Below are 82792 nucleotides of genomic sequence, written 5' to 3' on the forward strand. Positions count from 1 at the left end.
AGCCCATCGCGTCGTCGGCCGGAGCGTCGACGCTCCAGCCCAGGAGCGCGCTGTAGAACTCGGCGGCGGCGCCGGGGTCGTCGGCTGCCAGGTCGACCCAGCTGGGGGTTCCGGTGGGCCAGGCTTCGTCACGAGTGGGCATTGCTTGCTCCTCAATGGGGTCGGATCTCGGGTGGGATCTCGGGGGCGTCGCCATCCTGCCGCTGCCCACCGACAGACGCCACGAGGGACACCCGAACATCTCCTGAACTGGTCTCGGATCCGAGACACCTGTCACCCCAGGAGCCTGGCGGACCGGCCTGCACAGGCGTTGGATGGAGACATGGAGCAGAAGTACGTCGAGGTCGGTACCGGCCCGGTCTCGTTCGCAGATGTCGTCGCCGTCGCCCGCGAGGGAGCAGCCGTCCGCCTGGGCGACGACGCCGTCGCGGCCATCGAGGCCGCCCGCTCTGTCGTCGACGAGCTCGCCGCGTCGCCCACCCCGGCGTACGGCGTCTCGACCGGGTTCGGCGCGCTCGCGACCCGCCACATCGCGCCCGAGCTCCGCACTCAGCTCCAGCGCTCGCTGGTGCGCTCGCACGCCGCCGGCTCCGGACCCGAGGTCGAGCGCGAGGTGGTCCGCGCGCTGATGCTGCTGCGGCTCTCGACGCTCGCCACCGGCCACACCGGTGTACGACGCGAGACCGCCGAGCTGATGGCGGCGCTGCTCAGCCACGGCATCACCCCGGTGGTCCACGAGTACGGATCGCTCGGCTGTTCCGGCGACCTGGCCCCGCTGTCCCACTGCGCGCTCGCGCTCCTGGGTGAGGGAGACGTCCGCGACGCCGCCGGGACGCTCGTGCCCGCCGCCCAGGCCCTCGCCGCCGCCGGGCTGACCCCCGTCGAGCTCGCCGAGAAGGAGGGCCTCGCCCTCATCAACGGCACCGACGGGATGCTCGGGATGCTCGTCCTCGCGATCACCGACCTCGAGCGACTGCTCCGCACCGCCGACATCGCTGCCGCCATGTCGGTCGAGGGCCAGCTCGGCACCGACCGGGTGTTCGCACCCGAGCTCCAGGCGATCCGGCCGCACCCCGGCCAGGCCGCCTCCGCCGCCAACCTGGTCGCGCTGCTCGCCGACTCCGGCGTCGTCGCGTCGCACCGGGGACCCGACTGCAACCGCGTGCAGGACGCCTACTCGCTGCGCTGCTCGCCCCAGGTCCACGGCGCCGCCCGCGACACCGTCGACCACGCCGCCACCGTCGCCGGACGCGAGCTCGCCAGCGCCGTCGACAACCCGGTCGTCCTGCCCGGGGAGCGTCGCCTCGAGAGCAACGGCAACTTCCACGGCGCCCCGGTCGCCTACGTGCTCGACTTCCTGGCGATCGTCGCGGCCGACGTCGCCTCGATCAGCGAGCGCCGTACGGACCGGTTCCTCGACAAGTCCCGCAACCACGGCCTGCCGCCGTTCCTCGCCGACGACCCCGGCGTCGACAGCGGGCTGATGATCGCCCAGTACACGCAGGCCGCGATCGTGTCCGAGCTCAAGCGGCTCGCGAACCCTGCGAGCGTCGACTCGATCCCCTCCAGCGCGATGCAGGAGGACCACGTCTCGATGGGCTGGTCCGCCGCCCGCAAGCTGCGGCGCTCGGTCGACGGCCTCACCCGCGTCGTCGCGATCGAGGTCCTCACCGCCGCCCGGGCGCTCGACCTGCGCGCCCCGCTGACCCCGTCGCCCGCGACCGGCGCGGTCATCCAGGCGCTCCGCGACGCGGGAGTCCAGGGTCCCGGCCCCGACCGCCACCTCTCACCCGAGATCGAGACCGCCGTCTCGCTCGTCCAGTCCGGCGCCGTCCTCGACGCCGCCCAGTCCGTGATCGGAGACCTGCGATGACCACCGAGACGACCAACCCCCGGCTGCCGATCCACGCCGCCACCGGCACCGACCTCACCGCGAAGTCGTGGCAGACCGAGGCCCCGCTGCGGATGCTCATGAACAACCTCGACCCGGAGAACGCCGAGCGTCCGGAGGACCTCGTCGTCTACGGCGGCACCGGCAAGGCCGCGCGCTCCTGGGAGGCGTACGACGCCATCGTCCGGTCCCTGCGCGACCTCGAGCCCGACGAGACGCTGCTCGTCCAGAGCGGCAAGCCGGTCGGCGTGATACGGACGAACGAGTGGGCGCCGCGCGTCCTCATCGCCAACTCGAACCTCGTCGGCGACTGGGCGAACTGGGAGGAGTTCCGCCGGCTGGAGGACCTCGGGCTCACCATGTACGGCCAGATGACCGCCGGCTCCTGGATCTACATCGGCACCCAGGGCATCCTCCAGGGCACCTTCGAGACGTTCGCCGCCGTCGCCGACAAGAAGTTCGGGGGCACCCTCGCCGGGACCATCACGGTCACCGCCGGCCTCGGCGGCATGGGCGGCGCGCAGCCGCTCGCGGTCACCATGAACGACGGGGTCGCGATCTGCATCGAGTGCGACCAGTCCCGCATCCAGCGGCGCATCGACCACCGCTACCTCGACGTCCAGGCCGACTCGCTGGAGCACGCCGTCGAGCTCGCCATCGAGGCTCGGGACGAGCGCCGCGCGCTGTCCATCGGCGTCCTCGGCAACGCCGCGGCGATGCTGCCCGCTCTTCTCGAGCAAGGGGCGCCGATCGACATCGTCACCGACCAGACCTCCGCCCACGACCCGCTGTTCTACCTCCCGGTCGGCACCGCCTTCGACGACTGGGAGCGCGAGCGCACCGAGGACCCGGTGGGTTTCACGAAGCGTGCCCAGGAGTCGATGGCCGCCCACGTGCGGGCCATGGTCGAGTTCCAGGACGCGGGCGCCGAGGTCTTCGACTACGGCAACTCGATCCGCGACGAGGCCCGCAAGGGCGGCTACGACCGGGCGTTCGCGTTCCCCGGCTTCGTGCCCGCCTACATCCGGCCGCTGTTCTGCGAGGGCAAGGGCCCGTTCCGCTGGGCCGCGCTGTCCGGAGACCCGGCCGACATCGCTGCCACCGACAAGGCGATCCTCGAGCTCTTCCCGGACAACGAGCGACTCCGGAAGTGGATCACCATGGCGGGTGAGCGGGTCCACTTCCAGGGCCTGCCCGCGCGGATCTGCTGGCTCGGGTACGGCGAGCGGCACCTGGCCGGCCTGAAGTTCAACGAGATGGTCGCCTCAGGTGAGCTGAAGGCGCCGATCGTGATCGGCCGCGACCACCTCGACTGCGGCTCGGTGGCCTCGCCGTACCGGGAGACGGAGGCGATGCTCGACGGCTCCGACGCGATCGCCGACTGGGCCCTGCTCAACGCGCTCGTGAACACTGCATCCGGCGCGACCTGGGTGTCGATCCACCACGGCGGTGGGGTCGGCATGGGACGCTCGATCCATGCCGGACAGGTGTGCGTCGCCGACGGCACCGACCTCGCGGCGCAGAAGATCGAGCGGGTGCTCACCAACGACCCGGGGATGGGCGTGATCCGCCACGTCGACGCCGGCTACGAGCGGGCGGTCGAGGTCGCCGCGGAGCGCGACGTCAGGATCCCGATGCGCGAGGGCCGCGAAGGTGGGGTGGCGTGACCGACGACTTCGAGCGGATGTGGGCGGACCTCGCACCGGTCGGCCGCTCGACCTCGTCGGGCGGCTACTTCAGGCAGCCGTTCGCCAGTGCCGAGGAGGAGCTGCGCGGGTGGTTCGCCGAGCAGGCGGCCGCACGGGGGCTGACGCTCGAGACCGACGCGTTCGGCAACCAGGTCGCCTGGTGGCGCCCTGAGCCGACGCCCGGCCAGGTCGAGATCCTCGGGGTGCTCACCGGCAGCCACCTCGACAGCGTCCTCGACGGCGGTGCGTACGACGGTCCGCTCGGTGTCGTCTCCGCGCTGGCCGCGATCGACGTGCTCCGCGACCGCGGCGTCCAGCCTTCGCGGGCGATCGGCGTCGGGGTGTTCCGCGAGGAGGAGGGCTCCCGCTTCGGGTTGGCCTGCCTGGGCTCGCGGCTCGCCACCGGCTCCGTCGCCTGGGCCGAGGTGGAGGGGCTTCGCGACCGTGACGGTGTCGCACTCGGCGACGTGACCGCCGCGCCGGAGAACGGCGCCGGCGGGATCCTGGCCGACGTCGGCTGCTTCGTGGAGCTCCACGTCGAGCAGGGACGGGTGCTCGTCGACAGCGACGACCCGGTCGGGCTGGCGAGCGGGATCTGGCCGCACGGCCGGTACCGGTTCGACTTCACCGGCCGCGCCGACCACGCCGGGACCACCCGGATGGAGGACCGGGCCGACCCGATGCTCACCTACGCGATGACGGCGCTCGCGGCTAACAAGCAGGCCCGGCTCTCCGGCCAGCGCGCGACGTTCGGGCGGATCGACGTCGCGCCCAACGGCACCAATGCCGTCCCGTCTCGCGTCACCGCCTGGCTCGACGCCCGGGCCGACTCCGACGAGGCCCTCGGCGCGCTCGTGGCCGCGGTGGAGAAGCAAGCCAGTGAACGGGCCGGCCGCGACGGGACCACCGCGGTGATGACGGCCGAGTCGGTCTCCGGCGCGGTCGCGTTCAGCGCCGACCTCACCGACCGGATCCGATCGACCCGATCCTGGCCGGTGCTCCCGACCCAGGCCGGTCACGACGCCGGCATCCTGTCCGCGGCCGGACACCCGAGCGCGATGCTGTTCGTCCGCAACCCGACCGGGGTCTCGCACTCGCCTGACGAGCACGCCGAGACCGTCGACTGCCTGGCCGGGGTGGAGGCGCTCGCCGACGCGCTCATGGAGCTCGTATGACGGTGCTCCAGATCCCCACGATGGCCAACGCGCACTCCCACGTCTTCCACCGCGCGCTGCGCGGCCGCACGCAGCAGGGGACCGGCAGCTTCTGGACCTGGCGCGAGCAGATGTACGACCTCGCCTCCCGCCTCACGCCCGACCTCTACCTCGAGCTCGCGCGGGCGGTCTATGCCGAGATGGTCTCCACCGGGATCGGCGCGGTGGGGGAGTTTCACTACCTGCACCACCAGCCCGACGGGACGCCGTACGACGACCCGAACGAGATGGGCCGCGCGCTGCTCGCTGCCGCCGACGAGGTCGGCATCCGGATCCGGCTGCTCGACACCTGCTACCTCACCTCCGGCATCGGGCAGCCGCCCGCGGGCGTGCAGCGACGCTTCAGCGACGGCCACGCCGACGCGTGGGCCGAGCGGGTCGCGGTCTTCGACGACCCGCGGGTCGGGGCGGCGATCCACAGCGTCCGCGCGGTGCCGCGCGAGCAGATGGGCACCGTCGCCGCGCTCGGGGGTCCGGTCCACGTGCACCTCTCCGAGCAGCCGGCCGAGAACGAGGCCTGCCTCGCGGCGTACGGCGTCACCCCCACCCGGGTGCTCGCCGAGGAGGGTGTCCTCGGCCCGCGGACGACGCTCGTCCACGCGACCCACCTGACCGACGACGACGTCCGACTCATCGGCGACAGCGGCGCGCTGGTCTGCCTCTGCCCGACCACCGAGCGCGACCTCGCCGACGGGCTCGGTCGCGGGGCCGACCTGCGCGCCGCCGGGGCGCGGATCTCGTTGGGATCCGACAGCCACGCGGTCATCGACCTGTTCGAGGAGATGCGCGGCGTCGAGATGCACGACCGGCTCCGCACGGGCGTCCGCGGGCACTGGTCGGCGCAGGCGCTCCTGGAGACCGCGACCGGCAACGGCTATGCCTCCCTCTCGGTCGGCGACCCCGGTGTCGTGATGATCGACCCGGTCAGTCCGCGGACGGCGGGCACCGGGCGCGACGTCCACGCCGCCGTCTTCGCGGCAACCGCTGCTGACGTCACCGAGGTGATCATCGACGGCCGGGTCGTGTTCGACGGCGACCACGCCCGGGTGGGCCGCGAGCTCGAGGCTGCGATCGAGAAGGTGTGGTCGGCGTGACAGCGACGAGTCGTGTGCCCCAGACATCGGATATCGAGGCTCTCAGGCACACGACCTCAGGCAGCCTCCTCATCACCGGCATCGGCGAGCTGGTCACCAACGACCCGGCGGCGTCCGACCTGCTCGGTGTGCGGACCGACGCGGCGCTGGTCCTGGCTGACGGCGTGGTCGCCTGGGTCGGCGCCGCCGCCGCCGCGCCCGCTGCCGACGAGCGCGTCGACGCCGAGGGTCGCGCCGTGCTGCCGGGCTTCGTCGACAGCCACAGCCACCTCGTCTTCGCCGGCGACCGGGCCCAGGAGTTCCGCGCCCGGATGGCGGGGGAGTCCTACGCCGCCGGCGGGATCCGGACGACGGTCGCGGCGACCCGCGCTGCCTCCGACGACGAGCTCGCCGCCAACGTCGCGCGGCTCGTCGCCGAGATGCGCGCCCAGGGCACGACCACCGTCGAGATCAAGTCCGGCTACGGCCTCTCGGTCGCCGACGAGGCACGCTCGCTGGAGGTCGCGTCGCGCTTCACCGACGAGACCACCTTCCTCGGCGCGCACGTCGTCCCGGCTGACCACGCCGACGACCCGGCCGGCTACGTCGACCTCGTCACCGGGCCGATGCTGGCGGCCGCCGCGCCGCACGCGCGCTGGATCGACGTCTTCTGCGAGACCGGCGCGTTCGACGCCGACCAGGCGCGGGCGGTGCTCGCCGCCGGCGCGGCTGCCGGGCTGGAGGGTCGGCTCCACGCGAACCAGCTCGGCCCCGGTCCCGGCGTCGCGCTGGCCGCCGAGCTCGGGCTGACCGCCGTCGACCACTGCACCTACCTGACGGACCAGGACGTCCACGCGCTGCGGGAGAGCGGCACCGTGGCGACCCTCCTGCCCGGCGTCGAGTTCTCGACCCGTCAGCCCTATCCCGACGCGCGCGGCCTGATCGACGCCGGCGTACGGGTCGCGCTGGCCAGCGACTGCAACCCGGGCTCGTGCTACACGAGCTCGATCCCGTTCTGCATCGCGCTCGCGGTGCGGGAGATGGGGATGACCCCCGCCGAGGCGGTCCACGCGGTGACCGTCGGCGGTGCCGCGGCGCTGGACCGGACCGACGTCGGACGGCTGGTGCCCGGGGCCCGGGCCGACGTCGTGCTGCTGGACGCGCCGAGCCACGTGCACCTGGCCTACCGCCCGGGCGTACCGCTGGTGAAGCGGGTCTGGGTCGGCGGCGAGGCTAGCTAGGTTCGACGGGCGAGTCCGTCGGCGGGGCGAGGTCGCGCTGGAGGATGGCGACGTCGACCCAGCGGCCGTGCTTGAAGCCGATCCGACGCAGCAGGCCGGCCTGCTCGAAGCCGAAGCGGGCGTGCAGAGCCATCGACGCGTCGTTCGGCTGCGCGATGCGGGCGGTCAGGACCTGGAAGCCGCGCTCCTCAAGCCGGGGGACCAGGACGTCGTACAGCGCGGTGCCGAGGCCGGACCCCTGCGCGGCCGGCGCGAGATAGACGCTGACCTCGCCGGCCCAGCGGTACGCCGGCCGCTCCGCGAACTTCGTGCCGTAGGCGAACCCCGCCACCTGTCCGTCCTGCTCGGCGACGAGCCACCCGTGGCCCGCCTGGCACGCGCTGATCCGCCCGGCCATCTCCTCGACCGTCGGCGGGGTCAGCTCGAACGTCGCCACGGTGGTCTCGACGTAGTGGCCGTAGATCGCCGCGCACGCGACGGCGTCGTCGGGGGACGCGTCGCGGATGATCAGCCCCTGCACGCGGTCATCCTCGCAGGCGCCACCCGGTCAGGTGGCCGACAGGCCGGCGATGTCACCGGTCCTGAAGGCGTCGACGAACAAGGCGTGGTCCTCACGCACGGTGTCGGCATAATCCATGCCGAAGGAGACGAGGTCCTCGACGAACGCGTCCTCGTCCTCACCGATCGCGGCGAGGATCGCCTCCTCGGTCTGGAACTCGACGAGCTCCTCGTCGCTGTCCTCGTCGGAGGCGCAGTGGACCTTCGCGGTGGCGCGGCCGAGGTCCTCCAGCAGCGGCGCCATCTCGTCGGGCTCGGTGATGTCGCGCCAGTCCAGGTCCGTCTCGTACGGCGACAGCTCGGACACGACGAACCCGGTCCCGTCGATCGTGGTCCAGCCCAGGAACTGGTCGGTGTGCGCCTGGAGCGCACGCTGGCTGACGACGGTCCGGTGCCCGTCGTGCTCGAAGAAGTCCTTGATCCGCTGGTCGCGGACCACCTGGCTGACGGCCGGGTGGTTGCCCTGCTTCATGCTGAGGACGATGTCGTTCTCCAGCGCCTGGTTGAAGCCCTCGATGAGCACGTTGTAGGCGGGCAGCCCGGCGCTCCCGATGCCAAACCCGGTGCTGGCGACCACGTCCTTGACGTCGTAGTAGACCCGGCGCGCGGACCTCTTCGACTCAGGGATCGTGTCGAGGTAGCGGTCGAACGCGGCGAGAACCATCGACCGCTCGGCGGCGTTGAGGTGGCGAGCGGTCGGGCCGTCGACGAAGCGCCGCTCGTGGTCGGAGACCGACGTCATCGAGTCGAGGAGGCCGTTCCTGGTGCTCGCCCGAGCCGCCTGGAGCACGGTGTGCACGATCCCCTCGGTGTTGTCGAGGCGCAGCGCGAACTCGTCGAGGTCGTCGTCGGTCGCGTCGTAGCGCCGTACCTGGTCCAGGTAGGCGCGGAGGTAGACGGCGGCGGTCTCGCGGACGTCGTCCTCGGGCAGTGCCTTCTGCCAGCCCATCAGGGCAAGGCTCGCCACGAACCGGCGCAGGTCCCAGGAGAAGTGCCCGAGGTAGGCCTCGTCGAAGTCGTTGACGTCGAAGACCAGCAGCCCCTCGGCGTTCATGTAGGTGCCGAAGTTCTCCGCGTGCAGGTCGCCGTGGATCCACACCCGGGACGTCCGCTCGTCGGCCCAGCGGTCCTCGATCTCGGCGACGTCGGCGTAGAAGAGGCAGGCGGAACCGCGGTAGAAGGCGAACGGGTCCGCGGCCATCTTGCGGAACTTCGTGCGGAAGCCCCGCGGGTCGGTGCGGAGCAGGTCGTCGAACGCCGCGGTGAGCACGTCGACCACCTGCTGACGGCGGGCACTGCTGGTCATCCTCGTCTCCTAGAAGTCCCGGGTGCCGCGGAGACCGCGCGGTCGTCCGTCGGGGTCGCAGAGCGTGCGATAGACCGCGCGCGCCCACAGGCCACGGGCGCCGTCCACCCGGTCCGGGACGTGGTCGCGGATCCGGCTGCCGGGCGCGCCCACCCGCTCCCGCCAGAGCGCGATCGGGTCGTCGTGTCCCGCGAGCCTCGGGTCGTCAGCGGGCAGTGCGAGGTGCTCGGCCCAGAGCGAGGACCGCAGGTCTCGTGGCAGGTCCCCGGCCGGATCGACGACGGCGCAGGTCAGCTCGGAGTCGTGGGTCCATGAGCGCAGGTTGAGGTTGTCGGAGCCGATCGTCATCCAGGTGTCGTCGACCACGCAGACCTTCGCGTGCACGTAGATCGGGGTGCCGGCGTCGTTCGCGAGGTCGAACATCGCGAAGCGGTCACCGCCTGCATCGTGTAGTGCCTCCCACGCGCGTCGCTGGCCGTGGACCATCGGCGGTCCGCTGAACCGACCGTCCTCCTCCGGGAAGCGGGGAACGACGGCGATCACCTGGAGACCCGGCTCGCGGCGCAGCGCCTCGGCGAGGGTCGTGGCGACCAGGTCGGACCAGAAGTACTGGTCCTCGAGGTAGATCAGCCGCTTCGCCCGGGCGAAGGCGTGGGCGTAGCCGCGGGCGATCGAGCGCTCGCCCTCGGGGGCGAACGGGTACGCCGGGCGCTTCGCCGGGTAGGTCCGCAGGATCTGGACCTGGTGGGTGCCGGCGGCCGGCGGCGGGTCCCACCGATCGGGCAACGGCTCGGGGTGACGCGGCACCCGGGCCAGGCGGTGCTGGAGGGCGCGCACGGGGTTGCGGTGGTCGAGCGGGGTCGGGTCGTCCCACCGCTCGGCGAACGTGTCGAGGACGTGGGCGACGGCCGGGCCCCGGATCTCGGCCATCGCGTCGTGCCAGGGGGGTGTGTCGCCGTACCGCTCATCGAGGGGCGGCGCCTGTGGGTCGCCGGCGTGGCCGGCGTCGTCCCGGCGGCCGTGGCACAGGTCGATGCCCCCGACGAACGCGACGTCGTCCTGCGGCCGGTGCTGGTGGCGCACGACGAAGAGCTTCTGGTGGTGGGACCCGCCACGTCGGACGCGCTCGTCGAGCAGAGCCTCGCCACCCGCCTGGTTGATGACCCTCCCCAGGTGTTCGTTCTCCTCGCTGTTGAGCGGACCCGGGTGGGAGCGCCAGAGCAGGGCGCGGACCTCGACGCCACGGTTGCCCGCCGCTGCCAGCAGGTCGCCGACAGTGGTCCCGTCCTCGGCCATGCGCTCGTCACGGTCGCCGCGCCAGTCGGTGAGGAAGATCCGATCACCCGCTTCGGCCGCGTTGACGACCTCGATCAGGCGTGCGAAGTACGGCGCCCCGTGGACCCTGGGGACCACGAGGTTGCCCTCGGTCCACGGCCGTTCCACGGCGGGCAGGAACCAGGCACTCACCACTTCAGTTGATCACATACCCGTCTGTGAGAAGGTCGGCGAACGGCCCTGTCAGGTGGCGGGCACCGCCCCGACCTCCGTATCGTCGAGACCGATGCGCCCGACCGAAAACGCAGTCATCCGTCCGATCAAGCCCGCCGACATCGACACGATCGTCGACCTCAACCAGGACGCCCTCGAGGGCGTCGGCCCGCTGGACTACGAGTCCGCGGCCCTGCTGGTGAAGCAGTCCGACCAGGCCCTGGTCCTCGACGTCGACGGCGACATCGCCGGCTTCGTGATCACGCTCCCGACCGGGGCGACCTACGACTCCTCGCGCTACGACTGGTTCGAGCAGCGGCTCGCCGACTACGTCTACCTCGACCGGATCGTCGTGGCCGACACGCACCGTCGCCGCGGCGTCGCCTCACGGCTGTACGACGCGGTCGAGACCGACGTGCCCGTCGCGCTGGAGGTCTACGAGACCAACGACGCGTCGCTGGAGTTCCACCGCCGCCGCGGGTATCGCAAGGTCGGCGAGCTCCAGCACGCCGGCAAGCGCAACCTGATGCTGCTCAAGGCCTGCTGAGGGTCCGACCGAACGACGGGTCGCCGCTGAGTACCCGGAGCGCCAACGAGGTGGTCGCCTCCACGTTCAGGAAGCCGACGACCTTGCTGATCCGCTCCGGGTCCAGCGGCAGCAGGCCCGGGCTGCCCGGCACGTCGGGCGTCAGACCGAGGTCGAGGTCGTCCTGGCCGCCCATGAGCCGCACGTTGAAGTCGTAGCGCTCGCGCGCACCCGGCGCCGCCAGCCGTCGTACGACGGAAGCGCCGATGCGCCGGGCTCCGGTCTCCTCCGCCCACGAGTCCAGCGCCGCGATCACGGCGAGCCCCTCGTTGTGCTCGATGTCGGCCCAGACGGTGGCCATCGGGCCCGCGTGCTCCAGCAGGGCCGCCGCGCCCTTCTCGCCGATCCCGGTGACGCCGGGCAGGTTGTCGCTCGCGTCGCCGCGCAGCGCGGCGTACTCGAGGTAGCGCTCGGCCGCGACGCCGTACATCGCGAACAGCCGCTTCGGCGTGAGCAGCGGCGAGCCGGCGATGCCGCCGTCGATGACCCGCAGCACCCGGGTGTGGTCGCTGATGTGGGCGAAGGCGTCGCGGTCGCTCGTGATGATGATGCAGTCCCAGCCGTTGCGACCGGCCCAGGCGGCACCCGACGCGTTGACGTCGTCGGCCTCCAGGCCCGGCGGGGTGAGGGTCGCGAGCCCGAGCGCGTCGAGCAGCGCGCCGGCCCGCTCGAGCTGGTCGACGAGATCCGGGTGCTTCTCCGCGCGGCCCGCCTTGTAGTCGGGGTAGAAGTCCCGGCGCACCGAGGAGGTCCGGTCGTCGAGCCCGAAGATCACCGCGTCGGGCGCGAAGCCGTCGATGACGTCGAGGATCTGACGGACCATGCCCTCCAGCGCCCACGCCGGGCGGCCCGACCGGTCGGTGATCCGGGTGTGCATCCGCGCGTGGTGGCTGCGGTGCAGGAGCGACGGCGCGTCGACGACCAGCAGCAGCCTGCGGTCACGGGTGGGCACGTCGAGGGGTGGCATGGCGATCGCGCCCATCGTAGGTGCGCGGCGCCGAGCGGATCAGGCCGGTCCGTCGCCCTCGAAGACGACCGGTGCCTTCGGCCGGGTGTCGACCCGGAGCGAGAAGACGTCGGGCCGTGCGTAGTGGCCGACCGGGTCGAACATCCGCCGCTGCGCGTGGACCTTCGACAGGTCGAGGTCGGCGTACAGGATCTCCTCGCGCCCCTCGACCGGGCCGGCGATGATGTCGCCGCCGGGCGCCACGATGGTGGTGAGGCCGCGCGACAGCCAGTCGTCCTCGCCGCCGTACAGGTCGCCACGCAGGTCCTCGGGCACGTCGGAGCCACGGATCAGCGGCGCGACGCCGATGACGAACTGCCGCCCCTCCTTGGCGATGTGCTGGAGCGTCCCCACCCAGGTGTCGCTGGTGTCCCAGGTCGGTGCCAGGTAGATGTCGGGCCGCTGGGCATAGATCGCGGCGCGGGCCAGCGGCATGTAGTTCTCCCAGCACAGCAGGCCGCCGACGACTCCGAACGGCGTCTGCACGACGGACAGCTCGGAGCCGTCGCCCATGCCCCACACGGTGCGTTCCCCGCCGGTCGGCATCAGCTTGCGGTGCCGCTGGAGGAGCGATCCGTCGGGGCCGAGGTAGAGCAAGGTGTTGTAGAGCGTCCCGCCGTCGACCTCGGTGACGCCGACCGCGACGTACGCCGCCGCCTCGGCCGCCGCCTCCGCCATCCGGTCCAAGGCCGGTCCGGGGACGCTGACGGCGTTGTCGTACAGGCGCTTGATGAACGGACCGTCGCTCCACGCCGGCGTCCGCCACACCCAGTCCGGGTAGGCGGGCACGAAGGACTCACCGAAGACGATGAGCTCCGCCCCGTTGCCGGCCGCCTCCTTCACGAGCGCGCAGACCTTGTCGACCGTCGCCTCCCCGTCGAGGAACACGGGCGTCGCCTGGACTGCAGCCACCGTCACCATGCCGCCAGTGTGGCAGCGGATCGTGGATCGGTGGCGGGGAATCCCGTCGCGGCTGCGGACACCGCTTGGAAGGATGGCAAGGTGACGTCGCCTGCCGAGATCGCCCCTGACACCAAGGACTGGACCTGGGTCCTCGACCGGGCCTGCGCCGAGTGCGGCTTCGACGCCGGCGCGGTCGACCGCGCGGCCCTGGGGTCCACGATCCGCGCCAACGCAGCGGCGTGGGCGCAGGTGCTGGCGTCCGTCGATGCGACCCGGCGCCCCGCGCCGACGGTGTGGTCGCCGACCGAGTACGCCGCCCACGTGCGCGACGTCCACACGATGTTCGCCGGCCGCGTGCGGCTGATGCTGACCGAGGACGACCCGACCTTCGCCAACTGGGACCAGGACGAGACGGCGCTGGCCGAGCGCTACGACCTCCAGGACCCCGCCGTCGTCGCACCGGCCCTGGTCGCCGCCGCTGACGAGGCCGCCGCGGCGTACGACGCCGTCGCGGGCGCGCAGTGGGAGCGGACCGGTACGCGGAGCAACGGCAGCCTGTTCACGGTCGAGTCGATCGGCCGCTACCACCTGCACGACGTGGTCCACCACCTCTGGGACGTGCGTGGGGTCGACCTGCCAGGATCCTCCGGGTGAGGCACACCGAGTTCTGGGCACGGCTCGACCACCAGCTGGGGGAGGCGTACTCACGCACCTGGGCCGAGACCCAGGTCCTTGGCGTCCTCGGTCACCGGACCCCGCAGCAGGCACTGGACGCCGGTGTCCCGCCCAAGCAGGTGTGGGCAGCGGTCTGGCAGTCGCTCGAGCTGCCCGTGAGCGAGAAGTGACCGCGCCGTCGCCCCTCGCGCCTGCTGCTGACACGGCGCTGCTGCAGCGTCGTACGGTCCGGGTGCTGGTGCTGACCCAGGCCGTCGGTGCGCTCGGCATCACCATCGGCATCGCGACCGCCTCGCTGCTCGCGCGCGACCTGTCGGGATCCGAGGCGCTGTCCGGCCTCGCGCAGACGGCGCAGGTGCTCGGCGCGGCCGTGATCTCGTTCCTGCTCGCAGCGGTGATGTCGCGCCGGGGGCGGCGGATCGGTCTGGTGACCGGCTACCTGCTCGGCGCGGCGGGTGGCGGGCTCGCGGTGCTGAGCGGGGTCGTGGAGTCGATGCCCCTCCTGCTGCTGGGCGCGGTGCTGCTCGGCGCGGGCTCGTCGGCCAACAGCGCGGCTCGGTTCGCGGCGACCGATCTCGCAGACGACACCAATCGCGGGCGCTCGCTGTCGCTCGTGGTGTGGGCGACCACGATCGGGGCGGTCCTGGGTCCCAACCTCACCGGACCGGCCGGCGCCTTCGCCGACGCCGTCGACATCCCCGAGCTCACCGGGCCGTTCGCCATCGGCGCGTTCGGGATGCTCGGCGCCGCGCTGATCGCCTTCGTCGCGCTACGGCCCGACCCGCTGCTCACCGCCCGCGAGCAGGCGGGGGAGGTCGTCGTCGGCCAGCCCGTCGCCGGCTCGTCCGCGGCACGTGCCCTCGCGGCCGTGAAGGAGCGCCCGGTGCTGGGGTTCGCGATCGGCGGGCTCGCCCTCGCGCACGCCACGATGATCTCGGTGATGGTGATGACGCCGCTCCACATGGAGCACGGTGGCGCGGAGCTCGACGTGATCGGCCTGGTCATCAGCGTCCACGTGCTCGGGATGTTCGCGTTCTCCCCGCTCGTCGGCATCCTGGCCGACCGGTTCGGCCGGCCGGTGGTGCTGGGGTCCGGGGGACTGGTCCTCGTCGCCGCGCTGCTGCTCTGCGCCTCCTCGCCGCAGGGGATGTCGTGGCAGGTGACCGCCGGCCTGTTCCTCCTCGGCCTCGGGTGGTCGCTGGCGATGGTGTCGGCCTCGACGATGGTCGCGGAGCACGCCCCGCTGGCGGTCCGCACCGACGTGCAGGGCACCTCGGACCTGGTGATGGGGGTGACCGCGGCGTGCGCGGGGGCGCTCGCCGGGCTCGTCGTCGACCTCGCCGGCTACCCGGCGCTCGCGTTGGTCACGCTGGCGCTGGCGTTCGGCGTCGCGGGCTCCGCGGCGCGGGCGCAGATGATCGACACGACACGCCGCGCCTCCTGACCACCTTCGAACAGGTGTTCGGCTAGGTTCCTCCGTACGACGCCCGCAGCGCGAGCCGCGAGACGTCCACAGGTACGACGTACGGGCGAGACGATCCACCCACCGAGGCGGCTGATCAGGCTGTGTCGGACCCCCTCCCTAACGTCGCAGAGGTACCTGGCCCGATCACCAGACGAAGGACGTGAGGACATGGCGGACGACCGCATCAAGGCGCTCGACACGGCGCTGCTCAACATCGAGAAGCAGTACGGCAAGGGCTCGATCATGCGCTTGGGTGACGACACCCGGGCCCCGCTCGAAGTCATCCCGACCGGCTCGATCGCGCTCGACGTGGCGCTCGGCGTCGGCGGCCTGCCCCGCGGCCGGGTGGTCGAGATCTACGGTCCCGAGTCCAGCGGCAAGACGACTGTCGCGCTCCACGCGGTCGCCAGTGCCCAGGCGGCCGGCGGCATCGTGGCGTTCATCGACGCCGAGCACGCGCTCGACCCCGACTACGCCAAGGCCCTCGGCGTCGACACCGACGCCCTGCTGGTCTCCCAGCCCGACTCCGGTGAGCAGGCGCTCGAGATCGCCGACATGCTGGTGCGCTCCGGCGCGCTCGCGCTGGTCGTCATCGACTCGGTGGCCGCGCTCGTGCCCCGGGCCGAGATCGAGGGCGAGATGGGCGACAGCCACGTCGGCCTCCAGGCCCGACTGATGAGCCAGGCGCTGCGCAAGATGACCGGTGCGCTCAACAACTCCGGCACCACGATGATCTTCATCAACCAGCTCCGCGAGAAGATCGGCGTCATGTTCGGCTCGCCCGAGACCACCACGGGTGGCCGGGCGCTGAAGTTCTACTCCTCGGTGCGTCTCGACGTCCGTCGGATCGAGACCCTCAAGGACGGCACCGACATGGTCGGCAACCGGACCCGGATCAAGGTCGTGAAGAACAAGGTCGCCCCGCCGTTCAAGCAGGCCGAGTTCGACATCATGTACGGCAAGGGCATCAGCCGCGAGGGCAGCCTCATCGACGTGGGTGTCGAGGCGGGCCTGATCCGCAAGGCCGGTGCCTGGTACACCTACGAGGGCGACCAGCTCGGCCAGGGCAAGGAGAACGCCCGCCAGTTCCTCAAGGACAACCCCGACCTGGCCAACGAGCTGGAGAAGAAGATCCTCGAGAAGCTCGGCGTCGGCCCGACGGTCGACAAGGACGAGTTCTCGGCCCTCCCGGACGAGCCCATCGGCGTCGACAGTTTCTGATGGCGCGAGCGTGTCGCTCCTTCGTCGCGCCACGCTGCCGCGCGCGCAGTCGAGGTAGTTGCGAGGCGGCGCTTCAAGGCGTCTCGCCGGTCGGCACGTGGAAAGCGCGGCCATCTTCGCTCCGGTCGCTCGTTCCTCGCTCCCTCCGCTCAGGCGACCGCGTTTTCCACGATGGCCGACAGTTGGAGAGGAGTGACCGCTCATGGAGCACGAGCCCGACGAGCTTCGAGACCTGGGGCCCGAGCCGGACCATGAGGCGGTCGCGCGCAAGATCCTGCTCGACCAGCTGACCGGTCAGGCGCGGAGCCGTCACGAGCTGGCGCAGCGGCTGGCCCGCCGCAACGTCCCTGACGAGGTGGCGAGCCGGCTGCTCGACCGGTTCGAGGAGGTCGGGCTGGTCGACGACGAGGCGTTCGCGCGCAGCTGGGTCGACAGCCGGCAGCGCACCCGCGGCCTGGCCGGTCGGGCGCTGGCCCAGGAGCTGCGGCGCAAGGGGATCGACGACGAGACCGCCCGCGACGTCCTCGCCGAGGTCGGCCGCGACGACGAGGAGCGAGTGGCCCGCGAACTGGTCCGCAAGAAGCTGCGCAGCCTGCGCGGCGTCGACGACACGGTCGCGGCCCGTCGGCTGGTCGGCATGCTCGCCCGCAAGGGCTACGGCTCCGGGATGGCGTTCGCCGTGGTCAAGGACGAGCTCGCCTCGCTCGGGCGCGACGTCTCCGCGGACGCCTGACGTCGCCCCGCCCCGCGTGCCAGGATCGGATGCGTGACGACGGAGCAGACCCCGGCGGACGTCACGTTGCGCCCGATGACCCGGGCCGACCTCCCTGCCCTGGTGCGCTGGCGGCAGGCGCCCCACGTCGCGCGCTGGTTCGTCAGTGGCGGACCGGCGACCGCGGACACCATCGCCGCCCACTACGGGCCGCGGATCGACGGCGTCGGCGCCACCCGGATGTGGGTCGTCGAGGTCGACGGCGAGCCGGTCGGCTTCGTGCAGGACTACCGGATCAGCGACCACCCCGAGTTCGCCGTGCTCGCGCCCGACCCTGCCGCGATCGGCCTCGACTACGTCATCGGCGAGGTGACGTGGACCGGATGCGGGATCGGCGAGCGGATGCTGCGCGCCTGGTTCGACCTAGCACGCACCAGTTACCCCGACGCGACGACGTACTTCGCCGCGCCCGACCACCGCAACGTCCGGTCCCGTCGGCTGCTGCTGCGCGTCGGGTTCGTCGAGGGCGTCTGGTTCGACGAGCCCCAGGCCGACGGGAGCGTCGCCACCGTCGTGGGACACAGCCGCGCTGCGGCCACGGGGTGAGGCGCGGTGCAAGGATTGCGCCCATGACCGCCGAGGACGACTACTCCGCCCTGCTGAGCCCCGCCGCCGGCCCCGTGGACCTGGCCGCCATCGCGACGGATGCCACCCCCGGCTCCGACGGCGACAAGGCGGCCGGGGAGGCTGAGCTGGTCGGGCTGGGCCCGGAGCTCGCCGACCTCCAGGAGCGGCTCTTCGCCCACGGCAAGGCCGACGGCCGCCACAGCGTCCTGCTCGTCCTCCAGGGCATGGACACCTCCGGCAAGGGCGGGACCCTGCGCTCGACGGTCGGGCTGATGGGCCCGCAGGGCGTGCGGATCACCTCGTTCAAGGCACCGACCCCCGAGGAGCTCGAGCACGACTTCCTGTGGCGGATCCGGCGCGCCCTGCCGACGCCCGGCTACGTCGGGGTGTTCGACCGCTCGCACTACGAGGACGTGCTCATCGGCCGGGTCCGTTCCCTGGCACCCCCCGAGGAGATCGAGCGCCGGTACGACGCGATCAACGCGTTCGAGGCCGAGCTCGCCGCGGCCGGCACGACGATCATCAAGTGCATGCTCCACATCTCGCCCGAGGAGCAGAAGGAGCGGCTGCTCGCCCGCCTCGACGACCCCTCGAAGCACTGGAAGTACAACCCCGGCGACCTCGCCGAGCGCTCCCTGTGGCCGGCCTACCAGGAGGCCTATGCCGTCGCCATCGAGCGCACCCACACCGACGTCGCGCCCTGGCACGTCGTACCGGCCGACCGGAAGTGGTACCGCAACCTCGCGATCGGCCACCTGCTGCTCGAGGCGCTGCGCGGCCTCGACCTCGCCTGGCCGACGGCCGACTTCGACGTCGCCGAGGAGCGGCGCCGGCTCGCCGAGGAGGACCCGCTGGGTGGGGACGCGTGAACGCGGTCGGGCTGGACCGGGTCCGGGTCACTCGCTACGTCACGCCGCTGCGCGAGGGCGGCAGCCTGCCTGGCGTCGTCGAGGGTGACGACCTCGGCACCTACGTCTGCAAGTTCCGGGGCGCCGGTCAGGGACCGCGCGTCCTCGTCGCGGAGGTGATCGCCGCGGGCCTCGCCGAACGGATCGGTCTGCGCACCCCGCGCCAGGTCGTGCTCGACCTCGGAGCCGACCTCGCCCGCTACGAGGCCGACGAGGAGGTCCAGGACCTGCTGCGGGCCAGCGTCGGCCTCAACCTCGGGATCGACTTCCTGCCCGGCGCGTTCGGTTACGACGGCGACCTGGCGCCCCACGCCGGTGTCGCGGCCAAGGTGCTCTGGCTCGACGCGTTCTGCGCCAACGTCGACCGTTCGTGGCGCAACCCCAACCTCCTGCTGTGGCACGACGACCTCTGGGTGATCGATCACGGCGCGTCGCTCTACTTCCACCACGCCTGGGTGGGGGGAGTGACCGACCCGGAGCGGTTCGCCCGCCAGCCGTGGGACGTGTCCGACCACGTGCTGTCGACCTACCGCAGCGCGCTGCCGGCGGCCGATGCCGAGATCTCCGCGCTGCTCTCCGCCGCCGACCTCGAGGCGGTCGTGGCACAGGTCCCCGACACCTGGCTGGAGCCCGTCCCCGGCGCCGAGACGCCGGAGGCGTTGCGGTCGGCGTACGTCTCGTTCCTCACCGCACGCCTGGCGACGCGTCAGTGGCTTCCTGGTGCAGGTGTCGCGTGAACACCCAGCAAGGCATGAGCGCGCCGATGCCCTACCAGTACGTCGTCCTGCGCTGCGTGCCGCGCGTGGACCGCGAGGAGTTCCTCAACGTCGGCGTCGTGCTCTACTGCCAGGCCGCGGACTATCTCGCCGTGACCTGGCACTGCGACGCCGACCGGCTCCGCGCCGTCGACCCGCGGCTCGACGTCGACCGCGTGTGCGACGCGCTCGCGTTCGTCGACGGGGTCTGCGCCGGCGACGAGCGCGGGGGAGCGGTGTCCGACCAGCCGCTCACCCAGCGCTTCGGCTTCCTCAAGGCCCCGAAGTCGACAGTGCTCCAGCCCGGCCCGGTCCACGGTGGTCTCACCGCGGACCCGGCTCGAGAGCTGGAGCACCTGTTCAGCCGACTGGTCGGCTGAGTCGTTCGTTCAGGCCCGGTCAGACCGGGACGAGCTCGACCGCGCCGACCGCGTAGCGGGCCAGGACGGTGCGCGCGATCTCCGGGTGGGCGCCGAGGGGCTCGGACACCGCCACCGCACCGGCCTCGAAGGCCAGCTCGGTCGCCCGGTCCAGCAGGCTGCCGGGCGCGAGGAAGAGCGATGCGACGGCGATGTGCCGACGCCCCTCCGCGCGGAACGCGCGCACGGCCTCACCGGTCGCCGGCGGGGCGGCGGCGGCGTAGGCAGCGGTCACGGGCAGCTTGTGGTGCGTGCCCCAGACCCGCGCCAGCCGAGCGACGGCCTGGTTGGCGAGCGGGTCGGTCGAGCCGGCAGCCGCGAGCACGAGCGCGTCGAGCTCACGGACGCGGGCCTCCTTGAGAGCCTCGCGCATGCGCTCGTCGAGCACCTCGAGGAAGCGGGCCTCGAGCCCGAGCACCTCGGTCGCCCGGATCTGGAGACCCGGGTGACGCGTGGTGGCCTCGGCGATCGCCTCGGGGACGTCGACCTTGGCGTGGAACGCCTCGTTGAGGAGCAGTGGTACGACGACGATCTCGTCGTAGCCGGCCCGCACGAGCTTGTCGACCACCGTCTGGAAGCCGGGCTTCGCGAGCTCGAGGAACGCCTTCTCGATGCGGAGGTCGGGGCGCAGCGCCTTGACCTCGTCGACGAGGGCGGTGATCGTCGCGGATGAACGGGGGTCCCGGCTGCCATGAGCCAGGGCCACCAAAGCAGGAGCGGCCATCAGCAGCTGTCTCCTCTCGAGGGGTGCACGGAATGAGTGAACGAACGGGTGCGGATCACGAATGGATCCCGCACTCCGTCTTGTTGGTGCCCGCCCAGCGCCCACTGCGAGGGTCCTCGCCTGGAGCGACTCGGCGTGTGCACGGCCAGCACCCGATCGAGGGATAGCCGTCGTACACCAGGGGATTCACGAGGACTCCGTTGTCCGCGATGTAACGCTCCACCTGCTCGTCGGTCCAACGAGCGAGCGGAGAGACCTTGACCTTGCCCTTCTTGGCGTCCCAGCCGATGACCGGCGCGATGACCCGGTTGTGGGTCTCGGCGCGGCGCAGGCCGGTCGCCCAGGCGTCGTAGCCCGACAGCGACTCCTGCAGCGGCTGCACCTTGCGCAGCTTGCAGCACAGGTCGGGGTCGCGCTTGTAGAGATCTTTGCCGTACTCGGCGTCCTGCTCGGCCACGCTCTGCACGGGCGTGATCGTGATCAGGTTGACCGGCAACGTGTGCTTGACCGCGTCGGCCGTGCCGACGGTCTCGGCGAAGTGGTAGCCGGTGTCGAGGAAGACCACGTCGATGCCGGGGACGACCTTGGACGCGAGGTGCGCCAGCAGGGCGTCGCCCATCGACGACGTCACGCAGAAGCGCTCACCGAACGTGGCCGCGGCCCACTCGATGATGACCTCGGCCGGCGCGAGCTCGAGCTCGGCGCCCCAGTGGGACACGAGCTCGCGCAGCTCCTCGGGGGAGCGACCCGTGGCGTCGGTGCCCCGCGCGAGGCGCGCCTTGGCGGTGGAGACGCTCATGCGCGCTCACCTCCGGGACGCAGCAGGCCGAGCAGCTTGAGGGAGAACGCGCGCAGGCAGGAGCGGCACTCCCACGATCCGTGCTGCTCCTCGTGCGGCCAGAGGTTCTCGTCTCCGCAGTAAGGGCAGTGGAACGGCACTGCGCGCTCGCTCATGAGCCTGACTCCAATGACGCCAGCACCTTGTCGCCGCGCAGCAGGTCCTCGTCGGCGCGCGCGACCCAGTCGGCGAACCGCTCGTCCTCCTTGCGGTCGGTCAGGTAGTTGCTGACGACGTTGCTCACGTAGTCGTCGAGCGCGACGCTGGTGACCTTGTGGGCCCGCAGCTTGCGACCGAAGTTCGCACCGAGCCCGGTGGCACCGCCGAGGTGCACCTGGAAGCCCTCGACCTGGTTGCCGTCGTCGTCGAGGACGAGCTGGCCCTTGAGGCCGATGTCGGCGACCTGGGTCCGGGCGCAGGCGTTGGGGCAGCCGTTGACGTTGACCGTGATCGGGCTGTCGAGGCCCGGGAAGCGGCGCTCGAGCTCGGAGATCAGGTCACGGGCACGGTTCTTGGTGTCGACGATCGCGAGCTTGCAGTACTCGATGCCGGTGCAGGCCATCGTGTTGCGGCGCCAGTTCGACGGCTCGGCGGACAGGCCGATCTCGTCGAGGCGCACCTTGAGGTCGTCGACCTTGTCGCCGTCCACGCCGATGAGCACGATCTTCTGGTACGGCGTCAGGCGGGCGCCGTCGACTCCGAACTCCTCGAGCAGGTCGGCCAGCTGGACCAGCAGGGTGCCCGAGACGCGGCCCACGGTCGGCGCGACACCGACGTAGAACTTGCCGTCCTTCTGGGGGTGCACGCCGATGTGGTCGCGGTGACCGACCGGGGAGGCGGGGGACTCGAGGTTGACCAGCTTCTTGCCGAGGTACTCGTTCTCGAGGACCTCCTGGAACTTCTCGATGCCCCAGTCGGCGACGAGGAACTTCAGGCGGGCCCGCGAGCGCAGCCGGCGGTAGCCGTAGTCACGGAAGATCGAGGCAACGCCCTCCCAGACGTCAGGCACGTCCGCGAGCGGGATCCAGACGCCCATCTTCTGCGCGAGCATCGGGTTGGTCGAGAGACCGCCGCCGACCCACACGTCGAAGCCGGGGCCGAGCTCGGGGTGGACGGTGCCGACGAACGACACGTCGTTGGTCTCCGGGGAGACGTCGTGGCTCGGGTGACCGGTCAGCGCGGTCTTGAACTTCCGCGGCAGGTTGGAGAAGTCCTTGTTGCCGATGTAGCGGCGCTCGATCTCCTCGAGGGCGGAGGTGCCGTCGATGATCTCGTCGGCCGCGACGCCGGCGACCGGCGAGCCCAGGAACGGACGGGGCGAGTCGCCGCACGCCTCGAGGGAGTGGAGTCCGACCTCGTCGAGCCGCTCCCAGATCGCCGGGACGTCCCTGACGTCGATCCAGTGGTACTGGATGTTCTGGCGATCGGTGACGTCGGCGGTGTCGCGAGCGAAGTCGACCCCGATCGTGCCGAGAGCGCGCACGGCTGCGGGGGAGAGCAGCTTGCCGTCCGAGCGGACGCGCAGCATGAAGTAGCTGTCGTCCAGCTCCTCCTCTTCGAGGGCGCCGGTCTTGCCGCCGTCGATGCCGGGCTTGCGCTGGGTGTAGAGACCCATCCAGCGGAAGCGGCCGCGGAGGTCGGCGGGGTCGATCGAGTCGAAGCCGCGCTTGGAGTAGATGTAGAGGATCCGGTCACGCACGTTGAGCGCGTCGTCGTCCTTCTTGGACTGCTCGTTCTTGTTGAGCGGCTCGGTGTAGCCCAGCGACCACTGGCCCTCCGCGCGCCGAGGGCGGGGGATCTCGGTGTGCTGAGCGGGCTGGGACTGGAAGCGCAGGTCAGGCATGGCGGCAGGTGGTCCTTCGCTGATGGGCGCGTGGAGCGCGCGGCTGAGGTGGAGGAGCGAGGCAGATCAGCGGGGCCAACACATCATGCTGCCGGTGCGCCCGAGGTCGACGTGGCGACGTACCACGAGGAACGCATGGGTTGCACTGGAGACCATGTCAACCAGTCTCAGACTTCGGACGGCTGGTCCACAAATCGGGATCTCATGATGTGGACACCGATCTCGGAATGCGGACGAAAGGTACCGCTTATCGCCGCCTGAGAGGCGGTCGTGCGACGGACGTCACACGCGACGCGGTGTCGAACAACGGGGGCCACGATGATCCGAACGCCCTTCAGCCCTACGATCTTCCGCATGAGCGACCCCGTGTCTGGCCACGTCTCGAGCAACCTCGTCAGCAGCGCCTACAACCAGGCCCTGGAGGTGATCGCCTCTGTGGAGCCGCGGGTGGCCGAAGCCACCCGCAAGGAGCTGGCCGACCAGCGCGCCTCCCTCAAGCTGATCGCGAGCGAGAACTACGCCTCGCCGGCGGTCCTGCTCACGATGGGCTCCTGGTTCAGCGACAAGTACGCCGAGGGCACCATCGGCCACCGGTTCTACGCCGGCTGCCAGAACGTCGACACCGTCGAGGCGCTCGCCGCCGAGCACGCCCGCGAGCTGTTCGGCGCCGAGTACGCCTACGTCCAGCCGCACTCCGGCATCGACGCCAACCTGACGGCGTACTGGGCGATCCTCGCGCACCGGGTCGAGGGCCCCTGGCTCCAGAACCAGGGCGCCAAGAACATGAACGACCTGAGCGACGAGGACTGGGAGAAGCTCCGCAAGGAGCTCGGCAACCAGCGCCTGCTCGGCATGAGCCTCGACACGGGTGGTCACCTCACCCACGGCTTCCGCCCCAACATCAGCGGCAAGATGTTCCACCAGCAGCAGTACGGCACCGACCCGGAGACCGGGCTCATCGACTACGACGCGCTGCGCGCCAAGGCCAAGGAGTTCAAGCCGCTCATCCTGGTGGCCGGCTACTCCGCCTACCCGCGCCGGGTGAACTTCGCCACGATGCGCGAGATCGCCGACGAGGTCGGCGCCACCCTGATGGTCGACATGGCCCACTTCGCGGGCCTGGTGGCCGGCAAGGTCTTCACCGGTGACGAGGACCCGATCCCGCACGCCCACGTGGTCACCAGCACGTCGCACAAGTCGCTCCGCGGCCCGCGCGGCGGCTTCATCCTGGCCACCGAGGAGTACGCCCCCAGCGTCGACCGCGGTTGCCCGATGGTGCTCGGTGGTCCGCTCTCGCACGTGATGGCCGCCAAGGCCGTCGCGTTCGCCGAGGCCCGCCAGGAGTCCTTCCAGACCTACGCGCAGCAGATCGCCGACAACGCCAAGTCGCTCGCCGAGGGCTTCCTGACCCGTGGCGGCCGTCTCGTCACCGGCGGCACCGACAACCACCTGGTGCTCCTGGACGTCACGTCGTTCGGTCTGACGGGCCGCCAGGCCGAGTCGGCGCTGCTGGACGCCGGCGTCGTCACCAACCGCAACTCGATCCCGGCCGACCCCAACGGCGCCTGGTACACCTCGGGCATCCGCCTGGGCACCCCGGCGCTGACCACCCGCGGCTTCGGCCACGACGAGTTCGACCGCGTCGCCGAGCTGATCGTCCACGTCCTCCAGAACACGACCCCCGGCACCACCAAGGCCGGCGACCCCTCCAAGGCGTCGTACGTCCTGGCCGAGGGCGTCGCCGACAAGGTCAAGGACGCCTCCGCCGAGCTCCTCGACAAGCACCCGCTCTACCCCGGCCTCGAGCTCGCCTGAGCCAGCCGACAGCGCCGGGCGCTAACCGGTCGCGTCGACCAGGTCGAGGCTGAAGCGGGCGATCTCGGCGCGGGCCGCGACGAGGTCTCGGACCGCTGGCGTCGGGTCCTGGCCGAGCACCTCGACGGGCAGGGACGAGAGCCCGGTGTAGAGCAGCAACGTGAGCGCGTGGCTGCGGGCCACCGTCGCTGACGGCAGGTCGGTCCCGGCGGCGGTCAGGCCGTCGCCGTAGGCCGCGAGGCAGGCGGCGTGGCGCTCGGCGACGTCGTCGACCGGTCGGCGCCCGATCTGGATGTCACCGACGAGCAGCTGGTTGAGGTCGAACCCGACCGGCGTCGCGGCGAGGTAGCCGAAGTCGATGAGGGTGAAGCCCGGGCGGTCGGGGCGCACCAGCAGGTTGTTGGAGCAGGCGTCACCGTGCGCGACGAGCTCGGGGAGCCCGAGGACCTCCTCGACCAACGCGTCCATGCGGTCGGCGGCGTCGAGGAGCCGCGCGCGCAGCGGGCCGAACGACGAGGCGACCAGCGGGTGGTGCCAGATCCCCTCGTCGCGCAGCGTCGGCAGGACCTGGTGGGTGAGCCGCCCCGCGGCGTAGGAGCGAACGCCGACGTCGTGCCCGCCGATCCCGGCCAGGCCGCGGACACCCGGCGTGGCCGCGAACCGCCCGAGCAGCTCGGCCGCCTCGACGTCCCGGGTGAGGTCCCAGGCCGCCTCGACGGTCGGCACCAGCTCCAGCCAGACGGCGTACGACGACTCGTCGAGGTCGCGGACCGCCAGCGCCCGCGGCATCGACAAACCCTCGGGCAGGTGAGCCGCGAGGTCGGAGCGATAGACCGCGCCCTCGGTGCGCCACGGGACGGCGGCGCGGGCGACGTCGCGGATCTCCTCGGGGACGGCGGCGAAGTACGGGGAGCGGCTCCACTCCTGGACGTGCTTGACGAAGAGCGCGAACGGTCGCCGCTCGCCGCCGATCTCGGCCTCGCCCTCGACCAGGTAGCGCCCGGCCGTGGTGATGGCGGGGATGTCGTAGGGGACCGAGGAGGCGGTCGAGGACACCAGCCGCACGTCGGGCGCGCCGAGCAGGTCGGCGACCAACGCGGCGAGCTCCTCGTCGGAGACGTCGGCCGGTCCCAGCGCGCTGCGGTCGTGCATGGCGGCACGATAGGGGGTGCCGACCGCGTCCGGGGCCGTCACGGCACGACGCGCCAGTGGTAGGCGACCTCGGGCCGACCGCCCCCGCCGCCGTACCGCGGCCGCCGGTCGGCGAGGCCGGTGCCGGCGAGGTGCTCCAGGTAGCGGCGCGCGGTGACGCGGGAAGTGCCGATCGCCGCGGCGACCTCGCTCGCCGACAGGCCGTCGGCGGCACTGCGCACCGCGGAGGTCACGTCCTGGAGGGTCTCCGGGCTCATCCCCTTGGGCAGCGGCGCACTCCCGGTCGGTCGCAACGACCCGAGCAGCCGGTCGACCTCGTCCTGGACGACCTCGCGCGGCGAGGCGGCCAGGTTGTCGCGGTAGGCGGCGTACTGCTCGAGCTTGGACCGGAAGGTCGCGAACGTGAACGGCTTGAGCAGGTAGAGGACGACGCCCTGGGCGACCGCGTGCCGGACCACGTCGGTGTCGCGCGCCGCGGTGACCGCGATCACGTCACACAGGTGGCCCGCGGCGCGGACGGCGGTGAGCAGCCCGAGCCCGTGCCCGTCGGGCAGGTTCATGTCGAGGAGCAGCAGGTCGACCGGCTGGCCCTGGGTCCGTGCCGCATCGAGGAGGCGCAGGGTGTCGGTCACCGAGTGGGCGATCCCGGCGACCACGAAGCCGGGGACCCGTCCGACGTACGACGCGTGCGCCTCGGCCACCCGCGCCTCGTCCTCGATGACGAGCGTCCGCACGGTCACGGTGCCTCCTCGCGGAGGGCGACGGTGAAGCGGGCGCCGCCGAGGTCGGAGCGGTCGACCGAGACCGTCCCGCCGTGGCGGCGGGCGACCTGGGCGACCAGGGCCAGCCCGAGTCCGCGTCCCTCGCCCGGCCCGGCCTTGGTCGTCCAGCCGCGTTCGAGCACGCGGGTCGCCGCCTCGGCATCCAGGCCGGCCCCGCTGTCCTCGACGGTGATCGTCAGCAGCGCCTCCTCGCGCTCGAGCCGGACGGCGACCCGGCGCTCGCCCGAGCCGGCGTCGGTGTTGGCGACAGGGGCCCCGCCGGACACCGCGTCGAGGGCGTTGTCGACCAGGTTGCCGATCACCGTCACCAGGTCGCGACGGGGGAACCCGCCGACGTCGGTGACGTTGCCGCTGACCGCGAGGTCGATGCCGCGCTCGGCCGCCTCGGCCGACTTCCCCAGCAGCAGCGCGGCGACGACCGGGTCGTCCACGGCGTCGACGACCCGGTCGGCGAGGAGCTGGGCGACCTGGAGCTCCTCGGTCGCGAAGTCGACGGCGTCCTCGGGGCGCCCCATCTCGATGAGGGACACGACGGTGTGGAGCCGGTTGGCGGCCTCGTGGTTCTGGGAGCGGAGCGACTCGGTGAGCCGGTGGACCAGGTCGAGCTCGCCGGTGACCGCCCGGAGCTCGGTGTGGTCGCGCAGGCTGACGACCGACCCGACCTCGCGACCCTCCCAGCGGGCGGGCGCCGTGGAGACGACGAGCATCCGGTCGTCGGCCAGGTAGAGGTCGTCGGACTCCGCAGTCCGGCCGAGGGCGGCGGCGACCAGGCCCGGCGCCAGGCCGAGCTCGTCGACCCGGCGGCCGAGGACGTCGTCGGGCAGCCCGAGCAGGCGGCGCGCCTCGTCGTTGGCCAGCTCGACGCGACCGTCGGGGTCGAGGAGCAGGAGTCCCTCACGCACGGCATGGAGCACGGCCGAGTAGTACTCGTACATGCGGGCGATCTCGCGCTCGCCCATCCCGTGGGTCATCCGGCGCAGCCGACGGCTGACGAGCGCCGCACCGGTGAGGCCCACGCCGAGCACGGCCGCCGCGCACAGCAGGATCACCAGCACGTCGCGGCGCAGCTCACGGTCGATGTCGCTCACCGCGATCCCGACCGAGACCAGGGCGATCACCTCGCCCCCGTCCTCGACGGGGACGACCGCGCGCACCGACGGACCGAGCGTGCCCGTGTACTGCTGGGTGAAGACCTCCCCGTCCGGCGCCCCACCGAGGTCGCCGACGAACGGCTCGCCGATGTTGGAGGCGGTCGGGTGCGTGTAGCGGGTGCGGTCGAGCCCCATCACCACCACGAAGTCGGTGTCGGTGTCGGTCCGCACCTGCTCGGCGTAGGGCTGGAGCGCCGCCGTGATGTCCGCCGGGTCCGGCTGCCGCACCGCGCGTCGCACGTTGGGGGAGTCGGCCACCGCCTCGGCGACCGCGACCGCGCGGTCCGCAGCGTGCTCGCGGACGTCGCGGCGGGCGTCGTACGCCGTCAGCCCGAGCGCCGCGGCGACCAGGACCACGACCACCCCGACCTGCAGCAGCAGGATCTGCCGAGCGACCGAGAGGTCGGCGAGGGGCCGGGGCACCGCGCCATTGTGTCCCAGTGGCCACCCGGCCGGGAGGCGTCGGTGTGGCGTGGGTCACGAACACAACGAACGCAACGGTGACGCAGGTCACTCCCGCCGGGACAGTCGGCGGCATGAGCAACCACACCTCGTCCGCGGACCGGCAGGTACGCCGGGACCGCACCCACTACCTCTACCTCGCCGTCATCGGCGCCGTGGCCGCCGGCATCGCCGTCGGGTTGGTCGCGCCGTCGTTCGCTGTCGAGCTCAAGCCCCTCGGGCAGGCCTTCGTGGCCCTCATCAAGATGATGATCCAGCCGGTCATCTTCTGCACGATCGTCCTCGGCGTCGGGTCGGTGCGCAGCGCGGCGCGGGTCGGCAAGGTCGGCGGCCTCGCGCTCCTCTACTTCGTCACCATGTCGACGGTCGCCCTCGGCATCGGCCTGGCGGTGGGCAACCTGCTGCACCCGGGCGCCGGCCTGGACATCACCGAGGAGACCGCCTCGGCCGGCGCGGCGCAGGCCGCGGAGACCGGTCACGCGAGCACGACCGAGTTCCTGCTCGGCATCGTGCCGGACTCGATGCTCTCGTCGCTGACGTCGGGCGAGGTGCTCCAGACGCTCCTGGTCGCGCTGCTGGTCGGGTTCGCGCTGCAGGCGATGGGCTCGGCGGGCGAGCCGGTGCTGCGCGGCGTCGGCCACGTCCAGCGGCTGGTCTTCCGAGTGCTGTCGATGATCATGTGGGCCGCGCCGATCGGCGCGTTCGGCGCGATCGCCGGCGTCGTGGGGGAGACCGGGGTCGACGCGCTCAAGAGCCTGGCCGTCCTCATGATCGGCTTCTACGTCACCTGCGCGCTCTTCGTCTTCGTCATGCTCGGCCTCGTCCTCAAGGTGACGACCGGCGTCAACATCTTCGCGCTGCTGCGCTACCTGGGGCGTGAGTTCCTGCTCATCCTGTCGACGTCCTCCTCGGAGTCCGCGCTTCCGCGCCTCATCGCCAAGATGGAGCACGCCGGCGTCGACAAGCCGACCGTGGGCGTCGTGGTGCCGACCGGCTACTCGTTCAACCTCGACGGCACCGCGATCTACCTGACGATGGCCTCGCTCTTCATCGCCACCGCCATGGGCGACCCGCTGTCCATCGGCGAGCAGGTCTCGCTCCTGCTCTTCATGATGATCGCCTCCAAGGGCGCAGCCGGGGTCACCGGCGCCGGCATGGCGACGCTCGCCGGCGGGCTCAGCTCGCACCGGCCCGAGCTGCTCGACGGCGTCGGCCTCATCGTCGGGATCGACCGGTTCATGTCGGAGTGCCGCGCGTTGACCAACTTCGCCGGCAACGCCGTCGCCACCGTGCTCATCGGCAGCTGGACGGGTGGTCTCGACCGGGCCCAGCTCGACCGGGTCCTCGGCGGGGACGACCCGTTCGACGAGACCACGATGGTCGACGACCACGGCTCTCCGCAGCCGGCCACGGTCCCGGCCGAGGAGAAGCCGCCGGTCCTGGTCTGAGGCCCCTCGGAAGAGGGTGTGACACCGGCGAAGCCGGGAGTCCGTCTGCGCGAGGCGTGACGGTTCCCGGCGTCGCCGCCATTACCGTGGACCATGTGGAGGCTGACGATCCGGCGGTGGCTGCTGCTGGCGTCCCCTCCGCCCGGGGGACCGCCGTCGCGACGCCGCTCCACCGGCGGATCCTGCACACGATCTGGCGGCTGATCGTCACCACCGTGGGCTCCTGCCTCAAGCATCGGGTCACCGGCCTGGCCGCGGAGGCGGCCTTCTTCGCCGTGCTGTCCGTGCCGCCGTTGATCTTCGCCCTCATCGGCGGGGTCGGCTACGTCTCCGACAGCTTCAGCGCCGCCCAGATCCAGGAGATCCGGGAGGCCGTCGTCGAGCTCTTCTCGACGTTCCTCACCGAGAAGGCCGTCAACCAGGTCATCGAGCCGACGCTCAACCAGGTGCTGCGGGGCGGCCGGTTCGACGTCATCTCCGTCGGCTTCGTGCTCGCGCTGTGGTCGGGCTCGCGGGCGCTCAACGTCTTCGTCGACACCATCACGATCATGCACGGGCTGGGCGGGCACCGGGGGATCGTGAAGACCCGGGCGCTGTCGTTCGTGCTCTACATCCTCGCGCTCATCACCGGCGCGATCTCGATCCCGCTGGTGGTCGCCGGCCCGACGCTGGTCCGCGACTGGCTGCCCAACCGCGCCGACTTCCTGATGACCTTCTACTGGCCCACGGTCATCCTGATCTGCATCTGCTTCCTGGCCACGCTCTACCACGTGTCCGTGCCGGTCCGGACCAACTGGAGCTTCAACCTCCCCGGTGCGACGTTCTCGCTCGTCGCGTGGATCCTCGGCTCCTACGTGCTGCGCTGGGTGCTCACCGTGACGGCCACCGACTCACGGTCGATCTACGGCCCCCTCGCGGCGCCGATCGCCGTCCTGCTCTGGCTCTACATCGTCGCGATCGCCGTCCTCATCGGCGCCGCGGTCAACGCCGCGTTCGACACCGTCTTCCCGCAGGAGGTCACGATCCGGGCCCGCCGCGAGCTCGTGATGCGGCTTCGCAACCGGATGGCCCAGGCGCGAGAACGGGGTTCGGCGAGCGACATGCCCGAGGCCACGGCGCCCGACCAGGCCTGATGGCCTAGATTCGCGGCTGTGCGGGAGCCATCGAACCAGGGCGGGAAGCAGGCGCCGAGCCTGATCGCCCTGCCCGAGCGTGAGCGCTCGCCGTGGTGGGAGCTCGGCCGTCGGGTGCTGGCCGCCCTGGGCATCCTGGTCGGCACCGTCGCGCTGGTGATGATCGACCGCGGCGGCTACCGCGACGCCGGCGATGCCACCGCGGCGGACCCGCTCGGGACGGTCTCTCTCATCGACGCGATCTACTACACCACCGTCACGCTCAGCACGACCGGTTACGGCGACATCGCCCCGGTCTCCGACCAGGCCCGCCTGGTCAACGCCTTCGTCATCACCCCGGCCCGCATCGCGTTCCTCGTGCTCCTGATCGGCACCACCCTCGAGGTGCTGGCGCAGCGCGGTCGCGAGATGTTCCGCATCGCTCGTTGGAGGAAGCACATGGGACACCACGTGGTCGTCATCGGCTATGGCACCAAGGGACGCAGCGCCGTCGACACCCTGGTCAACAACGGGCTGGACCGCGACCACGTCGTCGTCGTCGACCCCAGCCCCGAGGCACTCGCCGAGGCGCACGCCGACCAGCTCGCCGTCATCACCGGCGACGCCACCCGGCGCGAGGTCCTGCGTCGCGCGGGGGTCGCGACCGCCGACCAGGTGATCGTGACGACCGACCGCGACGACACCAACGTGCTCGCCACCCTGACCGTGCGCCAGCTCAACCCCGACGCGTTCATCGTCGCCGCCGTGCGGGAGCAGGAGAACGCCCCGCTGATCCGTCAGTCGGGCGCCGACTCGGTCATCATCTCCGCCGACGCCGTCGGCCGGCTGCTCGGCCTCTCGACGCTCTCGCCCACGCTCGGGTCGGTCATGGAGGACCTGCTCACGTACGGCGACGGGCTCGAGGTCGCCGAGCGCGAGCTGCTCGTGACCGAGGTCGGCGTTCCGCCGCAGTCGCTGCCGGACCAGGTGATCGCGGTCGTGCGCGACGAGAAGGTCTATCGCTACTTCGACCCGGTGGTCACGCTGCTGGCGCGCGGTGACCGGCTGGTCGTCGTACGCCCGGCGAAGGAGCTGCCGTGGGCGCCGCGTCCCGGCACCCACAACGAGGACTTCGCCAGCGACCACGGCGACGGCTGAGACCAGCTCCGCGGGGCGCTCAGGCGCTGGCGCCCTCGGGGGTCAGCATGACCTCGTCGATGTGGTGCGCCAGCAGGTCGAGGACCTGGCGCGCGCTGCGGTCGTCGCGACGGACGAGCCAGTCGAGGGTGACGCCGTCGATCATCGCCGCCAGGTAGCGGCCGACCACCTCGGGCGCGACCGCGGGCACGGCGCCGATCGCGTCGAGGAGCGCCACGAACGCGTGGGCGTAGTGCTCGTACTGCTGGCGGGCGACGCCGGCGTAGCCGGGGGTGCGCAGGCAGTACTGGGTGAGCTCGTAGGTCAGCAGGTGCTGGTCGGGGTTGGCCGCCACGTGGGCCCAGTAGGCCTCGAGCCCGGCGCGGATCATCTGCTGGCGGGTCGCCCCGGCGTCGAAGGACGCCTCGGCCAGGTTGACCGTCGTCCCGACCAGCGACTTGATGACGGCGTCGAGGAGCTCCTGCTTGGAGTCGAAGCAGTAGTGGAAGACGCTCAACGACGTGCCGGCCTCGGCGACGATCGCACGCGTGGTCGTCTTCGGCACCCCTTCGCGGGTGAGTACGGCGATCGCTGCGTCGACCAGCTGTTGACGGCGCTGCGCGAGCGGCATCCGGCCCATCGGCCCCCCTTTACCTCGCGTCTCACCCTACGGTGTCGGACGTAACGAGCGCTCGGGCTTCTCGTTAATGTTCAGGACAAGTGACCTGATAATGCGAGGTAGTGAACATGGGAGCAGGACTCGGTCGCCGGCGGCTGCTGGGCGGACTGGCTGTGGGAGCCGCGGGCGCGGCAGGCGCGGTCGGCACGGGCGGGCTGTGGACACCGTCCCCGGCGGGCGCCGCGACGACCAGCGGGCCGCTCCCGGACCAGGTCGACGTGATCGTGGTCGGCGGTGGGATCTCGGGACTCACCGCCGCCCGCACGCTCAAGGCGCGGGGAGCGAAGGTCCTCGTCGTCGAGGCGCGTGACCGGGTGGGCGGCCGGGTGCTCAACCACCACCTGCGCTCCGGCGGCGTGATCGAGGCCGGCGGTGCGTTCGTCGGCCCGACCCAGGACCGCATCCTCAAGCTCGCCGACGACCTGGGCGTCAAGACGTTCAAGGAGTACGTCGAGGGCGAGAACGTCTACGTCAAGAACGGCAACCGCTCGACGTACACCGGCACCGTCCCGCCGGACCCGAGCATCCTGCTCGACGCGGCGCTGCTCCAGAACCGCATCAACACGATGGCCTCCGAGATCGACGTCAACGCGCCGTGGGACCACCCGCAGGCCGCGGCGTGGGACGCCATGACGGTCCGGGAGTGGGTCGCCGGACAGACGCTGTCCTCCGACACCGACACCCTCCTCGAGTGCTACTTCCAGCCGAGCTGGGGGTCCGACGGCGGCAACGTGTCGCTGCTCTTCCTCGCGTGGTTCATCGCGACCGCGGGCAACGAGGACAACCCGGGCACGTTCGAGCGCTCCTCCGGCACGGCCGACGCCGCCCAGGACTCGCGCTTCAAGCTCGGCTCGCAGATGGTCCCGATCCGGATGGCGCGCGCGCTCGGCGACCGGGTCGCCCTGCGCGCTCCGGTCCGCCGGATCGTCCAGCGCGACGGCTGGGCCCACGTCCACACCGACCGCGGCACGGTGCGTGCGAAGCGCGTCATCGTCGCCTGCCCGCCGCCGCTGGTGCTCGACATCGACTGGCACCCGCAGCTGCCGCAACGGCGCCGTCAGCTCCTCACGAACATGCCGATGGGCCACCTGATGAAGTGCGACGCGGTCTATGAGACCCCCTTCTGGCGCGAGGCCGGCCTCTCCGGTTCGGGCCTGTCGCACTCCGGCGCGACCCGGACGGTGTTCGACAACACGCCGGCCTCGGGTGGCCCCGGCGTGCTGCTCGCGTTCGTCGGTGGCTCGACCTGGAAGGCCTACGGCCGGCTGCCCCGCGCGGAGCGCAAGCGCGCGGTGCTGGAGGGCTTCGCAGAGATGTTCGGTGAGCAGGCGCTGCGCCCGATCGAGTACACCGAGCACGACTGGACCCTCGAGCCGTGGTCGACCGGCGGCCCGATCGCGCTGCCGCGCCCCGGCACCATCTCGACCGTCGGTCCGGAGATCCGCAAGCCGTTCGGCCGGGTCCACTGGGCCGGCACCGAGACGTCGACCTACTGGTCGGGCTTCATGGACGGCGCCGTGCGCGCCGGGCAGCGGGCCGCGGGCGAGGTGCTGGACAAGCCGTGATGCCGCTCCCTGTGATGCCGCTGCGTCGTACGTCGTTGGCCGGCGCGGGCGCGCTGGCTGCTGTCCTCTCCGTGCTCGTCGCCGTCCTGGTCCCCGTCGGTGGGTCCGGCACGGTCGCCGCTGAGCGTGAGCGTTGGCACACGAAGGTGCTCGCCATGGTCGAGGCACCGGGCCGGCCCGCCAACGTGGTCCTGCACCCCAACGGGCGCGTGTATGCCGGCACGTTCGCCAGCCCGCAGACCGACGGCGTCCCGTCGGTGGTGCGGGAGTGGTCGCGGCGCGGTGAGCTGCTCCGGGAGTGGGAGGTGCCGGGCCAGGACCTGTCGGTGAGCCACGGCGTGCAGGTCGCCCACGTGGACGCGCGGGGCCGCCTGATCGTCCTCGAGAAGAGCACGGGCAAGATCCTGCGGCTCCAGGTCCGCACGGGGCGCTGGTCGACGTACTCCCGCCTCGTCGACCTCCCTGCCTGCCCGCTCGGGATGCCGGGCGAGGGCTGCACGCCGAACCTCAGCGACGCCGGCCCGATCCCGAACTACGCGACGTGGGGCCCCGACGGGTCGCTCTACGTCAGCGACTACGGCCAGGCCGTCGTGTGGCGGGTGCCGCCCGGCGGGGGCAAGGCGCGGCCGTGGCTGGTGGACAAGAAGCTCGACGGGGTCGAGTTCGGCACCGCCGGACTGGTGCTCGGGCCGCGACGCAAGGCGCTCTACGTCATGCAGCAGACCTCGCTGGGCCTGGGGGACCCGACGGTCGCGATGGGCAAGCTCTATCGGGTGCCGCTGCGCGGGGAGCGGACGCTCACCACGTTGTGGGAGTCGCTGCCGATGGACCTGCCCGACGGGTTCAGCTTCGCGCGGTCCGGGCGGATCTACGTCGCCAACGCCGGCAGCAACCAGCTCGTCGTCCTCGACGCCGACTTCGCCGAGGTCGAGCGGGTGCCGGCGACGCCGCTCACCGGCGAGAACGGCTCTCCGGTGCCGTTCGACACCCCCTCGAACATGACGTTCGCCGGGCGCAGCGTGCTCGTCGCCAACCAGGGCTTCTTCGGCAACCCGGCGCACCACGCGATCCTCGACGTGCACGTGGGGGAGCGGGGCGTCCCGCCGTACGTCCCGGAGGGTGCCGGCACCCGTCGGTGACCCGGTCGGTCCGGTCGACGAACCAGCACGGTTCGGTCGACGAACCAGCACGCTTCGGTCGACGAACCGGCAGGGTTCGGTCGACGAGGTGAGCTCAGCCGTAGAGCGAGCCGGTCTGGGGCGGGGCCTGGACCGGTCGCAGCTCCTCGGCGGGCACCCAGGCGGTGACGACCCGGCCGCGGGTCTCGACCCAGGTGACGAGAGCGCGCCAGGCGCCCTCGCCGTCGCGCCGCCACTCCAGGACGAGGCCCGGCATCTCCACGGGCGTGAAGGCCGGTCGTACCCACACGAACCGCGTCCTCGTCACCGACCAACAATAGAACACATGTTCGAACGACGGTGCCGGACTAGGGTCAGCGCATGCACCCGTTCCGCACGGCCGTCGAGGCCCGTGACCTCCAGGCGATGTACGACTGCCTCGCCGACGACGTCGTCTTCACCAGCCCCGTCGCGTTCAAGCCGTACGCCGGCAAGGCCATCACCTCCGCGATCCTCGAGGCCGTCTTCCAGGTGTTCGAGAACTTCCGCTACGTCCGCGAGATCGGCGCGGAGGGCGCCGCCGACCACGCCCTCGTCTTCGCTGCCGACGTCGACGGCAAGTCGCTGACCGGCTGCGACTTCATCCACGTCAACCAGGACGGCCTGATCGACGACTTCATGGTGATGGTGCGCCCGCTCAGCGCCGCCCAGGCCCTCTCCGCCGCCATGGCCGCCCGGTTCGAGGACATCGCCAAGAAGGCGGCCGCCGCCGGCTGACGGGAACCGCGCGACGGGGTGACCAGGTCGAGCGGAGGCGGTCAGCCCAGGTTTCAACGGATCGCGTAGGTTCCATCCGTGCTGCTCCGATCTCGCGTCCTGCGCGGCGTCCTCGTCGTCGTCCTGAGCTCGACCCTCGCCGCGTGTGGCGAGTCGGAAGGCTCGGCTGAGGACGAGGGGCCGGGCGTCGAGTTCTCCGGCGCCGTCGGCTCCGAGCTGGCGGTGGAGTGGTCGGAGGCCGACGACTGGCCCGAGGAGACCCAGACGACCGCGCTGGTCGAGGGGGACGGGGACGTCATCGGGGCCAGCGACACAGTCAACGCCTTCCTCTTCGTCGGGAACGCGACCGACCAGGAGCAGGTCTACAACGACTACGACAACGGCGCGCCCCAGCAGCTGCCCGTCGCTCAGATCACCGAAGGCGTCCTGGCGGACCTGCTCGACGGAGCGACCTACGGCTCGCGCGTGCAGGCGCTCACGACGGCGGAGGGGCTCTTCCCCGAAGGGCTCGAGGGCAACCCGCTCGGCCTGGTCGCTGGTGACGAGGTCGTCGTCGTCGTCGATCTGGTCTCGGCGGTGGAGCAGGCGCCGACCCCCACCTCCGACCGGCCGCAGGACGCGGACCCGTCGAGCCAGCCCACCGTTGTCGAGGAGGGTGGCCGTCCTGTCGGGCTGGACTTCACCGGTATCGAGGAACCTGCGCTCGACGCCCCCGTGCAGCGCGTCGTCCTGGATGAGGGCGACGGTCCGAAGGTCGGCGCCGGTGCCACGGTCACGGTCGACTACCTCGGCTCGACGTACGCCGCGGACGCCCCGTTCGACCAGAGCTATGCGACAGGCGATCCGCTGGTCTCCCCGCTCGGGGGCCTGATCCCGGGCTGGAGCATCGGGCTCACCGGCGTCCGCGTCGGCAGCCGGGTCCTGCTCCAGATCCCGCCCGCCTTCGGGTACGGCACCCAGGGCAGCGGTGCCGACATCCCCGGCAACTCCACGTTGTGGTTCCTCATCGACATCATCAAGGCCGAATAGGGGCGGGTCCGGAGCATGACGCAGCCCCGGAGGCGTCTCGGGTCACCTGCGGGGCTGCTGCATCATTCTGGACACGAGCAAGGTCTGGTCGCTAGGGGCCAGGTCGCTTGTTCCGCTAAGCGCGACGGTGCGAGCATGACAAAGGCCCCCGATCTGCGTTCCGCAGGTCAGGGGCCTCATGTGCTGGTGGGCGATACTGGGTTTGAACCAGTGACCTCTTCCGTGTCAAGGAAGCGCGCTACCGCTGCGCCAATCGCCCGTGTGGAGTTGTTTGGAGGTGGGTACGGGATTTGAACCCGTGTAGACGGATTTGCAGTCCGTTGCCTCGCCTCTCGGCCAACCCACCATGGAGGCCTGGGTCTGACCTCTCCGAGCGGACGACGAGGCTCGAACTCGCGACCTCAACCTTGGCAAGGTTGCGCTCTACCAACTGAGCTACGTCCGCCTGCGACTACCTCCGCCCCGGTTCTCACCGGAGCGGCTGAGCGCGTGTGGAACAGTAGCCGATCTGGTGAACAGCGCCAAAACCGGGGTCCGTCTCGCCGTGTCGCGCGACTGCTCGCGGCGCGGTGGTGGGGCCGCGGCGGGTGCGTCCGTAGGGTGACTGACATGCGTGTGTGGATCAACGGAGCGCTCCTGGCGGACCCCAGTGCACCCGCCGTCCCCGTCACGGATCACGGACTCACCGTGGGTGATGCGGTCTTCGAGGCGGTCAAGGTGGTCGGCGGGCAGCCGTTCGCGCTCGGGCTGCACCTCGAGCGGCTCGGACGGTCGGCTACCGGGCTGGGCCTGGAGGGCGTCGACCTCGATGCTGTACGACGGGGCGTCGCCGCCGTCCTCGACGGTGTCCCGATGCCGCTCGGTCGGCTCCGGATCACCGTCACCGCGGGGCCGGCGCCGATGGGCTCGGGCCGGGGGAGCGGTGCGCCGACGGTGATCGTCGCCGCCTCCGCGATGGACCCCGCCGCCGAGACCACCACGGTGGTCACCGTGCCCTGGCCGCGCAACGAGCGGGCTGCGCTGGCCGGCCTCAAGACGACGTCGTACGCCGAGAACGTGGTCGCGCTCGCCGCAGCCCAGGAGAAGGGCGCGACCGAGGCCGTGTTCGCCAACCTCCGGGGCCACCTGTGCGAGGGCACCGGGACCAACGTCTTCTACGTCGTCGACGGCGAGGTCCGGACGCCGACCTTGGCCAGCGGCTGCCTGGCCGGCGTGACCCGCCGGTTGGTGCTCGACTGGTTCGGCGGCACCGAGGTCGACGAGCCGATCGAGGTGGCCGCGGCCGCCGACGAGATCTTCCTCGTCTCCACCACTCGCGACGTCCAGGGCGTGAGCCGTTGGGACGACCGGACCCTCCCGGCGCCCGGCCCGGTCACGCGTCAGGCGATGACGGTGTGGCGTGAGCGGGAGCCGGAGCTCCTCGGCCGCTGACGGGCCGCTGCGGTGCGCGGCCCTGATTCTGGGGAACGAGAAGCGATGCGTTAAAGTCGCGTCCGCATCATGATCCGGGCGATTGGCGCAGTGGTAGCGCGCTTCGTTCACACCGAAGAGGTCACTGGTTCGAACCCAGTATCGCCCACCCAGATCTTCCCCCCAGATCTTCCGCGAGCGATAGCGTTCACGCCATGCGTCGGATCGTTTCTGTCTTCGTCCTTGCGGTCGTGGCCGCTCTGTTCTCGGTCGTCGCGCCGCCGCAGGCGAACGCTGCGGCGCCGATCGTCGGCCGGCTGATCGACTTCACCACCGACGACCCGGTGCCGGGCACGGCGCTGCGGTTGCACGCCAACTCCTCGGGCACCCCGGGCGCAGTGGTCGCGACCGCCACGACCGACGACACCGGCAGCTTCACCCTGACGCCGCCGTCCGCCGGGGACTACTGGGTCGAGGTCATCCGCAACAACCGGGTGCAGGGCGGCTACGTCTCCGAGGGCGACGGCGGACCGAGCTTCGTGCAGTACGAGTTCTTCGAGGCAGCGACGCTCATCTCCTCCGGCACCGACCTCGGCGACGTGTGGGACGCGCCGTCCTTCATCAGCGGCGTGGTCGTCAACGCTGCCAGCGGCAACCGCGTCCGCGGGGTCACGGTGAGCTATCGCGAGACCGACGCGCTCGGGGTCGTGCTCGGCAGCGACGTGACCGACGCCAACGGCTTCTTCCGGATCAACAACGTGTTCGGCGAGGAGTTCGGCATCCGGGTCAACGGCAGCGCCAAGGGCTACGAGAACGGCTGGGTGGGCTGCCACAACGGCGTCGTCCCGACGTGGGGCGCGGCCTGCGCCGGCGGCCCCGGCCGAGTCGGCAAGATCCGGCTCGACAAGCTCTGAGCGACGGAGCCGTCTGTTCGGTCGACGTTCCGCAGGCGTTAGGCGGCAGTTCCGCGGCGACGGCACCGTGCCCGTCATCGTGCCCGCATGCTGTGGGTGGTGGTGCCGGCGTTCAACGAGGCCGAGGCGCTCCCGACGGTCGTCCCCTGGATCCTCGAGCAGGTCCGCGCGGTCGACCCGAAGGGACAGGTCCTCGTCGTCGACGACGGCTCGACGGACAGGACGTCCGAGGTGGTGCGCGGGCTGGTCGCCGAGCACGAGGGCGTCCGCCTGGAGACACTGCGGCACAACCGTGGCAAGGCCGCGGCGCTGCAACGCGGGTTCGCGGCGGCCCTCGCGGAAGGCGCCACCGAGATCGCGATGATGGACGCCGACGGGCAGGACGATCCCGGTGAGCTCTCGAGGCTGCTCGCGCGGCTCGACGAGGGCGCCGACCTCGTCACCGGCGCCCGGCTGGTCCGGCGCGACCGGTTCGTCAAGCGCACCACGTCGCGGTTCTACAACTCCACCACCGCGCTGATCAGCGGCGCACCCGGCCGTGACTTCAACTCCGGCTTCAAGCTGATGCGGGCCGAGGTCGCCGAGGACGTCTCTCCGATGCTGTACGGCGAGATGCACCGCTACCTCACGGTCATCGCGCACCACTCCGGCCACCGGGTCGCCGAGGTCCCGGTCGAGCACCACCCCCGGATCGCGGGAAGCTCGAAGTACGGCATCGCCCGGTTCTGGCGGGGGTTCGCCGACCTGGTGACGGTCCGGTTCCTCCTCGCCTACGAGAACCGCCCGTCCCACCTGTTCAGCGGCGTCGGCCTGGCCAGCATGCTGCTCGGCACGCTCGCCCTGGCCTACCTCGGTGTCCTCAAGGTGACGGGCGACGCGATCGGCGGCCGGCCGCTGCTCATCACCGCTGTGATGCTGGTGACGGTCGGTCTCCAGCTGGTCCTGTTCGGGCTGCTCGCCGAGCTCGTCGTCCACGCGCGCAACGTCAACCGGCGGGAGCGGCTGTGATCCCGAAGGCTCCGCCGCGGATCCTGTCCGCCGCGGCGCTCGGAGTGGTCCTCGCGTGCGTGCTGATGACCTTCGTCGGGGGCTGGGGGACCGGCATCTCCTGGGACGAGACCTTCCACGTCCAACGACTCGGCAGCTACCTGGACCACGGCTGGTACGTCCTCCCGTGGGACCTCGAGGGCGGCGAGCCCGAGCCCGGGCACAAGGCATCCCACGTCTACGCGCCGGTCACGGCCCTCCTCGCGCACGGCGTCGCGATCCTGTGGGGCACCGACACCGCGAGCACCGTGGGCACGACGCCGGAGGCCTTCGCCGTCCGCCACCTGGTGGTGAGCGCACTGTCGGTGGTGGGGCTCGCCGCGACGGCCGTCACCGCCCGGATCGCCCTGCGCTCCTGGCAGTGGGGTGCGATCGCCGCGGCAGTCCTGGTGGCGACGCCGATGTGGACCGGCCACGCGATGTGGAACATCAAGGACGTCCCGGTCGCCGCCGGGTATGCCGTCGTCACCCTCGGCCTGGTGCTGCTCGTCCGGAGCCGGCAGGGCGACCGCACCCCGTACGTCGGCGCCGCGGTGCTGTTCGCCGGCGCCGTCCTCATGGTCGGCACCCGACCCGGGATGTGGGCGGGCCTGGCCGCCAGCTCCGGGATCGCCCTCCTGCTGCTCTGGTTCGGCGGCCGCCGTCGACGCATCCCGCTCCTCGTCGGGTCGCTGGTGGCGGTCTACCTCGCGCTCTGGGCGATCTACCCCCAGGCCTTCGGCAACCCGGTCGACCTGCTGTGGGGCTCCGCGACCGAGTCCGCCGACTTCAACGAGACCGAGGGCCACTGGTGGTGGATCCCGGCGAACGTCTTCACCGAAGTGCCGTGGCTGCTTCTCGCCGCCTCCGTGCCCGGCGTGGCGGTGCTCCAGCGCGAGGTCCGGGAACGGACCGAGCTGGGGGAGGTCGGGGCGCTTCTCGCCACCCAGGCCCTGGTGCTCCCGATCGTCGCGATCGTCATGGACTCCAACGTCTACACCGGCCTGCGCCAGTTCCTCTTCGTCGCGCCGGCGATGGCCGTCGTCGCCGCGATCGGGCTCGCCCACGTGACAGGGCTCGATCGCTGGTGGCGGTTGGGGCCTCGAGCGCTGCTGGCCTTCGCCGTGGCCACCGTCGTCCTACCGACACTCGACCAGGCGCGCCTGTTCCCCTACAACTACGCGTGGGCGGCGCCGGTGCCCGACGCCGTCGGTCTCGGCTTCACCACCGACTACTGGCGCACCAGCGTCCGGGCGCTGGCGCCGTCGATACCGGCCGACGCGACGGTCGTCTGCGGTCCTGAGCTCCAGGACGACCACACGGTGAACCCCGACGAGGTCAAGGCCCGCAACTGCCCGGCCGACGGCATCGGCCCGCTGCGGCCCTACCGTGAGGAGATGGCGGGGGAGTGGAGCGGCATCGCCGACCACTTCATCATCGTCGTCAGCGGCGAGCAGTTCCTGCCCGACAACTGCGCGGTCCTCGACGCCGTCGACCGGTGGGCGCACTTCCGGCGGCAGCGGATGGGGTACGTCGCGGAGTGCTGGCCCGCGGACGGGTGAGCCCTGGTGCCGCGAACGCCGAACTCGCGCGCGGAGCCGGGGAGGCGGTCGATACGCTGGAGCCATGTCTGAGATCAAGGTCGCCGTCCTGTCCGCTGATGCGCGCCAGGACTCGACCGTGACCACGGGCACCAAGGCCTGGGAGCTGTTCAAGGACACCCCGGACGTCATCGCGGCCCGCGTGGGCGGCGCGCTCAAGGACCTCGCCTACGAGCTCGCCGACGGCGATGAGGTCGAGGGCGTCGCGATCGACAGCCCGGACGGGCGCGACATCCTGCGGCACTCCTGCGCCCACGTGCTCGCGCAGGCGGTGCAGGACCTGTTCCCGGACGCCAAGCTCGGCATCGGCCCGCCGATCAAGGACGGCTTCTACTACGACTTCGACGTCGAGACCCCGTTCACCCCGGCCGACCTCGACAAGCTCGAGACCCGGATGCGCAAGATCATCAAGGACAACCAGCGGTTCTCCCGTCGGGTCACCACCGACGAGGACGCGCTGGTCGAGCTGGCCGGCGAGCCCTACAAGGTCGAGCTGATCGGGCTCAAGGGTGGCGGCAACGCCGAGGACGCGGCCCAGGAAATTGCAGAGGGTGCCGGCGCCGAGGTCGGCGCGGGCGAGCTCACCATCTACGACAACATCGACCGCAACGGCGAGGTCGCCTGGAAGGACCTGTGCCGCGGGCCGCACCTGCCCACCACCAAGCGGATCCCGGCGTTCAAGCTGATGCGCTCCGCGGCGGCGTACTGGCGCGGCGACGAGAAGAACAAGCAGCTGCAGCGCGTTTACGGCACCGCCTGGGAGACCAAGGAGGCGCTGGAGGACCACCTGCACCGGCTCGAGGAGGCCGAGCGGCGCGACCACCGCAAGCTCGGTCGCGAGCTCGACCTGTTCAGCTTCCCCGACGAGATCGGGTCCGGCCTCGCGGTCTTCCACCCCAAGGGCGGGGTCATCAAGCGGGAGATGGAGGACTACGTCCGCCGCCGGCACATCGAGGAGGGTTTCTCCTACGTCGGTACCCCCCACATCACCAAGGACCAGCTCTTCTACACCTCGGGGCACCTGCCGTACTACGCGGACACCATGTTCCCGCCCATGGAGTTCGAGGGCTCGAACTACATGATCAAGCCGATGAACTGCCCGATGCACAACCTGATCTACCGGTCGCGCGGACGGTCCTACCGCGAGCTGCCGCTGCGGCTCTTCGAGTTCGGCTCGGTCTACCGCTACGAGAAGTCGGGCGTGATCCACGGCCTCACCCGGGTCCGCGGCCTCACCCAGGACGACTCGCACTCCTACGTGACCCCCGAGCAGGCACCTGGCGAGGTCAAGCACCTGCTCGAGTTCGTGCTCGGCCTGCTGCGCGACTTCGGGATCGACGACTACTACCTGGAGCTCTCGACCCGCGACGACTCCAAGCCCGACAAGTTCATCGGCGCTGAGGAGGAATGGGCGGTCGCGACCAAGGTGCTGGAGGACGTCGCGATCGAGTCCGGCCTCGAGCTCGTGGCCGACCCCGGCGGCGCGGCCTTCTACGGCCCGAAGATCTCCGTGCAGGCCAAGGACGCCATCGGCCGGACCTGGCAGATGTCGACGATCCAGTACGACTTCAGCCAGCCCAAGGGCTTCGACCTGGAGTACGTCGCCTCCGACGGCACCAAGCAGCAGCCGGTGATGATCCACTCGGCGAAGTTCGGTTCGCTCGAGCGGTTCTTCGGCGTGCTCGTCGAGCACTACGCCGGTGCCTTCCCCCCGTGGCTGGCGCCGGTCCAGGTCGAGGCGATCCCGGTCGCCGACGCCTTCTCCGACTATCTGCACGACGTGGCGAGGCAGATGCGCGCCCGCGGGATCCGGGTCGAGGTCGACGACTCCGACGACCGGATGCAGAAGAAGATCCGCAACGCACAGCTCCAGAAGGTGCCGTTCATGCTGATCGCCGGGGCCGAGGACGTCGAGAAGGGCGCGGTCTCGTTCCGCTACCGGGACGGGCGGCAGGACAACGGCGTGCCGATCGCCGAAGCGATCGAACGGGTGGCCGCGGCCATCGCGTCCCGCGAGCAGGTCTGAGAAGCCGGCGATGGCGGGGGGCGCGGCACGTCAGGTCGGGCTCGGCCTCCTGCTGAGCCTGGCCCTGGGCCTGACCGCGGCGTGCAGCGAGGACGACGCGACCCCCGAGGCCGCTCCGACGACGACCGAGCCCACGAAGGACAAGAAGCAGCGCAACCGCGACAACGGCCAGCAGGGCCAGCCCGGGGACGAGGCCGGCGACCTGGCCGACATGGCCGAGGACCTGGCCAACGACGCGCGCGGCACCATCCCGCCGCGCGCCGGCGAGGTGCTGGGCGCGGACATCAGCTGGCCGCAGTGCCCGAAGGGGATGGGGATCCCCGAGAAGCAGTCGCTGGGCCTGCCGATGCCGGTCGACGAGGCGGAGTTCGTCGTCGTCGGGCTCACCAACGGGCCGGGGTTCACCCCGAACCCGTGCCTGGCCGACCAGGTCGCGTGGGTGGAGGAGCGCGAGCTGATGATCTCCGCCTACGCCGTCGCGAGCTATCCCGACGACGCGACCCTCGCCCGCTACGAGTGGGACGGCCCTTTCGACGGCACCCGACTGGCGGGGCGGCTCCGCAACGTCGGCTACCAGCAGGCGCGGTTCAACGTCGTCTCGATGATCGAGGCCGGACTCGAGACGCCGATCGTCTGGATCGACGTGGAGCCGGTGCCGGACTTCGAGTGGAGTGCCGACAAGGCCGCCAACGCCGCCGTCGTCGAGGGTGCGGCGCGGGCCTACACGGAGGCCGGATACTCGATCGGCGTGTACTCGACGCCGTACCTCTGGGACGGCGTGGTCGGCGATTTCGAGCTCGGCGTGCCCGAGTGGCGGGCCGCGGGCCGGACGTCGCGCGACGAGGCCCTCGCCCGGTGCGGTGACGACTGGTCGATCCAGGGCGGCACGGCTGTGCTGGGGCAGTGGGTCGCCGACAACCGCGACCACAACGTCACTTGTCCCGGGATCGCGCAGGACCTCGGACGCTGGTTCCACCGTTCGTGAGCCCGGCGACCGGGATACGCTGATCCGGTGACCGACGAGCGGGGCGACGACCGCGAGTACGGCGGCGATGGACGCCGCCTTCGTTGGCTCGCCCACAACCAGGCTCGCCGCCGGGTGATCATCGACGCCGCGATCCGGGTGCTCGAGCGGGCCGAGCCGGGCGAGGACATCCAGGTCCAGCTCATCGCGGAGGAGGCCGGCCTCGCGCGGACGGTCCTGTACCGGCACTTCCACGACCGGGTCGACCTCGACCTGGCCGTCCAGCAGAAGATCTGCAAGGACGTCGGCAAGGTGCTGCTGCCCTCGCTGTCCTTCAACGGCGAGCCGGTCGTCATCATCCGCCGCGTGGTCGACGCCTTCGTGAAGTGGGCGGTCGCTCACCCGACGCTGTTCTGGTTCGTCGAGCTCGAGCTGCCCGGCCCGGGACCGCACCCGCTCTCCGAGGCGATCGAGGGGGTCGGGGAGCAGATCGAGACCCTGATGAACACGGTCGTCAACTTCTACGGCGTCGAGCTGAGCGCCGACGACCGTGCGGGCCTGGACCCGTGGGTGTTCGGGCTCATCGGCCAGGTCTTCTCCAGCGTGCGGCGCTGGTCGTCGCGGCTGGAGGTCACGCCGGGAGCCGACCACCTGGTGAGCATGCTCGCGGAGTCGCTGTGGCACCAGATCGACGGCATCGCGCGGTCGCGCGGCATCGAGGTCCCCGACGTACCGCTCAACGAGCTGCTCGTCACGCTGGAGCAGCCGGCGCCGTGACCGACCCCGACGGCCTGGAGCGTCTCTGGACGCCCCACCGGATGGCCTACGTCCGAACGGCAGCGGACGAGCCCGCTCCCGACCCCGACCTGCCCGCCTGCCCGTTCTGCCGGATCACGGTCGACCCGGCGACCTCGCGCGACGACGCGCTCGTCGTGGCCCGCGGCGCGTCGGCGTACGCCGTGCTCAACCTGTATCCGTACAACCCCGGCCACCTGATGGTGCTGCCCTACCGGCACGTGGCCGACTACACCGACCTCGACGCGGCCGAGACCGCGGAGGTCGCCGACCTCACCAAGCAGGCCCTCGAGACGATCCGGCGCGTCGCGCAGCCGCACGCCTTCAACGTGGGGATCAACCTCGGCGGGGTCGCCGGGGGCTCCCTGTCGGGACACCTGCACCAGCACGTCGTCCCGCGCTGGTCCGGCGACGCGAACTTCATGACGGTCGTCGCCGGCACCAAGACGCTGCCACAGCTCCTCGAGGAGACCCGCGACCTGCTCGCCGCGGCCTGGGTCCAGGACGGCTAGAACGGCACCTGGACGGCGAGCAGCCCGGGGGCGTCGGCGCGTCCGCTGATCGCACGGCAGAAGCCGACCGCGTCCATCGAGATCCGCTCGCCGCCGTTGCCACGCTGCCAGTGGCCTCCTGCCGGCCCGGTGAGCTCGAGGTCGTACGACGCGTCGTGACGGCGGGACCACTCGTCGACGACGTCGGCCACGATCGCTCCGTCGTGCTCGGCGGTGAGCACCGGCTCGGTCCCGGTCGCGGCCGCGATGTCCATCCGGTGCAGCCAGGGGTCGCGGGTGAGGATGACGTCACTTAGGAAGCCGATCACCCAGTGCTCGTCCTGGCCGTTGAGGTGTTGAGGGTCCGGGAACGGGCGGCTGCGGATGAACGGTGGCGTGAACCGGCGGCCTCGGGCTGCGCGCGGCCCGATGCTCCGGGCTGCGTCGGCGATCCGGGCCGGTGACCAGTCGGCGCGCTCGGCGACCTGCAACCCGGTGAGCGCGTCGATCGCCACGAGGCCGTCGGCCCGTGCGATCGCGGTCGCCTTCTTCTGCTGACGCGCCATCTCCCAGGGCGTGCTGACCATGGTCGCCATGCCGACCATGTGGCAGGCGAGCTGACGGACGTCCCACTCGGTGCAGGGGGTCGGGCGCGACCAGTCGGCAGCGCTGAGGGCCGCCAGGGTCGCGGTGGTGCGCTCGTACTCGGTGGCGGCGAGCCTCATGGCCAGCCGGCGGGGGATCTGGGGGCGGACGAGTCGCTCGGCGTCCGTCGGGGTGGTGGTCTTCATGGTCGGGCTCCGGGAGTGGGTAGTGGGTCAGTCGGAGGAGAGCGGAAGGCCGACGCTGTCGGCCCACATGTCGACGGCGCGTCGGACGACCGCGGTCACCCGGGTGCCGCCGGGGTCGTTGGCGAAGTGCTGGTTGATGAGGCCACCGATGACGGCGAACCAGATCAGGAACTCGTCGTCGGCGACGTCAGCGAGGGAGGCGACGGTCGCGCGGGCGTGCGCGACGACCCGCTCCGACGGCGCGAAGGCTTCGGGGGATGGCTCGAACCCGGGGATCAGCCGTTCGTTCATGAGCTGGTAGCGGGGCTGGTCGGCAATCGCGTAGTCGTAGAAGTGACGTGAGAGCTGGTGGACGGCGGTGCGAGGATCGGCGGAGAGGCCGTCGACCAGCGGCGGCAGCGTGGACTCGTAGTCGGTCCAGGCGTCGCCGAACATCGCATCGTAGATCGCCATCTTGGAGTCGAAGTGCGTGTAGAGGGACGGTGCCTGCATCCCGACCCGGGCAGCGACGTCGCGCAGCGTGATCTGGGTGAGGCCCACCTCACGGGCGATGTCCCAGGCCGCGTCGACGATCTCGCGGCGCACGGCCTCACGGCGTTCGGCTTTCCGATCACGAGTAGGCGTTCCTAACACAGTTAGGAGAATGCTCCGAGGGAGGTCGCGATGTCAAGGGTGGCGCCGGGATTCGTTACCGTTCGCGTCGTGCTCGACCGGTTCAAGGACTTCTGGCAGGGCGTCGTCCTCATGCCCTTCGTCAAGCTGTTCATCAAGCTCGGGATCAGTCCCGACACGGTGACGTTCGTCGGCACGCTCGGCGTGGTCGTCGGAGCGCTGGCGTTCTTCCCACGCGGGGAGCTGCTGGGCGGCGTCCTCTTCATCACCGCGTTCGTCTTCAGCGACCTCATCGACGGCAAGATGGCGCGGATCCTGGAGCGCAAGTCGCGATTCGGCGCGTTCTGGGACTCCACCCTCGACCGGATCGGGGACGGCGCGATCTTCGGCGGCCTGGCGCTCTACTTCGCCGGCCCCGGGGACGACTACGTCTACCTCTGCGTCTCGCTGTGGTGCCTGGTCATGGGGTCCGTCACGTCGTACGCCCGGGCGCGGGCCGAGTCGCTCGGCATGGACGCCAAGGGCGGCCTGGCCGAGCGCGCCGACCGGCTGGTCGCGATCCTCGTGATGACCGGTCTCGGCGACCTGCTCGACCTCCCGATCCTGATGGAGGTCACGCTCTGGACACTGGCGCTGGCCAGCACCTACACGGTGATCTTCCGGGTACGGAAGGTCTACCTCCAGGCGATCGTCCTGGACGCCCCGGGGACGACCGAGGCCGATGCGGGGGACAAGCCCGCATAGACCTAGAATCGTGCCCATGAGCGAGCAGCACGAACTGGGCACCACGAAGGTCAAGCGCGGCATGGCCGAGATGCTCAAGGGCGGCGTGATCATGGACGTGGTCAACGCCGAGCAGGCCAAGATCGCCGAGGACGCCGGTGCCGTCGCCGTGATGGCGCTGGAGCGCGTTCCCGCCGACATCCGCGCCCAGGGCGGCGTCTCGCGGATGAGCGACCCGGACATGATCGACGGCATCATCGAGGCCGTCTCGATCCCGGTGATGGCCAAGGCGCGCATCGGCCACTTCGCCGAGGCGCAGGTCCTGCAGAGCCTCGGTGTCGACTACATCGACGAGTCCGAGGTCCTCACCCCGGCCGACTACGCGAACCACATCGACAAGTGGAGCTTCACGGTTCCCTTCGTCTGCGGCGCGACCAACCTGGGTGAGGCGCTGCGGCGGATCACCGAGGGTGCGGCGATGATCCGCTCCAAGGGCGAGGCCGGCACCGGTGACGTCTCCAACGCGGTCACCCACATGCGGACCATCCGCGGCGAGCTCCGTCGCCTCGGCTCGCTGGCCGACGACGAGCTCTTCGTCGCGGCCAAGGAGCTGCAGGCGCCGTACGACCTCGTCGTCGAGGTCGCCCGCACCGGCAAGCTGCCCGTGGTCCTCTTCACCGCCGGCGGCATCGCGACGCCCGCCGACGCGGCGATGATGATGCAGCTCGGCGCCGAGGGCGTCTTCGTGGGCTCGGGCATCTTCAAGTCCGGCAACCCTGCACAGCGCGCCGAGGCGATCGTCAAGGCGACGACGTTCTTCGACGACCCCGACGTGGTCGCCAAGGTCTCCCGCGGTCTCGGCGAGGCCATGGTCGGCATCAACGTCGAGGACATCCCTCAGCCGCACCGGCTCGCCGAGCGCGGCTGGTAGTCCCCGGGGCGACCTAGCGCCGGAGCTCCGGGCAGGCGAGCTCGGCGCGGTCGTCCGCGTCGAGCGCGTCGTAGTCGCCGACCAGCTCGAGGACCGAGCCGTCGACCGGGTCGAGGTAGACGCGGAAGTCGTAGGGGTCCTGCGCCCACCAGAGCTGGGGCTCACCTCCGTCGGACACGGTGTACTCACCGGACGGCGGGCCCATCAGCGCGACGATCTCGTCGCGGGACTGGTCGGGTGAGAGCAGGCACCACGCATCGACCCAACGGGCCGCCTCATCGTCGCCCGCCCGGCTCTCGGTGGAGAACACCCGCCAGCGAGCGCGGTGATAGACCATGCGCACGGTGACGTCGGCGGTGACGTCGGCGGTGACGTCGGGGTCGGCGGACGCCCTGAGACGGACAGCGAGCAGCGCGTCCTCCTCGGTCTGCTGGGTCACCTCGAGGTCGACGACATCGCTCGCGAAGCCAGGGTCCTCCCACAGCAGCGCCTCGAACCCCGCGCACGGGTCGCCCAGCTCGGCCCGGTCCACCAGGATCGCCTGGTAGCGCAGGTCGATGGTGAGCTCGGGCGCCTGGAGCGCGCATGCCGCCTCGGCGTCCTGAGCGGCCAGCGCGGCGAGCCAGGCACGATAGGCCGCCTCCGGTCCGTCCGGGACCTCCGGGCTGAGGGTCCCGACGACGTCGCGGCGCACCTCGCCCCGACTGGGCTCGGGATCGTCCCCGCAGGCGCTCAGGGTTGCGAGAAGGCTGCCGATCACCAACGTGGTGAGTCCTGCGCGCACGACCCGCAAGGCATTCCTCCTCAGAGTTGGATCCGCCGTTCCGAAGATTAAAGCGGGACGGTGGAGGACCATCGTCCCAAGGGACGTCTTGGGAGGGACGCCCCGGGAGGGAACATCATGAACAAGTCAACGAAGGGCGCCCTGGCTGCCGGAGCAGCCGCGGTCCTCTTGGTCGGCGGTGCCGGGACGCTCGCGTTCTGGGCCGACGACGAGACCGTGCCCGGCGGCACCATCGACGCCGGCCACCTCGACCTGACCACCGATGGCACCAACACCGGGTGCGGTGTCTGGGAGCTCGACTCGGGAGAGGCGGCGCCCGTCACCTGGAACGACGGCGACCCGCTCGTGCCCGGGGACGTTCTCGCCATGGAGTGCGCGTTCACGATCGACGCGCAGGGCAACCACCTGCGCGCCACCGTGTCGGCGTCCGCCCCCAACCTCACCGGCAGTCTCGCAGCGGGGCTCGACATCGATGCGGTCGGCCTGACCGTCAACAACGTCGCGGCCACGGAGTTCACCGAGGCCAACGACGGCCAGGCGCTCGGCGTGACCGTGACGGTGACCTTCACCGACCCCGGGAGCGTCGACAACACCTACAACGACCCGGCCACGGACGTCTCGGCAGTGCTCGACGACATCACCGTGACCGCCACCCAGGTCCACAGCTAGCGTCATGCGCGCGGCGCTCGGGTTCGGGCGCCTCGTGCTGGCCTGGTGCGTGATCCTCGGCGCCGGCAGCGTGCTGCTGGCGGCCGTGGTCGTGCCGCGGCTCGTGGGGGCGACGACGTACGACGTACAGACCGGGTCCATGCGGCCCGGCCTGCCTCCCGGCACGCTCGTCGTGGTGCGTCCGGTCGAGCCCGAGCAGATCGGGATCGGGACGGTGGTCACCTACCAGCTCGTGTCGGGGGAACCGACGGTCGTCACCCACCGGGTGGTCGAGGTCGGCGTCAACCACGTGACCGGCGACCGGCTGTTCCGGACCCAGGGCGACGCCAACGACGCGGTCGACCCGGGGCTCGTCCGACCGGTCCAGGTGCGGGGCGAGGTCTGGTACGCGGTGCCGTACGTCGGACGGCTGAACGACCTGTTCGCCGGTCGGCCAGGCCTTCCGCTGCTCGCCGTGGTCGCCGGGCTGCTGGGCTACGCGGCCTGGATGTTCGGGGGAGCAGCGCGCGAGCGGCGCACGCGCCGCGCGCCCGTCACCGCGGAGGAAGGGGAGCTGGTCGGGTCATGAAGGTCCGTTGGTTGGTGCTCGCAGCAGTCCTGGCACCGGTCGCGTTCGCGACCGCGGCCGGTCCTGCGCGCGCCGCCGACGACCCGATCGCGCTCAGCGCCGACGGCGTGACCTGGGGCCATGCCCTCTCCTCCCCGCTGTTCACCCGCGACCACGTCTGGGTGCCGGGTGACGTCCAGACCCGCTCGTTCTACGTCCGCAACGACGGCCCGACAGGCGCCCGGCTCACCGTCGCCCTCCAGGCCGGGGACAGCGACCGCCTCCTCTCCGACCGCGACCTGGCGCTGTCGGCGCGGGCAGCGACCGGTCCGTGGACCCGGGTCCGCAACGGCGGTGACGTCGCGCCGCTCGTGCGCGACGCCCTCGAGCAGGGCGAGTCGGTCCGGGTCGACCTGCGGGCCTCGTTCCGCTGGCGGTCGACGAACGAGTCGATGGTCGACCAGGTGCCGCTCCAGGTCGTGGTGGTGCTGCGTCAGGACGGCCACCTCACCGACGACGAGACCGACGTGACCCTGCCCGGTGTGGGCAGCACCGTGCCGTGGTGGCTGCTCACCGTCGCGGTCTGCTGCCTGCTCGGCGGCGTCACGATCGTGCTCATCTCCCGGCACCGGGAGGAGCGCCATGAGTAGGCACGTCGCGGCCCGTCGTACCGGTCGGATCAGGGCGGTCCTCTGCCTCGCGCTGCTGGCAGGCCTCGGGGCCACGACCAGCCTCGCCTACTGGACCGACGACGTGGCGATCTCGGGATCGACCTTCACCGCGGCGACGCTGGACCTCGAGGTCGACAACGCCGACCCGTTCGCAGGAGCGACCGTGCTGTCGATGACCGACATGGTCCCGGGAGCGACCTCGGCGCAGGTGCTCACGATCAAGAACGCCGGCACCGCACCGCTGAAGTACACCCTGGTCGGCGGGCTGACCGGCGGTGGGGCTTCGGCCTACAACACCGCGGCCGCGCTCCGGCTCACCGTCGTCCTCAACGGCACCAAGTCCGGGTCCGGCAACACCAGCACGTGCACCGGTGGCACCGTCCTCTACGGACCGACCGCGCTGACCAGCACGACGACCACCTCGATCCTCGCCAAGCGCCCGGCATCCCCGCTCGCGACCACGGCCACGGAGTCCCTGTGCTTCCAGGTCACCTTCGACTCCGCCGCCCCGTCCTCGCTCCAGGGCGCCTCCGTCAACGCGGTGTTCACCGCGACCGGCACCTCGGACACCTCGTGAGCAGGCTGCGCAGCATCGCCGGTCTCGCCCGCGACCTCCTGCTCTCGGCCGGCGCGGCGCTCGGGCTGCTCGTCCTCGTCGCGATGGTCGTGGGACTCGCCGTCGGAGTGCGGCCCGTGGTCATCACCTCCGGGTCGATGGAGCCGTCGATCGGGACCGGCGCGCTCGTCCTGTCCCGGACGGTGCCCGCCGGCGACGTCGACGTCGGCGACGTGGTCACCGTCCGTTCGCCGACCGGCTCCCGGGTCACCCACCGCGTGGTCGACGTCGACCGCGACGGCGGGCTCGTCGTGCTGCGGCTCAAGGGCGACGCCAACGCGGGCGCGGACCCGATGGGCTATCCCGCGAGCGAGGTCGGCGAGGCCGTGGTCCACGTGCCCTACGTCGGATACGCGTTGATGGCGGTCCGGACACCCGTCGGGCTGGTGGTGCTCGGCGCGCTCGTCATGCTGCTCGTGCTCGTGGCCGTGCGGGGGAGCGCCGGTCGTCGGGAGCCGAAGCGGGGCAGGCACGCCGGCGGAACGCCCAGGGGCCGGTCTTCTGGGCACTCTTCTGGGCACTCTTCTGGACACCGCGCAGCGCACGGTGCGCGGCGCCGTGCGCGTGGTCGTCGTACGGCGGTCGCGGCAGCGACAGCCGCGGTCGTGGCTGCGACGCCGGGCGTCGCCGACGCGGCGCCGTGGACCGACGACGTCGCGGTGAGCGGGACGTCGTTCTCCGCCTACACCCTCCCCGCGCCGACGCTCAGCTGCGGAGGGCTCGGCGTGCTGTCGGTGACCTTCAACTGGACCGCTGTCGCGGGTGCGACCGGCTACGAGCTGACGGCCGGCGGGACGACGTACCCCGTCCAGGCGACGACCAGCAGGACGATCGTCGCCGCGATCACCGGTGGGACCGCCACGGTCCGCGCGGTGCGGGACTTCGGTTCGACGACCTGGACGTCCGTCGCCTCCAACCAGCGCACCTACACGGTTGCGGTGGTCAGTCTCTGCTCCTGAGGACGCGACGACTAACCTCCTCCCGTGCCTCGTCCCGTGCCTCGTCCCGTGCCGGTGATCGGTGTCTTCGCGCTCCAGGGCGACGTCCGCGAGCACCTCGCGACGCTCACGGAGCTCGGTGTGGAAGCGATCCCGGTCCGGCGCCCGGTCGAGCTGGAGCGCTGCGACGGCCTGGTGCTGCCGGGCGGCGAGTCCACCACCATGGCCAAGCTGGCCCGCACCTTCGAGCTGCTCGAGCCGCTGCGGGAGCGGGTGCGCGCGGGCATGCCGACCTTCGGCACCTGCGCCGGCATGATCCTGCTCGCCGACCGGATCCTCGACGGGGCGGTCGGCCAGGAGACCATCGGCGGGCTCGACGTGACCGTGCGGCGCAACGCGTTCGGCCGGCAGGTCGACTCCTTCGAGGCGGACCTCGACGTGCGCGGTCTCGACGCACCCGTCCACGCCGTGTTCATCCGCGCGCCGTGGGTGGAGGAGGTCGGTGCCGACGTCGAGGTGCTCGCCGAGGCCGAGGGGCATCCGGTCGCCGTACGGCAGGGGCACCTGATGGCCACGTCGTTCCACCCCGAGGTCGCGGACGACGGTCGCATCCACCGGCTCTTCCTGGACCTGGTGGGCTAGGTAGACTCGCCCGCTGGCAGGGACGGTAGGACGGAAGAGGGACACATGTCGGGCCACTCCAAATGGGCGACCACGAAGCACAAGAAGGCCGCGATCGACGCCAAGCGCGGCAAGCTCTTCGCGAAGCTGATCAAGAACATTGAGATCGCCGCGAAGATGGGCGGTCCCGACCCGGCTGGCAACCCGACCCTCTACGACGCGATCCAGAAGGCGAAGAAGCAGTCGGTCCCCAACAAGAACATCGACTCCGCGGTCAAGCGCGGCGGTGGCCTCGAGGGCGGCGGCGTCAACTACGAGACGATCATGTACGAGGTCTACGGACCTCAAGGCGTGGCGCTCCTCGTCGAGTGCCTCACCGACAACAAGAACCGTGCCGCGATGGAGGTCCGCACCGCGGTCACCCGCAACGGCGGCACCATGGCTGACCCCGGCTCCGTCTCCCGGCTGTTCACCCGCAAGGGCGTGGTCGTCGTGGCGAAGTCCCAGGAGGGCAAGGACGTCTCGGAGGATGACGTGCTCGAGGCCACCCTCGACGCGGGCGCCGAGGAGGTCGCCGACCTCGGTGAGGCCTTCGAGGTCCAGTCCGAGGCCTCCGACGTCGTCGCGGTCCGTACGGCGCTCCAGGCCGCCGGCATCGACTACGACTCCGCCGAGGTCCAGTTCGTGGCCTCGATGGACATCCCGGTCGCCGACGCCGACGCCGCCGGCAAGGTCTTCAAGCTGATCGACGCCGTCGACGACCTCGACGACGTCCAGAACGTGTTCACCAACGCCGACGTCCCGGACGAGGTCATGGAGGCCGTCGACGCCTGACCGGGGCCCCGCGTGTCGCGCTGAATCGGGGCGTCGCCTCGGGCTAGCCTGCGAACAGATGTTCGACAGGAAGGTGAGCGCGGATGCGTGTGCTCGGGATCGATCCCGGTCTGACCCGCTGCGGGATGGGCGTGGTCGAGGGCGACGTGGGTCGTCCGCTTCGCCTCGTCGACGTCAACGTCCTCCGTACGTCGTCGCACCTGGCGGTCCCTGAGCGGCTGGTCTCCATCGAGAAGGGCATCGATGCCTGGATCGACGAGCACCAGCCCGACGCGGTCGCCGTGGAGCGGGTGTTCGCCCGCTCCGACGTCAGCACCGTGATGGGCACCGCCCAGGCCAGCGGGATCGCGATGGTGTGTGCAGCGCGGCGGGGGATCCCGGTCGCGCTGCACACCCCCAGCGAGGTCAAGGCGGCCGTCTCCGGCAACGGACGCGCCGACAAGGCCCAGGTCGGCGCGATGGTCACCCGCATCCTGCGCCTCGACGCCATGCCGAAGCCGGCCGACGCCGCCGATGCGCTGGCGCTGGCGATCACCCACATCTGGCGGGGCGGTGCCCAGGCCAGGATCGACGCCGCCGTCGCTGCGGCAGGGAAGGGGCGCCGATGATCGCGCACGTCCGGGGCCGGGTCGCGGCCGTCACGCTCTCCAGCGCCGTGCTCGAGGTCGGGGGAGTCGGGCTCGAGCTCATGTGCACGCCCGGCACGCTCGCCGGGCTGCGGACCGGTCACGAGGCGACCCTGCCGACCAGCCTCGTGGTCCGCGAGGACTCGCTGACCCTCTTCGGGTTCGCCGACGACGAGGAGAAGACGGTCTTCGAGCTCGTCCAGACCGCGTCGGGAGTGGGGCCCAAGCTCGCCCAGGCGATCCTCGCGGTGCTCTCGCCCGACGGGGTCCGCGCCGCGATCACCTCCGACGACGTCAAGACGCTCACGAAGGTCCCCGGGATCGGCCAGAAGGGCGCGCAGCGGATCATCCTCGAGCTCAAGGACCGGATCGGCGCGCCGGTCGGCCGCGCCGGTGCCGCCGTCGCGGTCGCCGCGGCCGAGCCGTGGCGCGACCAGGTGGCGCAGGGCCTGATGGGCCTGGGCTACCACCCCAAGGACGCCGACAAGGCGGTCGAGGCGGTCTCCGGCGACGTCGGCGACAGCCCCGATGTCGGCCTGCTGCTGCGCGCGGCCCTCCGGACCCTGTCGAAGGCCTGATCGCCATGCCCTTCCACGAGGACGAGCTCGACGTCGCCGAGGAGAGCCACCTCCGCTCGCTCACCGCGGTCGAGGCCGAGGGTGACGAGCGCGCCATCGAAGCGGCTCTGCGCCCCCGCAGCCTCGATGAGGTCGTCGGCCAGACCCGCGTCCGCGACCAGCTCGGCCTGGTCCTCGAGGCCGCCCGCCGACGGGGGCGCGCGCCTGACCACGTGCTGCTCTCCGGCCCGCCGGGGCTCGGCAAGACCACGCTCTCGATGATCATCGCCCACGAGATGAACGCCGCGCTCCGCCTCACCAGCGGCCCGGCCATCACTCACGCCGGTGACCTCGCGGCGATCCTGTCCGGCCTCAACGAGGGCGACGTCCTCTTCGTCGACGAGATCCACCGGATGTCCCGGCCGGCCGAGGAGATGCTCTACCTCGCCATGGAGGACTTCCGGGTCGACGTCATCATCGGCAAGGGCCCCGGCGCGACGGCGATCCCGCTGGAGATCCCGCCGTTCACCCTCGTCGGCGCGACCACCCGGGCCGGCCTGCTGCCGGGACCGCTGCGCGACCGCTTCGGGTTCACCGCCCACCTGGAGTTCTACGAGCCGGCCGACCTCGACACGATCGTGCACCGATCCGCGGGACTGCTCGACGTGCCCCTCACGCCCGAGGGCTCGGCGGAGATCGCGTCTCGCTCACGGGGCACGCCCCGGATCGCCAACCGGCTGCTGCGCCGGGTCCGTGACTTCGCCCAGGTCCGCGCCGACGGGATCGTCACGCACGCCGTGGCTCATGCCGCGCTCGACCTCTACGAGGTCGACGAGCTCGGGCTCGACCGGCTTGACCGTGCGGTCGTCGACGCGCTGTGCCGCCGCTTCGGCGGGGGACCGGTCGGCGTCTCGACCCTCGCCGTCGCTGTCGGCGAGGAGCGGGAGACCGTCGAGGAGGTCGCGGAGCCCTTCCTCGTCCGGATGGGCTTCCTGGCGCGGACGCCGCGCGGCCGGATCGCCACGCCTGCGGCGTGGGCGCACCTGGGACTCGTACCGCCTCCGGCAACGGTCGACGCGGTCGACCCGACCCTGTTCGAGGAGTAGCCGCGGCGCCGTTCGCAACCGGATCCCGCTTCCGCCGTACGGCGATGTGGGCTGGCTAACACGCGCGGCTACACTTGCCCGTCGGCCCGCCCGGGCACCGTGCGCCCCGCCCGGAACCGGTCGTGAGCCGCGTCCAGGTAGACCCTCGGAAGGCTCTTTGGTGAAGGAAATCGCTCCCCTGCTGTGGATCGTCGCGATCGTCGCGATCTTCTGGCTGCTGATCATCCGGCCCGCCCAGCGGCGCCAGCGAGAGATCTCCCAGGTGCAGGCCTCCATCGTCCCCGGAGAGACGGTCGTCCTGACCTCCGGCATCTTCGCCACCGTGAGCGAGGTCGACGACGCGTTCCTCATGCTGGAGGTCGCTCCGGGCGTCGTCATCAAGGTCGCGCGTGCCGCCGTCGGCTCGGTCGTGCGTTCCGAGGACGCCTTCGACGAGGAGGCCCCGGACGCGGCGGAGCCGACCGACTCCGAGACCTTCGAGACCACCGACACCGAGGAGCGCTGACGTGGCTGCGCGTCGCCACCGGCCCGGCCGGACCCTGATCGTCTTCTTCCTGGGCGTCGCCGTGATGTTCGGACTGGTCGCCCTGGCCGGGTCGTGGAAGCCGGCTCTCGGTCTCGACCTGCAGGGTGGCCTCAGGGTGACCCTGACAGCGAAGGGCGACCCGAGCCCGGAGAACTTCGAGGAAGCCCGCCGGATCATCGACCAGCGCGTCAACGGATCCGGCATCTCCGAGGCCGAGGTCACGGCGCAGTCAGGGCGCTTCATCGTGGTCGAGATCCCTGGCTCGACCGAGAACCGGCGCGAGCTCGAGGAGCTCGTCAAGCGGCAGGCCCAGCTGCGGTTCCGGCTCGTCGCCTGCGTCGAGGGCGCTGCTGACGCGTGTGCGACCGGCAGCCCGCTCGGCCGGGCACCGCTGGCGATCGACCACGAGCCCGGCCACGAGGGCAGGAAGGGCGGCAAGAAGGGCGACAAGGGCACCGACGAGCCCACCGACACCGCCAGCCCGACCGACGAGCCGTCGGACACCCCGACCGACGAGCCCACCGATACCCCGACCGACGTGCCCACCGAGGAGCCGGCCGCCGACGGCCCGCGCACGGCCGACGACGAGCTGGCCTGGGCGGCCTCGCCCGACGCGGAGTCCGTCGCGCTGTTCAACAGCCTCCAGTGCACCGAGGACGGCGGCACCGTCACCACCGACGAGCAGGGCGCGACCGTCCCCGCTCCGCAGGAGGACGACCCGGACCAGCCGCTGGTCGCCTGCGAGATCGGCGAAGACGGCGGTGTCATCAAGTACCTGCTGTCGCGCTCGGTCATCGAGGGTGCTGAGCTCGACGACGCCGGCGCCGGCATCCCGCAGGGCGAGGTCGAGTGGGCCGTCACCCTGGACCTCGGCAACGACAAGGACAAGGCCCGGCCCAAGGGCTCGACGGGTGCCGAGGACGACTTCGAGGTCATCTCCGAGCGGCTCGTCGGGAGCGGTGGACAGTTCGCGATCGTGCTCGACGGGGTCGTGCTCTCGGCTCCGCAGATGGAGGCGGTGATCCGGGACGGCCGGTCCCAGATCACGGGCAACTTCACCGAGGAGAGCGCCACCGACCTGGGCAACAGCCTGAAGTTCGGTGCGCTCCCGATCGCGTTCGATGACGAGGCGACGACCGACGACATCGGTCCGTCGCTGGCGGGCGACCAGCTCACCGCAGGGCTCACCGCGGGTGGCATCGGTCTTGGCCTGGTCATGCTCTACTGCCTGCTCTACTACCGCGGCCTCGGCCTGGTGGTCGTCAGCTCGCTGTTCGTGGCGGCTGGCATCACCTACGGGATGGTGCTGCTGCTGAGCGAGTCGGCCGGCTTCACGCTGACCCTTCCCGGCATCGCCGGCTTCATCATCGCCGTCGGCATCACCGCGGACTCGTTCGTCATCTACTTCGAACGCATCCGCGACGAGATGCGCGAAGGGAAGTCGATGCGGGTCGCGGTCGAGACCGGCTGGGCACGGGCCCGGGTCACCCGGTTCGCGGCCAACACGGTCAACCTGCTCGCGGCCCTGATCCTCTACCTGTTCGCCACTGGCGCGGTGAAGGGCTTCGGTTTCGCGCTCGGCCTGTCGACCCTGATCGACCTCGCCGTGCTGTTCTGGTTCACCAAGCCGCTGGTCTCCTGGCTGGCACAGTTCAAGATGTTCAACTCGGGTCACCGGCTCTCCGGTCTCAGCCCCGAGACGCTGGGTCTCGACGTACCGAAGGCCCGGACCGCGACGGCTGGAGGTAAGGCCTGATGGGCAAGATGTCGAGGCTCGGCAACGACCTCTACAACGGGCACAAGTCGATCGACTTCGTCGGTCGCCGCGGCCTCTTCTACGCGGTCTCGCTCGTGATCGTCGGGCTCGCGATCGCGGCGCTCTTCGTCAAGCCGCTCAACTTCGGCGTCGAGTTCCGTGGCGGCACCGAGCAGAAGATCACGGTCGCCTCCGGCGTCGACCAGGCCGACGCCGACGACCTGCGAGAGGCGATCGCCGACGCGGGCATCGAGAACGCCGAGAACCCGACGGTCACGACCGCAGGCAGCGACTCGCTGGTGCTGACGACGGACACGCTGTCCGACGAGGGCGATCAGCAGTCCGAGGAGGTCATCCTCGACCTGTTCCCCGACGTCGACCCCGAGGAGGACATCTCCGTCCAAAAGGTCGGCCCCAGCTGGGGTGAGGAGGTCGCGCAGCGCGCCCTCCTCGGCATCGGGGTCTTCCTCGTGATCGTGGTGCTCTTCATCGGCCTGTACTTCCGGGAGTGGAAGATGTCGGTGGGTGCCCTCGTCGCGCTGTTCCACGACGTCGCCATCACCATCGGTGTCTATGCGCTCTCGGGCTTCCAGGTGACGCCCGCAGCCGTGACCGGCCTGCTCGCCATCCTCGGCTTCTCGCTCTACGACACCGTCGTCGTGTTCGACAAGATCAAGGAGAACACCACCACGCTGCGCAAGAGCACGGAGTCCTATTCCGACGCGGCCAACCTCGCGGTCAACCAGACGCTGGTGCGCTCGATCAACACCAGCATCGTGGCGCTGATCCCGATCGGCGCGATCCTCTACGTGAGCGCCGTCCAGCTCGGCGCGAGCTCGCTGCAGGACCTCGCCCTCGCGCAGTTCGTCGGCATGGGTGCCGGCGTCTACTCGTCGGTCTTCCTCGCTCCCCGCATCGTGGTCCACCTCAAGTCCCGCGAGACGGAGATCGTCGAGCAGGCCCGGCGGGCCAAGGCGAAGAAGCGGGCCCTCGCCGATCGCTACGCTGCGGTCCCGTCGTTCCGCGAGAACATGCCGGTGATGGACCGCGCCGAGGGCGAGGACGCGCCGAGCGCGGCCGAGCGCGCTGCGGCACGCGCCGAAGCGGCCCGCAGCGACGAGGGCGTCGAGACCGGCAACAAGGCCCAGGCCTCCGACGATGCGATGGGCAAGGGCCGGACGGCTCCGGTGGCCCAGCGTCCGGTCTCCAAGAGCGCGAGCTCGGGTCGGCAGCAGCCGGCACGTCAGTCGCGCTCCAAGCGCGGCAAGAAGTAGCGGACGCCGGGCGTGGTGGTCGAGGCTGCTCGCGAGGCCCTTGGGCGGCTGGTGCGTGACGTCGTCGACTTCCCCGAACCGGGGATCGTCTTCAAGGACATCACGCCACTGCTCGCCGACCACGCCGGCTTCACGGCGGTCGTCGCGGGCCTGGCTGCGGCCGGCCGGGACACGGACGGGCTGCCGGTGGTCGACAAGGTCGTCGGCATGGAGGCGCGCGGCTTCATCTTCGCGGCTCCGGTGGCCCTGGCCCTCGGTGTCGGCTTCGTCCCGGTCCGCAAGGTCGGCAAGCTGCCCGGCGAGACGCACGCCGTGGCCTACGCCCTGGAGTACGGCGAGGCGACCCTCGAGGTGCATCGCGACGCGATCGCGCCGGGGGAGCGGGTCCTCGTCATCGACGACGTCCTCGCCACGGGCGGCACCGCTCGCGCGACCGTCGACCTGGTCGAGGCCTGCGGCGGCGAGGTGGTCGCGACGACGTTCCTGATGGAGCTCTCGTTCCTCCCCGGACGCGCCGCCCTGGGCGCCGTACCGGTCACGGCCCTGGCCGTGATCTGACGGTGACCAGGGCCGCATAGACTCGCGCCCATGAGCGAGGAACGGGCCAGCGACCGGCCGGTTCCTGCGCGCGCTCCCGAGGTTCCGGCGGGTGCCAGCGACATCGTCGGGGGCGGTCGGGGCATGCGGGCGCGGCTCGCGCGGATGGGGACCCGGACGCCGACGTCCAACCCGGTCCTCGAGCCGCTGTTCCGCGCGGTCCGGGCCAACCACCCCAAGGCCGACCTGCCGCTGCTGGAGCGGGCCTACGCCACCGCCGAGCGGCTCCACGGCACCCAGATGCGCAAGAGCGGCGATCCCTACATCACCCACCCGCTCGCGGTGACGACGATCCTCGCCGGGATCGGCATGACCGAGGCGACCCTGGTGGCCGCGCTCCTCCACGACACCGTCGAGGACACGCCGTACACGCTCGAGGAGTGTCGTCGCGACTTCGGTGACGAGGTCGCCCGGCTCGTCGACGGGGTGACCAAGCTCGACAAGGTGGTCTACGGCGACTCGGCACAGGCCGAGACGATCCGCAAGATGATCGTGGCGATGTCGCGCGACATCCGGGTCCTCGTCATCAAGCTCGCCGACCGCCTCCACAACATGCGGACCCTGCGCTACGTGCCGCAGAAGAGCCAGGAGCGCACGGCCCGCGAGACCCTCGACATCTACGCGCCGCTGGCCCACCGGCTCGGCATGAACACGATCAAGTGGGAGCTGGAGGACCTCGCCTTCGCGACCCTGCACCCCAAGATCTACGACGAGATCGTGCGGATGGTCGCCGAGCGCGCGCCGTCGCGCGACCAGTTCCTCGCCGAGGTGATCACCCAGGTCGAGAAGGACCTGCGCGAGGCCAAGATCAAGGCGACCGTGACCGGGCGGCCGAAGCACTACTACTCGATCTACCAGAAGATGATCGTCGGCGGCCGCGACTTCTCCGACATCTACGACCTGGTCGGCATCCGGATCCTCGTCGAGGAGGACCGCGACTGCTACGGCGTCCTCGGCGTGCTGCACTCGCGCTGGAACCCGGTGCTCGGCCGGTTCAAGGACTACGTCGCGATGCCGAAGTTCAACATGTACCAGTCGCTGCACACCTCGGTGATCGGCCCGCAGGGCAAGCCGGTCGAGATGCAGATCCGGACCTTCTCGATGCACCGGCGGGCCGAGTACGGCGTCGCGGCGCACTGGAAGTACAAGGAGGACGGCCGCACCGGCACTGACACCGACAAGCGTGGCGACATGGACGACATGTCCTGGGTCCGCCAGCTCCTCGACTGGCAGAGCGAGGTGGACGACCCGGGGGAGTTCCTGGAGTCGCTGCGCTTCGAGATCAACCAGACCGAGACCTACGTCTTCACGCCGCGTGGCGACGTGATCGCGCTGCCGTCGAGCTCGACGCCGGTGGACTTCGCCTACGCCGTCCACACCGAGGTCGGTCACCACACGATCGGTGCCCGGGTCAACGGTCGCCTGGTCCCGCTGGAGTCGACCCTCGAGAACGGCGACGTGGTCGAGGTCTTCACCTCGAAGTCGCCGACGGCCGCGCCGTCGCGCGACTGGCTGAACTTCGTGCAGTCGCAGCGGGCCCGCTCCAAGATCAAGCAGTGGTTCACCAAGGAGCGGCGCGAGGAGGCGATCGACCACGGCAAGGACGAGATCGCCAAGCTCATGCGCAAGGAGGGCCTGCCCCTCAAGCGGCTGCTCACCCATGACTCGCTCAACCTGGTGGCGGAGCACTTCCGACTGGCCGACGTCTCCGCTCTGTACGCCGCCGTCGGCGAGGGCAACCTCGGGGCCCAGGCGGTCGTCCGCCGCGTCATCGAGATGCACGGCGGCGACGAGGGGGCCCAGGAGGACCTGGCCGAGGCGGTCACCATCACCGGGCGGCGCGGTCGCCCGCGCCGGCTCGCGCCGGGCACCGACGCAGGCGTCGTGGTCAAGGGTGCGCCCGACGTGTGGGTCAAGCTGGCCAAGTGCTGCACCCCGGTGCCTCCGGACCCGATCCTCGGCTTCGTCACGAAGGGCGGGGGCGTCTCGGTCCACCGGCGCGACTGCACCAACGCCGAGAACCTGATGGGGCAGCCGGAGAAGGTGCTCGAGGTCGAGTGGGCGCCGACGGGTCAGACGACGTTCCTGGTCAACATCCAGGTCGAGGCGCTCGACCGCTCACGTCTGCTGTCGGACATCACGATGGTGCTCTCCGACGCCCACGTGAACATCCTGTCGGCCAACCTGACCACCACCCGCGACCGGGTCGCCAAGACCCGGTTCACCTTCGAGATGGCCGACGCCAAGCACCTCGACACCGTGCTCAAGAACGTCAGGAGCATCCCCGGCGTCTTCGACGCCTACCGCGTCACCCAGTAGTCCCAGTCGAATCCGTACCTACCTGGGCCGAATCCGTACCTACCTGAGTCGAATCGGGCGCTATCGGCGTACTGCTCGCGGCTCGACAGCGGTAGGTCCGGATTCGACAGCGGTAGGTACGGATTCGACAGCGGTAGGTACGGATTCGACTCAGGAAGGTACGGATTCGGCTCAGGAAGGTACGGATTCGCGGGTCAGCTGTAGTCGGCGGACGCTCGCTTCGCCATGTCGAGGAAGGAGCGGCGGCCCTCGAGGTTCTCCTCGAGCTCCTTGATCCGCTTCTGGTCGCCGGCGGCGCGAGCCTTCTCGAGCTTGGCCTCGGCCTCGGCGATGGCGGTCTCGAGCTTGACGACCATGTCGTCGGCACGAGCCGACTTCTCGGGGTCGGTGCGCTTCCAGTGCTCGTCCTCGACCTTGCGGATCGCCTGCTCGACGGTGCGCATCCGGCCCTCGAGGTCCTTGATGCGGTCGCGGGGGACCTTGCCGGCCTCGTCCCAGCGGTCGGCGACGTCGCGGAAGCTGCGCTTGATCGCGTCCAGGTCGCCGGTGCCGTCCTGGAGCGCGGGCAGCAGTGCCTCCGCCTCGACGATGAGCTGCTCCTTCACCGCGGCGTTGGCAGCGAACTCCTCGTCGAGCGCGGCGTTGGCGGCGTCGCGGGCACCGAAGAAGGTGTCCTGGGCGCCGCGGAAGCGCTTCCACAGCTCGTCGTCGACTCCCTTCGGCGCCGGACCGGCGGCCTTCCACTGCCGCATCAGCTCGCGGTACTGGCCGGCGGTGGGCCCCCACTCGGTGGAGGATGCGAGGGCCTCGGCCTCCCTGGCGAGGCGCTCCTTGACCACACGGGCCACCTCGCGCTTCTCGTCCTGCTCGGCGAAATGGACCTTGCGTGCCTTGGTGTAGGCCGACCGTGCGGAGGAGAACCGCTTCCACAGGGCGTCGTCGGCGGCCTTGTCGATCCGCGGCAGCTGCTTCCACTGGTCGAGCAGCTCACGGAGCCGGTTGGCGCCGTTCTTCCAGTCACGGCCCTGAGCGATGCCCTCCGCCTCAGCCGCGAGCGTCTCCTTCTGCTCCTTGGCCTCGGTGTTCTTGCGGGCCTTCTCGGCCCGGCGCGCCTCGCGCTGGGTGGCGATGACGGGGCCGAGCTCGTCGAGCCGGGCACCGAGGCCGGCGAGGTCGCCGACCGCGTGGGCGTCGACGAGCTGGGCCCGGACGGTCTTGACCGCGCTGACGGCTTCCTCGGGTGACAGCACGCCCGAGTTGACCCGCTTGTGGAGCAGGTCGACCTCGAGCGCGAGCGCTTCATAACGTCGTACGTAGAACGCCATCGCCTCCTCGGCGGTGGCATCAGGCATCTGTCCGACCGAACGTTCACCGTCGGCGGTCTTGACATAGACGGTGCCGTCGCCATCGACGCGGCCCCACTCGCTGGCAGTCACAATGGGCAATGCTAAGGGAGAGGTGCCTGGCCGATAGGGTGGGTCGGTGCTGATCGCTGGCTTCCCCGCAGGACCGTGGGGCACCAACTGCTACGTCGCGGCCACCGCCGCGGGCGCTGAGTGCGTCGTCATCGACCCCGGCAAGGACGCTGCGCCGGGCGTGGCCGAGGTCATCCGGGAGCACCGGTTGAAGCCGGTCGCCGTCCTGCTGACCCACGGCCACATCGACCACATGTGGAGCGTGACCCCGGTCGCCGGGACGTACGACGCCACCGCGTGGATCCACCCCGAGGACCGGCACCTGCTGTCCGACCCGCTGGCCGGGATCTCGCGCGAGTCCGCCGCGATGATGCTCGGGATGCCGGAGGGCAAATTCGAGTTCGCCGAGCCCGACGACGTCCGCGAGCTGGCCGACGGCGTCGACCTGGAGCTCGCCGGCCTGCGGTTCGTCGTCGACCACACGCCCGGCCACACGCCGGGTTCGGTCACGTTCCGCACGCCGTACGACCACGCCGACGTCAGCGAGGTCATGTTCTCCGGCGACCTCCTGTTCGAGGGCTCGATCGGGCGGACCGACCTGCCGGGTGGCGACCACCCGGCAATGCTGCGCAGCCTGGCCAGCAAGGTGCTGACCCTGCCCGACGACATCGTGGTGCTCCCCGGGCACGGCGGCCAGACGTCGATCGGACGTGAGCGCGCGATCAACCCCTTCCTGCGCGAGCTCCAGGACCCCGTCGATGGCGGCACCGCAGGACGAGTCACCCGAGGTCTGTGAGTTGAGCCAGAGTTGAGCAAGCCCGCACCGCTGAGCGGTTTCCCCGAGTTCCTGCCTGCGCAGCGGGTGGTCGAACAGCACGTCGTCGCGACGTTGGCGGCGACCTTCGAGCTCCACGGCTTCGCCAACGTGGAGACCCGCGCCGTCGAGCCGATGGACCAGCTGCTGCGCAAGGGCGACACCTCCAAGGAGGTCTACGTCCTCAAGCGGCTGCACGACGAGACCGGGGACGCGGGCATGGGCCTGCACTTCGACCTGACCGTCCCGTTCGCCCGCTACGTGCTGGAGAACGCCGGCAAGCTCGAGTTCCCGTTCCGCCGCTACCAGATCCAGAAGGTGTGGCGCGGCGAGCGGCCGCAGGAGGGCCGGTTCCGGGAGTTCCTCCAGGCCGACATCGACATCGTCGGTCGCGACGTGCTGCCGTTCCACCACGACGTCGAGGTCACCCGGGTGATGCTCGACGCGCTGCGCCGACTGACGTTCCTGCCGGGCTTCCGGCTCCAGGTCAACAACCGCAAGCTGATCCAGGGCTTCTACCTCGGGCTCGGCGCGAGCGACGTCGACGAGGTCATGCGCCTGGTCGACAAGCTCGACAAGCTGCCGGCCGAACAGGTGGCGAAGCTGTTGGTGGCCGACGCCGGTCTGAGCGAGGAGCAGGCCGCGCAGTGCCTGGCGCTCGCCACGATCCGCACCTCCGACGACTCCTTCGTCGAGCGGGTGCGTGCGCTCGGCGTCGAGCACCCGCTCCTCGACGAGGGCCTCGACGAGCTCGCCCGGTTGGTGCGCGGTACGACGGCGCTGGCGACCGACAAGGTCCGGATCGAGGCCGACCTGTCGATCGCCCGTGGCCTCGACTACTACACCGGCACCGTCTTCGAGACCCGGCTCGACGGCTACGAGTCGCTGGGCTCGATCTGCTCCGGGGGTCGGTACGACGCCCTCGCGAGCGACGGCCGTACGACGTACCCGGGCGTCGGCATCTCCCTCGGCGTGAGCCGGGTGCTGGTCCCGCTGGTCCAGCGTGGCGTCGTGACCGGGGACCGATCGGTGCCGAGCGCCGTCCTGGTGGCCCTGAGCGACGAGGAGTCCCGCGACCAGGCGGACGCGGTCGCCACTGCGCTCCGCGAGCGTGGCATCGCCTGCGAGGTCGCTCCGTCGGCGGCCAAGTTCGGCAAGCAGATCCGTCACGCCGACCGGCGTGGCATCCCCTACGTGTGGTTCTCGACCACCGACCCGGATGCACCGGGCGGCGTCACCACGCACGAGGTCAAGGACATCCGCAGCGGAAACCAGGTGCCGGCCGACCCGGCGACCTGGGAGCCTCCTGCAGAGGACCTGCGACCCGCCATCACCACCATCAAGGAGACAGACCAGTGATCCGCACCCACGACGCCGGCGCCCTGCGCGCCGACCACGTCGGCCAGACCGTGACCCTCGCCGGCTGGGTGGCCAACCGGCGTGATCACGGCGGGGTGGCGTTCATCGACCTCCGCGAGGCGAGCGGTGTCGTCCAGGTCGTCATCCGTGACGAGGCCGTCGCCCACGCGCTGCGCGCCGAGTACTGCCTCAAGGTCACCGGTGAGGTCACCGCCCGCAAGGAGGGCAACGAGAACCCGAACCTCCCCACGGGCGCGATCGAGATCGTCGCCACCGACGTGGAGGTGCTCTCGGCGGCCGCGCCGCTGCCGTTCCCCATCAGCGACCACGTCGAGGTGGGGGAGGAGGCGCGCCTGCGCCACCGCTACCTCGACCTGCGTCGCAGCGGCCCCGGCGGCGCCCTGCGCCTGCGGAGCAAGGTCAACCGCGCTGCCCGCGAGGTGTTGGACAACCACGGCTTCGTCGAGATCGAGACCCCGACGCTGACCCGCAGCACGCCGGAGGGTGCGCGCGACTTCCTGGTGCCCGCCCGGCTCCAGCCCGGCAGCTGGTACGCCCTGCCGCAGAGCCCGCAGCTGTTCAAGCAGCTGCTGATGGTTGCCGGCATGGAGCGCTACTACCAGATCGCACGTTGCTACCGGGACGAGGACTTCCGCGCCGACCGGCAGCCGGAGTTCACCCAGCTCGACGTCGAGATGAGCTTCGTCGAGCAGGACGACGTGCTCGCCCTGTCCGAGGAGATCCTGGCCGCCCTGTGGTCGCTCGTCGGCTACGACCTGCCGCGCCCGATCCCGCGGATGACCTTCGCTGACGCGATGGCCCGGTTCGGCTCGGACAAGCCGGACCTGCGGATGGGTCAGGAGCTCGTCGAGTGCACGGCGTACTTCAAGGACACCCCGTTCCGCGTCTTCCAGGCCGAGTACGTCGGCGCCGTGGTGATGCCGGGCGGCGCGAGCCAGCCGCGCAAGCAGCTCGACGCCTGGCAGGAGTGGGCCAAGCAGCGGGGTGCCCGCGGTCTGGCCTACGTGCTGGTCCAGGAGGACGGTGAGCTCGGCGGCCCGGTCGCCAAGAACCTGTCCGACGAGGAGAAGGCGGGCCTGGCCGCGCACGTCGGCGCACAGCCCGGCGACTGCGTGTTCTTCGCTGCCGGCGCCACCAAGTCGAGCCGGGCGCTCCTCGGCGCCGCGCGTCTGGAGATCGGCCGCCGCGGCGGTCTCATCGACGAGAGCGCGTGGAGCTTCGTCTGGGTCGTCGACGCGCCGCTCCTCGAGCCGGCTTCCGACGCGACCGCTGCGGGTGACGTCGCCGTCGGCCAGGGGGAGTGGACGGCGGTGCACCACGCCTTCACCAGCCCGCAGGAGCCCGAGACGTTCGACCAGGACCCGGGCAACGCGCTGGCGTGGGCCTACGACATCGTCTGCAACGGCAACGAGATCGGTGGCGGCTCGATCCGTATCCACCGCGAGGACATCCAGAAGCGCGTGTTCGCGCTGATGGGCATCGGTGAGGCCGAGGCGGAGGAGAAGTTCGGCTTCCTCCTCGAGGCGTTCAAGTACGGCGCCCCGCCGCACGGCGGCATCGCGTTCGGCTGGGACCGGATCACGGCGCTCCTCGCGGGCACCGACTCGATCCGCGAGGTCATCGCGTTCCCCAAGTCCGGTGGCGGGTTCGACCCGCTGACGGCAGCGCCTGCGCCGATCAGCCCGGAGCAGCGCAAGGAGGCCGGGGTCGACGCGGTTCCTGCGGAGGATGTCGCGCCGGAGGCCTGACATCGACGGAAGGCCTCCCCTCGGAGGGGCCTTCCGCCGGACGCGGTGACCGTGACCACATCGTTACCGCTCGGTGATCCCCAACGCAGTCACGCTCGCCTAGAGTCACGGACGGCGCCTGCATCGGGCAGCGTGCTGCCGGGCCTGTCCGGCGACTGGCTGCGAAGGGGATCGGATGGCACTGCCGGCGACCGAGCTCGTAGGTCACGACGAGCAGAGCGCTCCGCCCTCGGAGGGTGAGCGACGTGCCATCGCCGGGCGGTCACCGCTCCGGATCGCGTTCGACCGGCTCCGCAAGGACCCGATCGCGGTCGTCTGCTTCATCGTCGTCCTCTTCTTCGTCCTGATCGCGATCTTCGCCGACCAGTGGTGCGACCTGCTCGGCGTCTCCACCGAGACCGTGCGCGCGAGCGACTTCATCGACTTCAGCAACCAGCTGCCGAAGAAGGGTCCGCCCAACCACGGCTTCGACCCCGAGCACCCGTTCGGCGTCGCCCCGGGCACCGGCACCGACAACCTCGCGGTCTGGATCAAGGGCTGCCAGACCTCGATGTTCCTGGCGACCATGGCAGCGGTGCTCTCGACGATCATCGGGGTGACGCTCGGTCTCATCGCCGGTTTCCTCGGCGGCATCGTCGACTCGATCATCTCCTTCGCCACCGACCTGTTCCTCACCTTCCCGTTCCTCGTCGGCGCGCTGGCGATCGCCCCGATCCTCAACGAGCGGTTCGCGACCGATCCGGAGAAGCTGCGCACGGTGAGCTTCTGGGCCCTCATCGCGATCCTCACGTTCTTCGGCTGGATGGGCGTGGCCCGCCTGGTGCGCGGTGAGGTGATCTCGCTGCGCGAGCGCGAGTTCGTCAAGGCTGCCCGGGTGATCGGGGCTCCGACGCGGCGGATCCTGGTCAAGGAGATGCTGCCCAACCTGATCGCGCCGATCGTCATCTCCTTCTCCCTCGGCCTGCCGGCCTACGTCGCCGCCGAGGCCGGTCTGTCCTACCTCGGTATCGGCGTCTTCCAGCGCGAGTCGTGGGGTCGGACGATCGCCGCAGCCACCAACTGGTGGGAGCTCTACCCGCAGTACCTCCTCGCGCCGGTGATCGGCATCGCGATCCTCGTGGTCGCCCTCAACCTGCTCGGCGATGCGATTCGGGACGCGTTCGACCCGAAGACCCGCCGTTAGCACCCTTCGTCGGCGGCCTGACCGTGCCGCCAACGCAACAGAAAGAAAGGCTGGACACATGAAACGCACCAAGGCGTTCGCCGCCGGCATCAGCGCCACCGCGCTGGCGCTGACCCTCGCCGCTTGTGGAGGAGGAGGCGACGACGACACCTCGTCCAACTCCGCCAACAACGACGACCTCAGCAAGGGCGCGACGACCTCGGGGGGCAAGAACCCCGACGCCGTGGGTCCGGCCCCCGAGCTCGAGGGCCAGCAGGAGGGCGGCGAGCTCACCGTCCTCGCCCCGGACCCGGACGACGGCCCCGCGCTGCTCGACCCGGCCGCCCTGTGGTCGGTGACCGACAACGGCATCGCGCAGGACCTCCTGTTCCGCTCGCTCACCACGTTCCGCCAGGGCGAGGACGGCAGCTACGAGCTCGTCCCCGACCTCGCGACCGACCTCGGTACGCCCAACGAGGACTTCACCGAGTGGCGATTCACGCTCAAGGACGGCATCAAGTGGGAGACCGGCGACCCGGTCACCGCTGAGGAGGTCGCCTTCGGCATCAAGCGTTCCTTCGACGGCGACGCGTTCGCCACCGGCCCCGGTACGTCGTACTCCAAGCCGTACTTCGAGGGCGGCGAGGACTACAACGGTCCGTACGCCTCCGGCGACGACTTCCCGGGTGTCACGGTCGAGGGCAACGACATCGTGATGAAGTTCAGCACCCCGTTCCCGGAGATGGACTACTACTCCATCTTCCCGGCGATCGGCCCGGTCCCGCTCGACGCCAAGGCTGCCGACTACGGTCTCAACCCGCTGTCGACCGGCCCCTACAAGGTCGAGCGCTTCGTCCCGAACCAGGAGCTCGTCCTGGTCCCCAACGACCAGTGGGACCCGGCCACGGACCCTGCTCGTCGCCAGCTCGTGGACAAGTACACCTTCAAGTTCGACTTCAACCCGCAGATCGCGGGCGAGACGGTCCTCAGCGACGCGGGTGCGACCACGGTCGTCACGGCCCTGCAGTCGACCGACTACAACAAGGCCCAGCAGGACGGCCTGACCGACCAGATCCTGGTCGGCCCGCAGCCCTGCACCGGCTTCGTGATGCCGAACTTCGACAAGATCCCCGAGGTCGAGGTCCGGCGCGCGCTGGCCTACGCCTACGACTACGAGAACATCTGGTCGGCCGCTGGTGAGGTCGTCGGTGTCACGCTCGCCAACGGCGTGACCGACCCCGACCTCGGCTTCGGCCTCCTGCCCCCGGGCATGGCCGGTCGTACGCCGTTCCAGGGCTTCGACGGCGAGGGCATCTCCTTCGACCCCGACAAGTCCAAGGAGTTGCTGGCCGAGGCCGGCTTCGAGCCGGGCGAGTACGAGGTCTCCTTCGTCTACGACGCGTCGACCCCCGAGGGCGAGGCGGCCGCGGAGCAGCGGCAGCGTGGCTACGAGGAGGGTGGCTTCGCGGTGAAGAAGTACCCCTACACCGCGGGCAGCCTCTACGACGTGTGGACCGACCCGGAGAACGCGCTGTACAAGAAGATCAACCTTCTCGGTACGGCGTGGTGCCAGGACTGGCCGTCGGCCTCGACGTTCATGCCGGTCATCATCGGCACGGGCTCTGCCTACAACACCGGTAACTTCTCGGTGCCGGAGGTCGACGCCGAGATCGAGCGGATCAAGCTCCTCCCGGTCGACGAGCAGGCGGACGCGTGGGGTGCCCTGGAGCAGTCGGCGATGACGGACTACCAGCCCGTCATCAACACCGGCTACTACCAGAACATCTTCGGCTTCGGCACGTCGATCCAGGGGCTCGCCAACGACACTTCCGTCGGTGGCGCGCCGGACTACCGCACCATCTTCATCAGCGAGTGACCTCGCTGACGCGGTAGCCGCAACATCCACGTGCTGGGTGGGGCCTCAGGCCCCACCCAGCACGGTGGCCGCAACTCTTCTTGTCCCGGAGGGACCTCTCGATGTTCTCTTTCCTCGTCAAGCGGGTCCTCGCCGGCTCGCTGATCGTGGTGATGGTCTCGATCCTCGTCTACGCGCTCTTCTGGTACGGGCCCAAGAGCCCGGCGCTGGAGCTGTGCCGCCGGGACACCAACAACAGATGCACAGACGCGAAGCTCGTGGACTACGAGCAGAAGCTCGGCTATGACAACCCCATCTACTCCGAGTACGGCAAGTGGGCCAAGGGCCTGGTCTCGGAGCGGAAGATCGAGTTCGGGACCACCGAGTACGTCTGCGCAGCACCCTGCCTCGGCCTCTCCTACCGAGACCGCAGCCAGGTCACCGAACAGCTCAAGGACCGGTTCCCGGTCACCCTGAGCCTCGCGCTCGGCGCCTCGACCCTCTATCTCCTCATCGGGGTGTCGACGGGCGTGCTCGCGGCGAGACGCAGAGGCACGCTCGCTGACAAGGTGCTGGTCGCCTCGACCCTCGTCTTCAGCTCGCTGCCCTACTACCTCGTCGCGCTCCTGAGCTTCCTGCTCCTGACCCTCTCGACCTCGGCGTTCCCCGAGGTGCAGTACGTCTCCTTCTTCGACAACCCAGCATCGTGGTTCTCCGGACTGTTGCTGGTGTGGCTGGTGATGGGCCTCTACGGCGCCACCGCCTATACCCGCTACTCCCGCGGCGCGATGGTCGAGGCGTTGAGCGAGGACTACGTCCGAACAGCCAAGGCCAAGGGGCTGAGATCGAGGACCGTCGTGTTCAAGCACGGGCTGAGGTCCGCGTTGGTGCCCGTGGTCACGATCTTCGGCCTCGACGTCGCCTTCCTGCTCTCCGGCACGGTGTTCACCGAGGCGATCTTCGACCTCGAGGGCATCGGCAAGTGGGGTGTCGAGGCCACCTACATCAAGGACCTTCCCGTCGTGCAGGCGACCTCGCTCATCCTCGCGGTGTCGGTCGTCGTCATGAACGTGATCGTCGACATCGTCTACAGCGTGCTCGACCCGAGAGTGAGGCTTTCGTGACGTCGGTCGAGGGCAACGAGCCCTACCTCAAGGTGACGGACCTGACGGTCCGCTTCCCGACGGCCGACGGCCTCGTCCAGGCGGTGACCGACCTGTCCTACGGCGTCGACCTCGGCAAGACCCTGGGCATCGTCGGTGAGTCCGGGTCCGGCAAGTCGGTGTCGAGCATGGCCGTGCTAGGCCTGCACGACCGCCGTTCGGCCCAGATCGACGGGTCGATCGTGGTCGGCGGCACCGAGGTGGTCGGCCTGTCCGAGGACAAGATGCGGTCGCTGCGGGGCAACTCGGTCGCGATGATCTTCCAGGACGCGCTGGCCGCGCTCCACCCGTTCTACAAGATCGGCAAGCAGCTCTCCGAGGCCTACCTCGTCCACCACAAGGGTGCGACGAAGCGGGAGGCCCGAGCGCGCGCCATCGAGATGCTCGACCGGGTCGGCATCCCGCAGCCGGACCGTCGGGTCGACAACTACCCGCACCAGTTCTCCGGCGGCATGCGTCAGCGCGCGATGATCGCGATGGGCCTGATCAACAACCCGTCGCTCCTCATCGCCGACGAGCCGACCACCGCGCTCGACGTGACGGTGCAGGCCCAGATCCTCGACCTGCTCCAGGACCTGCAGCGGGAGTTCAACTCCGCGGTCATCATCATCACCCACGACCTCGGCGTCGTGGCGGAGATGGCTGACGACGTCCTCGTCATGTACGGCGGCCGGGCGGTCGAGTACGGCCCGTGCAAGGACATCCTGACGCACCCGGAGATGCCCTACACCTGGGGCCTGCTCTCGAGCGTGCCCGACGTCAGCGCCGACACCAACGCCCGGATGATCCCGATCCCGGGCAACCCGCCCAGCCTGTTGGCACCGCCGACGGGCTGTGCCTTCCACCCCCGCTGCGTGCACGCGTCGAAGGTGCAGGGCGACCTCTGCCGGACGACCCTGCCCGAGCTGCTGCCCGGTGTCCGCGGCGAGAACCATCTCAAGCGCTGCCACCTGGCCAACCCCGACGCGATCTACGAGGCCGAGGTCCTCCCTGAGATCGCGCCCGAGATCATGGAGGGAGGGCTCCGTTGACCACCGACGCTGAGCTGCCCGGACCCGAGGCCGAGGCCCCGACGGGCGCTGCGCCCTTTCAGCAGTACGACGAGCCCGTCGCGTTCCAGGACCTGGTCGGGCAGACCCACGCCGCCGCGGAGCTCAACCCGGACGCCGAGGCGGTGCTGAGCGTCGACAACCTGCGGATGTACTTCCCGATCAAGACGGCGCTGATGCGCCGGACGGTCGGGCACGTCCAGGCCGTCGACGGGGTGTCGTTCGAGGTGCCCAAGGGCGGGTCCCTCGGCCTGGTCGGGGAGTCGGGCTGTGGCAAGTCGACGACCGGTCAGCTGATCACCCGGCTCTACAAGCCGACCGGCGGCTCGATGCTGTTCGAAGGTGCCGACCTCGCCACGATGAGCGAAGGCACCCTCAAGCCGTTGCGCCGGGAGATCCAGATGATCTTCCAGGATCCCTACAGCTCGCTGAACCCGCGCCACACCGTCGGTGCGATCGTCGGAGCACCCCTGCGGATCCACAACGTGGTGCCGAAGAACAAGGTGCTCTCCCGGGTCCAGGAGCTGCTCGAGGTCGTCGGTCTGAACCCCGAGCACTACAACCGCTATCCCAACGAGTTCTCCGGCGGTCAGCGCCAGCGCATCGGCATCGCCCGCGCACTCGCCCTCCAGCCGAAGCTGATGGTGGCCGACGAGCCGGTCTCGGCCCTCGACGTGTCGATCCAGGCCCAGGTGATCAACCTCCTGCAGGACCTGCAGAAGGAGTTCGGGATCGCGTTCCTCTTCATCGCGCACGACCTCGCGGTCGTGCGGCACTTCTGTCCCGAGGTGGCGGTGATGTATCTCGGCAAGATCGTCGAGATCGGCGACCGGGCGAGCATCTACAGCAACGCACACCACCCCTACACGCAGGCGTTGCTGTCGGCGGTGCCGGACATCAAGCAGGCGGCGACGGGCGGTCGGCGCGAGCGGATCCGCCTCACCGGCGACGTCCCCAGCCCGATCGACCCGCCCTCGGGGTGCCGGTTCCGGACCCGGTGCCCGATCGCGCAGGAGATCTGCACCCGGCACGAGCCGCCGCTGCTCCAGATCGGCAAGCGGCACAAGGTCGCCTGCCACTTCCCGGGCCGGCTCGGTGCTCACCCTCGTGAGCCGATCACCGCGCGTCTGCTCGGGGTCGACACCACGGGTGCTCCGGACCCGGGCGCCAGCCCGGCCACGGACCTGCGCCAGCAGCCCGGCTACGCCGACACCTGGTTCGACCTGGACGCGAAGTCGATCGGCAGAGCCTGAACGACGACAATGGCGGCGTGTCCGACGACGCGCTGTTCGATGCTCCCGACGCCGGCCGGTCCGGCGTTGGTGCCGGCACGGCCGGTGGGTCGTTGTCGGACGCCGTGCACGCGGCTGCGCCGCTGGCGGTCCGGATGCGTCCTCGGACGCTCGACGAGCTCGTCGGACAGCCGCAGCTCCGCGCACCCGGGTCCCCGCTCCGCCAGCTGATCGAGGGCGACCGGGCGATGTCGCTGCTGCTCTGGGGGCCGCCCGGCACCGGCAAGACCACGATCGCGTCGATCCTCAGCCGGCACACAGGGCGTCGCTTCGTCGAGGTCTCCGCCGTCTCGGCCGGGGTGAAGGAGGTCCGAGCGGCGATCGACGCCGCGCGCGCCACCCTGGTCGGGTCCGGCCGCGAGACGGTGCTGTTCGTCGACGAGGTGCACCGGTTCAGCAAGGCCCAGCAGGACGCGCTCCTGCCCGGCGTCGAGAACCGCTGGGTCACCCTGGTGGCCGCGACCACCGAGAACCCGTCGTTCAGCGTCATCTCCCCGCTGCTCTCGCGCAGCCTGCTGCTCCGGCTCGAGTCGTTGACCGACGACGACGTCCGGGCGCTCCTCGAACGGGCCGCGACCGACGAGCGCGGGCTCGCGGACGGGTACGACGTGGACGCCGCGGCGCTCGACCACGTCGTCCGGCTGGCCGGCGGCGATGCCCGCCGGGCGCTGACCTACCTCGAGGCCGCTGCCGGGGCGGCCTCGCTCCAGGCGGGGGCCGGCGCCCGGCCGACGATCGACGTGGGCACCGCGGAGACGGCGGCGGACCAGGCCGCGGTGCGCTACGACCGCGACGGCGACCAGCACTACGACGTGATCAGCGCGTTCATCAAGTCGGTGCGCGGTTCCGACGCCGACGCGGCGCTGCACTACCTGGCGCGGATGCTGGAGGCGGGGGAGGACCCGCGATTCATCGCCCGTCGGCTGATGATCCTCGCGAGCGAGGACATCGGGCTGGCGGACCCGATGGCGCTCCCGACCGCCGTCGCCGCGGCCCAGACGGTCCAGCTCATCGGGATGCCGGAGGCCCAGCTGACCCTCGCGCACGCCACCATCGCGCTGGCGGTGGCACCGAAGTCCAACGCGGTGACGACCGCGATCGGGGCGGCCGTCGCCGACGTCCGGGCCGGGAAGATCGGGCAGGTCCCTCCGCACCTGCGGGATGCGCACTACGCCGGGGCGAAGAAGCTCGGCCACGGCACGTCGTACGTCTATGCCCACGACGAGCCGTTCGGTGTGGCCGAGCAGCAGTACCTCCCGGACGTCGTCCTGGACGCGGCGTACTACCAGCCGACCGAGCTCGGCGCCGAGGCCGGAGTGAAGCAGCGGTGGGAGCGAGTTCGGCGGATCATCCGAGGCCGATAGTCTTGGGTCCCATGACGAGTGCGCTGGTGGTCCCCGGGTGGTTGGCCTTCCTGACCGTCCTCGTCGTCATCGGCCTGGCCGTCGCGGTCGCGCGGCTCTCGAGCGAGCTGCGGCGCACCCGCGAGCAGGGCGAGGAGGTCCTCTCCAACGCGGCCGCCGACGTCGACGCCCTCCGCGAGGAGCTCGACGCGCTCCAGGCCCAGCTCCTGGAGGAGGCCCAGCAGCTGGAGGAGGCGCGCCGCACGCTGCGGCTCTCCGACCTCACGATCGTCGACGACAAGGACTACGTCATCACCCAGCTGGGGCAGCGCAAGGCAGCCGGAGGGCCGTTGGCCCTGGTGCCGACCGTCCCCGGCCCGGTCTTCGTCGACATCCTGCTGCGGGAGAGCCTGGTCCGCACCGCCTCGTTGGCGGCCGGCCTGCGCCGAGCGATGGCCCCGGAGGTCCGCAACCGGATCCGCTTCGAGATGAAGCGTGAGGTCAAGCGTTCCCGCAAGCAGCGCAAGGTCGACACCAAGCAGGCTGTGCGCGAGTGGGAGGCACGCCAGCGAGCGGCGCTCCCGGAAGTGACGCGATGAGGCAACACCCGTGAGGCGGGGCCTCTGGTTCGTCGCCGGAGCCGCCGCCGGCGTCTACGGCGTCGTCAAGGCCCAGCGGGTCGCCGAGGCGTTCACCCCCGACGGGATGAAGGACCGCGCCAGCGCCGCGTCGCTGGGCGCCCGGATGTTCCGGGACGAGTTCCACCAAGGCATGGTCGACTCCGAGAACCACCTGCGGCAGCGTTATGAGGTCGCCGCCGCACGCCACCGGGCACTAGCGTCCGGTGGCGGACCCACCGAGAGAGGCAACGACTGATGGACAGCGGCTTGAGCACCGCGGAGATCCGCACGCGGTTCCTGGCGCACTTCGAGGCGGCCGGGCACACCCCTGTCCCGTCGGCGTCGCTGCTCCTCGACGACCCGAACCTGCTGTTCGTCAACGCGGGCATGGTCCCGTTCAAGCCCTACTTCCTCGGCCAGGAGACCCCGCCGTACGAGCGGGCGACGAGCGTCCAGAAGTGCATCCGCACGCCTGACATCGAGGACGTCGGCAAGACCACCCGGCACGGCACGTTCTTCGAGATGTGCGGCAACTTCTCGTTCGGCGACTACTTCAAGGCCGGCGCGATCGAGCTGGCGTGGGACCTGGTGACCAAGTCCGTCGCCGACGGCGGGTTCGGCCTCGAGGAGGGCCGGCTGTGGCCGTCGATCCTGCACGGGGACGACGAGGCGCTCGAGCACTGGATGCAGGTCACCGGCTTGCCCGCGGAGCGGATCGTCAAGCTCGGCAAGCGCGAGAACTACTGGTCGATGGGCGTCCCCGGCCCCGGTGGACCGTGCTCGGAGATCCTCTACGACCGCGGCCCGTCGTACGGCCCGGACGGCGAGTTCGCCACCACCGAGCGGCTCGCGATGCCGACCGAGCTCGAGGACCGCTACCTCGAGATCTGGAACCTGGTCTTCATGCAGGACGAGCTCTCCGCCGTCCGCAGCAAGGAGGACTTCGACATCGCGGGGTCCCTGCCGAAGAAGAACATCGACACCGGCATGGGTCTCGAGCGCGTCGCCTTCCTGCTCCAGGGCAAGGAGAACATGTACGAGATCGACGTCATGTTCCCCGTGATCGAGAAGGCCGAGCAGCTCACCGGCAAGAAGTACGGCGCGAACCCGGCCGACGACGTCCGGTTCCGGGTCATCGCCGACCACATCCGCTCCTCGATGATGCTCATCAACGACGGCGTCACGCCGGGCAACGAAGGCCGCGGCTACGTGCTGCGCCGGCTCGCCCGGCGCGTGGTCCGATCGGTCCGGCTGCTCGGCTACGAGGACCCCTGCCTCCCCGAGCTGCTCCCCGTCAGCCGCGACAAGATGGGGGAGACCTACACCGACCTGCTCACCAACTGGGAGCGGATCTCGACGGTCGCCTACGCCGAGGAGGACGCGTTCCGCGCGACCCTCAAGTCGGGCACCAGCATCTTCGACCTCGCCGCGGGTGAGGTGAAGACCTCCGGTGGGACCGTGTTCTCCGGTGACAAGGCGTTCCAGCTCCACGACACCTATGGCTTCCCGATCGACCTCACCCTCGAGATGGCCGCCGAGAAGGGGCTCCAGGTCGACGAGGAAGGCTTCCGCCGCCTCATGACCGAGCAGCGGGAGCGGGCCAAGGCCGACGCGAAGGCCAAGAAGGGCTCGCACCGCAACACCGACTCCTACCGGGCGATCGCCGACGGTCTCGGCCGGTCGGTCGAGTTCACCGGCTATGACACGGTCGTCGACGAGGGCACCGTGCGCGGCATCGTCGTCGACGGCGCGGTCGTCGGCTCCGCCCAGCAGGGCGACGAGGTCGAGCTGGTCCTCGACCGCACGCCGTTCTATGCCGAGGGCGGCGGCCAGCTCTCCGACCAGGGCGTCATCGAGCTGGCGAACGGCGCTGTCCTCGAGGTCCGTGACGTCCAGTCGCCGATCTCCGGCCTGGTCGTCCACAAGGTGAAGGTGCTCGCGGGCGAGGTCGCGGCCGGCGTCGCCGGCCAGGCCAAGGTCGACACCGAGCGTCGGCTGGCGATCTCGCGGTCGCACACCGCCACCCACATGGTCCACAAGGCGTTCCGCGAGGCGCTCGGCGAGACCGCGACGCAGGCGGGTTCGGAGAACTCCCCGGGGCGCTTCCGGTTCGACTTCTCGGCCACGGGTGCGGTGCCCGCGTCGGTGATGGCCGACGTCGAGGCGCGCGTCAACGCGGTCGTCCTCGACGACCTCGCCGTGCAGGCCGAGGTGATGACCCAGAAGGAGGCCGTCGCGTCCGGCGCGATGGCCCTCTTCGGCGAGAAGTACGGCGACCAGGTGCGGGTCGTCTCCGTGGGCGACTGGGCGCGGGAGCTCTGCGGCGGCACGCACGCCCAGAGCTCGGGCCGCCTCGGCGTCATCAAGCTCCTCGGCGAGGCGTCGATCGGCTCCGGGGTGCGTCGGGTCGAGGCGCTCGTCGGCACCGACGCCTACCAGTTCCTCGCGCGCGAGCACCTGCTCGTCGCGCAGCTCGCCGAGACCCTGAAGGCGCGGCCGGAGGACCTGCCGGAGCGCGTCAACGACCTGGTCGAGAAGCTGCGGGTCGCGGAGAAGGAGATCGAGAAGGTCCGGATGGGCCAGCTCCTCGCCGGGGGTGCTGCCCTCGCCGCGGGTGCCGTGGAGGTCAACGGCGTCAACGTCGTCGCCCACCACGTCGACGGGGCCGGCGGCGGCGACGTCCGTACGCTCGCCCTCGACGTCCGCGGGCGGCTGCCCGGCGACGCCCCGGGTGTCGCGGTCGTCATCGGCGTGGCTAACGGCAAGGTCTCGGTCGTCGCAGCGGTCAACGACGCCGGCCGGGCGCGCGGCGTGTCTGCCAACGAGCTCGTCCGCGCGGTCGCGCCGTTCGTCGACGGCCGCGGCGGCGGCAAGGACGACGTGGCCCAGGGCGGCGGGACCGACGCGACGCGGATCTCCGAGGCGCTCGCCGCGGTGACCGCTGCGGTCGCCGGGTCCTAGACCGTGCGGCGGGGTGTGCGCCTCGGCGTCGACCCGGGCGACGCCCGGATCGGCGTCGCGCGCAGCGACCCGTCCGGGATCCTGGCGACGCCCGTGGAGACGGTACGACGGGGCAAGGGCGACCTGCGCCGGTTGAAGCAGCTGGTCGTGGCCGAGGAGGCTGTCGAGGTCGTCGTGGGCCTGCCGCGCTCGATGTCGGGCACCGAGGGCCCGGCGGCGGTGAAGACCCGGCTGTTCGCCCGCCTGTTGGCCGAGCGCGTCGCGCCGGTCCCGGTGCGGCTGGTCGACGAGCGCCTCACGACCGTGACGGCGGAGGCTATGCTCCGCGATCAGCGCAAGGGACAGCATCGGCGCGCCGTGGTCGACCAGGTCGCGGCCGTCGTGATCCTGCAGCACGCGCTCGACACCGAGCGGGGGACGGGCACCCCGCCGGGCGAGGTGGTCGCGCTGGTAGAAACCGGGGACGCCCCCCAGGGCAACGACGTCGAGGAGACGCATGAGTGACGAGTACGTCCTGACCGAGGACGCGACGCGCGGCCAGCGACGGCGCAAGCGCCGCTTCTCGGGCTGCCTGCCGATGCTCGTGTTCGTGGTGATCGCCGGCGTGCTCATCGCTGCGGCGGCCAACTACGTGGTGCGGCCGTGGTTCGAGGACCTCTTCGGCGAGGCCGAGGACTACCCGGGCCCGGGCAAGGGCCAGGTCATGTTCGTCGTCGACCCCGGGCAGACGATCAAGTCGATGGGCGACGAGCTCGAGGAGCTCGGCGTCGTGGCGTCCTCCGAGGCGTTCGTCGACGCCGCGTCGTCCAACGACGGCGCGACCGGGATCCAGGCGGGCAGCTACGTGCTCAAGAAGGAGATGAAGGCCTCCGACGTCGTCGACGTCCTGGTCGACCCCGGCAACCTCGCCCAGGACACGGTGACGATCCCCGAGGGCCTGCGGGTGGCGGACGTGGTGGACCGGATCGCCGAGGCGACCGACTTCAAGAAGAAGGCGATCCGTGCCGCGCTCGCGGACACGGCGATGCTCGGTCTGCCGGACTACGCCCGGGGCAACCCGGAGGGCTACCTCTTCCCCGCCACCTACGTCGTGACGCCGCAGGACACGGCTGCGACCCTCGTCAAGGGCATGGTCGAGCGCTGGGAGCAGGCCGCTGCCGACCTCGACCTCGAGGCCGCCGCCGAGGAGATCGGCTACACCCCCCACGAGGTGATGACGGTCGCGGCGCTGGTCGAGGCGGAGGGACGCGGGTCCGACATGCCCAAGATCGCCCGGGTGGTCTACAACCGCGTCGAGAACCCCGGCACCGCCGGTCAGGCCGGCTTCCTGCAGATCGACGCCACCGTCGACTTCGCGCTGGGCCGCCCGTTGACCGTCGGCCTCACCCAGGAGGAGCGGGAGACCGCGCCCGGCCCCTACAACACCTTCACCAACAAGGGCCTGCCGCCCGGCCCGATCGGCAACCCGGGCGAGGACGCGATCCGCGCGGCGCTCAACCCCAAGAACGGTGACTGGTACTACTACGTGACGGTCAACCTGCGGACCGGCAAGACGAAGTTCGCGGAGTCCTACGAGGAGTTCCTGCAGTACCAGGCCGAGCTCCGGGAGTACTGCGACACCCAGTCCCGCGCCTGCTGAGGGCGGCGATCTCCTCATGGTGAAGTGCGCGGTGCTCGGCGATCCGATCGCCCACTCGCTGTCGCCCGTCCTGCACACGACCGGCTACGCGGCGGTCGGGCTCGACTGGGACTACGAGGCGGTCCGGGTGACCGCCGGCGACCTGTCGGGCTTCGTGCGCGGACTCGGGGCCGAGTGGCGCGGCCTGTCGGTCACCGCGCCCCTCAAGCGCGAGGCACTGGTGCTCGCCGACGTCGTGAGCCCCCGGGCCCGCCTCGT

At 71.0% G+C, this 82792-nt stretch carries 81 protein-coding genes, 4 tRNA genes and 1 pseudogene; 65 read left to right on the forward strand and 21 right to left on the reverse strand.

Annotated elements, in window-relative coordinates; genetic code table 11:
• Positions 1-322 precede the first annotated feature (322 nt).
• The 5 genes from hutH to hutI are packed head-to-tail and all read left to right on the forward strand — an operon-like array spanning position 323 to position 7107.
• A complete protein-coding gene (gene hutH, locus H0487_RS00545; protein ID WP_183092276.1) occupies positions 323-1873 on the forward strand; it encodes a histidine ammonia-lyase in 1551 nt (516 codons plus the stop codon).
• Positions 1870-3558 carry a urocanate hydratase gene (hutU, locus tag H0487_RS00550; protein ID WP_183092277.1) on the forward strand — a complete coding sequence of 563 codons (1689 nt, stop codon included), beginning with the start codon at positions 1870-1872 and terminating at the stop codon, positions 3556-3558. The genes hutH and hutU overlap by 4 nt, the downstream gene beginning before the upstream one ends.
• On the forward strand, positions 3555-4754 hold the full coding sequence (locus H0487_RS00555) for an allantoate amidohydrolase (RefSeq protein WP_312855769.1): 1200 nt from the start codon (positions 3555-3557) through the stop codon (positions 4752-4754). Before hutU ends, H0487_RS00555 begins: the two co-directional genes overlap by 4 nt.
• The gene (locus H0487_RS00560; RefSeq protein ID WP_183092278.1) at positions 4751-5887 is read left to right on the forward strand and encodes a formimidoylglutamate deiminase; all 1137 of its coding nucleotides are present in this window, start codon (positions 4751-4753) and stop codon (positions 5885-5887) included. The genes H0487_RS00555 and H0487_RS00560 overlap by 4 nt, the downstream gene beginning before the upstream one ends.
• Before the next feature lie 14 nt (positions 5888-5901).
• Positions 5902-7107: an imidazolonepropionase gene (gene hutI, locus H0487_RS00565; RefSeq protein WP_312855770.1), complete on the forward strand. Its 1206-nt coding sequence runs from the start codon at positions 5902-5904 to the stop codon at positions 7105-7107.
• Here hutI and H0487_RS00570 read toward each other — a convergent pair.
• The 3 genes from H0487_RS00570 to H0487_RS00580 are packed head-to-tail and all read right to left on the reverse strand — an operon-like array spanning position 7100 to position 10438.
• Positions 7100-7627, reverse strand: a complete 528-nt coding sequence (locus H0487_RS00570; RefSeq protein ID WP_183092279.1) for a GNAT family N-acetyltransferase — start codon at positions 7625-7627, stop codon at positions 7100-7102. The genes hutI and H0487_RS00570 overlap by 8 nt on opposite strands.
• Before the next feature lie 27 nt (positions 7628-7654).
• A complete protein-coding gene (locus H0487_RS00575; protein ID WP_183092280.1) occupies positions 7655-8971 on the reverse strand; it encodes a DUF2252 domain-containing protein in 1317 nt (438 codons plus the stop codon).
• Positions 8972-8980: 9 nt separating this feature from the next.
• Entirely contained in the window at positions 8981-10438 is a 1458-nt protein-coding gene (locus H0487_RS00580) for a phospholipase D family protein (RefSeq protein WP_312855771.1), read from the reverse strand.
• Positions 10439-10532: 94 nt separating this feature from the next.
• On the opposite strand from H0487_RS00580, the gene H0487_RS00585 reads away from it, so the two are divergent.
• A complete protein-coding gene (locus H0487_RS00585) occupies positions 10533-11006 on the forward strand; it encodes a GNAT family N-acetyltransferase (protein WP_183092282.1) in 474 nt (157 codons plus the stop codon).
• Here the strand turns inward: H0487_RS00585 and H0487_RS00590 are convergent.
• Both H0487_RS00590 and H0487_RS00595 read right to left on the reverse strand, forming a co-directional pair.
• Complete coding sequence (locus H0487_RS00590) at positions 10993-12012, reverse strand: 5'-3' exonuclease (protein ID WP_220792952.1); 1020 nt, start codon at positions 12010-12012, stop codon at positions 10993-10995. The two genes, H0487_RS00585 and H0487_RS00590, sit on opposite strands and share 14 nt — an antisense overlap.
• A gap of 39 nt (positions 12013-12051) precedes the next feature.
• Positions 12052-12972: a carbon-nitrogen hydrolase family protein gene (locus H0487_RS00595; RefSeq protein WP_183092283.1), complete on the reverse strand. Its 921-nt coding sequence runs from the start codon at positions 12970-12972 to the stop codon at positions 12052-12054.
• An 81-nt stretch (positions 12973-13053) separates the two neighbouring features.
• Here H0487_RS00595 and H0487_RS23035 point away from each other — a divergent pair, with 81 nt between their 5' ends.
• From H0487_RS23035 to H0487_RS00640, 9 genes are all read left to right on the forward strand, one after another.
• Positions 13054-13608: a DinB family protein gene (locus H0487_RS23035; protein WP_183092284.1), complete on the forward strand. Its 555-nt coding sequence runs from the start codon at positions 13054-13056 to the stop codon at positions 13606-13608.
• The gene (locus H0487_RS00605) at positions 13605-13799 is read left to right on the forward strand and encodes a DUF3046 domain-containing protein (protein ID WP_183092285.1); all 195 of its coding nucleotides are present in this window, start codon (positions 13605-13607) and stop codon (positions 13797-13799) included. Before H0487_RS23035 ends, H0487_RS00605 begins: the two co-directional genes overlap by 4 nt.
• Complete coding sequence (locus H0487_RS00610; RefSeq protein WP_183092286.1) at positions 13796-15073, forward strand: MFS transporter; 1278 nt, start codon at positions 13796-13798, stop codon at positions 15071-15073. The genes H0487_RS00605 and H0487_RS00610 overlap by 4 nt, the downstream gene beginning before the upstream one ends.
• 189 nt (positions 15074-15262) lie before the next feature.
• Positions 15263-16315: a recombinase RecA gene (recA, locus tag H0487_RS00615; protein ID WP_183092287.1), complete on the forward strand. Its 1053-nt coding sequence runs from the start codon at positions 15263-15265 to the stop codon at positions 16313-16315.
• A 202-nt stretch (positions 16316-16517) separates the two neighbouring features.
• Positions 16518-17048, forward strand: coding sequence for a regulatory protein RecX (locus tag H0487_RS00620; RefSeq protein ID WP_183092288.1), 531 nt, complete (start codon positions 16518-16520; stop codon positions 17046-17048).
• 33 nt (positions 17049-17081) lie between these two features.
• Positions 17082-17633 (forward strand): GNAT family N-acetyltransferase, encoded by a 552-nt coding sequence (locus H0487_RS00625; RefSeq protein ID WP_183092289.1) that lies wholly within the window; start codon positions 17082-17084, stop codon positions 17631-17633.
• Positions 17634-17656: 23 nt separating this feature from the next.
• Entirely contained in the window at positions 17657-18523 is an 867-nt protein-coding gene (locus H0487_RS00630) for a polyphosphate kinase 2 family protein (RefSeq protein WP_183092290.1), read from the forward strand.
• Positions 18520-19299: a HipA family kinase gene (locus H0487_RS00635; protein WP_183092291.1), complete on the forward strand. Its 780-nt coding sequence runs from the start codon at positions 18520-18522 to the stop codon at positions 19297-19299. The genes H0487_RS00630 and H0487_RS00635 overlap by 4 nt, the downstream gene beginning before the upstream one ends.
• The gene (locus H0487_RS00640; protein WP_312855772.1) at positions 19296-19697 is read left to right on the forward strand and encodes a DUF3037 domain-containing protein; all 402 of its coding nucleotides are present in this window, start codon (positions 19296-19298) and stop codon (positions 19695-19697) included. Before H0487_RS00635 ends, H0487_RS00640 begins: the two co-directional genes overlap by 4 nt.
• Before the next feature lie 19 nt (positions 19698-19716).
• On the opposite strand, the gene H0487_RS00645 is transcribed toward H0487_RS00640, so the two are convergent.
• The 4 genes from H0487_RS00645 to H0487_RS00660 are packed head-to-tail and all read right to left on the reverse strand — an operon-like array spanning position 19717 to position 23141.
• On the reverse strand, positions 19717-20460 hold the full coding sequence (locus H0487_RS00645) for a sirohydrochlorin chelatase (RefSeq protein WP_183092292.1): 744 nt from the start codon (positions 20458-20460) through the stop codon (positions 19717-19719).
• A 55-nt stretch (positions 20461-20515) separates the two neighbouring features.
• A complete protein-coding gene (locus tag H0487_RS00650) occupies positions 20516-21259 on the reverse strand; it encodes a phosphoadenylyl-sulfate reductase (protein ID WP_183092293.1) in 744 nt (247 codons plus the stop codon).
• Entirely contained in the window at positions 21256-21414 is a 159-nt protein-coding gene (locus H0487_RS00655) for a hypothetical protein (protein ID WP_183092294.1), read from the reverse strand. The genes H0487_RS00650 and H0487_RS00655 overlap by 4 nt, the downstream gene beginning before the upstream one ends.
• The gene (locus tag H0487_RS00660) at positions 21411-23141 is read right to left on the reverse strand and encodes a nitrite/sulfite reductase (protein ID WP_183092295.1); all 1731 of its coding nucleotides are present in this window, start codon (positions 23139-23141) and stop codon (positions 21411-21413) included. The genes H0487_RS00655 and H0487_RS00660 overlap by 4 nt, the downstream gene beginning before the upstream one ends.
• Positions 23142-23495: 354 nt before the next feature.
• Here H0487_RS00660 and H0487_RS00665 point away from each other — a divergent pair, with 354 nt between their 5' ends.
• Positions 23496-24956 carry a glycine hydroxymethyltransferase gene (locus tag H0487_RS00665; RefSeq protein ID WP_183092296.1) on the forward strand — a complete coding sequence of 487 codons (1461 nt, stop codon included), beginning with the start codon at positions 23496-23498 and terminating at the stop codon, positions 24954-24956.
• Between the two features lie 21 nt (positions 24957-24977).
• Here the strand turns inward: H0487_RS00665 and H0487_RS00670 are convergent, their stop codons facing one another.
• Genes H0487_RS00670 through H0487_RS00680 form a run of 3 tightly spaced genes read right to left on the reverse strand, consistent with a single transcriptional unit; the run spans position 24978 to position 28464 of the window.
• A complete protein-coding gene (locus H0487_RS00670) occupies positions 24978-26108 on the reverse strand; it encodes an aminoglycoside phosphotransferase family protein (RefSeq protein WP_183092297.1) in 1131 nt (376 codons plus the stop codon).
• 38 nt (positions 26109-26146) lie between these two features.
• Positions 26147-26848: a response regulator gene (locus H0487_RS00675; protein ID WP_183092298.1), complete on the reverse strand. Its 702-nt coding sequence runs from the start codon at positions 26846-26848 to the stop codon at positions 26147-26149.
• On the reverse strand, positions 26845-28464 hold the full coding sequence (locus H0487_RS00680; RefSeq protein ID WP_312855773.1) for a sensor histidine kinase: 1620 nt from the start codon (positions 28462-28464) through the stop codon (positions 26845-26847). Before H0487_RS00680 ends, H0487_RS00675 begins: the two co-directional genes overlap by 4 nt.
• A gap of 113 nt (positions 28465-28577) precedes the next feature.
• On the opposite strand from H0487_RS00680, the gene H0487_RS00685 reads away from it, so the two are divergent.
• The 3 genes from H0487_RS00685 (at position 28578) to H0487_RS00695 (ending at position 32221) form a co-directional block, all read left to right on the forward strand.
• Entirely contained in the window at positions 28578-29951 is a 1374-nt protein-coding gene (locus tag H0487_RS00685) for a cation:dicarboxylate symporter family transporter (protein WP_183092299.1), read from the forward strand.
• Between the two features lie 95 nt (positions 29952-30046).
• Positions 30047-31084 (forward strand): YihY/virulence factor BrkB family protein, encoded by a 1038-nt coding sequence (locus H0487_RS00690; RefSeq protein ID WP_312855774.1) that lies wholly within the window; start codon positions 30047-30049, stop codon positions 31082-31084.
• Positions 31085-31102: 18 nt separating this feature from the next.
• A complete protein-coding gene (locus H0487_RS00695; RefSeq protein ID WP_183092300.1) occupies positions 31103-32221 on the forward strand; it encodes a potassium channel family protein in 1119 nt (372 codons plus the stop codon).
• A 19-nt stretch (positions 32222-32240) separates the two neighbouring features.
• On the opposite strand, the gene H0487_RS00700 is transcribed toward H0487_RS00695, so the two are convergent.
• Positions 32241-32840 carry a TetR/AcrR family transcriptional regulator gene (locus H0487_RS00700; protein WP_183092301.1) on the reverse strand — a complete coding sequence of 200 codons (600 nt, stop codon included), beginning with the start codon at positions 32838-32840 and terminating at the stop codon, positions 32241-32243.
• 107 nt (positions 32841-32947) lie between these two features.
• Between H0487_RS00700 and H0487_RS00705 the strand changes: the two genes are divergently transcribed.
• Entirely contained in the window at positions 32948-34444 is a 1497-nt protein-coding gene (locus tag H0487_RS00705) for a flavin monoamine oxidase family protein (protein WP_183092302.1), read from the forward strand.
• Positions 34444-35583 (forward strand): SMP-30/gluconolactonase/LRE family protein, encoded by a 1140-nt coding sequence (locus tag H0487_RS00710; RefSeq protein ID WP_183092303.1) that lies wholly within the window; start codon positions 34444-34446, stop codon positions 35581-35583. The genes H0487_RS00705 and H0487_RS00710 overlap by 1 nt, the downstream gene beginning before the upstream one ends.
• Before the next feature lie 94 nt (positions 35584-35677).
• Here H0487_RS00710 and H0487_RS00715 read toward each other — a convergent pair whose 3' ends face one another.
• Complete coding sequence (locus H0487_RS00715; RefSeq protein ID WP_183092304.1) at positions 35678-35890, reverse strand: hypothetical protein; 213 nt, start codon at positions 35888-35890, stop codon at positions 35678-35680.
• A gap of 53 nt (positions 35891-35943) precedes the next feature.
• Between H0487_RS00715 and H0487_RS00720 the strand changes: the two genes are divergently transcribed.
• Together H0487_RS00720 and H0487_RS00725 are read left to right on the forward strand one after the other, a co-directional pair.
• Positions 35944-36339, forward strand: a complete 396-nt coding sequence (locus H0487_RS00720; RefSeq protein ID WP_183092305.1) for a nuclear transport factor 2 family protein — start codon at positions 35944-35946, stop codon at positions 36337-36339.
• Between the two features lie 78 nt (positions 36340-36417).
• A complete protein-coding gene (locus H0487_RS00725; RefSeq protein ID WP_183092306.1) occupies positions 36418-37368 on the forward strand; it encodes an FKBP-type peptidyl-prolyl cis-trans isomerase in 951 nt (316 codons plus the stop codon).
• A gap of 184 nt (positions 37369-37552) precedes the next feature.
• On the opposite strand, the gene H0487_RS00730 is transcribed toward H0487_RS00725, so the two are convergent.
• From H0487_RS00730 to H0487_RS00740, 3 genes are all read right to left on the reverse strand, one after another.
• A tRNA-Val gene (locus tag H0487_RS00730) sits at positions 37553-37627 on the reverse strand.
• A gap of 13 nt (positions 37628-37640) precedes the next feature.
• Positions 37641-37714: transfer RNA gene (locus tag H0487_RS00735), tRNA-Cys, on the reverse strand.
• Between the two features lie 26 nt (positions 37715-37740).
• Positions 37741-37813, reverse strand: a tRNA-Gly gene (locus H0487_RS00740).
• A 164-nt stretch (positions 37814-37977) separates the two neighbouring features.
• Here H0487_RS00740 and H0487_RS00745 point away from each other — a divergent pair.
• The 9 genes from H0487_RS00745 to H0487_RS00785 all read left to right on the forward strand — a co-directional run bounded on the left by H0487_RS00745 (position 37978) and on the right by H0487_RS00785 (position 46616).
• On the forward strand, positions 37978-38799 hold the full coding sequence (locus tag H0487_RS00745) for an aminotransferase class IV (protein WP_183092307.1): 822 nt from the start codon (positions 37978-37980) through the stop codon (positions 38797-38799).
• A gap of 76 nt (positions 38800-38875) precedes the next feature.
• Positions 38876-38947: transfer RNA gene (locus tag H0487_RS00750), tRNA-Val, on the forward strand.
• 46 nt (positions 38948-38993) lie between these two features.
• Entirely contained in the window at positions 38994-39692 is a 699-nt protein-coding gene (locus tag H0487_RS00755; protein WP_183092308.1) for a hypothetical protein, read from the forward strand.
• 87 nt (positions 39693-39779) lie between these two features.
• Entirely contained in the window at positions 39780-40700 is a 921-nt protein-coding gene (locus H0487_RS00760; RefSeq protein WP_183092309.1) for a glycosyltransferase family 2 protein, read from the forward strand.
• On the forward strand, positions 40697-42280 hold the full coding sequence (locus H0487_RS00765) for a hypothetical protein (protein ID WP_183092310.1): 1584 nt from the start codon (positions 40697-40699) through the stop codon (positions 42278-42280). The genes H0487_RS00760 and H0487_RS00765 overlap by 4 nt, the downstream gene beginning before the upstream one ends.
• A gap of 64 nt (positions 42281-42344) precedes the next feature.
• Positions 42345-44345, forward strand: a complete 2001-nt coding sequence (thrS, locus tag H0487_RS00770) for a threonine--tRNA ligase (protein ID WP_183092311.1) — start codon at positions 42345-42347, stop codon at positions 44343-44345.
• A gap of 10 nt (positions 44346-44355) precedes the next feature.
• Complete coding sequence (locus H0487_RS00775) at positions 44356-45330, forward strand: glycoside hydrolase family 25 domain-containing protein (protein ID WP_183092312.1); 975 nt, start codon at positions 44356-44358, stop codon at positions 45328-45330.
• Positions 45331-45357: 27 nt separating this feature from the next.
• The gene (locus H0487_RS00780) at positions 45358-46086 is read left to right on the forward strand and encodes a TetR/AcrR family transcriptional regulator (RefSeq protein WP_183092313.1); all 729 of its coding nucleotides are present in this window, start codon (positions 45358-45360) and stop codon (positions 46084-46086) included.
• On the forward strand, positions 46083-46616 hold the full coding sequence (locus H0487_RS00785; RefSeq protein WP_312855775.1) for an HIT family protein: 534 nt from the start codon (positions 46083-46085) through the stop codon (positions 46614-46616). Before H0487_RS00780 ends, H0487_RS00785 begins: the two co-directional genes overlap by 4 nt.
• Here the strand turns inward: H0487_RS00785 and H0487_RS00790 are convergent.
• Positions 46613-47386 (reverse strand): maleylpyruvate isomerase family mycothiol-dependent enzyme, encoded by a 774-nt coding sequence (locus H0487_RS00790; protein WP_183092314.1) that lies wholly within the window; start codon positions 47384-47386, stop codon positions 46613-46615. The two genes, H0487_RS00785 and H0487_RS00790, sit on opposite strands and share 4 nt — an antisense overlap.
• 27 nt (positions 47387-47413) lie before the next feature.
• On the reverse strand, positions 47414-47971 hold the full coding sequence (locus H0487_RS00795) for a TetR/AcrR family transcriptional regulator (RefSeq protein ID WP_183092315.1): 558 nt from the start codon (positions 47969-47971) through the stop codon (positions 47414-47416).
• A gap of 117 nt (positions 47972-48088) precedes the next feature.
• Between H0487_RS00795 and pgsA the strand changes: the two genes are divergently transcribed.
• Both pgsA and pdxS read left to right on the forward strand, forming a co-directional pair.
• The gene (gene pgsA / locus H0487_RS00800; RefSeq protein ID WP_183092316.1) at positions 48089-48742 is read left to right on the forward strand and encodes a phosphatidylinositol phosphate synthase; all 654 of its coding nucleotides are present in this window, start codon (positions 48089-48091) and stop codon (positions 48740-48742) included.
• Between the two features lie 16 nt (positions 48743-48758).
• Positions 48759-49652: a pyridoxal 5'-phosphate synthase lyase subunit PdxS gene (gene pdxS / locus H0487_RS00805; RefSeq protein WP_183092317.1), complete on the forward strand. Its 894-nt coding sequence runs from the start codon at positions 48759-48761 to the stop codon at positions 49650-49652.
• Positions 49653-49665: 13 nt separating this feature from the next.
• Here pdxS and H0487_RS00810 read toward each other — a convergent pair whose 3' ends face one another.
• Positions 49666-50445: a hypothetical protein gene (locus H0487_RS00810; RefSeq protein ID WP_183092318.1), complete on the reverse strand. Its 780-nt coding sequence runs from the start codon at positions 50443-50445 to the stop codon at positions 49666-49668.
• 108 nt (positions 50446-50553) lie between these two features.
• Between H0487_RS00810 and H0487_RS00815 the strand changes: the two genes are divergently transcribed.
• The 16 genes from H0487_RS00815 to H0487_RS24430 all read left to right on the forward strand — a co-directional run bounded on the left by H0487_RS00815 (position 50554) and on the right by H0487_RS24430 (position 64367).
• Entirely contained in the window at positions 50554-51105 is a 552-nt protein-coding gene (locus tag H0487_RS00815; protein WP_183092319.1) for an alternate-type signal peptide domain-containing protein, read from the forward strand.
• Positions 51106-51109: 4 nt separating this feature from the next.
• Positions 51110-51673 carry a signal peptidase I gene (locus H0487_RS00820; RefSeq protein WP_183092320.1) on the forward strand — a complete coding sequence of 188 codons (564 nt, stop codon included), beginning with the start codon at positions 51110-51112 and terminating at the stop codon, positions 51671-51673.
• The gene (locus tag H0487_RS00825) at positions 51670-52302 is read left to right on the forward strand and encodes a hypothetical protein (RefSeq protein ID WP_183092321.1); all 633 of its coding nucleotides are present in this window, start codon (positions 51670-51672) and stop codon (positions 52300-52302) included. The genes H0487_RS00820 and H0487_RS00825 overlap by 4 nt, the downstream gene beginning before the upstream one ends.
• The gene (locus H0487_RS00830) at positions 52295-52900 is read left to right on the forward strand and encodes a TasA family protein (RefSeq protein ID WP_183092322.1); all 606 of its coding nucleotides are present in this window, start codon (positions 52295-52297) and stop codon (positions 52898-52900) included. Before H0487_RS00825 ends, H0487_RS00830 begins: the two co-directional genes overlap by 8 nt.
• Positions 52897-53898, forward strand: coding sequence for a signal peptidase I (locus H0487_RS00835; protein WP_183092323.1), 1002 nt, complete (start codon positions 52897-52899; stop codon positions 53896-53898). The genes H0487_RS00830 and H0487_RS00835 overlap by 4 nt, the downstream gene beginning before the upstream one ends.
• Before the next feature lie 24 nt (positions 53899-53922).
• The gene (gene pdxT / locus H0487_RS00840) at positions 53923-54519 is read left to right on the forward strand and encodes a pyridoxal 5'-phosphate synthase glutaminase subunit PdxT (RefSeq protein ID WP_312855776.1); all 597 of its coding nucleotides are present in this window, start codon (positions 53923-53925) and stop codon (positions 54517-54519) included.
• 45 nt (positions 54520-54564) lie between these two features.
• Positions 54565-55332, forward strand: coding sequence for a YebC/PmpR family DNA-binding transcriptional regulator (locus tag H0487_RS00845; protein WP_183092324.1), 768 nt, complete (start codon positions 54565-54567; stop codon positions 55330-55332).
• Between the two features lie 83 nt (positions 55333-55415).
• Positions 55416-55940 (forward strand): crossover junction endodeoxyribonuclease RuvC, encoded by a 525-nt coding sequence (gene ruvC / locus H0487_RS00850; protein WP_183092325.1) that lies wholly within the window; start codon positions 55416-55418, stop codon positions 55938-55940.
• Positions 55937-56536, forward strand: coding sequence for a Holliday junction branch migration protein RuvA (ruvA, locus tag H0487_RS00855; RefSeq protein ID WP_183092326.1), 600 nt, complete (start codon positions 55937-55939; stop codon positions 56534-56536). The genes ruvC and ruvA overlap by 4 nt, the downstream gene beginning before the upstream one ends.
• A 5-nt stretch (positions 56537-56541) precedes the next feature.
• The gene (gene ruvB, locus H0487_RS00860; RefSeq protein WP_183092327.1) at positions 56542-57621 is read left to right on the forward strand and encodes a Holliday junction branch migration DNA helicase RuvB; all 1080 of its coding nucleotides are present in this window, start codon (positions 56542-56544) and stop codon (positions 57619-57621) included.
• A 160-nt stretch (positions 57622-57781) separates the two neighbouring features.
• Positions 57782-58126, forward strand: a complete 345-nt coding sequence (gene yajC, locus H0487_RS00865; protein WP_183092328.1) for a preprotein translocase subunit YajC — start codon at positions 57782-57784, stop codon at positions 58124-58126.
• 1 nt (position 58127) lies between these two features.
• Complete coding sequence (gene secD, locus H0487_RS00870) at positions 58128-59903, forward strand: protein translocase subunit SecD (RefSeq protein ID WP_183092329.1); 1776 nt, start codon at positions 58128-58130, stop codon at positions 59901-59903.
• Complete coding sequence (gene secF / locus H0487_RS00875; protein ID WP_183092330.1) at positions 59903-61177, forward strand: protein translocase subunit SecF; 1275 nt, start codon at positions 59903-59905, stop codon at positions 61175-61177. Before secD ends, secF begins: the two co-directional genes overlap by 1 nt.
• Before the next feature lie 15 nt (positions 61178-61192).
• Positions 61193-61735 carry an adenine phosphoribosyltransferase gene (locus H0487_RS00880; RefSeq protein ID WP_312855777.1) on the forward strand — a complete coding sequence of 181 codons (543 nt, stop codon included), beginning with the start codon at positions 61193-61195 and terminating at the stop codon, positions 61733-61735.
• A 30-nt stretch (positions 61736-61765) separates the two neighbouring features.
• Positions 61766-64093: a RelA/SpoT family protein gene (locus tag H0487_RS00885; protein ID WP_183092332.1), complete on the forward strand. Its 2328-nt coding sequence runs from the start codon at positions 61766-61768 to the stop codon at positions 64091-64093.
• 52 nt (positions 64094-64145) lie between these two features.
• Positions 64146-64367 (forward strand): hypothetical protein, encoded by a 222-nt coding sequence (locus H0487_RS24430; protein ID WP_376766660.1) that lies wholly within the window; start codon positions 64146-64148, stop codon positions 64365-64367.
• Here the strand turns inward: H0487_RS24430 and H0487_RS00895 are convergent.
• Entirely contained in the window at positions 64288-65529 is a 1242-nt protein-coding gene (locus tag H0487_RS00895) for a DUF349 domain-containing protein (RefSeq protein ID WP_312855778.1), read from the reverse strand. The genes H0487_RS24430 and H0487_RS00895 overlap by 80 nt on opposite strands.
• Before the next feature lie 46 nt (positions 65530-65575).
• Between H0487_RS00895 and H0487_RS00900 the strand changes: the two genes are divergently transcribed.
• The 15 genes and pseudogenes from H0487_RS00900 to H0487_RS00970 form a co-directional block, all read left to right on the forward strand.
• Positions 65576-66304 carry an MBL fold metallo-hydrolase gene (locus H0487_RS00900; protein ID WP_183092333.1) on the forward strand — a complete coding sequence of 243 codons (729 nt, stop codon included), beginning with the start codon at positions 65576-65578 and terminating at the stop codon, positions 66302-66304.
• A gap of 12 nt (positions 66305-66316) precedes the next feature.
• Entirely contained in the window at positions 66317-67681 is a 1365-nt protein-coding gene (gene hisS, locus H0487_RS00905) for a histidine--tRNA ligase (RefSeq protein WP_183092334.1), read from the forward strand.
• Positions 67678-69450, forward strand: a complete 1773-nt coding sequence (aspS, locus tag H0487_RS00910) for an aspartate--tRNA ligase (protein ID WP_183092335.1) — start codon at positions 67678-67680, stop codon at positions 69448-69450. Before hisS ends, aspS begins: the two co-directional genes overlap by 4 nt.
• Before the next feature lie 175 nt (positions 69451-69625).
• The gene (locus H0487_RS00915; protein ID WP_246382834.1) at positions 69626-70633 is read left to right on the forward strand and encodes an ABC transporter permease; all 1008 of its coding nucleotides are present in this window, start codon (positions 69626-69628) and stop codon (positions 70631-70633) included.
• A 58-nt stretch (positions 70634-70691) separates the two neighbouring features.
• Entirely contained in the window at positions 70692-72488 is a 1797-nt protein-coding gene (locus H0487_RS00920; protein ID WP_183092336.1) for an ABC transporter substrate-binding protein, read from the forward strand.
• 101 nt (positions 72489-72589) lie between these two features.
• Positions 72590-73591, forward strand: coding sequence for an ABC transporter permease (locus tag H0487_RS00925; RefSeq protein WP_183092337.1), 1002 nt, complete (start codon positions 72590-72592; stop codon positions 73589-73591).
• Positions 73588-74661, forward strand: coding sequence for an ABC transporter ATP-binding protein (locus H0487_RS00930; RefSeq protein WP_183092338.1), 1074 nt, complete (start codon positions 73588-73590; stop codon positions 74659-74661). The genes H0487_RS00925 and H0487_RS00930 overlap by 4 nt, the downstream gene beginning before the upstream one ends.
• 167 nt (positions 74662-74828) lie before the next feature.
• Positions 74829-75932 (forward strand): ABC transporter ATP-binding protein, encoded by a 1104-nt coding sequence (locus H0487_RS00935; RefSeq protein ID WP_183092354.1) that lies wholly within the window; start codon positions 74829-74831, stop codon positions 75930-75932.
• Between the two features lie 17 nt (positions 75933-75949).
• Positions 75950-77335 carry a replication-associated recombination protein A gene (locus H0487_RS00940; RefSeq protein ID WP_376766659.1) on the forward strand — a complete coding sequence of 462 codons (1386 nt, stop codon included), beginning with the start codon at positions 75950-75952 and terminating at the stop codon, positions 77333-77335.
• Positions 77336-77346: 11 nt separating this feature from the next.
• The gene (locus H0487_RS00945; RefSeq protein WP_183092339.1) at positions 77347-77913 is read left to right on the forward strand and encodes a hypothetical protein; all 567 of its coding nucleotides are present in this window, start codon (positions 77347-77349) and stop codon (positions 77911-77913) included.
• 10 nt (positions 77914-77923) lie between these two features.
• The gene (locus H0487_RS00950; RefSeq protein WP_183092340.1) at positions 77924-78190 is read left to right on the forward strand and encodes a DUF6167 family protein; all 267 of its coding nucleotides are present in this window, start codon (positions 77924-77926) and stop codon (positions 78188-78190) included.
• Entirely contained in the window at positions 78190-80895 is a 2706-nt protein-coding gene (alaS, locus tag H0487_RS00955; RefSeq protein WP_246382835.1) for an alanine--tRNA ligase, read from the forward strand. The genes H0487_RS00950 and alaS overlap by 1 nt, the downstream gene beginning before the upstream one ends.
• A 3-nt stretch (positions 80896-80898) precedes the next feature.
• On the forward strand, positions 80899-81399 hold the full coding sequence (gene ruvX, locus H0487_RS00960; protein ID WP_183092341.1) for a Holliday junction resolvase RuvX: 501 nt from the start codon (positions 80899-80901) through the stop codon (positions 81397-81399).
• Positions 81392-82534 (forward strand): endolytic transglycosylase MltG, encoded by a 1143-nt coding sequence (gene mltG, locus H0487_RS00965; protein WP_183092342.1) that lies wholly within the window; start codon positions 81392-81394, stop codon positions 82532-82534. The genes ruvX and mltG overlap by 8 nt, the downstream gene beginning before the upstream one ends.
• Before the next feature lie 16 nt (positions 82535-82550).
• Positions 82551-82792, forward strand: a pseudogene (locus H0487_RS00970) (shikimate dehydrogenase); the annotation flags it as partial.

It is taken from the genome of Nocardioides stalactiti, from assembly GCF_014180715.1.
Lineage (GTDB): Bacteria > Actinomycetota > Actinomycetes > Propionibacteriales > Nocardioidaceae > Nocardioides > Nocardioides stalactiti.

Bases quoted from the DNA above. Each gene is read 5' to 3' on its own strand.
- hutH (WP_183092276.1), top strand. From the start codon at position 323: ATGGAGCAGAAGTACGTCGAGGTCGGTACCGGCCCGGTCTCGTTCGCA.
- hutU (WP_183092277.1), top strand. From the start codon at position 1,870: ATGACCACCGAGACGACCAACCCCCGGCTGCCGATCCACGCCGCCACC.
- H0487_RS00560 (WP_183092278.1), top strand. From the start codon at position 4,751: ATGACGGTGCTCCAGATCCCCACGATGGCCAACGCGCACTCCCACGTC.
- H0487_RS00575 (WP_183092280.1), bottom strand. From the start codon at position 8,971: ATGACCAGCAGTGCCCGCCGTCAGCAGGTGGTCGACGTGCTCACCGCG.
- H0487_RS00585 (WP_183092282.1), top strand. From the start codon at position 10,533: ATGCGCCCGACCGAAAACGCAGTCATCCGTCCGATCAAGCCCGCCGAC.
- H0487_RS00590 (WP_220792952.1), bottom strand. From the start codon at position 12,012: ATGCCACCCCTCGACGTGCCCACCCGTGACCGCAGGCTGCTGCTGGTC.
- H0487_RS00595 (WP_183092283.1), bottom strand. From the start codon at position 12,972: ATGGTGACGGTGGCTGCAGTCCAGGCGACGCCCGTGTTCCTCGACGGG.
- recA (WP_183092287.1), top strand. From the start codon at position 15,263: ATGGCGGACGACCGCATCAAGGCGCTCGACACGGCGCTGCTCAACATC.
- H0487_RS00620 (WP_183092288.1), top strand. From the start codon at position 16,518: ATGGAGCACGAGCCCGACGAGCTTCGAGACCTGGGGCCCGAGCCGGAC.
- H0487_RS00630 (WP_183092290.1), top strand. From the start codon at position 17,657: ATGACCGCCGAGGACGACTACTCCGCCCTGCTGAGCCCCGCCGCCGGC.
- H0487_RS00645 (WP_183092292.1), bottom strand. From the start codon at position 20,460: ATGGCCGCTCCTGCTTTGGTGGCCCTGGCTCATGGCAGCCGGGACCCC.
- H0487_RS00650 (WP_183092293.1), bottom strand. From the start codon at position 21,259: ATGAGCGTCTCCACCGCCAAGGCGCGCCTCGCGCGGGGCACCGACGCC.
- H0487_RS00655 (WP_183092294.1), bottom strand. From the start codon at position 21,414: ATGAGCGAGCGCGCAGTGCCGTTCCACTGCCCTTACTGCGGAGACGAG.
- H0487_RS00660 (WP_183092295.1), bottom strand. From the start codon at position 23,141: ATGCCTGACCTGCGCTTCCAGTCCCAGCCCGCTCAGCACACCGAGATC.
- H0487_RS00665 (WP_183092296.1), top strand. From the start codon at position 23,496: ATGAGCGACCCCGTGTCTGGCCACGTCTCGAGCAACCTCGTCAGCAGC.
- H0487_RS00670 (WP_183092297.1), bottom strand. From the start codon at position 26,108: ATGCACGACCGCAGCGCGCTGGGACCGGCCGACGTCTCCGACGAGGAG.
- H0487_RS00685 (WP_183092299.1), top strand. From the start codon at position 28,578: ATGAGCAACCACACCTCGTCCGCGGACCGGCAGGTACGCCGGGACCGC.
- H0487_RS00700 (WP_183092301.1), bottom strand. From the start codon at position 32,840: ATGGGCCGGATGCCGCTCGCGCAGCGCCGTCAACAGCTGGTCGACGCA.
- H0487_RS00705 (WP_183092302.1), top strand. From the start codon at position 32,948: ATGGGAGCAGGACTCGGTCGCCGGCGGCTGCTGGGCGGACTGGCTGTG.
- H0487_RS00710 (WP_183092303.1), top strand. From the start codon at position 34,444: ATGCCGCTCCCTGTGATGCCGCTGCGTCGTACGTCGTTGGCCGGCGCG.
- H0487_RS00720 (WP_183092305.1), top strand. From the start codon at position 35,944: ATGCACCCGTTCCGCACGGCCGTCGAGGCCCGTGACCTCCAGGCGATG.
- H0487_RS00745 (WP_183092307.1), top strand. From the start codon at position 37,978: ATGCGTGTGTGGATCAACGGAGCGCTCCTGGCGGACCCCAGTGCACCC.
- H0487_RS00755 (WP_183092308.1), top strand. From the start codon at position 38,994: ATGCGTCGGATCGTTTCTGTCTTCGTCCTTGCGGTCGTGGCCGCTCTG.
- H0487_RS00760 (WP_183092309.1), top strand. From the start codon at position 39,780: ATGCTGTGGGTGGTGGTGCCGGCGTTCAACGAGGCCGAGGCGCTCCCG.
- thrS (WP_183092311.1), top strand. From the start codon at position 42,345: ATGTCTGAGATCAAGGTCGCCGTCCTGTCCGCTGATGCGCGCCAGGAC.
- H0487_RS00775 (WP_183092312.1), top strand. From the start codon at position 44,356: ATGGCGGGGGGCGCGGCACGTCAGGTCGGGCTCGGCCTCCTGCTGAGC.
- H0487_RS00790 (WP_183092314.1), bottom strand. From the start codon at position 47,386: ATGAAGACCACCACCCCGACGGACGCCGAGCGACTCGTCCGCCCCCAG.
- pdxS (WP_183092317.1), top strand. From the start codon at position 48,759: ATGAGCGAGCAGCACGAACTGGGCACCACGAAGGTCAAGCGCGGCATG.
- H0487_RS00815 (WP_183092319.1), top strand. From the start codon at position 50,554: ATGAACAAGTCAACGAAGGGCGCCCTGGCTGCCGGAGCAGCCGCGGTC.
- H0487_RS00820 (WP_183092320.1), top strand. From the start codon at position 51,110: ATGCGCGCGGCGCTCGGGTTCGGGCGCCTCGTGCTGGCCTGGTGCGTG.
- H0487_RS00825 (WP_183092321.1), top strand. From the start codon at position 51,670: ATGAAGGTCCGTTGGTTGGTGCTCGCAGCAGTCCTGGCACCGGTCGCG.
- H0487_RS00830 (WP_183092322.1), top strand. From the start codon at position 52,295: ATGAGTAGGCACGTCGCGGCCCGTCGTACCGGTCGGATCAGGGCGGTC.
- H0487_RS00845 (WP_183092324.1), top strand. From the start codon at position 54,565: ATGTCGGGCCACTCCAAATGGGCGACCACGAAGCACAAGAAGGCCGCG.
- ruvC (WP_183092325.1), top strand. From the start codon at position 55,416: ATGCGTGTGCTCGGGATCGATCCCGGTCTGACCCGCTGCGGGATGGGC.
- ruvA (WP_183092326.1), top strand. From the start codon at position 55,937: ATGATCGCGCACGTCCGGGGCCGGGTCGCGGCCGTCACGCTCTCCAGC.
- ruvB (WP_183092327.1), top strand. From the start codon at position 56,542: ATGCCCTTCCACGAGGACGAGCTCGACGTCGCCGAGGAGAGCCACCTC.
- secF (WP_183092330.1), top strand. From the start codon at position 59,903: ATGGGCAAGATGTCGAGGCTCGGCAACGACCTCTACAACGGGCACAAG.
- H0487_RS00885 (WP_183092332.1), top strand. From the start codon at position 61,766: ATGAGCGAGGAACGGGCCAGCGACCGGCCGGTTCCTGCGCGCGCTCCC.
- H0487_RS00915 (WP_246382834.1), top strand. From the start codon at position 69,626: ATGGCACTGCCGGCGACCGAGCTCGTAGGTCACGACGAGCAGAGCGCT.
- H0487_RS00920 (WP_183092336.1), top strand. From the start codon at position 70,692: ATGAAACGCACCAAGGCGTTCGCCGCCGGCATCAGCGCCACCGCGCTG.
- H0487_RS00925 (WP_183092337.1), top strand. From the start codon at position 72,590: ATGTTCTCTTTCCTCGTCAAGCGGGTCCTCGCCGGCTCGCTGATCGTG.
- H0487_RS00935 (WP_183092354.1), top strand. From the start codon at position 74,829: ATGTACTTCCCGATCAAGACGGCGCTGATGCGCCGGACGGTCGGGCAC.
- H0487_RS00945 (WP_183092339.1), top strand. From the start codon at position 77,347: ATGACGAGTGCGCTGGTGGTCCCCGGGTGGTTGGCCTTCCTGACCGTC.
- alaS (WP_246382835.1), top strand. From the start codon at position 78,190: ATGGACAGCGGCTTGAGCACCGCGGAGATCCGCACGCGGTTCCTGGCG.
- mltG (WP_183092342.1), top strand. From the start codon at position 81,392: ATGAGTGACGAGTACGTCCTGACCGAGGACGCGACGCGCGGCCAGCGA.